113 protein-coding genes, 3 tRNA genes, 1 pseudogene and 1 riboswitch (2 of these 118 cut by a window edge) are annotated in these 111,612 nt (G+C 66.2%); of the genes and pseudogenes, 45 read left to right on the forward strand and 72 right to left on the reverse strand.

Annotated elements, in window-relative coordinates; genetic code table 11:
- Positions 1-900, reverse strand: the 5' portion of a protein-coding gene (gene ilvA / locus QKY98_RS02450) for a threonine ammonia-lyase, biosynthetic (protein WP_284670296.1). 642 nt of this gene lie to the left of the window's left edge; 900 of the gene's 1,542 nt are visible here — the first part of the coding sequence; it begins with the start codon at positions 898-900; the stop codon falls past the left edge of the window.
- Between the two features lie 263 nt (positions 901-1,163).
- Between ilvA and QKY98_RS02455 the strand changes: the two genes are divergently transcribed.
- The 4 genes and pseudogenes from QKY98_RS02455 to QKY98_RS23870 form a co-directional block, all read left to right on the forward strand.
- Positions 1,164-1,406: an exodeoxyribonuclease VII small subunit gene (locus QKY98_RS02455; protein WP_007161201.1), complete on the forward strand. Its 243-nt coding sequence runs from the start codon at positions 1,164-1,166 to the stop codon at positions 1,404-1,406.
- Complete coding sequence (locus QKY98_RS02460; RefSeq protein ID WP_284670297.1) at positions 1,403-2,281, forward strand: polyprenyl synthetase family protein; 879 nt, start codon at positions 1,403-1,405, stop codon at positions 2,279-2,281. The genes QKY98_RS02455 and QKY98_RS02460 overlap by 4 nt, the downstream gene beginning before the upstream one ends.
- Positions 2,282-2,431: 150 nt before the next feature.
- A complete protein-coding gene (gene dxs / locus QKY98_RS02465; RefSeq protein WP_042137306.1) occupies positions 2,432-4,381 on the forward strand; it encodes a 1-deoxy-D-xylulose-5-phosphate synthase in 1,950 nt (649 codons plus the stop codon).
- A 1,755-nt stretch (positions 4,382-6,136) separates the two neighbouring features.
- Positions 6,137-6,658: pseudogene (locus QKY98_RS23870) on the forward strand (methyl-accepting chemotaxis protein); the annotation flags it as partial.
- Here the strand turns inward: QKY98_RS23870 and ribA are convergent.
- The 10 genes from ribA to nrdR form a co-directional block, all read right to left on the reverse strand.
- Positions 6,659-7,285, reverse strand: a complete 627-nt coding sequence (gene ribA, locus QKY98_RS02475; protein ID WP_027601106.1) for a GTP cyclohydrolase II — start codon at positions 7,283-7,285, stop codon at positions 6,659-6,661.
- Positions 7,286-7,380: 95 nt separating this feature from the next.
- Entirely contained in the window at positions 7,381-8,013 is a 633-nt protein-coding gene (locus QKY98_RS02480; RefSeq protein ID WP_027599166.1) for a retropepsin-like aspartic protease family protein, read from the reverse strand.
- A 27-nt stretch (positions 8,014-8,040) separates the two neighbouring features.
- On the reverse strand, positions 8,041-8,550 hold the full coding sequence (locus QKY98_RS02485) for a phosphatidylglycerophosphatase A family protein (protein ID WP_044341058.1): 510 nt from the start codon (positions 8,548-8,550) through the stop codon (positions 8,041-8,043).
- A gap of 21 nt (positions 8,551-8,571) precedes the next feature.
- Complete coding sequence (thiL, locus tag QKY98_RS02490; protein ID WP_278897350.1) at positions 8,572-9,528, reverse strand: thiamine-phosphate kinase; 957 nt, start codon at positions 9,526-9,528, stop codon at positions 8,572-8,574.
- Positions 9,529-9,542: 14 nt separating this feature from the next.
- Positions 9,543-10,022: a transcription antitermination factor NusB gene (gene nusB / locus QKY98_RS02495; RefSeq protein ID WP_186353918.1), complete on the reverse strand. Its 480-nt coding sequence runs from the start codon at positions 10,020-10,022 to the stop codon at positions 9,543-9,545.
- A gap of 8 nt (positions 10,023-10,030) precedes the next feature.
- A complete protein-coding gene (gene ribH / locus QKY98_RS02500; RefSeq protein ID WP_007161209.1) occupies positions 10,031-10,507 on the reverse strand; it encodes a 6,7-dimethyl-8-ribityllumazine synthase in 477 nt (158 codons plus the stop codon).
- A 109-nt stretch (positions 10,508-10,616) separates the two neighbouring features.
- Positions 10,617-11,705, reverse strand: a complete 1,089-nt coding sequence (gene ribBA / locus QKY98_RS02505; protein WP_007161210.1) for a bifunctional 3,4-dihydroxy-2-butanone-4-phosphate synthase/GTP cyclohydrolase II — start codon at positions 11,703-11,705, stop codon at positions 10,617-10,619.
- 10 nt (positions 11,706-11,715) lie between these two features.
- Positions 11,716-12,378 (reverse strand): riboflavin synthase, encoded by a 663-nt coding sequence (locus tag QKY98_RS02510; protein WP_007161211.1) that lies wholly within the window; start codon positions 12,376-12,378, stop codon positions 11,716-11,718.
- A 142-nt stretch (positions 12,379-12,520) separates the two neighbouring features.
- Positions 12,521-12,679: riboswitch (FMN riboswitch) on the reverse strand.
- A gap of 56 nt (positions 12,680-12,735) precedes the next feature.
- Positions 12,736-13,860: a bifunctional diaminohydroxyphosphoribosylaminopyrimidine deaminase/5-amino-6-(5-phosphoribosylamino)uracil reductase RibD gene (gene ribD / locus QKY98_RS02515; RefSeq protein WP_284670299.1), complete on the reverse strand. Its 1,125-nt coding sequence runs from the start codon at positions 13,858-13,860 to the stop codon at positions 12,736-12,738.
- Entirely contained in the window at positions 13,857-14,327 is a 471-nt protein-coding gene (gene nrdR / locus QKY98_RS02520; protein ID WP_007161213.1) for a transcriptional regulator NrdR, read from the reverse strand. The genes ribD and nrdR overlap by 4 nt, the downstream gene beginning before the upstream one ends.
- Before the next feature lie 181 nt (positions 14,328-14,508).
- Between nrdR and QKY98_RS02525 the strand changes: the two genes are divergently transcribed.
- The 3 genes from QKY98_RS02525 (at position 14,509) to trxA (ending at position 16,555) form a co-directional block, all read left to right on the forward strand.
- On the forward strand, positions 14,509-14,973 hold the full coding sequence (locus tag QKY98_RS02525; protein ID WP_027599172.1) for a YbaY family lipoprotein: 465 nt from the start codon (positions 14,509-14,511) through the stop codon (positions 14,971-14,973).
- Positions 14,970-15,617 (forward strand): class I SAM-dependent methyltransferase, encoded by a 648-nt coding sequence (locus QKY98_RS02530; RefSeq protein WP_042137291.1) that lies wholly within the window; start codon positions 14,970-14,972, stop codon positions 15,615-15,617. Before QKY98_RS02525 ends, QKY98_RS02530 begins: the two co-directional genes overlap by 4 nt.
- Before the next feature lie 68 nt (positions 15,618-15,685).
- The gene (gene trxA, locus QKY98_RS02535; protein ID WP_284670300.1) at positions 15,686-16,555 is read left to right on the forward strand and encodes a thioredoxin; all 870 of its coding nucleotides are present in this window, start codon (positions 15,686-15,688) and stop codon (positions 16,553-16,555) included.
- 125 nt (positions 16,556-16,680) lie between these two features.
- Here trxA and QKY98_RS02540 read toward each other — a convergent pair whose 3' ends face one another.
- On the reverse strand, positions 16,681-17,037 hold the full coding sequence (locus QKY98_RS02540; protein ID WP_284670301.1) for a hypothetical protein: 357 nt from the start codon (positions 17,035-17,037) through the stop codon (positions 16,681-16,683).
- Between the two features lie 122 nt (positions 17,038-17,159).
- On the opposite strand from QKY98_RS02540, the gene QKY98_RS02545 reads away from it, so the two are divergent.
- The 5 genes from QKY98_RS02545 to QKY98_RS02565 all read left to right on the forward strand — a co-directional run bounded on the left by QKY98_RS02545 (position 17,160) and on the right by QKY98_RS02565 (position 20,976).
- A complete protein-coding gene (locus QKY98_RS02545; RefSeq protein WP_027599174.1) occupies positions 17,160-17,711 on the forward strand; it encodes a DUF2796 domain-containing protein in 552 nt (183 codons plus the stop codon).
- A 7-nt stretch (positions 17,712-17,718) separates the two neighbouring features.
- Positions 17,719-18,426: an ABC transporter ATP-binding protein gene (locus QKY98_RS02550; protein ID WP_169854427.1), complete on the forward strand. Its 708-nt coding sequence runs from the start codon at positions 17,719-17,721 to the stop codon at positions 18,424-18,426.
- A 1-nt stretch (position 18,427) separates the two neighbouring features.
- Positions 18,428-19,681 carry an ABC transporter permease gene (locus QKY98_RS02555; RefSeq protein WP_145249208.1) on the forward strand — a complete coding sequence of 418 codons (1,254 nt, stop codon included), beginning with the start codon at positions 18,428-18,430 and terminating at the stop codon, positions 19,679-19,681.
- Positions 19,682-19,694: 13 nt separating this feature from the next.
- On the forward strand, positions 19,695-20,189 hold the full coding sequence (locus QKY98_RS02560; protein ID WP_007161221.1) for a DUF3299 domain-containing protein: 495 nt from the start codon (positions 19,695-19,697) through the stop codon (positions 20,187-20,189).
- A gap of 97 nt (positions 20,190-20,286) precedes the next feature.
- Positions 20,287-20,976 carry an OmpW/AlkL family protein gene (locus QKY98_RS02565; protein WP_027601114.1) on the forward strand — a complete coding sequence of 230 codons (690 nt, stop codon included), beginning with the start codon at positions 20,287-20,289 and terminating at the stop codon, positions 20,974-20,976.
- Positions 20,977-21,065: 89 nt separating this feature from the next.
- Here the strand turns inward: QKY98_RS02565 and QKY98_RS02570 are convergent, their stop codons facing one another.
- The 39 genes from QKY98_RS02570 to QKY98_RS02760 all read right to left on the reverse strand — a co-directional run bounded on the left by QKY98_RS02570 (position 21,066) and on the right by QKY98_RS02760 (position 45,650).
- Positions 21,066-21,995, reverse strand: a complete 930-nt coding sequence (locus QKY98_RS02570) for an NAD-dependent epimerase/dehydratase family protein (RefSeq protein WP_042137286.1) — start codon at positions 21,993-21,995, stop codon at positions 21,066-21,068.
- On the reverse strand, positions 21,988-22,887 hold the full coding sequence (locus tag QKY98_RS02575; RefSeq protein ID WP_284670302.1) for a sugar nucleotide-binding protein: 900 nt from the start codon (positions 22,885-22,887) through the stop codon (positions 21,988-21,990). Before QKY98_RS02575 ends, QKY98_RS02570 begins: the two co-directional genes overlap by 8 nt.
- An 87-nt stretch (positions 22,888-22,974) precedes the next feature.
- Complete coding sequence (gene yccS, locus QKY98_RS02580) at positions 22,975-25,179, reverse strand: YccS family putative transporter (protein WP_027599180.1); 2,205 nt, start codon at positions 25,177-25,179, stop codon at positions 22,975-22,977.
- A gap of 146 nt (positions 25,180-25,325) precedes the next feature.
- Positions 25,326-26,783, reverse strand: a complete 1,458-nt coding sequence (locus QKY98_RS02585; protein ID WP_042137282.1) for a catalase — start codon at positions 26,781-26,783, stop codon at positions 25,326-25,328.
- Between the two features lie 199 nt (positions 26,784-26,982).
- Positions 26,983-27,372, reverse strand: a complete 390-nt coding sequence (gene rplQ / locus QKY98_RS02590; protein ID WP_007161227.1) for a 50S ribosomal protein L17 — start codon at positions 27,370-27,372, stop codon at positions 26,983-26,985.
- 44 nt (positions 27,373-27,416) lie between these two features.
- The gene (locus QKY98_RS02595) at positions 27,417-28,418 is read right to left on the reverse strand and encodes a DNA-directed RNA polymerase subunit alpha (RefSeq protein ID WP_027599182.1); all 1,002 of its coding nucleotides are present in this window, start codon (positions 28,416-28,418) and stop codon (positions 27,417-27,419) included.
- 22 nt (positions 28,419-28,440) lie between these two features.
- Complete coding sequence (gene rpsD, locus QKY98_RS02600) at positions 28,441-29,061, reverse strand: 30S ribosomal protein S4 (RefSeq protein WP_007161229.1); 621 nt, start codon at positions 29,059-29,061, stop codon at positions 28,441-28,443.
- 16 nt (positions 29,062-29,077) lie between these two features.
- Positions 29,078-29,467, reverse strand: a complete 390-nt coding sequence (gene rpsK, locus QKY98_RS02605) for a 30S ribosomal protein S11 (protein ID WP_003281811.1) — start codon at positions 29,465-29,467, stop codon at positions 29,078-29,080.
- A gap of 30 nt (positions 29,468-29,497) precedes the next feature.
- Entirely contained in the window at positions 29,498-29,854 is a 357-nt protein-coding gene (rpsM, locus tag QKY98_RS02610; protein ID WP_007161230.1) for a 30S ribosomal protein S13, read from the reverse strand.
- 130 nt (positions 29,855-29,984) lie between these two features.
- The gene (rpmJ, locus tag QKY98_RS02615) at positions 29,985-30,101 is read right to left on the reverse strand and encodes a 50S ribosomal protein L36 (RefSeq protein WP_002555468.1); all 117 of its coding nucleotides are present in this window, start codon (positions 30,099-30,101) and stop codon (positions 29,985-29,987) included.
- Between the two features lie 30 nt (positions 30,102-30,131).
- Entirely contained in the window at positions 30,132-31,463 is a 1,332-nt protein-coding gene (secY, locus tag QKY98_RS02620; protein WP_027599183.1) for a preprotein translocase subunit SecY, read from the reverse strand.
- Positions 31,464-31,898: a 50S ribosomal protein L15 gene (gene rplO, locus QKY98_RS02625; protein ID WP_007161232.1), complete on the reverse strand. Its 435-nt coding sequence runs from the start codon at positions 31,896-31,898 to the stop codon at positions 31,464-31,466.
- A 3-nt stretch (positions 31,899-31,901) separates the two neighbouring features.
- On the reverse strand, positions 31,902-32,084 hold the full coding sequence (gene rpmD / locus QKY98_RS02630) for a 50S ribosomal protein L30 (protein WP_007161233.1): 183 nt from the start codon (positions 32,082-32,084) through the stop codon (positions 31,902-31,904).
- A 2-nt stretch (positions 32,085-32,086) separates the two neighbouring features.
- Positions 32,087-32,587, reverse strand: coding sequence for a 30S ribosomal protein S5 (gene rpsE / locus QKY98_RS02635; protein ID WP_007161234.1), 501 nt, complete (start codon positions 32,585-32,587; stop codon positions 32,087-32,089).
- Between the two features lie 3 nt (positions 32,588-32,590).
- Positions 32,591-32,941: a 50S ribosomal protein L18 gene (gene rplR, locus QKY98_RS02640; RefSeq protein WP_007161235.1), complete on the reverse strand. Its 351-nt coding sequence runs from the start codon at positions 32,939-32,941 to the stop codon at positions 32,591-32,593.
- Positions 32,942-32,951: 10 nt separating this feature from the next.
- On the reverse strand, positions 32,952-33,485 hold the full coding sequence (gene rplF, locus QKY98_RS02645; protein WP_017640286.1) for a 50S ribosomal protein L6: 534 nt from the start codon (positions 33,483-33,485) through the stop codon (positions 32,952-32,954).
- An 11-nt stretch (positions 33,486-33,496) separates the two neighbouring features.
- Positions 33,497-33,889: a 30S ribosomal protein S8 gene (gene rpsH / locus QKY98_RS02650; RefSeq protein WP_017640285.1), complete on the reverse strand. Its 393-nt coding sequence runs from the start codon at positions 33,887-33,889 to the stop codon at positions 33,497-33,499.
- A gap of 162 nt (positions 33,890-34,051) precedes the next feature.
- Positions 34,052-34,357 carry a 30S ribosomal protein S14 gene (gene rpsN / locus QKY98_RS02655; protein WP_007161238.1) on the reverse strand — a complete coding sequence of 102 codons (306 nt, stop codon included), beginning with the start codon at positions 34,355-34,357 and terminating at the stop codon, positions 34,052-34,054.
- A gap of 13 nt (positions 34,358-34,370) precedes the next feature.
- Positions 34,371-34,910: a 50S ribosomal protein L5 gene (gene rplE, locus QKY98_RS02660; RefSeq protein ID WP_007161239.1), complete on the reverse strand. Its 540-nt coding sequence runs from the start codon at positions 34,908-34,910 to the stop codon at positions 34,371-34,373.
- A 19-nt stretch (positions 34,911-34,929) separates the two neighbouring features.
- Positions 34,930-35,244, reverse strand: coding sequence for a 50S ribosomal protein L24 (gene rplX, locus QKY98_RS02665; protein WP_007161240.1), 315 nt, complete (start codon positions 35,242-35,244; stop codon positions 34,930-34,932).
- 12 nt (positions 35,245-35,256) lie between these two features.
- Positions 35,257-35,625 (reverse strand): 50S ribosomal protein L14, encoded by a 369-nt coding sequence (rplN, locus tag QKY98_RS02670; protein WP_007161241.1) that lies wholly within the window; start codon positions 35,623-35,625, stop codon positions 35,257-35,259.
- Positions 35,626-35,637: 12 nt separating this feature from the next.
- Positions 35,638-35,904 carry a 30S ribosomal protein S17 gene (gene rpsQ / locus QKY98_RS02675; RefSeq protein ID WP_007161242.1) on the reverse strand — a complete coding sequence of 89 codons (267 nt, stop codon included), beginning with the start codon at positions 35,902-35,904 and terminating at the stop codon, positions 35,638-35,640.
- Between the two features lie 2 nt (positions 35,905-35,906).
- Positions 35,907-36,098, reverse strand: a complete 192-nt coding sequence (gene rpmC, locus QKY98_RS02680; RefSeq protein ID WP_007161243.1) for a 50S ribosomal protein L29 — start codon at positions 36,096-36,098, stop codon at positions 35,907-35,909.
- The gene (gene rplP, locus QKY98_RS02685; RefSeq protein ID WP_007161244.1) at positions 36,098-36,511 is read right to left on the reverse strand and encodes a 50S ribosomal protein L16; all 414 of its coding nucleotides are present in this window, start codon (positions 36,509-36,511) and stop codon (positions 36,098-36,100) included. Before rplP ends, rpmC begins: the two co-directional genes overlap by 1 nt.
- Positions 36,512-36,523: 12 nt before the next feature.
- The gene (gene rpsC, locus QKY98_RS02690; RefSeq protein ID WP_007161245.1) at positions 36,524-37,213 is read right to left on the reverse strand and encodes a 30S ribosomal protein S3; all 690 of its coding nucleotides are present in this window, start codon (positions 37,211-37,213) and stop codon (positions 36,524-36,526) included.
- 13 nt (positions 37,214-37,226) lie between these two features.
- Positions 37,227-37,559 (reverse strand): 50S ribosomal protein L22, encoded by a 333-nt coding sequence (gene rplV / locus QKY98_RS02695; RefSeq protein WP_007161246.1) that lies wholly within the window; start codon positions 37,557-37,559, stop codon positions 37,227-37,229.
- Between the two features lie 12 nt (positions 37,560-37,571).
- A complete protein-coding gene (gene rpsS, locus QKY98_RS02700; protein ID WP_007161247.1) occupies positions 37,572-37,847 on the reverse strand; it encodes a 30S ribosomal protein S19 in 276 nt (91 codons plus the stop codon).
- Between the two features lie 18 nt (positions 37,848-37,865).
- Positions 37,866-38,687: a 50S ribosomal protein L2 gene (rplB, locus tag QKY98_RS02705; RefSeq protein WP_007161248.1), complete on the reverse strand. Its 822-nt coding sequence runs from the start codon at positions 38,685-38,687 to the stop codon at positions 37,866-37,868.
- Between the two features lie 12 nt (positions 38,688-38,699).
- On the reverse strand, positions 38,700-38,999 hold the full coding sequence (gene rplW, locus QKY98_RS02710; RefSeq protein WP_007161249.1) for a 50S ribosomal protein L23: 300 nt from the start codon (positions 38,997-38,999) through the stop codon (positions 38,700-38,702).
- Complete coding sequence (rplD, locus tag QKY98_RS02715; protein ID WP_007161250.1) at positions 38,996-39,598, reverse strand: 50S ribosomal protein L4; 603 nt, start codon at positions 39,596-39,598, stop codon at positions 38,996-38,998. The genes rplW and rplD overlap by 4 nt, the downstream gene beginning before the upstream one ends.
- A 13-nt stretch (positions 39,599-39,611) precedes the next feature.
- Positions 39,612-40,247, reverse strand: a complete 636-nt coding sequence (gene rplC / locus QKY98_RS02720; RefSeq protein WP_007161251.1) for a 50S ribosomal protein L3 — start codon at positions 40,245-40,247, stop codon at positions 39,612-39,614.
- A gap of 84 nt (positions 40,248-40,331) precedes the next feature.
- On the reverse strand, positions 40,332-40,643 hold the full coding sequence (gene rpsJ / locus QKY98_RS02725; protein WP_003243886.1) for a 30S ribosomal protein S10: 312 nt from the start codon (positions 40,641-40,643) through the stop codon (positions 40,332-40,334).
- A gap of 171 nt (positions 40,644-40,814) precedes the next feature.
- A complete protein-coding gene (gene tuf / locus QKY98_RS02730) occupies positions 40,815-42,008 on the reverse strand; it encodes an elongation factor Tu (RefSeq protein WP_027603089.1) in 1,194 nt (397 codons plus the stop codon).
- Between the two features lie 84 nt (positions 42,009-42,092).
- Positions 42,093-42,168: transfer RNA gene (locus QKY98_RS02735), tRNA-Thr, on the reverse strand.
- 20 nt (positions 42,169-42,188) lie between these two features.
- Positions 42,189-42,262: transfer RNA gene (locus QKY98_RS02740), tRNA-Gly, on the reverse strand.
- A gap of 23 nt (positions 42,263-42,285) precedes the next feature.
- Positions 42,286-42,370 (reverse strand) — tRNA-Tyr (locus QKY98_RS02745).
- 220 nt (positions 42,371-42,590) lie between these two features.
- Positions 42,591-44,132, reverse strand: a complete 1,542-nt coding sequence (locus QKY98_RS02750) for a phosphoenolpyruvate carboxykinase (protein WP_007161252.1) — start codon at positions 44,130-44,132, stop codon at positions 42,591-42,593.
- A 104-nt stretch (positions 44,133-44,236) separates the two neighbouring features.
- Entirely contained in the window at positions 44,237-45,130 is an 894-nt protein-coding gene (hslO, locus tag QKY98_RS02755; protein ID WP_007161253.1) for an Hsp33 family molecular chaperone HslO, read from the reverse strand.
- Positions 45,131-45,236: 106 nt separating this feature from the next.
- A complete protein-coding gene (locus QKY98_RS02760) occupies positions 45,237-45,650 on the reverse strand; it encodes an RNA-binding S4 domain-containing protein (RefSeq protein WP_439000737.1) in 414 nt (137 codons plus the stop codon).
- Between the two features lie 88 nt (positions 45,651-45,738).
- Between QKY98_RS02760 and rimA the strand changes: the two genes are divergently transcribed.
- From rimA to rimK, 3 genes are read left to right on the forward strand one after another with little or no spacing between them, the layout of a single operon-like run.
- The gene (gene rimA, locus QKY98_RS02765) at positions 45,739-46,515 is read left to right on the forward strand and encodes a S6 modification regulatory phosphodiesterase RimA (RefSeq protein ID WP_027598256.1); all 777 of its coding nucleotides are present in this window, start codon (positions 45,739-45,741) and stop codon (positions 46,513-46,515) included.
- Positions 46,516-46,530: 15 nt separating this feature from the next.
- Complete coding sequence (gene rimB, locus QKY98_RS02770) at positions 46,531-47,007, forward strand: retropepsin-like aspartic endopeptidase RimB (RefSeq protein WP_027598255.1); 477 nt, start codon at positions 46,531-46,533, stop codon at positions 47,005-47,007.
- The gene (rimK, locus tag QKY98_RS02775; protein WP_027598254.1) at positions 47,004-47,909 is read left to right on the forward strand and encodes a 30S ribosomal protein S6--L-glutamate ligase; all 906 of its coding nucleotides are present in this window, start codon (positions 47,004-47,006) and stop codon (positions 47,907-47,909) included. Before rimB ends, rimK begins: the two co-directional genes overlap by 4 nt.
- A 170-nt stretch (positions 47,910-48,079) precedes the next feature.
- On the opposite strand, the gene QKY98_RS02780 is transcribed toward rimK, so the two are convergent.
- Positions 48,080-49,399, reverse strand: coding sequence for an ATP-binding protein (locus QKY98_RS02780; protein ID WP_027603085.1), 1,320 nt, complete (start codon positions 49,397-49,399; stop codon positions 48,080-48,082).
- Positions 49,400-49,536: 137 nt separating this feature from the next.
- Here QKY98_RS02780 and QKY98_RS02785 point away from each other — a divergent pair, with 137 nt between their 5' ends.
- Positions 49,537-50,409, forward strand: coding sequence for an undecaprenyl-diphosphate phosphatase (locus QKY98_RS02785; protein WP_027598252.1), 873 nt, complete (start codon positions 49,537-49,539; stop codon positions 50,407-50,409).
- A 172-nt stretch (positions 50,410-50,581) separates the two neighbouring features.
- On the opposite strand, the gene ompR is transcribed toward QKY98_RS02785, so the two are convergent.
- Positions 50,582-51,316, reverse strand: a complete 735-nt coding sequence (ompR, locus tag QKY98_RS02790; RefSeq protein WP_027598251.1) for an osmolarity response regulator transcription factor OmpR — start codon at positions 51,314-51,316, stop codon at positions 50,582-50,584.
- Positions 51,317-51,491: 175 nt separating this feature from the next.
- On the opposite strand from ompR, the gene QKY98_RS02795 reads away from it, so the two are divergent.
- The 3 genes from QKY98_RS02795 (at position 51,492) to gshA (ending at position 55,984) form a co-directional block, all read left to right on the forward strand.
- Positions 51,492-53,810 carry a Tex family protein gene (locus QKY98_RS02795; protein WP_267398674.1) on the forward strand — a complete coding sequence of 773 codons (2,319 nt, stop codon included), beginning with the start codon at positions 51,492-51,494 and terminating at the stop codon, positions 53,808-53,810.
- Positions 53,811-53,812: 2 nt separating this feature from the next.
- Entirely contained in the window at positions 53,813-54,196 is a 384-nt protein-coding gene (locus QKY98_RS02800) for a PaaI family thioesterase (protein WP_267398676.1), read from the forward strand.
- Between the two features lie 210 nt (positions 54,197-54,406).
- Positions 54,407-55,984, forward strand: a complete 1,578-nt coding sequence (gene gshA / locus QKY98_RS02805; protein ID WP_284670303.1) for a glutamate--cysteine ligase — start codon at positions 54,407-54,409, stop codon at positions 55,982-55,984.
- A gap of 792 nt (positions 55,985-56,776) precedes the next feature.
- Here the strand turns inward: gshA and argA are convergent.
- Complete coding sequence (gene argA, locus QKY98_RS02810) at positions 56,777-58,075, reverse strand: amino-acid N-acetyltransferase (RefSeq protein ID WP_007161264.1); 1,299 nt, start codon at positions 58,073-58,075, stop codon at positions 56,777-56,779.
- Between the two features lie 163 nt (positions 58,076-58,238).
- Complete coding sequence (gene argE / locus QKY98_RS02815; protein WP_027598248.1) at positions 58,239-59,399, reverse strand: acetylornithine deacetylase; 1,161 nt, start codon at positions 59,397-59,399, stop codon at positions 58,239-58,241.
- 170 nt (positions 59,400-59,569) lie between these two features.
- Here argE and QKY98_RS02820 point away from each other — a divergent pair, with 170 nt between their 5' ends.
- The 4 genes from QKY98_RS02820 to QKY98_RS02835 all read left to right on the forward strand — a co-directional run bounded on the left by QKY98_RS02820 (position 59,570) and on the right by QKY98_RS02835 (position 67,676).
- A complete protein-coding gene (locus tag QKY98_RS02820) occupies positions 59,570-60,919 on the forward strand; it encodes a CYTH domain-containing protein (protein WP_284670304.1) in 1,350 nt (449 codons plus the stop codon).
- Between the two features lie 189 nt (positions 60,920-61,108).
- Complete coding sequence (tfpB, locus tag QKY98_RS02825; protein WP_284670305.1) at positions 61,109-62,890, forward strand: type IV pilus assembly ATPase TfpB; 1,782 nt, start codon at positions 61,109-61,111, stop codon at positions 62,888-62,890.
- A 37-nt stretch (positions 62,891-62,927) separates the two neighbouring features.
- Positions 62,928-67,274: a PAS domain S-box protein gene (locus QKY98_RS02830; protein ID WP_144955092.1), complete on the forward strand. Its 4,347-nt coding sequence runs from the start codon at positions 62,928-62,930 to the stop codon at positions 67,272-67,274.
- An 87-nt stretch (positions 67,275-67,361) separates the two neighbouring features.
- Positions 67,362-67,676, forward strand: coding sequence for a DUF2388 domain-containing protein (locus tag QKY98_RS02835; protein ID WP_007161269.1), 315 nt, complete (start codon positions 67,362-67,364; stop codon positions 67,674-67,676).
- A 79-nt stretch (positions 67,677-67,755) separates the two neighbouring features.
- Here the strand turns inward: QKY98_RS02835 and gcvH are convergent, their stop codons facing one another.
- Positions 67,756-68,139 (reverse strand): glycine cleavage system protein GcvH, encoded by a 384-nt coding sequence (gene gcvH, locus QKY98_RS02840; RefSeq protein ID WP_007161270.1) that lies wholly within the window; start codon positions 68,137-68,139, stop codon positions 67,756-67,758.
- Positions 68,140-68,216: 77 nt separating this feature from the next.
- On the reverse strand, positions 68,217-69,260 hold the full coding sequence (locus tag QKY98_RS02845) for a glycoside hydrolase family 5 protein (protein WP_027598243.1): 1,044 nt from the start codon (positions 69,258-69,260) through the stop codon (positions 68,217-68,219).
- Between the two features lie 441 nt (positions 69,261-69,701).
- Between QKY98_RS02845 and QKY98_RS02850 the strand changes: the two genes are divergently transcribed.
- The 4 genes from QKY98_RS02850 (at position 69,702) to QKY98_RS02865 (ending at position 73,925) form a co-directional block, all read left to right on the forward strand.
- Entirely contained in the window at positions 69,702-71,030 is a 1,329-nt protein-coding gene (locus QKY98_RS02850; RefSeq protein WP_144945870.1) for a PQQ-dependent sugar dehydrogenase, read from the forward strand.
- A gap of 124 nt (positions 71,031-71,154) precedes the next feature.
- The gene (locus QKY98_RS02855) at positions 71,155-71,829 is read left to right on the forward strand and encodes a response regulator (protein WP_027598241.1); all 675 of its coding nucleotides are present in this window, start codon (positions 71,155-71,157) and stop codon (positions 71,827-71,829) included.
- Positions 71,826-73,202, forward strand: a complete 1,377-nt coding sequence (locus QKY98_RS02860) for a sensor histidine kinase (RefSeq protein ID WP_284670306.1) — start codon at positions 71,826-71,828, stop codon at positions 73,200-73,202. The genes QKY98_RS02855 and QKY98_RS02860 overlap by 4 nt, the downstream gene beginning before the upstream one ends.
- A gap of 108 nt (positions 73,203-73,310) precedes the next feature.
- On the forward strand, positions 73,311-73,925 hold the full coding sequence (locus QKY98_RS02865; protein WP_037007333.1) for a glutathione S-transferase family protein: 615 nt from the start codon (positions 73,311-73,313) through the stop codon (positions 73,923-73,925).
- Positions 73,926-73,932: 7 nt separating this feature from the next.
- Here QKY98_RS02865 and QKY98_RS02870 read toward each other — a convergent pair whose 3' ends face one another.
- A complete protein-coding gene (locus QKY98_RS02870; protein ID WP_284670307.1) occupies positions 73,933-75,189 on the reverse strand; it encodes a cyclic di-GMP phosphodiesterase in 1,257 nt (418 codons plus the stop codon).
- A 106-nt stretch (positions 75,190-75,295) separates the two neighbouring features.
- On the opposite strand from QKY98_RS02870, the gene yihG reads away from it, so the two are divergent.
- Positions 75,296-76,183 carry a 1-acylglycerol-3-phosphate O-acyltransferase, YihG family gene (gene yihG, locus QKY98_RS02875; protein WP_027598239.1) on the forward strand — a complete coding sequence of 296 codons (888 nt, stop codon included), beginning with the start codon at positions 75,296-75,298 and terminating at the stop codon, positions 76,181-76,183.
- Positions 76,184-76,254: 71 nt separating this feature from the next.
- Positions 76,255-77,688 (forward strand): multidrug transporter subunit MdtD, encoded by a 1,434-nt coding sequence (mdtD, locus tag QKY98_RS02880; protein WP_007161278.1) that lies wholly within the window; start codon positions 76,255-76,257, stop codon positions 77,686-77,688.
- Between the two features lie 87 nt (positions 77,689-77,775).
- Here mdtD and QKY98_RS02885 read toward each other — a convergent pair whose 3' ends face one another.
- Positions 77,776-77,985 (reverse strand): cold-shock protein, encoded by a 210-nt coding sequence (locus tag QKY98_RS02885; protein WP_007161279.1) that lies wholly within the window; start codon positions 77,983-77,985, stop codon positions 77,776-77,778.
- A 408-nt stretch (positions 77,986-78,393) separates the two neighbouring features.
- On the opposite strand from QKY98_RS02885, the gene QKY98_RS02890 reads away from it, so the two are divergent.
- Positions 78,394-79,086 (forward strand): HAD family hydrolase, encoded by a 693-nt coding sequence (locus QKY98_RS02890; protein ID WP_027598238.1) that lies wholly within the window; start codon positions 78,394-78,396, stop codon positions 79,084-79,086.
- A gap of 43 nt (positions 79,087-79,129) precedes the next feature.
- Here the strand turns inward: QKY98_RS02890 and QKY98_RS02895 are convergent, their stop codons facing one another.
- Positions 79,130-80,344, reverse strand: coding sequence for an NAD(P)-dependent oxidoreductase (locus QKY98_RS02895; RefSeq protein WP_284670581.1), 1,215 nt, complete (start codon positions 80,342-80,344; stop codon positions 79,130-79,132).
- A gap of 286 nt (positions 80,345-80,630) precedes the next feature.
- On the reverse strand, positions 80,631-82,124 hold the full coding sequence (locus tag QKY98_RS02900) for a lipid II flippase MurJ (RefSeq protein ID WP_027603073.1): 1,494 nt from the start codon (positions 82,122-82,124) through the stop codon (positions 80,631-80,633).
- A 316-nt stretch (positions 82,125-82,440) separates the two neighbouring features.
- Here QKY98_RS02900 and QKY98_RS02905 point away from each other — a divergent pair, with 316 nt between their 5' ends.
- From QKY98_RS02905 to QKY98_RS02915, 3 genes are all read left to right on the forward strand, one after another.
- Positions 82,441-82,695: a YebG family protein gene (locus QKY98_RS02905; protein ID WP_007161283.1), complete on the forward strand. Its 255-nt coding sequence runs from the start codon at positions 82,441-82,443 to the stop codon at positions 82,693-82,695.
- 56 nt (positions 82,696-82,751) lie between these two features.
- Positions 82,752-83,705 carry a nucleoside hydrolase gene (locus QKY98_RS02910; RefSeq protein WP_284670308.1) on the forward strand — a complete coding sequence of 318 codons (954 nt, stop codon included), beginning with the start codon at positions 82,752-82,754 and terminating at the stop codon, positions 83,703-83,705.
- Positions 83,706-83,855: 150 nt separating this feature from the next.
- On the forward strand, positions 83,856-86,066 hold the full coding sequence (locus QKY98_RS02915) for a M48 family metallopeptidase (protein WP_284670309.1): 2,211 nt from the start codon (positions 83,856-83,858) through the stop codon (positions 86,064-86,066).
- A gap of 58 nt (positions 86,067-86,124) precedes the next feature.
- On the opposite strand, the gene fba is transcribed toward QKY98_RS02915, so the two are convergent.
- From fba to epd, 5 genes are all read right to left on the reverse strand, one after another.
- A complete protein-coding gene (gene fba / locus QKY98_RS02920; RefSeq protein ID WP_007161286.1) occupies positions 86,125-87,189 on the reverse strand; it encodes a class II fructose-bisphosphate aldolase in 1,065 nt (354 codons plus the stop codon).
- A gap of 118 nt (positions 87,190-87,307) precedes the next feature.
- Complete coding sequence (locus QKY98_RS02925; protein WP_027598234.1) at positions 87,308-87,637, reverse strand: MliC family protein; 330 nt, start codon at positions 87,635-87,637, stop codon at positions 87,308-87,310.
- Positions 87,634-87,825 carry a hypothetical protein gene (locus QKY98_RS02930; protein ID WP_007161288.1) on the reverse strand — a complete coding sequence of 64 codons (192 nt, stop codon included), beginning with the start codon at positions 87,823-87,825 and terminating at the stop codon, positions 87,634-87,636. The genes QKY98_RS02925 and QKY98_RS02930 overlap by 4 nt, the downstream gene beginning before the upstream one ends.
- Before the next feature lie 5 nt (positions 87,826-87,830).
- Positions 87,831-88,994 carry a phosphoglycerate kinase gene (locus tag QKY98_RS02935; protein ID WP_284670310.1) on the reverse strand — a complete coding sequence of 388 codons (1,164 nt, stop codon included), beginning with the start codon at positions 88,992-88,994 and terminating at the stop codon, positions 87,831-87,833.
- Positions 88,995-89,021: 27 nt separating this feature from the next.
- On the reverse strand, positions 89,022-90,065 hold the full coding sequence (epd, locus tag QKY98_RS02940) for an erythrose-4-phosphate dehydrogenase (protein ID WP_027598232.1): 1,044 nt from the start codon (positions 90,063-90,065) through the stop codon (positions 89,022-89,024).
- A 463-nt stretch (positions 90,066-90,528) separates the two neighbouring features.
- On the opposite strand from epd, the gene nrdH reads away from it, so the two are divergent.
- From nrdH to QKY98_RS02975, 7 genes are all read left to right on the forward strand, one after another.
- Positions 90,529-90,753 carry a glutaredoxin-like protein NrdH gene (gene nrdH, locus QKY98_RS02945; RefSeq protein WP_007161291.1) on the forward strand — a complete coding sequence of 75 codons (225 nt, stop codon included), beginning with the start codon at positions 90,529-90,531 and terminating at the stop codon, positions 90,751-90,753.
- Between the two features lie 10 nt (positions 90,754-90,763).
- Entirely contained in the window at positions 90,764-91,168 is a 405-nt protein-coding gene (gene nrdI, locus QKY98_RS02950) for a class Ib ribonucleoside-diphosphate reductase assembly flavoprotein NrdI (protein WP_284670311.1), read from the forward strand.
- Positions 91,150-93,291, forward strand: a complete 2,142-nt coding sequence (nrdE, locus tag QKY98_RS02955; RefSeq protein ID WP_284670312.1) for a class 1b ribonucleoside-diphosphate reductase subunit alpha — start codon at positions 91,150-91,152, stop codon at positions 93,289-93,291. The genes nrdI and nrdE overlap by 19 nt, the downstream gene beginning before the upstream one ends.
- Before the next feature lie 10 nt (positions 93,292-93,301).
- Positions 93,302-94,282, forward strand: a complete 981-nt coding sequence (gene nrdF / locus QKY98_RS02960; protein ID WP_284670313.1) for a class 1b ribonucleoside-diphosphate reductase subunit beta — start codon at positions 93,302-93,304, stop codon at positions 94,280-94,282.
- Positions 94,283-94,779: 497 nt separating this feature from the next.
- Complete coding sequence (locus QKY98_RS02965) at positions 94,780-96,318, forward strand: DNA-3-methyladenine glycosylase 2 (protein WP_027598227.1); 1,539 nt, start codon at positions 94,780-94,782, stop codon at positions 96,316-96,318.
- Positions 96,315-96,851, forward strand: a complete 537-nt coding sequence (locus QKY98_RS02970) for a methylated-DNA--[protein]-cysteine S-methyltransferase (protein ID WP_145249174.1) — start codon at positions 96,315-96,317, stop codon at positions 96,849-96,851. The genes QKY98_RS02965 and QKY98_RS02970 overlap by 4 nt, the downstream gene beginning before the upstream one ends.
- An 87-nt stretch (positions 96,852-96,938) precedes the next feature.
- Positions 96,939-98,804 carry a type VI secretion system Vgr family protein gene (locus QKY98_RS02975; protein WP_284670314.1) on the forward strand — a complete coding sequence of 622 codons (1,866 nt, stop codon included), beginning with the start codon at positions 96,939-96,941 and terminating at the stop codon, positions 98,802-98,804.
- 69 nt (positions 98,805-98,873) lie between these two features.
- Here the strand turns inward: QKY98_RS02975 and tkt are convergent, their stop codons facing one another.
- From tkt to QKY98_RS03000, 5 genes are all read right to left on the reverse strand, one after another.
- Complete coding sequence (gene tkt, locus QKY98_RS02980; protein WP_144955052.1) at positions 98,874-100,871, reverse strand: transketolase; 1,998 nt, start codon at positions 100,869-100,871, stop codon at positions 98,874-98,876.
- A gap of 83 nt (positions 100,872-100,954) precedes the next feature.
- Positions 100,955-101,554, reverse strand: a complete 600-nt coding sequence (locus QKY98_RS02985) for a PqiC family protein (protein ID WP_144961323.1) — start codon at positions 101,552-101,554, stop codon at positions 100,955-100,957.
- Positions 101,551-103,197: a PqiB family protein gene (locus QKY98_RS02990; protein ID WP_284670315.1), complete on the reverse strand. Its 1,647-nt coding sequence runs from the start codon at positions 103,195-103,197 to the stop codon at positions 101,551-101,553. The genes QKY98_RS02985 and QKY98_RS02990 overlap by 4 nt, the downstream gene beginning before the upstream one ends.
- Entirely contained in the window at positions 103,181-103,822 is a 642-nt protein-coding gene (locus QKY98_RS02995; RefSeq protein WP_115945141.1) for a paraquat-inducible protein A, read from the reverse strand. Before QKY98_RS02995 ends, QKY98_RS02990 begins: the two co-directional genes overlap by 17 nt.
- A complete protein-coding gene (locus tag QKY98_RS03000; protein WP_027603063.1) occupies positions 103,819-104,460 on the reverse strand; it encodes a paraquat-inducible protein A in 642 nt (213 codons plus the stop codon). Before QKY98_RS03000 ends, QKY98_RS02995 begins: the two co-directional genes overlap by 4 nt.
- 213 nt (positions 104,461-104,673) lie before the next feature.
- Here QKY98_RS03000 and QKY98_RS03005 point away from each other — a divergent pair, with 213 nt between their 5' ends.
- The 5 genes from QKY98_RS03005 (at position 104,674) to QKY98_RS03025 (ending at position 111,294) form a co-directional block, all read left to right on the forward strand.
- Positions 104,674-105,672 (forward strand): ArsR/SmtB family transcription factor, encoded by a 999-nt coding sequence (locus tag QKY98_RS03005; RefSeq protein ID WP_278387820.1) that lies wholly within the window; start codon positions 104,674-104,676, stop codon positions 105,670-105,672.
- Between the two features lie 116 nt (positions 105,673-105,788).
- A complete protein-coding gene (metK, locus tag QKY98_RS03010) occupies positions 105,789-106,979 on the forward strand; it encodes a methionine adenosyltransferase (RefSeq protein ID WP_027598218.1) in 1,191 nt (396 codons plus the stop codon).
- 170 nt (positions 106,980-107,149) lie between these two features.
- Positions 107,150-107,779, forward strand: a complete 630-nt coding sequence (locus QKY98_RS03015; protein WP_027598217.1) for a phosphatase PAP2 family protein — start codon at positions 107,150-107,152, stop codon at positions 107,777-107,779.
- Positions 107,780-107,933: 154 nt separating this feature from the next.
- Positions 107,934-108,983, forward strand: coding sequence for a polyamine ABC transporter substrate-binding protein (locus tag QKY98_RS03020; RefSeq protein ID WP_284670316.1), 1,050 nt, complete (start codon positions 107,934-107,936; stop codon positions 108,981-108,983).
- On the forward strand, positions 108,970-111,294 hold the full coding sequence (locus QKY98_RS03025; RefSeq protein WP_284670317.1) for a putative bifunctional diguanylate cyclase/phosphodiesterase: 2,325 nt from the start codon (positions 108,970-108,972) through the stop codon (positions 111,292-111,294). Before QKY98_RS03020 ends, QKY98_RS03025 begins: the two co-directional genes overlap by 14 nt.
- A 51-nt stretch (positions 111,295-111,345) precedes the next feature.
- Here QKY98_RS03025 and QKY98_RS03030 read toward each other — a convergent pair whose 3' ends face one another.
- Positions 111,346-111,612, reverse strand: partial view of an autotransporter domain-containing SGNH/GDSL hydrolase family protein gene (locus tag QKY98_RS03030; protein ID WP_284670318.1) — the end only. Its footprint extends 1,671 nt past the window's final position; 267 of the gene's 1,938 nt are visible here — the last part of the coding sequence; the start codon falls outside the window, past its right edge; the stop codon is at positions 111,346-111,348.

Consider the following 111,612-nt stretch of genomic DNA (forward strand, 5'->3'; position numbering starts at 1 on the left):
CTCGGCGTATTTCTTGATCCCGGCCACGCCCAGGGCGCCGGCCGGTTCGGTGATGGAGCGGGTGTCGTCGTAGATGTCCTTGATCGCTGCGCAAATCTCGTCGGAGCTGACGGTGATCACCTCGTCGACATGGCGCCGGCAGATCTCGAAGGTGTGATGGCCGATCTGGGCCACGGCCACGCCGTCGGCGAACAGCCCGACTCGCGGCAGCACCACGCGCTCATCGGCGGCCATGGCCTGCTGCAGGCAGTTGGAATCGTCCGGCTCGACACCGATGACCTTGATCTCGGGCCGCAGGTATTTCACGTAGGCCGCGATGCCGGCGATCAGGCCGCCGCCGCCCACCGGGACGAAGATGGCGTCCAGGCGTCCCGGATGCTGGCGCAGGATCTCCATGGCCACGGTACCCTGGCCGGCGATGACGTCGGGATCGTCATAGGGCGGTACGAAGGTATAGCCCTGCTCCTCGACCAGGCGCAGAGCCTCGGCCAGGGCATCGGGAAAGGCGTCGCCATGCAGCACCACCTCGCCACCGCGGGATTGCACGCCGATGACCTTGAGCTCGGGGGTGGTCCGCGGCATGACGATGATCGCCCGCACGCCCAGCTCACGAGCCGCCAGGGCCAGGCCCTGGGCGTGGTTGCCGGCGCTGGCGGCGATGACGCCGCGGGCCTTTTCGCTGGCCGAGAGGCTGGCCAGCTTGGTGTAGGCGCCGCGGATCTTGAAGGAGAACACCGGCTGCAGGTCTTCGCGCTTGAGCAGCACCTGGCAACCCAGCCGCTCGGACAGCGCCCGTGCCGGTTGCAGGGGCGTTTCGATCGCCACGTCGTAGACGGGGGCTTCGAGGATCTTGCGGGCATAGCGCTGCAAGAGATCGGTGGCGGGTTCCTGGGCGGTCATGGCGGGCTCCTGGGGTGTTTCATCGGGGCCCAGGAGTCAGAAAGTACAAACCCGCCTCTCGGGCGGGTCTGGTTGCGCAGCTAACGCTGTCCCGCCATCAGGTAATGGCGGTAATAATGCTGGGGCGTTGGTGGCTGCGCGTTTTCATGACCGCTACCCTAGGGCCTGGCCGGGCATGGCGTCAAGCGGCGCCGATGGCTGTGGCACAATGGCCGACCCATTGCCCCCTTCCCGCGACCCGATCGCCTCTGTCGAGAATCCCGATGGCCCGCAAGAAAGCTCCCGACTTCGAACAATCCCTGGCCGAGTTGCAGACCCTGGTGGAACGCCTGGAAAGTGGCGAGCTGTCCCTGGAGGACTCCCTCGGCGCCTTCGAACAGGGCATCCGCCTGACCCGCGAATGCCAGGGCGCCCTGGCCCAGGCCGAGCAGAAGGTGCAGATCCTGCTGGAAAAGGACGGCGAACTCAGCGCCGCGCCCTTCGCCCCGGTCGGGGACGACGCATGATCGAGGCCTACCAGCAACGCTGCCAGACCCGCGTCGACACAGCCCTCGCCCCGCTCTTCACCGCCCCGCGCGCCGAACTCGCCCGACTCTATGCGGCCATGGCCTACAGCGTCATGGGCGGCGGCAAGCGGGTGCGGCCGCTGCTGGTCTATGCCGCCTGCGAAGCCCTGGGCGGCGATCCGGCACGCGCTGACCAGGCCGCCTGCGCGGTGGAGCTGATCCACGCCTATTCCCTGGTCCACGACGACCTGCCGGCCATGGACGACGACGACCTGCGCCGCGGCCGGCCCACCACCCACAAGGCCTATGACGAGGCCTGCGCCATCCTTGCCGGCGACGGCCTGCAGACCCTGGCCTTCGAGACCCTGCTGGCGGCGCCCCAGGACGCCGCGGTGCGGCTGGAGATGGTCGCGGTGCTGGCGCGGGCCAGCGGCCCGGCGGGCATGGTCGGCGGCCAGGCCATCGACCTGGAATCGGTCGGCCGGCGCATCGACCAGCCGGCGCTGGAGACCATGCACCTGCACAAGACCGGCGCCCTGATCGCCGCCAGCGTGCAACTCGGCGCCCTGGCCAGCGAAGCCGCCGGTGCCGGCGAGCGTGAGGCTCTGGGACGCTATGCCGAGGCCATCGGCCTGGCCTTCCAGGTCTGGGACGACGTGCTCGACATCGAAAGCGATACCCAGACCCTGGGCAAACGCCAGGGAGCCGATCTCGCCCGCGAAAAACCGACCTACCCGGCGCTGCTCGGCCTGGACGCGGCCAAGGCCTATGCCCTGGAGCTGCGCGACACCGCCCTGGCCGCCATCGAGGCCCTGGGCGAGCCCGCCGAACCCCTGCGCGCCCTGGCCCGCTACATCGTCGCAAGACGTAGCTAGCCGCATCCCGGCGGAAAAACTCGTGACCCGGGCCGCATTTGCCCCCGGGTCCGTTGTCACAGGGGCATAACAAGACGCCCTGTCCGCTGTTGGGATGCCACGCGGGCATCGGGTAAACTGCCTAATTCTCTGCGCAAAGTGATCAGCCAGATGCCCAAGACGTTTCACGAGATTCCCCGCCAGCGTCCCGCGACGCCCCTGCTCGACCGCATCGACTCGCCGGTCCAGCTGCGCCAGCTCGGTGACGCCGAGCTGGAAGCCGTCGCCGACGAACTGCGCGCCTTTCTCCTGTGGACCGTGGGCCAGACCGGCGGTCATTTCGGCGCCGGCCTCGGCGTCATCGAACTGACCGTGGCCCTGCACTACGTCTTCAACACCCCGGAAGACCGGCTGGTGTGGGACGTCGGTCACCAGGCCTATCCGCACAAGATCCTCACCGGTCGCCGCGAGGGCATGGCCAGCCTGCGCCAGAAGGACGGCCTGGCCGCCTTCCCGCGCCGCAGCGAGAGCGAGTACGACACCTTTGGCGTCGGTCACTCCAGCACCTCCATCGGCGCCGCCCTGGGCATGGCCATCGCCGCGCAGCTGCAAGGCATCGAGCGCAAGTCGGTGGCGGTGATCGGCGACGGCGCCCTGACCGCGGGCATGGCCTTCGAGGCCCTCAACCACGCCTCGGATACCGGCGCCAACATGCTGGTGGTGCTCAACGACAACGACATGTCCATCTCGCGCAATGTCGGTGGCCTGTCCAACTACCTGGCGCGACTGCTCTCCAGCCGCACCTACCAGCACCTGCGCGAGAACGGCAAGAAGGCCCTCTCCAAGCTGCCCGGTGCCTGGGAAATCGCCCGCCGCACCGAAGAAGCCGCCAAGGGCATGCTGGTACCCGGCACCCTGTTCGAGGAACTGGGCTGGAACTACATCGGCCCCATCGACGGTCATGACCTGCCGACCCTGGTCACCACCCTGCGCAATCTGCGCGACGCCAAGGGCCCGCAGTTCCTCCATGTCATCACCCGCAAGGGCAAGGGCCTGTCCATCGCCGAGGCAGACCCCATCGGCTACCACGCCATCACCAAGCTGGAGCCGCTGGACGCCAAGCCCAAGCGCCCGGGCGCGCCCAAGTACTCCAACATCTTTGGCGACTGGCTGTGCGACATGGCCGCCGCCGATGCCAAGCTGGTGGGCATCACCCCGGCGATGAAGGAAGGCTCCGACCTGATCCGCTTCGCCGAACGCTATCCCGAGCGCTACTTCGACGTGGCCATCGCCGAGCAGCATGCGGTGACCCTGGCCGCGGGACTGGCCTGCGACGGCATGAAGCCGGTGGTGGCCATCTACTCCACCTTCCTGCAGCGTGGCTACGATCAGCTGATCCACGACGTGGCGGTGCAGCATCTGGACGTGCTCTTCGCCATCGACCGCGCTGGCCTGGTCGGCGAAGACGGTCCGACCCATGCCGGCAGTTTCGACCTGTCCTACCTGCGCTGCATACCCGGCATGGTGATCATGGCGCCCAGCGACGAGAACGAGCTGCGCCGCCTGCTCACCACCGGCTATCGCCACCAAGGCCCCGCCGCGGTGCGCTACCCGCGTGGCAGCGGCCCCAACGCCGCCCTTGATCCGGGCCTGGAACCCCTGCCCATCGGCAAGGGCGTGGTGCGTCGCCAGAGCAGCCTGAAAAACGGCCCCACCGTCGGCTTCCTGGTGTTTGGCGTGCAACTGGCCGAGGCCCTGCAGGTCGCTGAGCGCCTGGACGCCAGCGTGGCCGACATGAGATTCGTCAAGCCGCTGGACGAAGCCCTGATCCGCCAGTTCGCCGCCGACCACGACCTGCTGGTCACCGTCGAGGAAAACAGCGTCATGGGCGGTGCCGGCAGTGCGGTCAACGAATTCCTGCAGGCCAATGCCCTGGTCCAGCCGGTGCTTAACCTGGGCCTGCCGGACAGCTACATCGAACACGCCAAGCCGGCCGACATGCTGGCCGAGTGCGGTCTGGACGTCGCCGGGATCGAGCGCGCGGTACGCGAGCGCCTGGCACGGCTGGAAGCCGCCCAGGCCGATACCTCGCCACGCCTGGCCCGCGGCGCCTCCGCCTAAAGGGCCGCGCACCGCTGATCTGAAGGCACCGACACCTCGTCCAGCCGCTCTAGTGCGCGGCTGGAGCCCCCACCATGCTGGCTGCTGACTGCAATCAGCGTGGCGACAAGGATGGGTGTTATGAGTGACATGGATCTGAGCGGCCCCGAGCGCCGCTGGCTGCCCTGGCTGGGGCGCAATGGAAAGATTGCCCGTGGCTGGGCCTGCCTGCGCAACGGAGGTCGACAGGCACGCCTGGAAAAGACCTTTGCCGGCCTGGCCGGCACCCGTCGTGATCTGCTGCTGACCTGGACCCAGAGACACTGGCAGCAACTGGAACGGATCGCCGGGGCGGTGGAGACCGGCTGGCCCGCGCTGGATCCCCAAATCCTGGACGACGCCCTACTGCACCTGAGCGCGGCCTCCGAACTCTTCGTGGTGGATACCCAGGGCCTGGTCCTCGCCTCCACCGCACGTCAGCGCCAGGGGCAGCGGCACGACGCCGCGGCCCTCGCCCGCGGTCTGCAGGCGCCCTTTCTGCAAGGCCCCTATCGCGATCCGGTCACCCTTGCCCTGGGCCCGACCACCTCGGCCTTCCACGATGCCGTCACCCTGCTGTTCCACCAGCCGCTGCGCCAAGCCGGCAAGCCGCTGGGCTGTCTCTGTCTGCGCCTGCCCAACGATGTCCTCAGCGATCTCATTCAGCGCGAGGCTGGGCATGTCTTTCCGGATTCCGGCGACAACTACCTGTTCATGGTCAAGGCGGTCGCCGACCCCAGCATAGCGCCCGGCACCGCGCTGTCGCGCTCGCGCTTCGAAGACGCCACCTTCACCGCCGGCGATAACCTCAAGCAAGGGGTCGCCACCCCCTTCGGGACGGTACGGATCCGCGAGCACACCGAGTTCGAGCTGAAATTCACCGCCCCGGCGACCAAGGAACTGCACCCTGGGGTGCGCGAGACCATTCGCAAGGGGCGCAATCTGTTCGTCGCCTATCCGGGCTATTCCGATTACCGCCACGTCCCGGTGATCGGCGCCGGCCTCACCCTGCAATTGCCCGGTTCGCCGGATACCTGGGGCCTGCTCTGCGAAGCGGATCTGGAAGAAGCCTATCGTGGCGGCAGCCTGACCCAGCACCTGCTGCTCGGCGCCCTGCTGCTGGCCGGTGGCGCCTGGGGCCTGCAGGCCGCACTCAGCCTCTGGCAACCGCTGCGGCAGAGCGGCTTCGCCCTGGGCAGTGCAGCCCTCGCCCTGGCGCTCTACGGCGGTTTGGTGGTGCGGCCCTGTACCCGTCGCCTGCAACGCCTGGGCGACTTCTTCCTGGACATCGCCGAGTGCGGCGCCAGTCTCGACCAGCGCCTGGATCGCCAGGGCTTTCGCGCCGACGAGACCGGCGAGCTGGCTGTCTGGATCAACAGCTTCGTCGATCGCCTCGACACCTCGCTGCAGACCGTCAAGCAGGTCACCCGCGCCCTCAGCGCCGATGCCGCCAGTCTGCAGCGCGGGGCTCAGCACGCCAGCCAGGAAGCCGAACAGCAATGGCAGGCGGCCGAGGCCAACACCCAGGCCATGCAGACGATGCTGCAGGGCAGCCAGGAGATGGCCGCCCATGTGCGCGACAGCAGCGGCCTCTCGACCCGGGCACGCAACGGCAGCGACCACGGCAATCTGCTGGTCGGCCAGGTGGCCCGCGATCTGGAAATCCTCGATGGCACCATCGGCACCTCGGCCAGCACCATCAGCGCGCTCAACGAGCAGACCCACGCGGTGCGCCATGTCACCGACACCATCCGCGGCATCGCCGAACAGACCAACCTGCTGGCGCTGAACGCCGCCATCGAAGCGGCCCGCGCCGGCGATCAGGGACGCGGCTTCGCCGTGGTCGCCGACGAGGTGCGGCGCCTGGCCAATCATTCGGCGGATTCCACCCGCGAGATCGCCAGCATCCTCGACCAGATCCGTCTGCTGTCGGAACAGGCGGTGGCCGCCATGCAGCGCTGCAAGGCGGACGCCCAGACCTCGCGCAGTCGTTCGGATCAGGCCCAGGAGGCCTTGGGCGCCATTGATCGCGATGTCGGCGCGCTGCAGGAGCACCTGACCCACATCGGCCACACCCTGGAGGCCCTGGATACCAGCGGCAACCAGCTGCAGCTACGCAGCCAGGCGGCCCAGGACCAGGCACGGCGCAGCGCCGAGCTGGCCCAGACCACCCTGGGCGCCAGTCGCAACGTGGATCAACAGGTACTGGAATTGCAGGAAGCCGCGCAGCGCCTGGAACCGGCGCGCGCAGCCGGCTGATCAGGAGGCCGGATCGGCGGTCTCTTCGTTCTGATGCAGATTGCCGAGCATATGGCCGAGCTTGCCGGCCTTGGTCAGCAGATAGCGGCGGTTGTGCGGATTGAGGCCTTCCTGCAGCGGCACCCGCTCGGCGACCGGGATGCCCAGGACCTCGAGCGCCTTCACCTTGCGCGGATTGTTGGTCATCAGCCGCAGCGAGGTGATGCCGAGGTGTTCGAGCATCGGCTTGCACAGCGCATAGGTGCGCTGGTCGGCGCCGAAACCCAGCCGCTCGTTGGCTTCCACGGTATCGGCGCCGGCATCCTGCAACTCATAGGCGCGGATCTTGTTGAGCAGGCCGATGCCGCGTCCTTCCTGGCGCAGATAGAGCAGCACGCCACGCCCGGCTTCGGCGATGGCGCGCAGCGCCGCTTCCAGCTGGAAGCCACAGTCGCATCTCAGACTGAACAGCGCATCGCCGGTCAGGCACTCGGAATGCAGCCGTCCCAGGACCGGCTCGCCATCGGCCACGTCACCGAAGGTCAGGGCGACGTGCTCCTTGCCATCGGTTTCGTCGAGGAAACCGTGCATGGTGAACAGGCCAAAGGGGGTGGGCAGTTGGGAGGCGGCGACAAAGACGACGGACACCTGCGGGCTCCTGGCGGGGAAAGACGTACATTGTAACCTTTTCCCCGGCTCCGGCGTCATCGCCAGGGGTTATGACGTCGATACCCGATGATCTATCAGCGTGCCTGGACGTAGAAGATGCCCTGGGCCTCGCGCCAGCCCACGCGGTTGAGGAAACTCATGCCCAGCAGGCCCTGGCTGGGATAGTTGCCTTCCAGGACCATGGCGTCCACCCCGACCACCTCGACATCGCCCAGGCGCACCTGCTTGAGCGTGGTGCGCCAGGCGCGGGCATGGCCGCTGGCGGTCTCCACCCAGCCCGGGGTACCGTCGCGATAGCTGATGCCCAGCTGATCGGCCTGGGCGCCACTCAGGGCGACACTGGTGGCACCGGTGTCCACCAGCAGCGACACCGGACGGCCATTGACGTTGGCGGTGACCTGGTAATGGCCGTTGTTGCTGCGCGGCACGCTGAATTCGCGGCGCTGCGGGGCGCTGTAGCCATCGCTGTATTCGCGGTCGAGGGTAAAGGCCTGGGTCCGGCCGTCGATGCGCAGCACCGCCTGCTGGGGATCCGCGCTGACCACCTCGACGTCGTCCAGGCGCTGGCCGACCCGCAGCAACTTGCGCTGGCCATTGACGTTGACCACCGCCGCGCCGTTGAACAACCCCACGACCCTGACCTGGGGTTGCGCCCAGGCGAGCGAACCGACGGCCAACAGGAGGCCGTACGCGCCCAGTCTTTTCACTGCCCTGCTCCTTGGGCCTGCGTCTCGTCAGCCGACGAGATGACCCCAACCGATGTGTAATCCCTGAACCACCAGCCAGGCGAGGATGCCGGCCAGTACATCGTCGACCATGATGCCGACGCCGCCGCGGACATTGACATCCAGCCAGCGGATTGGCCAGGGCTTGCAGATGTCCAGCACGCGGAAGGCGACGAAACCCACCAGCAGCCAGATCAGGCCCGGCGGCGCCAGCCAGAAGGTGATCCAGATGCCGACCATCTCGTCCCAGACGATGCCCTCGTGATCGTGCACGCCCAGCTCGCGGGCGACCTTGCCGCACAACCAGCAGCCGAAGACGGTCAGCAGCACCAGCAGCAGCGGATAGCTCCAGCCGCCGAGCAGCTGCCAGAGCGGCAGGAAGGGCAAGGCGATCAGCGAACCCCAGGTCCCGGGCGCCTTGGGCAGGGTGCCGGAACCCAGGCCGAAGGCCAGGAAGTGCCAGGGATCGCGCCAGACCGACGGAGGGACCGGCTGGGCGGGGGCTTGCTGTTCACTCAAGAGAGGACTCCGCGCGGGGCGCTAGAAATGTTGGAAGCCGGCCTGCGCCGGGATCATGGGCTGACCGTCGGCGGCGAGGACGACAACGCCACTGCCCGCCTCGACTCGCCCGATCACCTGCGCCTGGGGCCAGGCGGCGGCCAGGGCCGGCGCCTGGTCCGGCGGCAGGGTGAAGACCAGCAGATAGTCGTCGCCTGCGCCGAGGGCCAGGCGCAGCACCTCGTCGGCGGGAAAGAGTTCGGCCAGCGCCGGACTCACCGGCAGCCGCGCCGCCTCCACGACCAGGCGGACGCCGGAGGCCGCGGCGATATGGCCGCAATCGGCCACCAGGCCATCGGAGACGTCCTGGGCCGCCGTCGCCCGACCCCGTAGCCAGAGGCCGAGGTCGAATTGCGGCTGGGGTGCCCAGTAGCGTGCCAGCAGGTGCCGACTGGCGGCACCCTCCGCGGCACGCTGACCAAGGACGAAGGGCAAGGCCCCGCCGGCCTCGCCCGGCGCACCGCCCAGGCACAGCAGATCACCCGGGCGGGCGCCGCTGCGCAAGAGCGCCTGACCGGCCGGCACCTGACCGAAGACCGTGAGGGTGAGGGACAGCGGACCGCGGGTGGTGTCACCACCGACCAGGCGCAGCTCGCACTGCTCGGCCATCTGTACAAGGCCTGCCGCCAGGCCTTCCAGCCAGGCGGGCTCGATGCTCGGCAGGGTCAGCGCCAGGGTGAAGCCCAGCGGCGTGGCGCCCATGGCGGCGAGGTCGCTGGCGCTCACCGCCAGGGCGCGCTGGCCGAGGCCATGGGCATCCGGGCAGGGATCGGGGAAATGCACCCCGGCGGTCAGGGTATCGGTGGAGACCGCCAGCTGTTCACCCGGGGCGGGTGCCAGCAGCGCGCAGTCGTCACCGATGCCCAGCGCCACGCCGGGTCCGCCACGGGCGCAAGGCGCCGCGGCGAAATAGCGACGGATGAGTTCGAATTCACCCATGCCGGCGCGGGCGATCAGCGCTTGCCGCGCAACTCGGCGCTGCGCAGCTTGGGCGCCAGCTTGTCCAGCACGCCGTTGACGAACTTGTGGCCGTCGGTGGCGCCGAAGATCTTGGCCAGCTCGATGCCCTCGTTGATCACCACGCGATAGGGCACGTCGATGCGCTTGAGCAGCTCGTAGCAGGACAACCGCAGCACGGCCAGCTCGACCGGGTCGACCTCGTCCATGGCACGGTCCAGGCAGGGCAGGATCAGACCGTCGATCTCGCCCTTGTTGGCCGGGACGCCGTGGAGGATTTCATGGAAGTAGGCGCCGTCGACCTTGGCGAAATCGTTGTCGACGCGAAACTGCGCCTCGATCTCGTTGATCGCCTGGCCCGCCATGTGCCACTGGTACAGGGCCTGGACCGACAGGCTGCGCGCTTCGCGGCGGGCAGCCAGTTTGCCGGTGGGGGCCTTCTTGCCCGCGGGCCTGCCGGCCGCGGGCGGAGTCAGATCGCCGCTCACTTGGCCTCCAGCTGCGCCAGCAGGCTGACCATTTCCAGGGCGGACAGGGCGGCTTCGGCGCCCTTGTTGCCGGCCTTGGTGCCGGAGCGCTCGATGGCCTGCTCGATGGAATCGACGGTCAGGACGCCAAAGGACACCGGCACGCCGAATTCCATGGAGACCTGGGCCAGACCCTTGGTGCACTCGCCGGCCACGTATTCGAAGTGGGGGGTGCCGCCACGGATCACCGCGCCGAGAGCGATGATGGCGTCGAATTCGTCGCGCTGGGCGATCTTCTGCACCGCCAGCGGGATCTCGAAGGCGCCGGGGACGCGGATGATGGTCAGGTCGTCCGGCTTGATGCCGTGACGCACCAGGGCGTCGATGGCGCCCTGCAGCAGGCTTTCGACGACGAAGCTGTTGAAGCGACCGACCACCAGGGCGAAACGGCCCTGAGGAGCGATGAAGGTGCCTTCAAAGGTCTTGATGTTCATGTGCGGGTCCAGTTGTCAAAGAGCCGGACGGCCGGCAGTGCCAGGCCGTCCGTGGAAATCCAGGTGAAGCGCGCCATGCCACCCGGGCGGGGCGCGCCAGGCGGAAGGGTCATTCTTCAGGAGGCAGATAGTCTACTACTTCCAGGTCGAAGCCGGATATGGCATTGAACTTCATCGGCGAGCTGAGCAGACGCATCTGACGAATGCCCAGGTCGCGGAGGATCTGCGAACCGGCCCCGACGGTGCTGTAGGTGGACAGCGCCTTGGGCACCGGCAGCGGCTCGCGCAGGTGCGCCAGCAGGTCGTCGCCCTCGATCGAGTGACCGAGCAGCAGCACCACGCCGGTGCCTTCCCGGGCCACGCGCTCCATGGCGCTGCGCAGACTCCAGCGACCCGGCTGGTGCACCTGCAGGAGGTCGCGCAGCGGATCCATGTTGTGCACCCGCACCAGCGGCAGCTCCTGGCCGGCCAGGTCGCCACGGATCAGCGCCAGGTGGACGTCGCCCTCCACCTCGTCGCGGTAGGTCACCAGCTTGAACGGACCGAGTTCGGTCTCCAGCTGCTGCTCATCGATGCGCTTGACGGTGTGCTCGTGCAGCAGGCGGTAGTGGATCAGATCGGCGATGGTGCCGACCTTGAGGCCGTGCTGCTCGGCGAAGGCTTCGAGTTCGTCGCGCCGGGCCATGGTGCCGTCGTCGTTCATCACCTCGCAGATCACCCCGCTCTCGGCGAAACCGGCCATGCGCGCCAGGTCGCAGGCGGCTTCGGTGTGGCCGGCGCGCGCCAGCACGCCGCCGGGCTGGGCCATCAGCGGAAACATGTGGCCGGGGCTGACCACGTCGCCGGCCTTGGCGTCCTTGGCGATGGCGGCCTGCACGGTGCGCGCGCGGTCGGCGGCGGAGATGCCGGTGCTGATGCCTTCGGCGGCCTCGATGGACACGGTGAACTTGGTGCCGAAGCCGGAGGCGTTGCGGCTGGCCATCATCGGCAGGTTGAGGCGTTCGCAGAGGCCCTTGCTCATGGGCATGCAGATCAGGCCGCGGGCATGGCGGGCCATGAAGTTGATGTGTTCGGCGGTGACGCATTCGGAGGCGATGATGATGTCGCCTTCGTTCTCGCGGTCCTCGTCGTCCATGAGGATGACCATCTTGCCCGCGCGGATGTCCTGGATGATGTCTTCGATGCTGGAAAGTGCCACGGTGTCGTCCTTAGCGCTGCAGATAGCCGTGTTCGGCGAGAAAGTGTTCGGTGACGCCGCCCTTGCTGGACTCGGCGGCCTTGTCGCCCAGCAGCAGGCGCTCCAGGTAGCGGGCCAGCAGGTCCACCTCCAGGTTCACCCGGCGCCCGGGACGGTAGTCGGCCATGATGGTCTCGCCGAGGGTATGGGGGACGATGGTCAGCTCGAATTCGGCGCCATCCACGGCGTTCACCGTGAGGCTGACGCCGTCCACGGTGATCGAGCCCTTGAGCGCGATGTAGCGGGCCAGCTCGGCCGGGGCGCGCAGGCGGAACTGCACGGCGCGGGCGTTATCGGCGCGGGAGACCACTTCGCCGAGTCCGTCCACGTGGCCGCTGACCAGGTGGCCGCCAAGGCGACTGGTGGGCATCAGCGCCTTTTCCAGGTTGACCCGGCTGCCGGGCTTGAGACCGCCCAGGCTGGTGAGGCTCAGGGTCTCGCGACTGACGTCGGCCCAGAAGCCGTCGCCGGGCAATTCCACGGCGGTAAGGCAGACGCCATTTACGGCGATGCTGTCGCCGAGCTTGACGTCGGCAAGGTCGAGCTTGCCGGTGGCGACATAGAGGCGCACGTCGCCGCCCTTGGGCGTGAGGGCGCGGATCTCGCCGAGGGCTTCGATGATTCCGGTAAACATCAGCTCAGGCCTCCGAGAGGTAGAGCCGGAAAGGCGGTGCAGCTAAACATCGACGAACTCCTGTTTCGGTGAAAAAACAGGGCGCACGGACAGAAGGGAAATCAGACGGACGAGGGGCTCGCACCCCTGCCAGGCGAGGCTATCCCGTTCTCTCTCATCCGGACTATGACCGTCGGCCCCGGAATCCAACCGGGTCTGCTGACCTCCCCCGCCGCAGAGGACGAGAGAGCGCTCGCGGGCTCGTCCCGACTGATCGGGCGTTACCGCCGGTGGGGAATTGCACCCCGCCCTGAGAACTCGCCGCCCGCAGGCAGCGCAGGTTTTGTAACACAGTTCGCCGCCGCGGGGCCAGGGGCGTCAGGTGTCCCTGGCCGGTCGGGCGATCAGGTGCAGGTCCGCGCCCACCGGCGTGGCACTGAAGATTTCCAGCTGCGGCGCCTGGGCCAGGTGCTCCAGCGGCCAGTCCAGCAACGGCCGGGCGCTGGAACCGAGGAACTTGGGCGCCAGGAACAGATGATATTCATCGACCAGTCCGGCCTGGGCGAAGGCACCGGCCAGACGCGGTCCGGCTTCCACCAGCACATCGTTGACCTGCTCGCGGCCCAGGCGGGTCAGCAGCTCCGCCAGATCGACCTGGCCCTGGGCGCCGGGCAGCGCCAGGTAGTCGTGCCCGGCCGCCGCATAGGCCGGCGCCTCGCCGGCCATACCGACGACCCGCGCCGTGCCGACCTGGAAAAAGGGGGCGTCCAGCGGTACCCGGCCACGACCGTCCACCAGCAGCCGCTGCGGCGTGCGCAGGGTGGCCAGCTCCAGTTCTGGGCCACTCAGGCCCAATTCGCTCGGGCGCACGGTCAGGCGCGCGCCATCGGCGAGCACGGTGTCGGCGCCGGTGATCACCACCCCCGCCTCGGCACGCAGTCGCTGCACGCTCTGGCGCGCCGCCGGCCCGGTGATCCACTGGCTTTCGCCGTTGGCCATGGCGGTGCGGCCATCCAGGCTCAGTGCCAACTTGACCCGCACGAAGGGCCGCCCGGTCAGCATGCGCTGGATGAAGCCGGCATTGAGCGCCCGCGCCTCGGCTTCCAGCACCCCGGCGCGGGTAGCGATGCCGGCGGCGGCGAGGCGCGCCAGGCCGCGACCGGCCACCAGCGGATTGGGATCGGTCATGGCAGCCACCACCTCGGCCACCCCGGCGGCCACCAGGGCATCCGCGCAAGGCGGGGTGCGGCCATGGTGGCTGCAGGGTTCCAGGGTCACATAGGCGGTGGCGCCACGCGCGGCCTCGACTGCCTGGCGCAGCGCATGCACCTCGGCATGGGGACCGCCGGCCTGGCGATGCCAGCCCTCGCCCACCACCTGGCCGTCACGGACGAGCACGCAGCCCACCCGCGGATTGGGCGCCGTGCTGTAGCGGCCGCAGGCGGCCAGCGCCAGGGCGCGGGCCATCCAGAATTCGTCGTTCACCGCGTCCGTGTCGCTCATACCGGTTGCTTGCCCGGGTCCTGGGCCAGCCGCTCGATTTCGTCGCGGAACTCGGCCAGGTCCTGGAATTGCCGATAGACCGAGGCGAAGCGGATGTAGGCCACCTGATCCAGCTTGCGCAGTTCGTCCATCACCAGTTCACCCACCACCCGCGAACGGATCTCCCGCTCGCCGGTGGCGCGCAGCCGGTGCTTGATCAGGGCGATGGCCTCTTCCAGGCGCTCGACGCTGACCGGGCGCTTCTCCAGGGCGCGCTGCATGCCGGCGCGCAACTTGTCCTCGTCGAAGGGCTGGCGGGTGCCGTCCTGCTTGATCAGCCGTGGCAGCACCAGCTCGGCGGTCTCGAAGGTGGTGAAGCGTTCCTGGCAGGCCAGGCACTCACGCCGCCGGCGCACCTGCTCGCCGGCCGCAACCAGCCGGGAATCCGTGACCTTGGTGTCGTGGGCGCCGCAGAAGGGACAATGCATGGGGGAGTCGACCGCCGGAAGGGAAAGCCCTCATGGTACCCGATCACCCCCTGGCGGGAACCTCCGGGTACCAGACGAATCGACAGCCAGGAGCCGCCGGGCTATAAGAGCGCACTGTGTTCGACGACCCCTCTCCAGCCTCCCGTGCCGCCCTCGCCGGCGGCGACCTCCGGATCCCGCCATGACCCCACGCGTCCTCCTGCCCCTGCTGCTCACCGGTCTGCTCGTGGCCTGCTCCAGCCCACCCGAAACCACGCCGCCGCAGCCCACCACCCCAGCCGACGAGCCGGTCCCGGTGGCCGGCGCTCCCACCCCGGCCAATCTGCGCGAGATCTCCGGGGTGCTGCGCAATGCCCAGGGCCTGGTCCCGGCCGGCGCCCAGGTGGAGATCGCCCTGCTGGCGGTCAATGCCAAGGGCCTGCCGCAGCGCCTGCTGGCCAGCGAGACGGTGACCGGCAAGGGCGCGCCCCTGGCCTTCCGCCTGCCCTTCAATCCGGAGATCTTTCCCACCCGCCCGGATCTCAAGGTGGAATTCCACGCGCGCCTGATCCAGGCCGGTCAGCTGGCCAGCTATCTGCCGCCGGTGAATGTCGGCGGACCGACCACGCAGAATCTCGGCGAACTGGTGCTGAACCAGACCCCGTGACGCCCCCGGCCGACCTCGTCGCCGCCCTGACGGCTCTACTCGGCGACGCCCGCCTCTGTCTGCAGGCGTTGCCCGACAGCGACCTGTCGCTGTGGTTGATCGATCCGGCCAACATGGCGCGGGCCTTTTCCCCCGCGGAAACCCAGCGCCTGTTGGAGGCACCGCCCTACTGGGCCTTCTGCTGGGCCAGCGGCCTGGCCCTGGCGCGCTGGATCGTCGCCCATCCCGAGCACGTTGCCGGGCGCCAGGTCCTGGATTTCGGCAGCGGCTCGGGCATCGCCGGACTCGCCGCCGCCCGGGCCGGCGCGGCGCGGGTGGTCTGCTGCGACCTCGATCCCCTGGCCCTGGCGGCCTGTCGCGCCAATGCCCAGGCCAACGCCGTGCAGATCGAGACGCTGGACGATTTCTCTGCCAGCACCGAGCGCTTCGATCTCATCCTGGCCGCCGACGTCCTCTACGACCGTGCCAATCTGCCCCTGCTGGACCTCCTGCAGGCGCGCGCCGAGCGGATCCTGCTGGCCGATTCGCGGGTACGCGACCTCGCTCACCCCGGCTTCACCCGCGTCGCCATGCTCCAGGCCTGCACCCTGCCGGATCTGGCCGAGCCGGACGAATTCCGCCGCGTGGCGCTCTATCGGGGCTGAGCCGGCCCGCCTTGTTTCCAAGCCCGGCGCCCCCACCTATAGTGCAACTTTCGTCTGCCGAGTCCGCCATGAGCCAGGTCCCCTACATTTTCGACGCCACCCTCGACACCTTCCAGCAACAGGTCATCGATGCCTCCTTCAGCACCCCGGTGCTGGTGGACTTCTGGGCCGAGTGGTGCGCGCCCTGCAAGGTGCTGATGCCGCTGCTGGCCAAGATCACCGAGTCCTATGGCGGCGCTCTGCACCTGGCCAAGGTCAACTGCGACATCGAGCAGGAACTGGTGATGAGATTCGGCATCCGCAGCCTGCCCACCGTGGTGCTGTTCAAGGATGGCCAGCCGGTCGACGGCTTCGCCGGCGCCCAGCCGGAATCGGCCATCCGCGCCCTGCTCGAACCCCATGTCCAGGCCCTGCCGCCGGCCGAGGAAGATCCGCTGGACGCCGCCCAGGCCTTGTTCGCCGAGGGTCGTTTCGCCGAAGCCGAGGCGCTGCTCAAGGCCGTGCTGGAAGAAGACAACAGCGACGCCCTGGCGCTGATCCTCTATGCCCGCTGCCTGGCCGAGCGCAATGAACTGGACGATGCCCAGGCCGTGCTGGACGCGGTCAAGGGTGACGAACACAAGCAGGCCCTGGCCGGTGCCCGTGCCCAGCTGACCTTCCTGCGCCAGGCCGCCAGCCTGCCCGAGGTCGCCGACCTCAAGAGCCGCCTGGCTCGCGATGCCGGCGACGACGAGGCCGCCTACCAAATGGCCGTGCAGCAACTGGCCCGCCAGCAATACGAACCGGCACTGGATGGCCTGCTGGAGCTGTTCCGCCGTAATCGCGGCTACGGCGACGATCTGCCACGCAAGACCCTGGTGCAGGTCTTCGATCTGCTGGGCAATGACCACCCGCTGGTCGCCACCTATCGCCGCCGCCTGTACCAGGCGCTGTACTAAGCGCCGGTCAACCATGGCTGCGTCGTCCCGGACGCAGCCTTATCCACCGCGGGCGTCCTCCCAGCGCGGTGGACATTCGGTAGCGTGGAAAACCGCGCAGCGTTTTCCACTCCCCCGCTCCAGCCTCACCCCTGCCAGATATAGAACTGCGCTTCGCCCACCCGCTCCATGCGCACCTGGGGACTGTGCCTCAGCCGCACCAGCAGCTGCTTGGCCACGCCCAGATTGCCGGTGAGCTTTTCCAGCGCCACGAGGATGTCAGGCCCGCTGAGCCGTCCGGCGGAGCTGAGCAGCTTCACCACCTGATCCCAGAGCATGTCGCCACCCGACTTGGATCCGCTGGGTGCGGCGCTCACGGCCGCGGCAGGCAAGGGCGCCTCGGTCGGCCGCAGGGCGGCGGCCAGGCGTTGCCAGTCGGCCTCCTCCAGTTCCACCGTGAGATCCACGGGCTGGCTGCCGATGGTTCCGCGAATGCGTACCATGGTGTTCTCCTCGTCGTGCAGAGTCCCATGCTCCCACAGCCATCGGCCCACGCCAAACCGAGGTTGCAGCGCATAAATGCAACAACATAACATAGCGCCTCTCCACCCTTTGGAAGTCCACCATGCGCCTGCCCCTGCTGACCCTCTGTCTTGCCGCCGTGCTCGCCCAACCGGCCTTTGCTCATGGTACCGATGACGACCATGACGAACACGAGCACGGCGCCCTGGGCGCCCATGTGCACGGCGAATCCCACCTCGACGTGGCCCAGACCGACAGCGGCCTGGAACTCCAGTGGCGCAGTCCGGCGGCCGATCTGCTGGGCTTCGAACATGCTCCGCGCAATCGGCAGGAAGAAGACGCCGTCGCCGCCCTGCGCCAGAGTCTGGAAAATCCCCAGGCCCTGGTGAAGCTGCCCGCCGCCGCCGATTGCCGCCTGACCGAAGCCAGCGCCATCAGCCCGCTGTTCGCCAAGGATTCCAGCGCCAGCGGCCATCTCGACGTGGAGGCCAGCATGAGCTTCAACTGCAGCAAGCCGGGCGCGCTCGCCAGCCTGGATCTCTCCGGCTGGTTCGCCCGCTTCCCCAACAGTCACAGCGTCGAGGTCCAGGCCATCGTCGCCAGCGGCCAGCAGGGCGCCGAACTGACCGCCCGGCAACCGCAGCTCAAGTGGTAGGACGGTCGTGACCTCTGCCCCCCTGGTCGAGATCCAGGACCTCGGCTTCGCCTGGCCCGGCCAGGCGGAATGCCTGGACATCCGGCACTTCCAGCTGGCGCCCGGCGAGGCGCTGTTTCTCGAAGGCCCTTCCGGCAGCGGCAAGACCACCCTGCTCGGCCTGCTCGGCGGCGTGCAGCGTCCCAGTCGCGGCCAGGTGCGCCTGCTCGGTCAGGACCTGGGAGCCCTCGCCACCGCCCGGCGCGACCGTTTTCGCGTCGACCACACTGGCTTTCTCTTCCAGCAATTCAATCTGCTGCCCTTTCTCTCGGTCTTGGACAACGTCCTGCTGCCCTGCCAGTTCTCGGCGCTGCGCCGCGAGCGCGCCTCGGCGCGGCATGGCGATCCCCGGGGCGCGGCCCTGACCCTGCTCCGCGCCCTGGGGCTGAGCGATCCCGCGCTGCCCCGCCGTCCGGCCCGCGAACTCTCCATCGGCCAGCAGCAGCGCGTCGCTGCCGCCCGCGCCCTGATCGGCCAGCCGGAACTGGTGATCGCCGACGAACCCACCTCGGCGCTGGACAGCGACCACCGCGATGCCTTCCTGCAACTGCTGTTCGCCGAGTGCGCCGCCGCCGGTGCCGGCCTGCTGTTCGTCAGCCACGACCGCAGTCTGGCCAGTCGCTTCGACCGCCACCTGACCCTGGCACAGCTCAACGCCGCCCGGCCGGAGACCTAGGATGCCACTCCTGCAACTGGCCTGGGCCAGCCTGCGCAATCGCCGCGCCACCGCCCTGCTCACCGTCTTCACCATCGCCGTCTCGGTGGCCCTGCTGCTGGGTGTCGAACGCCTGCGCACCGAGGCCAAGGCCAGTTTCGCCAGCACCATCGCCGGCACCGACCTGGTGGTGGGCGCGCGTTCCGGCGCGGTCAACCTGCTGCTCTATTCGGTATTCCGCATCGGCAACGCCACCAACAACATCCGCTGGGAGAGCTACGAGAAGCTCGCCGCCGATCCCCGCGTCGCCTGGACCATCCCGCTGTCCCTGGGCGATTCCCACCGCGGCTACCGGGTGCTGGGTACCGACGGCAACTACTTCACCCACTACCACTACGGGCGCAACCAGCCGCTGCGGCTAGCCCAGGGCCGGCCCTTCGCCGACGTCTTCGAGGTGGTGCTGGGCGCCGAGGTAGCCAAGGCGCTGCACTATCGGCTGGGCGACAAGGTCGTGCTGGCCCATGGCGTCGCCACCATCAGTCTGACCGAGCACAGCGACCACCCCTTCACCGTGGTCGGCATCCTCGCCCCCACCGGCACCCCGGTCGATCGCACCCTGCACATCCCGCTGAGCGGCATGACCGCCCTGCACCTGGACTGGCGCGGCGGCCTGCCCGGGCCTTCGCTGAGCGACGCCGAGGTGCGCCGGCGCGATCTCACGCCCCAGGACCTGACCGCCGCCCTGGTCGGCCTCAAGAGTCGGGTGGCCACCTTTGCCGTGCAGCGCGCGGTCAACGAGTACCGTGGCGAGCCGCTGCTGGCCATCCTGCCCGGTGTGGCCCTGCAGGAGCTCTGGGGAATGCTCGGCACGGCGGAACAGGCGCTGCTGGTGATGTCGCTGTGCGTGGTGCTCACCGGGCTGGTGGGCATGCTCACCGCCCTGCTCGCCAGCCTCAACGAAAGACGCCGGGAGATGGCCATCCTGCGCTCGGTAGGCGCCCAGCCGCGCCACCTGTTCGGCCTGTTGCTGGCAGAGGCCCTGACCCTCACCCTGGCCGGCTGTCTCGCCGGGCTGGCGCTGCTCTATGGTGCCATCGCCCTGGGCCGGCCCTGGCTGCTGGCGGAATACGGCCTGGCATTGCCGCTGGACTGGCCCTCGCTCTACGATGGGCAACTGCTCGGCGGCATCCTGCTCGCGGCCCTGGTGCTCGGCTGCATCCCGGCCTGGCGCGGCTGTCGCCAGGCCCTCACGGACGGGTTGTCCGTGCGACTCTAGACGAGGCCCCACCATGCGCCTGGCGCTCCTGCTGTTGCTCTGCTGGCTGCCCTGGGCCCAGGCCGAACCCCGCCAACTCGCCTGGCGCGAACTGGTGCCGGCCGATGCGCCGCGCTTCAATCCCGGCAGCGTCGACCACGGCCTCGGCGAAGACGGCCCGGCCGCCAGCCAGCCCTGGCCGGACGCCCCCACGGTGGCCGCCCTGGATGGCCAGGAGGTGCGCCTGCCCGGTTACGTGGTGCCGCTGATGGTCACCGACGAGGGCGAGGTCACCGAATTCCTGCTGGTCCCCTATTACGGCGCCTGCATCCACGTACCGCCGCCGCCGGGCAACCAGATCGTCTACGTGAAAGGCAGCCACGACCTCTGGCTGTCCAAACTGCACCTGCCCTACTGGGTGGAAGGCCGCCTGGGCGTGGGCAGCCAGCGCAGCGAGGTGGCCGTCGCCGGCTATTGGCTGCAGGCCCAGCGCATCCAGCCCTACATTCTCAAGGGCGACGGTTCCTAAGGCGATCCGCCCCACCCTTGAGCGAGATCAAGAGTCCGCCGTTTCAGCTTCGCTAGGCTGCTCCCAGCCCTTTTTCAATGCCTTCGGAGCCCTCGCCATGCGTCCCCTCTTCCGTCTCAGCCTGCTCGCCCTTGCCCTGGCCGCGCCCTTCGCCCAGGCCCACCAGGCCGGCGACATCATCCTGCGCGCCGGCGCCATCACCGTGGATCCCCACGAGCGCAGCTCCGACGTCAAGATCGACAGAGGCGCCCTGAGCGGCGCCAATCTGGGCGGCAAGGCGACCATGGACAGCGACACCCAGCTGGGGCTGAACGTCGCCTACATGCTCACCGACCACCTGGGCCTCGAATTGCTGGCGGCCACGCCCTTCGAGCACCAGGTCAACATCAAGGGCACCGGGCTGGACGCCGCCAACGGCAAGCTCGGCAGCCTCAAGCACCTGCCGCCGACCCTGAGCCTGGTCTACTACCCGCTGGACGCCAAGGCGACGTTCCAGCCCTATGTCGGCGCCGGCCTCAACTACACCTGGATCTACGACGAGCACGTCGGCAGCGGCGCCAGCGCGGCCGGCTTCGACAACTTCCGCGCCGACAACTCCTGGGGCTGGTCCGCCCAGGTCGGCGCAGATCTCATGCTCACCGACCGGGTGATGCTCAACGCCCAGATCCGCTATATCGACATCGCCACCACCGCCCATGTCGACAACACCGCCCTCGGCGCCCGCGCCAAGGTCGATCTGGACGTGGATCCCTGGGTCTACATGGTCGGCCTGGGCTATCGCTTCTAGGCCAGCGCAGGCCACTCGCCCGCAGGTTGGCGCTGGGCAGCTTCAGCGTCGACGCCCAACCGGCCAGGGATTGCCCCTGGCCGCGTCCACTAATCCCGCAGCAGTGCTGCCAGCCCCGTGCCCATGCTCGTGGGCTGACTGAAATCGAAGCGCTCGCGCAGGCGGCGGTTGTCCGCCTTCGAATGGCGGATGTCCCCGGCCCGCGCCGCGCCGTGGGTCACCGGCGGCAGGCCACCCAGCACCTGGCCGATCTCCGCCAGCAGGCCGTTCAGGCTGATGGTCTCGCCGCGTCCCACGTTCACCGCCCCAGCCGCCACCTCGGGGGCTTCCAGCGCCTGCACCAGGATGCCCACCAGATCGGCGACATAGACGAAATCGCGGGTCTGCTCGCCATCACCGAACACCGTGATCGGCGTCTGCCGGCGGGCGCGTTCGGTGAAGATGCTGATCACCCCCGAATAGGGCGAAGACGGATCCTGACGCGGACCATAGATGTTGAAGAAGCGGAAGATCGCCGGCTCCAGACCGTGCTCGCGACGATAGAAGTCGAAGTAGTATTCGCCCGCCAGCTTGTCCGCCGCATAGGGCGTCAGCGGCGCCTTGGGCAACTCCTCGTCGATGGCCTGCCCCTGGCCATTGGCGCCATAGACCGCCGCGCTGGAGGCATAGACCACCCGCTTGATCCCGGCCTTGCGCATGGCCTCGCACAGATTCAGGGTGCCGATGAAGTTGGCCCTGTGGGTGCCCACCGGGTCCTCCACCGACGCCTGCACCGAGGCCACCGCGGCCAGATGCACCACCGCCGCGCAGCCGGCCATCGCCGCTTCCAGGGTCGCGACATCGGCCACGTCTCCCACCCGCAATTCGATGCGGTCGTCGTCCAGCGGCAGATTCTCGCGCTTGCCGGTGCTCAGGTCGTCCAGCACCCGCACCCGCCTGCCCCGCGCCAGCAGCGCGTCCGCCAGGTGGGAGCCGATGAAACCGGCACCGCCAGTGATCAGAATGGGCGCATCACTCATCTAAACCTACCTCGTCCTGCCGAAAGCCCTGCAACAGCGCCGGCAGCTCCTGCTGCCAGCGCCGCGCCTTGATGCCAAAGGTGTTGAGCAGCTTGCGACTGATCAACACCCCCTGTTGTGGCTCTTCCGCGGTATCCGCACGCTCGAGGTGCGTCACCTCCTGCCACTCGCAGCGCACCGGCCGGTCGAATTCCTGCCAGAGCTGGGCGACGGTCTCGGCCAGACCCAACTCCGACACCGCTTCCTGGGCGCCGTAGTGATAGGTCCCCCAGAGCGGTGCGCCGCAGTCGAGCTGCTTGACCACGGCCAGCAGCACCCGGGCGGCATCGCCCACGGTGGTCGGATTGCCGCGCCGGTCGCCCGCCATCGGCACCACCTGCTCGGTGCCCAGCTGCCGCAGCAACCGCCCCAGGCGACCGTCACGGGAGTCATCCAGGACCCAGCCCAGGCGCAGCAGGATGTGCATCGGGCACAGCGCCCGCACCAGCTGCTCGACCCGCCAGAGCGCCTCGCCCCGTGCCCCGGGGGGCCGCGGAAGATCCTTTTCACTATAGCCGGCCACGCGCGAGCCATCGAACAGCTGATAGCTGGACGGCTGGATCAGCGGAATCTGATAGTGCTGGCAGAGGCCGGCCAGGCGTTGCACGGCCAGCGCCTGGCGCTGCATCAGCGCCGGATCGAAGTCCGCGGCCTGCAGCCAGTCGTGGTAATAGGCGAGATTGATCACCGCCCCTGGTCGGACCCGGTCGAGGACCTCGGTCAGCCCGGCGGCGTACCAGCCCTCCGTGGGAGTCTCGGGGGCGACGAATTCGATGCCCGCTTCGGCACCGGCGGCGAGTAGCGCCTTGCCCAGGGCGCTCTCCCCGCCCACTACTAGAAGACGCATACGCATGTGTTGGAACAGCCTTCAAACCAGCATAAACAGGCGTCGAAAGACTCGACGGACATCGGTCAACATAGCGCGTCGCGCCAACCTTGCTCAAGCATCGGCGGTACCTGCGGCCGGTTGCTCGCGGGTTTGTTCGCGCAGGGTATGGTTGGCGGCGCTCTTGAGATTGGGCAGCAGGCGGCAGATCAGCGCCAGCTGGGTGCACACCAGCCGGTAGCCGTCGTCGTTGTCCTCGGCCGCGGCCTCCAGTTCATCGGCCAGGCTGGTCTCCTCCTCGGCGGTCGGCGGCAGACTGCGGCGTTCCGCCACCGCCGCCGCGATGGACTCCATACCCTCGGCGATGCGGGTCACGGCGCGCTCCACCAGGGCATCGTGCTCGGCCGCCTCCAGCTGGCGGCGATGGGCGCCCAGGGCCGACAGGTAGCCCAGCAGGGTGTTGGACAGCGCCAGATAGCGAAAGCCCGCTTCCAGGTTACGGCGGAAGTGTCCGGGATCGCGCAGCATGTTGGCCAGCGCGGCCGACAGCGTCGCATCGGCGTTGTGGGCGTTGCGCCGCGCCACCCGGTAGTCGAGATCGTCACGCTTGCCGGTGCGGTACTGCTCGTGCAGTCGGCGCAGATAGAGCGCATTGGTACGCAGGGTATTGGCCATCACCTGGTGCAGCCGCCGCCCCTGCCAGTCCGGCAGGACGAAGAACACCGCCAGTACCGCGATCAGGCAGCCCAGCAGGGTATCCAGCAGCCGCGGCCAGATCAGCATGAAACCGTTGCCCACCTGGTTGAAGCAGAACAGCACCATGAGGGTGATGGCCGCGGTGGCGACGGTGTAGCGATCCGTCCGGGTGATAAAGAACACCAGGCCGCCCACCAGCGCCAGTAAGAGCTGGATCTCCGGCTGCCCGAACAGCTCCAGCAGGGCGCTGCCCAGCAACAGCCCGATCACCGTACCCACGATCCGCTGCACCAGCCGCACCCGGGTCGCTCCGTACTGTGGCCGGCAGACGAACACCGTGGTCAAGAGGATCCAGTAGCCGTTCACCGGGTGGATCAGGTGCAGCACGCCATAGCCGGCCATCAGCGCCAGCGCCATGCGCAGGCCATGGCGGAACAGTAGCGAGGTCGGGGTCAGCTGCAGGCGGATACGCTGGAACACCTCGCGGAGAGACCGTGCCGCCGGATCCAGCAGGCTGGTGTCCAGATCCGCCGCCCCCGAATCGCTGTTGCCCGCCTCGGAGAATTGCCGCTCCAGGGTCGAAAGATTGTGCCCGAGCAGGTCCAGGGAGCGTAGCAGGCCCCGCCAGCGCGGATTCTGCTGCTGCTTGAGATACTCCAGCGAGGCCTGCAGATCGGTCAGTCCCTGCTGACTCTGCTGGCCGTATTCGAAAGGCTGTCCGAGCCGGATCGCCTCGCCCATGTTGAGGCAGGCCGTGGCCTGCAACTTGAGCAGGCGCTGGCAGCGAAAGAGGATGTCGCTGTGAAAGAAGGCCTCGGTCAGGGCACTGTAGGGATAGTGCGAAGAGCTGGCGCGCTCGTGGATGTCCTGTGCCATGAAATACAGGCGGAAATAGCGCCCCGAACGCGCACCGGGCCGGCCCGAGCGGCCGAAGCGATTGAGGATGGTCGCCTTGGCCTGGTTCAGCGCCTGCACCACCTTGCCGTTCTGCTGGGCCAGCAGCACCCGCCGCCGGTGCAGGTCCACCCCGCGCACCGGCTCGAGCATCTCGGCCTTGAGCCTGAGCAGGGTCCCTAGTTCGCCATAGAGGGCGGACAGATTCTGTCGCACCGGCTGGTGGGCGAAGAGCGCGCACCAGAGCACCGAGAGCAGGCCGTACCACAATGCCCCGGCCAGCAGGTGTGCCGGCTCGTACCACAGCGGCACCTGGGCGCCGAGGCGCTGATCCACCCCGATCATGGCATAGATGGACAGGATCACCGTGGCCTGGGCCACCGAGGCGTAGCGCTCGCCGATGGCGCCCAGCATCGTCAGGCTGAAGGTGGCCAGGCCCAGGCCCACCACGAAGATCCAGGGATAGGGAAACAGCAGCTCGACCGCGAAGGCCGCCACGGTAAAGCACAGCAGCGTCACCGCCAGCGACTTGAGTCGCCCCAGCCAGCTGTCGTCGGTTTCCGCCAGGGCGCTGGCGATGATGCCGAGGAATACCGGCGACAGCGCGCGCAGATCGCCCAGCGACCAGCAGACCGCCATGGCGCCGCTCAGGGCGACAAAGACGCGAACGCCATAGCTGGCCTTTTCGTGCGCCCAGAGCTGGCGCAAAGACACTCCAAACACAGTCATGACGGGAGAGCGAGCCTCGTGTTTTCGCGCTTGATGCGAACCTTAGCACTGCGACGTCGCAAGCGGCGTCCGAGACAGCCTTTCCCGCACTTTTTTCGCGGACGACAAAAAGCCCGGCGGTTGCCGGGCTCTTTTCTACCTCTGGATCAGGCCACTTCGCTGGGATCTATCCCCAGGCCCTTGGCCACGCCCACGCCATAGGCGGGATCGGCCTTGAGGAAGTGACCGATCTGCCGCAGCTGCACCTCGCGGGTCACCGTACCCAGGGCGCCGACGATGTTGCCGATCAGCAGCGCCTGCTGGTCGGCATTCATCAGGCGGAACAGCGCTCCGGCCTGGCTGAAGTAGTCCGCGTCCACCCGGTGATCGTAGCGATCGGCCGGACCGGCGAAATTCAGCGCCGGCTCGCGATACTGGGGCGCCTGCTTGGGCGTGTGGCCATAGCTGTTCGGCTCGTAGTTCGGCTGCGAACCGCCATTGCCATCGAATCTCATGGCCCCGTCACGCTGGTTGTTGGCGTAGGGGCAACGGGGTGCGTTGACCGGCAGTTGCTGATAGTTGGTGCCCACCCGGTAGCGCTGGGCGTCGGCATAGGCGAATACCCTGCCCTGCAGCATGCGATCGGGCGACAGCCCCACGCCCGGCACCACGTTGCTCGGCGCAAAGGAGGCCTGCTCCACCTCGGCGAAGTAGTTCTGCGGATTACGGTTGAGCTCCAGCACCCCCACCTCCTGCAGCGGATAGTCCTGCTGCGACCAGACCTTGGTCACGTCGAAGGGATTCTCGGCACGGCTAGCTGCTTCCTGTTCGCTCATCACCTGGATGCACAGCGTCCAGCGCGGGAATTCGCCGCGCTCGATGGCCTGGAACAGGTCGCGCTGGCTGTAGTCCGGATCGGTACCGGCCAGGCGTGCCGCGTCGGCCGGCGCCAGGTTCTTGATCCCCTGCTGGCTCTTGAAGTGAAACTTCACGAAGTGCCGCTCGCCCTGGGCGTTGATCAGGCTGAAGGTATGGCTGCCGAAGCCATGCATGAAGCGATAGCCGTCCGGAATGCCGCGATCGGAGAACAGGATGGTGACCTGATGCAGCGATTCGGGCGACAGCGACCAGAAATCCCACATCATCTGCGGACTCTTCAGGTTGCTCCAGGGATCGCGCTTCTGGGTATGGATGAAGTCGGGGAATTTCAACGGATCGCGGATGAAGAACACCGGGGTGTTGTTGCCGACGATGTCCCAGTTGCCTTCTTCGGTATAGAACTTCACGGCGAAACCGCGGGGATCGCGCTCGGTATCCGCCGAGCCGCGCTCACCGCCCACGGTGGAAAAGCGCAGCAGGGTCTCGGTCCGCTTGCCGACCTCGGCGAACAGCCTGGCGCTGCTGAGGTGCGTGATGTCCCGGGTGACGGTAAAGGTGCCATAGGCCGCGGAGCCCTTGGCATGCACGCGTCGCTCGGGAATGACTTCACGGTTGAAATGCGCCAGCTTCTCGATCAAATGGAAGTCGTCGAGCATCAGCGGACCGCGCGGACCGGCGGTGCGGGAATTCTGGTTGTCGGCCACCGGAATGCCGCTGGCGGTGGTGAGGATCTTGGTATCAGTCACAGGTATCTCCCTCTAAAAGCGTTGGCTGATCGCTTGAGAGAAGTATCGCCACGGCAATACTTTAGGACTAATTTATTGATCCTAGCATCCTGATAGAAAAATCTGCGATCAGAAGTCGGATGCGAAGGGCCTGGTCTTCACCAAACGCCGGGCATGAAAAAGCCGGGCAAGAGCCCGGCTTTTTCCAGAACGCAGCTACTTATTCAGCAGCCTGTTCCACGGTACCGCCGACCGGACGGTCGATCAGCTCGACATACGCCATGGGCGCATTGTCGCCAGCGCGGAAGCCGCACTTCAGGATACGCAGGTAGCCACCCGGACGGTTGGCGTAGCGCTTGCCCAGGTCGTTGAACAGCTTGCCAACGGCAGCTTTCGAACGGGTACGGTCGAAAGCCAGACGACGGTTAGCGACGCTGTCTTCCTTGGCCAGGGTGATCAGCGGCTCGGCAACGCGGCGCAGTTCCTTGGCTTTCGGCAGGGTAGTTTTGATCAGCTCGTGCTCGAACAGCGACACAGCCATGTTCTGGAACATGGCCTTGCGGTGTGCGCTCGTGCGGCTCAGATGACGACCACTTTTACGATGACGCATGATTGAAATTCCTTCCCAAACTATCGTTCGGTGAACAATGACGATCAGGCAGTAGCCTTGTCGTCCTTCTTAAGGCTTGCAGGGGGCCAGTTGTCCAGGCGCATACCGAGCGACAGACCACGGGAGGCCAGGACGTCCTTGATTTCGGTCAGGGACTTCTTGCCCAGGTTCGGGGTCTTGAGCAGCTCCACTTCGGTACGCTGAATCAGGTCACCGATGTAGTAGATGTTCTCCGCCTTGAGGCAGTTGGCCGAACGAACGGTCAGTTCCAGATCGTCCACCGGACGCAGCAGGATCGGATCGATCTCGTCTTCCTGCTCGACCACGACCGGCTCGCTGTCGCCCTTGAGGTCGACGAACGCTGCCAGCTGCTGCTGCAGGATGGTGGCGGCACGACGGATGGCTTCTTCCGGATCCAGGGTACCGTTGGTTTCCAGGTCAAGCACGAGCTTGTCCAGGTTGGTACGCTGTTCGACCCGGGCGTTTTCCACCACATAGGCCACGCGACGAACCGGGCTGAACGAAGCATCGAGCTGCAGACGACCGATTGCGCGGGTTTCGTCTTCTTCGCTCTGACGCGCGTCGGCGGGCTCATAGCCACGACCGCGGGCGATTTTCAGCTTCATGTTCAGCGAACCGTTGTCCGCCAGGTGGGCGATGACGTGCTCACCGTTGACGATCTCGACGTCGTGATCGACCTGAATGTCAGAGGCCAGAACCGGCCCCTGACCTTTCTTGCTCAGGCTCAGGGTGACTTCGTCACGGCCGTGCAACTTGATGGCCAGACCCTTGAGATTGAGCAGGATCTCGATCACGTCTTCCTGCACGCCTTCGATGGCGCTGTACTCGTGCAGGACACCGTCGATCTCTGCTTCGACTACCGCGCAGCCAGGCATGGAGGACAACAGGATACGCCGCAGCGCGTTGCCCAAGGTATGGCCGAAACCACGCTCGAGAGGCTCGAGGGTGATCTTGGCACGGGTCTGACTAACCGCCTGCACATCGATATGGCGGGGGGTCAGGAACTCATTTACCGAACTCTGCATGGATGCACCTACTTTCTAGCCCTTACTTGGAGTAGAGCTCGACAATCAGGTTTTCGTTGATGTCGGCGGAGAGATCACCACGGGCCGGCACGCTCTTGAAGGTGCCTTCCTTTTTCTCGGTGCTCACTTCGACCCACTCAACACGGCCACGCTGGCCGCACAGCTCGAGAGCTTGAGCGATACGCAGCTGGTTCTTGGCCTTCTCGCGGACCGCGACGACGTCGCCGACCTTGACCTGATAGGAGGGAATGTTGACGGTCTGACCGTTGACGGTGATCGACTTGTGGGAGACCAGCTGGCGCGATTCAGCGCGAGTGGCACCAAAGCCCATGCGATACACCACGTTGTCCAGACGGCACTCGAGCAGTTGCAGCAGGTTTTCACCGGTAGCGCCCTTGCGACGGGCAGCTTCCTGGTAGTAACCGGCGAACTGACGCTCGAGGACACCGTACATGCGGCGGACTTTCTGCTTTTCACGCAGCTGCAGACCGTAGTCCGACAGACGACCGCGACGCTGACCATGCTGGCCAGGAACGGTTTCCAGCTTGCACTTCGAGTCGAGGGCACGAGCGCCGCTCTTCAGGAAGAGGTCAGTGCCTTCGCGGCGGGACAGTTTGCACTTGGGACCAATGTAACGAGCCATTTCTCACTGTCTCCTATTACACGCGACGCTTCTTCGGCGGACGGCACCCGTTATGCGGGATGGGCGTCACGTCGGTGATGCTGGCGATCTTGTAACCACAGGCATTCAGGGCGCGAACAGCGGACTCGCGGCCGGGGCCGGGACCTTTGACGTTCACGTCCAGATTCTTCAGACCATATTCCAGAGCGGCTTGGCCGGCACGTTCGGCTGCAATCTGGGCAGCGAACGGGGTACTCTTACGGGAGCCACGGAAGCCGGAGCCACCGGAGGTCGCCCAGGACAAAGCATTGCCCTGACGATCGGTGATGGTCACGATGGTGTTGTTGAAAGACGCATGGATGTGGGCGATGCCATCAACCACTGTCTTTTTGACTTTCTTACGAGGACGAGCAGCAGGTTTTGCCATGACTAGATTCCTGTCGATTCGCGGATGCGATTACTTGCGGATCGGCTTGCGCGGGCCCTTACGGGTACGGGCATTGGTCTTGGTGCGCTGACCACGGACCGGCAGACCACGGCGGTGACGCAGACCGCGGTAGCAACCCAGATCCATCAGGCGCTTGATGTTCATGTTGATTTCGCGGCGCAGGTCACCCTCGGTGAGGATTTTGGCGACCTCGTTACGCAGCTGATCGACCTGCTCGTCGCTCAGTTCTTTGATCTTGGCGGTCGGCTCGATGCCGGTGGCCGCGCAGATCTTCTGAGAGGTGGTGCGACCGACACCATAGATGTAGGTCAGCGAGATAACAGTGTGCTTGTTATCTGGAATGTTGACGCCTGCAATACGGGCCATTCAGAAAAACTCCAATTGACAGCTACCGACGCCCCGGAAGCCAAGAAAAGGGCGCGCGATATTAACGCTGTAGGAACAAATGATCAACCCGGCAGCACACTAGCTGCCGGGTTAGACGCGTGATTCACACTCAGCCTTGGCGCTGCTTGTGACGCGGTTCAGCGCTGCAGATCACGCGCACGACGCCTTCGCGGCGAATGATCTTGCAGTTACGGCACAGCTTCTTGACCGATGCACGAACTTTCATGACAACTCCTCTAACCTTACGGGTAACGGATCAGCGCATCATGCCGCTGCCGTAGCCCTTCAGGTTGGCTTTCTTCATCAGGGACTCGTATTGATGAGATACGAGATGGGATTGGACCTGGGACATGAAGTCCATGACCACTACCACCACGATCAGCAACGAGGTCCCGCCGAGATAGAACGGCACGTTCGCCGCGACCACCAGGAACTGGGGCAACAAGCACACCGCCGTCATGTACAGGGCACCGAACATGGTCAGTCGGGTCAGCACGCCATCGATATAGCGCGCGGACTGCTCACCAGGACGAATACCCGGGATGAACGCCCCGGATTTCTTCAGGTTCTCTGCCACGTCCTTGGGGTTGAACATCAGCGCCGTATAGAAGAAGCAGAAGAAGATGATCCCTGCACTAAACAGCAAGATGTTCAGCGGCTGACCGGGCGCGATGGCCTGAGCCACGTCCTGCAACCAACCGAGACCTTCGGACTGACCGAACCACGAACCGAGCGATGCCGGAAACAGCAGGATGCTGCTGGCGAAGATCGCCGGGATGACCCCGGCCATGTTCACCTTGAGCGGCAGATGGCTGTTCTGCGCAGCGAAGACCTTGCGACCCTGCTGACGCTTGGCGTAGTGCACGGCAATACGACGCTGCCCACGCTCGATGAACACCACGAAGGCGATGATGGCAACCGCCACCACACCGACCATGATCAGCGCGAAGATGTTGATATCGCCCTGCCGTGCCGACTCGAAGGACTGACCGATGGCGCGAGGCAAGCCCGCGACGATACCGGCGAAGATCAGCATCGAGATGCCGTTGCCGATACCGCGCTCGGTGATCTGCTCACCCAGCCACATCATGAACAGTGCGCCGGCGACAAAGGTGGTGACAGCTACGAAGTAGAAGCTGAAGCCCACACTGAACGCCACGCCCTGACTGGCAAGTCCAACCGACATCCCGGTGGCCTGAACGAGCGCCAGAACCAGTGTGCCGTAACGGGTGTACTGGCTGATCTTGCGACGACCAGACTCACCCTCTTTCTTCAATTGCTCCAGCTGTGGGCTGATCGCGGTAAGCAGCTGCATGATGATCGATGCCGAGATGTACGGCATGATCCCCAGTGCAAAGATGCTCATCCGCTCCAGCGCACCGCCAGAGAACATGTTGAAGAGGCTAAGAATGGTCCCCTCGTTCTGCCTGAACAGTGCGGCCAGCTGATCGGGATTGATACCCGGAACAGGGATGTGCGCACCGATCCTGTAGACGATGATCGCCAGGAACAGGAATCGGAGGCGGGTCCACAGCTCGGACATACCACCGGTCTTGCTGAGCGCAGAGAGAGCACCTTGCTTAGCCATTTATTCCTCGATCTTGCCGCCAGCTGCTTCGATGGCTGCACGTGCGCCCTTAGTGGCACCAATGCCCTTCAGGGTGACGGCACGAGTGACGTCGCCGGACAGCACAACCTTGACACGCTTGATGTCGCGGCTGATCACGTTGGCGTCTTTCAGCGCCTGCAGATCGACGACATCGACATCAACCTTGGCCAGCTCGGAGGTACGAACCTCGGCGCGGTCCAGGGCCTTCAGCGAAACGAAGCCGAACTTGGGCAGACGACGGTGCAGTGGCTGCTGGCCGCCCTCGAAGCCGGGGGCAACCTTGCCACCGGAGCGGGAGGTCAGACCCTTGTGGCCGCGGCCACCGGTCTTGCCCAGGCCGCTACCGATACCACGACCGGGACGCAGCTTCTCGCGGCGAGCGCCGGGAGCGGAACGCAGATCATTCAATTTCATGACTTAACCCTCCACACGCAGAAGGTAATAGGCCTTGTTGATCATGCCGCGATTCTCAGGGGTGTCCTGAACTTCGACGGTGTGACCAATGCGACGCAGGCCGAGACCCTTGACGCAAGCCTTGTGATTGGCCAGACGGCCATGGACGCTCTTGATCAGCGTGACCTTGACGGTTGCGTTAGCCATGATCAGAGAATCTCCTCGACGCTCTTGCCACGCTTGGCGGCAACAGCTTCCGGCGCCTGCATGTGCTTGAGACCTTCGAAGGTCGCGTACACCACGTTTACCGGGTTGGTGGAGCCGTAGCACTTGGCCAGGACGTTCTGCACACCAGCGACTTCCAGCACGGCGCGCATGGCACCGCCGGCGATGATGCCGGTACCGTCGGAAGCGGGCTGCATGTACACCTTGGAGGCGCCATGAGCGGCCTTGACCGGGTACTGCAGGGTGGTGCCGTTCAGATCCACCTGGATCATGTTGCGGCGAGCAGCTTCCATAGCCTTCTGGATGGCAGCAGGCACTTCACGGGCCTTGCCACGGCCGAAGCCAACGCGGCCTTTGCCATCGCCAACCACGGTCAGAGCGGTGAAGGCGAAGATACGGCCGCCTTTCACGGTTTTGGCTACGCGGTTAACTTGAACCAGCTTCTCGATGTAGCCTTCGTCGCGCTTTTGATCGTTATTTGCCATGACTTAGAACTCCAGCCCGCCTTCACGAGCAGCGTCGGCCAGCGCTTTGACGCGACCATGGTACTTGAAGCCAGAACGATCAAAGGCCACCTGGGTAACGCCAGCGGCCTTGGCACGCTCGGCGACCAGCAGACCAACTTTCTTGGCCGCCTCGACGTTGCTGGTAGCGCTTTCGCGCAGTTCTTTGTCCAGCGTAGAAGCGCTGGCCAGGACCTTGCTGCCGTCGGCCGCGATGACCTGGGCATAGATGTGCTGGGAAGAGCGGTACACGCACAGACGCACCACTTCCAGCTCGCGCATCTTCAGGCGAGCCTTGCGAGCGCGACGCAGTCGGGTTTCTTTCTTGACGGTCATTTGCTATGCCCTACTTTTTCTTGGCTTCTTTACGGTGGACGACTTCGTCGGCATACCGTACGCCCTTGCCCTTGTAAGGCTCCGGCGGACGGAAACCACGAATCTCAGCCGCAACCTGGCCGACCAGCTGCTTGTCGATACCCTTGATCAGGATTTCGGTCTGGTTGGGGGTTTCTGCGGTGATGCCTTGCGGCAGGTCGTAGTCCACGGGGTGAGAGAAGCCCAGAGCGAGGTTCAGCACCTGACCTTTGGCTTGGGCCTTGTAGCCCACACCGACCAGTTGCAGCTTGCGCTCGAAGCCCTGGCTGACGCCGACCACCATGTTGTTGACCAGGGCACGGGTAGTGCCGGCCATCGCACGGGTCTGCTGATCGCCATTGCGAGCAGCGAAACGCAGCTCACCGGACTCTTGAGTGACTTCAACGGACGGATGGACCTTCAGTTCCAGAGCGCCCTTGGCACCCTTGATCGAAAGGGCCTGACCGGCCAGATTAACTTCGACGCCTGCAGGCAGTCTTACAGGGTTTTTAGCAACGCGAGACATGCTGATTCCCCTTAGAAGACTGTGCAGAGCACTTCGCCGCCAACACCAGCAGCACGGGCTGCGCGATCAGTCATCACACCTTTGTTGGTGGAAACGATCGACACGCCCAGACCGCCACGCACTTTCGGCAGCTGGTCAACGGCTTTGTACTGGCGCAGACCGGGACGGCTGCTACGCTTCAGCTCTTCGATGACAGGCTTGCCTTCGAAGTACTTCAGCTCGATGGACAGCGACGGCTTGGATTCCGCGCTGACCTGAAAATCCGCGATGTAACCTTCGTCCTTGAGGACTTTGGCGACGGCAGCCTTCAGCTTGGAAGAAGGCATGCTCACAACGGCCTTTTCAGCCATCTGGGCATTACGGATACGAGTTAGCATGTCTGCTAACGGGTCCTGCATACTCATGGGCTATTAGCTCCTAATACAGAAATTGAGCCTACCGGCTCTCAAAATCACCCCTCGGCAATAGGCCGATTCGGGCGAGCCGAGCATTCTAGAGATCGGCCTGAAACGAATCAAGCCCCAAAAGGGGCTTGATTCAGTTACCGCGATGAAAGGCGCTAGCTGTTACCAGCTGGCCTTCACCAGGCCGGGCACGTCACCGCGCATGGCTGCTTCACGCAGCTTGATGCGGGACAGACCGAACTTGCGGTACACGCCATGCGGACGACCGGTCAGGCGGCAGCGGTTACGCATGCGGCTGGCGCTGGCGTCACGGGGCTGCTTCTGCAGGGCGACCTGGGCATTCCAACGCTCCTCGGGAGAGGCGTTGACGTTACCGATGGTCGCCTTCAGCTCGGCGCGCTTCTTGGCGTACTTGGCAACCGTTTGCTGACGCTTCAGCTCACGGTTAATCATGCTTTGCTTAGCCATTTGAAGACCTCAATCAGTTACGGAACGGGAAGTTGAACGCGCGCAGCAGCGCACGGCCTTCCTCGTCGGTACGAGCGGTGGTGGTCAGGGTGATGTCCATGCCACGCAGCGCATCGATCTTGTCGTAATCGATTTCCGGGAAGATGATCTGCTCTTTCACGCCCATGCTGTAGTTGCCACGACCATCGAAGGACTTGGCATTCAGGCCGCGGAAGTCACGCACGCGCGGCAGGGAGATGGACAGCAGACGATCCAGGAATTCATACATGCGATCGCTACGCAGGGTCACCTTGACGCCAATCGGCCAGCCTTCGCGGATCTTGAAGCCAGCAATGGAATTGCGGGCATAAGTCACGACCGGCTTTTGACCAGCGATCTTTTCCAGGTCAGCTACAGCGTTGTCGATGATCTTCTTGTCACCGACTGCTTCGCCCAGACCCATGTTCAAGGTGATCTTGGTGATGCGCGGAACTTCCATCACGTTACCCAGCTGAAGCTGCTCTTTCAGCTTGGGCGCGATTTCCTTCCGATAAATCTCTTTCAATCGAGCCATGGTGATCTACCTAGCAGCTTCAGGCCTGGACCGCTTTTTGGGTCGACTTGAAGATACGAATCTTCTTGCCGTCTTCGACTTTGAAACCAACGCGGTCAGCCTTGTTGGTCTCGGAGTTGAAAATGGCAACGTTGGAGACATGCAGAGGGGCTTCTTTCTCTACGATGCCACCCTGAACGCCCAGCATGGGGTTGGGCTTGGTGTGGCGCTTGACCAGGTTGACCCCGCCAACGACCAGACGGTCATCGGCGAGCACCTTCAGCACCTTGCCACGTTTACCCTTGTCCTTGCCGGCAATGACGATTACCTCGTCGTCACGACGAATCTTTTGCATGTCGGCTACTCCTTACAGCACTTCGGGGGCAAGGGAGACGATCTTCATGAACTTCTCGGAGCGAAGTTCACGGGTCACCGGCCCAAAGATACGGGTGCCAATCGGCTCTTGCTTGTTGTTCAGCAGAACCGCGGCGTTGCCGTCGAAGCGGATGATGGAACCGTCGGTGCGGCGGACGCCGTGCTTGGTACGCACGACGACAGCAGTCATCACCTGACCTTTCTTCACCTTGCCGCGCGGAATTGCTTCCTTGACGGTGACTTTGATGATGTCGCCGATGCCGGCGTAGCGGCGGTGGGAACCGCCGAGCACCTTGATGCACATCACGCGACGAGCGCCGCTGTTGTCGGCGACGTCAAGCATGGATTGAGTCTGGATCATGGCTCTCTACCCTTATACCTGAACGGCGCGCTCGACGACGTCAACCAGGGTCCACGCCTTGGTCTTGGCCAGCGGGCGGGTTTCGCGAATGGTGACCAGGTCACCAATGCGGCACTGATTGGTTTCGTCGTGAGCGTGCAGCTTGGTGGAACGCTTCACGTATTTGCCGTAGATCGGGTGCTTTACGCGACGCTCGATCAGTACGGTCACGGTTTTGTCCATCTTGTCGCTGACCACTCGGCCGGTCAGCGTACGGACAGTTTTTTCAGCTTCAGCCATGATCACTTACCTGCTTGCTGGTTCAGCACAGTCTTGACGCGAGCGATGTCGCGCTTCACTTGCGAGAGCATGTGAGACTGACCCAACTGGCCAGTTGCCTTCTGCATACGCAGATTGAACTGGTCACGCAGCAGGTTGAGAAGCTGCTCGTTCAGCTCCTCTACGGATTTCTCACGCAAATCTTTCGCTTTCATCACATCACCGTCCGCTTAACAAAGGAGGTTTCGACGGGAAGCTTGGCAGCGGCCAGGGCGAACGCCTGACGAGCCAGATCCTCGGAAACACCCTCGATCTCGTACAGGACCTTGCCCGGCTGGATCTGGGCTACCCAGTACTCGACACTACCCTTACCTTTACCCATCCGCACCTCGAGAGGCTTCTTGGTGACAGGCTTGTCAGGGAAGACGCGGATCCAGATCTTGCCGCCACGCTTCACGTGACGGGTCAGCGCACGACGTGCGGATTCGATCTGGCGAGCGGTCAGACGGCCACGGCCGACAGCCTTCAGCGCGTACTCGCCGAAGCTGACCTTGCTACCGCGATGAGCCAGACCACGGTTGTGGCCGGTCATCTGCTTGCGGAATTTTGTACGCTTGGGTTGCAGCATGTTGCGTACTCCTTACTTAGCAGCAGCTTTTTTGCGCGGAGCCGGGGCGACGGGCTTGAGCTCTTCCTGGCGGCCACCAATGACCTCACCCTTGAAGATCCAGACCTTCACACCGATCACACCGTAGGTGGTGTGAGCTTCCGCAGTGGCGTAGTCGATATCGGCACGCAGGGTGTGCAGGGGCACACGACCTTCGCGATACCACTCGGTACGGGCGATTTCAGCACCGCCCAGACGACCGCTCACTTGAATCTTGATGCCTTTGGCACCAATGCGGATCGCGTTCTGCACGGCGCGCTTCATGGCGCGACGGAACATCACACGACGCTCAAGCTGCTGCGCAACGCTCTGCGCAACCAGGGCACCGTCGAGCTCCGGCTTGCGGATCTCTTCGATGTTGATGTGCACGGGCACACCCATTCTTGCGGTCAGGTCCTGACGCAGCTTCTCGACATCCTCACCTTTCTTGCCGATCACGATACCGGGACGGGCGGTGTGGATGGTGATGCGTGCGGTTTGAGCCGGGCGATGAATATCGATACGGCTTACGGACGCGCTTTTTAGTTTGTCCTGGAGGTACTCACGAACCTTCAGGTCGGCCAGCAGATAGTCCGCATAAGTGCGCTTATCCGCGTACCAGACCGAAGTGTGCTCCTTGACGATACCCAGGCGAATGCCATTGGGATGTACTTTCTGACCCATCTGATCGACTCCGTTACTTGTCCGCAACCTTGACCGTGATATGGCAAGACCGCTTCACGATGCGATCAGCACGACCTTTGGCACGCGGCATGATGCGCTTGAGCGAACGACCTTCGTTTACGAAGACGGTGGAGACCTTCAGGTCGTCCACGTCGGCGCCTTCATTGTGCTCGGCGTTGGCAACAGCCGACTCCAGCACCTTCTTCATGATTTCAGCGGCTTTCTTGCTGCTGAAAGTCAACAGGTTGAGCGCTTCGCCCACCTTCTTCCCGCGAATCTGGTCGGCGACCAAGCGGGCTTTCTGGGCGGAGATACGAGCGCCCGACAGCTTAGCGGCTACTTCCATCTTCCTTACCCCTTAACGCTTGGCTTTCTTGTCAGCCGCATGACCGCGATAGGTGCGGGTAGCAGCGAACTCGCCGAGTTTGTGGCCGACCATGTCTTCGTTCACCAGAACGGGGACATGTTGACGACCGTTGTGCACAGCGATGGTCAGGCCGACCATCTGCGGCAGGATCATCGAACGACGCGACCAGGTCTTGATCGGCTTGCGTTCGTTTTTTTCCACCGCGACTTCGATCTTCTTCAACAGGTGAAGATCGATAAAAGGACCTTTCTTCAGAGAACGGGGCACAGTCGAATCCTCTACTGATTACTTGCCGCGACGGACAATCATCTTGTCGGTACGCTTGTTGGAGCGCGTCTTGAGACCCTTGGTCTTGACGCCCCACGGCGAAACCGGATGACGGCCACCGGAAGTACGACCTTCACCACCACCGTGCGGGTGATCGACCGGGTTCATGGCAACACCACGAACAGTCGGACGCACGCCACGCCAGCGGGTGGCACCGGCCTTACCCAGCGAACGCAGGCTGTGCTCACCGTTGGACACTTCGCCCAGGGTGGCACGGCACTCGGACAGCACCTTGCGCATTTCACCGCTGCGCAGACGCACGGTGACGTAGGCGCCTTCGCGGGCGACCAGCTGAGCGGAGGTACCCGCGGAACGAGCGATCTGAGCGCCTTTGCCAGGCTTCAGCTCGATACCGTGGATGGTGCTACCGACCGGCACGTTACGCAGCGGCAGGTTGTTGCCGGCCTTGATGGGCGCGCCAGCGCCGGACAGCAGCTGGTCACCGGCAGCAACGCCCTTGGGGGCGATGATGTAGCGACGCTCGCCATCGGCGTACTTCAGCAGAGCGATGTGTGCAGTACGGTTCGGATCGTATTCGATACGCTCAACGACGGCAGGGATGCCATCCTTGTTGCGACGGAAATCGACCAGACGATAGTGCTGCTTGTGACCACCGCCGATGTGGCGAGTGGTGATACGACCATTGTTGTTACGGCCGCCGGACTTGCTCTTCTTCTCCAGCAAAGGAGCGTAGGGCGCGCCTTTGTGCAGATCAGAGTTGACCACCTTGACCACAAAGCGGCGGCCAGCGGAGGTCGGCTTGCATTTTACGATTGCCATGATGCCCCCTGATTACTCGGCGCTGCTGGAAAAGTCGAGATCCTGGCCCGGCTGGAGTGCGATGTACGCTTTTTTCCAGTCGTTACGCTTGCCCAGACCACGAGCGGTGCGCTTGGTCTTGCCCTGGACGTTCAGGGTGCTGACGCTGCGAACCTTGACCTCGAACAGCTGCTCGACGGCCTTCTTAATTTCCAGCTTGGTTGCATCGGTGGCAACCTTGAATACGAACTGCTTCTGGCTGTCCGCCAGCATGGTGGCCTTCTCGGAGATGTGCGGGCCAAGCAGCACTTTGAATACGCGTTCCTGGTTCATGCCAGCAGCTCCTCGAATTTCTTCACGGCGGACACAGTGACCAGCACCTTGTCGTAGGCGATCAGGCTGACCGGGTCGGAACCCTGGACATCACGCACGTCGACGAAAGGCAGGTTGCGGGCGGCCAGATACAGATTCTGGTCGACAGCGTCGGTCACAATCAGCACGTCGCTCAGGCCCAGGCCGTCCAGCTTGCTGACCAGGGTCTTGGTCTTGGGCGCGTCGACGGCGAAGTCGTCAACCACGACCAGACGATCCAGACGGACCAGCTCGGCGAGGATGGAGCGCAGTGCAGCGCGGTACATCTTCTTGTTCAGCTTCTGGCTGTGATCCTGGGGCTTGGCTGCGAAAGCCACGCCACCGGAACGCCAGATGGGGCTGCGGATGGTACCGGCACGGGCACGACCGCTGCCCTTCTGACGCCAGGGCTTCTTGCCGCCGCCGCTGACTTCGGAACGGGTCTTCTGGGCACGGGTGCCCTGACGACCGCCAGCCATGTAGGCAACGACTGCCTGGTGAACCAGGGTCTCGTTGAATTCACCGCCGAAGGTGTGCTCGGAGACTTCGATAGCTTGAGAGCCATTCACATTGAGTTGCATGTTCTCTCTCCTCTCAACCACGGGCCTTGACAGCGGGACGCACGATCACGTCACCACCCGGCGCGCCGGGGACGGCACCCTTGACCAGCAGCAGGTTGCGCTCGGCGTCTACACGCACGACTTCCAGCGACTGAACGGTTACACGCTCCGCACCCAGGTGACCGGACATTTTCTTGCCCTTGAACACTCGACCAGGAGTCTGGCACTGGCCGATGGAACCAGGTGCACGGTGGGAAACGGAGTTACCGTGGGTGTTGTCCTGACCACGGAAGTTCCAGCGCTTGATGGTACCGGCGTAGCCCTTACCTTTGGACTGACCAGTGACATCAACCATCTGACCGGCTTCGAACAGGGCTACGGTGACTTCGTCGCCAGCCTTGTACTCACCGTCTTCCAGGCGGAATTCGAGGACGCTACGACCAGCAGCAACGCTGGCCTTGGCGAAGTGACCGGCTTGCGCCTTGGTCACGCGGGAAGCACGACGCTCGCCCACGGTTACCTGAATGGCACGGTAGCCATCGGTTTCTTCGCTTTTGAATTGGGTTACGCGATTCGGCTCGATCTCAATGACCGTAACCGGAACGGAAACGCCTTCTTCGGTGAAAACGCGGGTCATACCGCATTTACGACCGACTAAACCAATCGTCATGTTGAGAACCTCTTGAGTGTACGGGGCTTTCACCCGCTATGGCCGCCCATTTCAGAGCGTTACACGACTGAAACCTTGACGGTCTCAGCCGAGGCTGATTTGCACTTCAACGCCAGCGGCGAGATCGAGCTTCATCAGCGCATCGACGGTCTTGTCGGTGGGCTGAACGATGTCGAGCACACGCTTGTGGGTACGAATTTCGTACTGGTCACGAGCGTCCTTGTTGACGTGCGGAGAAATCAGCACTGTGTAACGTTCCTTGCGGGTTGGCAGAGGAATCGGACCACGCACCTGAGCACCAGTACGTTTCGCGGTTTCCACGATTTCCTGGGTAGATTGATCGATCAGGCGATGATCAAAAGCCTTCAACCGAATACGGATTTGTTGATTTTGCATTTGACCTCAGACTCCAAGCTTTCCCCTCGGGCAAAAAGGTGCCCGATTAAAGGAGGCGCAATTCTAAGGATGTCGCTGACAGCTGTCAAGAACGCCTCTTTTGCCATCTGTCAATTTCATGAGGCAAGAAAAAAGGCCCCGAAGGGCCCTTTTTCGTTTCAGATCAATCGATTACTCGATGATCTTGGCAACCACGCCGGCGCCGACGGTACGACCGCCTTCACGGATGGCGAAACGCAGACCATCTTCCATCGCGATAGGAGCGATCAGGGTGACAACCATCTTGATGTTGTCGCCCGGCATCACCATCTCGACGCCTTCCGGCAGTTCGCAGTTACCGGTCACGTCGGTGGTGCGGAAGTAGAACTGCGGACGGTAGCCCTTGAAGAACGGAGTGTGACGACCACCTTCTTCCTTGGACAGCACGTACACTTCGCACTCGAACTTGGTGTGCGGCTTGATGGTGTTCGGCTTGGCCAGAACCTGGCCACGCTCCACGTCTTCACGCTTGGTGCCACGCAGCAGCACGCCGACGTTCTCGCCAGCACGGCCTTCGTCCAGCAGCTTGCGGAACATTTCAACGCCGGTGCAGGTGGTCTTGACGGTGGCCTTGATGCCCACGATCTCGACTTCTTCCTGGACCTTGACGATGCCACGCTCGACACGACCAGTTACCACGGTACCGCGACCGGAGATCGAGAACACGTCTTCGATCGGCATCAGGAACGGCTTGTCGATGGCGCGCTCGGGCTCGGGGATGTAGGAGTCCAGGGTCTCGACCAGCTTGCGCACGGCGGAGACGCCCATCTCGTTGTCATCCTGACCGTTCAGAGCCATCAGCGCGGAGCCGATAACGATCGGAGTGTCGTCGCCCGGGAAGTCGTAGGTGTTCAGCAGATCGCGAACTTCCATTTCGACCAGTTCCAGCAGCTCGGCGTCGTCAACCATGTCGGCCTTGTTCAGGAACACGACGATGTAGGGAACGCCTACCTGACGGGACAGCAGGATGTGCTCGCGGGTCTGCGGCATGGGGCCGTCAGCAGCCGAGCAAACCAGGATCGCGCCGTCCATCTGGGCAGCACCGGTGATCATGTTCTTCACGTAGTCGGCGTGGCCGGGGCAGTCGACGTGCGCGTAGTGACGGATCGCCGAGTCGTACTCAACGTGGGAGGTGTTGATGGTGATACCGCGAGCCTTTTCTTCCGGCGCGTTATCGATCTGGTCGAAACCACGAGCGGAACCGCCCCAGGTGTCGGCACAGACCTTGGTCAGCGCTGCGGTCAGAGTGGTCTTGCCATGGTCAACGTGACCGATGGTGCCCACGTTCAGGTGCGGCTTGTTACGTTCAAACTTTTCTTTAGCCATCGACACTCTCTCCCTTCACGAATTGAGCAAAGCAATGCCGCCATTAAAACAAAGGCAGATATTTTCATATCTGCCTTTTTAAGATGGAGCTCATGAGCGGATTTGAACCGCTGACCTCACCCTTACCAAGGGTGTGCTCTACCAACTGAGCTACATGAGCGAAACATTTGCCAGTCAAACTGGAGCGGGTAGCGGGAATCGAACCCGCATCATCAGCTTGGAAGGCTGAGGTTCTACCACTGAACTATACCCGCAGAGCCTAAACGCTCTAGCAATCTGGTGGAGGGGGAAGGATTCGAACCTTCGAAGTCTGCGACGTCAGATTTACAGTCTGATCCCTTTGGCCACTCGGGAACCCCTCCAAAGTGAGGCGGCATTTTCTTCATCTGCCCTCCTCTTGTCAAGGATCCTTTTAAAATCTCCTTAACAATCAGTGCTTTCGCCTCGCTCGCTAGCGTTATCAGCGAAAGCGGGCGCAGTTTATGCAACCACGGCGGAGTGCGCAACCCCAAAACGAAAAAAAAGCTTAAAAAACAAAGGCCGCCCTAGCGGCGGCCTTTGTTTGCAGACGGCGACCCCCTGTTACAGCTGGGGACCGGCCGCCACGATGCCTTCGGAGACGCCGGAGAACTTCTTGAAATTCTCGACGAACTTGCCGGCCAGCTCCCGAGCGGCGGCGTCATAGGCGGCGCCATCCTGCCAGGTGTCGCGCGGATTGAGCAGGACGCTGTCCACGCCCGGCACGGCGACCGGGACGTCGAGATTGATGACCGGCACATGGCGAGTCTCGGCACCGATGAGGGCGCCGCTCTGAATGGCCGCGATCACCGCGCGAGTGGTGGGGATGTTGAAGCGCTTGCCCACGCCGTAGCCACCACCGGTCCAGCCGGTGTTGACCAGGTACACCTTGGAGCCGAAGCCCTGGATGCGCTTGATCAGCAGATCGGCGTACTCAGCCGCCGGGCGCGGGAAGAAGGGCGCACCGAAGCAGGTGGAGAAGGTCGACTTGATGCCGGGACCGGAACCCATCTCGGTCGAGCCGACCAGGGCGGTGTAGCCGGACAGGAAGTGATAGGCCGCCTGCTCATTATTAAGGATGGAAACCGGGGGCAGGACGCCAGTGAGGTCGCAGGTCAGGAAGATGACCGCATTGGGCTCGCCACCCAGGTTGTGCTCGGCGCGCTTGTCGATCAGCTCGCGCGGATAGGCCGCCCGGCTGTTCTGGGTCAGGCTGTCGTCGGCATAGTTGGGCTGACGGGTCTGGGGATCCAGGACCACGTTCTCCAGCACGGCGCCGAACTGGATGGCCTTCCAGATCACCGGCTCGTTCTTCTCGGACAGGTCGATGCACTTGGCGTAGCAGCCACCTTCCATGTTGAAGACGGTACCCACGCCCCAGCCGTGCTCGTCGTCACCGATGAGGTAGCGGCTCTGGTCGGCGGACAGGGTGGTCTTGCCGGTGCCGGAGAGGCCGAAGAACAGGGTGACATCCCCCTCCTCGCCCACGTTGGCGGCGCAGTGCATCGGCAGCACATCCTTTTCCGGCAGCAGGAAGTTCTGCACCGAGAACATGGCCTTCTTCATTTCGCCGGCGTAGCGCATGCCGGCGATCAGCACCTTGCGGGCCGCGAAGTTGATGATGACGGTGCCGTCGGAATTGGTGCCGTCACGCTCGGGCTCGCAGACGAACTCGGGCGCATTGAGGATCTCCCAGGCCGGCTTGGACTGGGGATTGTATTCGGCCGGATTGATGAACAGGCAGCGGCCGAACAGGTTGTGCCAGGCGGTCTGGGTGCGCATGACGACGGGCAGGTAGTGCTCGACATCGGCGCCTACATGGACGTGGGAGACGAATTGATCACGCTCGTCCAGGTAGGCGCTGACGCGCTCCCACAGCGGGGCGAACTTCTCCTCCGGGAAAGGCCGGTTGATCGGCCCCCAGTGGATGGCGTCGCGCGTGGAGGCTTCCTCGACGATAAAGCGATCTACCGGCGAACGCCCCGTGCGATGCCCCGTCTTGACGACCAGCGAGCCATTGGCGGCCAGCTCTCCTTCGCCACGTCGCAGGGACTCTTCCACTAACTGCGCGACGCTGATATCGGTATACACGTTGGCTTTCGTCATTTCGTTCCCCATGGCCCTGGGCCGTTCCTCATGCTTGTAGCTCTTACACGGCAGAACTACACGTTGCGGGATTATGCCAGAAAGCCTTCGGGCTTTTGCAACGGCTAGTGCCGGGTATTTCCTGGGGTTTGCGTGCCGCCGCCCGCAAAAATCTGCGCGATATCGGCGGCGTCGAAGACCTGCTGCTCATTGCAAAACTGACAATCGACCCGAATTTGTCCGTCCTGTTCATCGAGCAGACTCTCGACGTCCGGCTGCCCCATGCTGATCAGGGCATTGGCCGCCCGATCGCGGGAGCAGCTGCAGCTGAAGGCCACCGGTTGCTCGTCGAACAGACGCACCGTTTCCTCGTGGAACAGGCGATGCAGGATCACCTCGTTATCGAGGCCCAGCAGTTCTTCGGCGGTGAGGGTATCGGCCAGGGTGACGACGTGCTCCCAGCTGTCCTGGCGGGCCTGGGCATCCTTGATACGTGACGGCGGCAGCTGCTGGAGCAGCAGGCCACGGGCGCGGCGACCATCGGCATTCAGCCAGAAACGGGTGGGCAACTGCTCGGAGGTGGCGAAGTAGCCGGACAGGCATTCGGCCAGGTTCGCGCCCTCCAGCGGGACGATGCCCTGGTAACGCTGACCGTGGCGGGGATCGATGGTCAGGGCCAGGACGCCATCGGGCATGAGTTCGCCCAAAGAGGCGGACGCGGTAATCTCACTTTCTTCGTAGCGGGCGATGCCGCGCACCTCGCGCTCGCTAGAGCACTCGACCATGAGCAGCGGGATCGGCCCGCTGGAACGCGCCTGCAGCACGAGCAGCCCTTCGAACTTGAGGGTTCCGCACAGCAACGCGGCCGCCGCCAGCATCTCGCCCAGCAATTGGGCGACGGGCTCCGGATAGGCGTGCTTGGCGAGGACCTCGACATAGCTGCGATCCAAGGTGGCCAGTTCGCCGCGGACATCGGTTTCGTCGAACAGGAAGCGCTGGGTGAAATCGTGGGAAGTCATGAACTACCTATATAAGGAAGGAGGCCGCGAAGCCTGACGCTGCGGCACACGCCAGGGCCGCCGAGCGGACCTGGCCATTGAGAGGATCCGGCGAGTCGCGACGGGATCAGTCGTCGAACGGATGGACGTACTCGCGGAACTGGTGGATCTGGCGCCGCTGCTTCTTGGTGGGACGGCCGTCGGTCTGCAGGCCGAGGTTGCCCGCCTTGCGCGCCGCAGCGGCCTGTTCGCGCGCCTTGAGGCTTTCCGGCGTCTCGGTATAGAGCTGCTGGGCCTCGGGCGCACCACGGCGGTTCTGCGACAGGGCGACGATCACCACGGTCTTCTCGTCATAGCCCTGACGGATGGTGAGGACATCGCCGACACGCGGCTCCTTGCTGGGCTTGCAGCGTTCGCCACGGCACTGGACCTTGCCGCCTTCGAGGGCCGCCTTAGCCAGCGCGCGGGTCTTGAAAAAACGTGCAGCCCAGAGCCATTTATCAAGGCGCATCCGTTCTTCAGTGTGATCTACTGCATACATCGAATAAAAGGTCCCCTATTGGGTCTTAGACTCTTCTCAAGAACTCTAAACCATCGGACCGACGCTGCAAGCGCGCCTCTGGAGAGCCATGACCACATTCTTTCCTTCCGACCTGACCGGTCAGACCCGCTGCGCGGGGTGCCAGCAGTCGGAACCCCTGGGCTTCGACTTCGACTTTGCCTATCAGCCCATCGTGGATCTGGACAGAGGCGCGGTCTTCGCCCGGGAAGCGCTGGTGCGCGGACCAGGCGGCGAAGGCGCACTGTCGGTGCTCAATCAGGTGACCGACAGCAACCGCTATAGATTCGACCAGCTCTGCCGCACCAAGGCCATCGCCACCGCGGCGGCCCTGGGCATGCAGGAGAGTCTCTCGATCAACTTTCTGCCCAACGCCGTCTATCGTCCGGAATTGTGTATCCGCAGCACCCTGGCCGCCGCGCGCGAGCATGGCTTTCCCCTGGAGCGCCTGATCTTCGAGACGGTGGAAACCGAGCACGTGGCCAGCAACCACCTGACGCACATCCTGCGCGAATATCAGCAATTCGGCTTCAAGACCGCCATCGATGACTTTGGCGCCGGTCATTCCGGCCTGACCCTGCTGGCCGAATTCCAGCCGGACCTGGTCAAGCTCGACATGGCGCTCATCCGCGGCATCGACCAGGATCAGGTGCGACGGACCATCGTGCGCAACCTCATCGTCATGTGCCGCGAACTGGGTACCCAGGTGATCGCCGAAGGCGTGGAGACCGTCGCCGAACGCGATTGCCTGCGGGACCTCGGGATCGAGCTGATGCAGGGCTATCTGTTCGCCAAACCAGCCTTCAAGCAGCTCGTTGATCCGCAACATTTAGGCGGAGGCCACTAATTTCAAGGAGCAGCGATGAGCAATTCCGCCGAACCGGTCATTATCGGCCTGAGTGAGTGGGTGGCCCTGCCCGATCTGGGCGTGGTCGGGCTGAGAGCCAAGATCGACACCGGCGCCAGTACCTCGGCGCTGCATGCGACAGAAGTCCAGCCGTTCATGCGTGGCAAGGAGCGCTGGGTGAGATTCACCGTGCACCTGGGCACCCTGGTCCAGTCCCGGCACCGCCATTGCGAAGCACCGCTGGTGGCGAAAAAGACCATCCGCAGCTCCAATGGCATCGCCCAGACCCGTTACGTCATCCGTACCCTGCTGGCCCTGGGCGAGTGCCAGTGGCCGGTGGAATTCACCCTGGCCTGCCGCAAGAGCATGCGCTATCGCATGCTGCTCGGCTCCAAGGCGTTGATCGATGGTGGCTTGCTGGTGAATCCGGCCGTCTCCTATGCGCAAGACAAACCCCAGTTGTCCCTTACTCCGGCCTCCGGTGCCCCATGAAAATCGCCGTTCTCTCGCGTAACCCCAACCTGTATTCCACCCGGCGCCTGGTCGAAGCCGGCGTCAGCCGCGGCCATGAGGTGGTCGTGGTCGACACCCTGCGCGCGTACATGAACATCGCCAGCCACAAGCCGCAGATCCATTACCGTGGCAAACCGCTGGAAGGCTTCGATGCGGTCATCCCGCGCATCGGCGCCTCGGTGACCTTCTATGGCTGCGCGGTGCTGCGCCAATTCGAGATGCAGGGCGTCTTTCCGCTCAACGAGAGCGTGGCCATCAGCCGTTCGCGCGACAAGCTGCGCTCCCTGCAACTGCTCTCGCGCAAGGGCATCGGCCTGCCGGTCACCGGCTTCGCCCACTCGCCGGACGACGTGCCGGACCTGATCCAGATGGTCAACGGCGCCCCACTGGTGATCAAGGTGCTGGAAGGCACCCAGGGCATCGGCGTGGTGCTGTGCGAAACCGAGAAGGCGGCCGAGTCGGTGATCGAGGCCTTCATGGGGCTCAAGCAGAACATCATGGTGCAGGAATACATCCGCGAAGCGGGCGGTGCGGACATCCGCTGCTTCGTGGTCGGCGACAAGGTGATCGCGGCGATGAAGCGCCAGGCGGCGCCCGGGGAATTCCGCTCGAATCTGCATCGTGGCGGCACCGCCAGCCTGATCAAGATCACCCCCGAGGAACGCATGACCGCCCTGCGTGCGGCCCGGGCCATGGGCCTGAGCGTGGCCGGGGTGGACATCCTCAGATCCAACCACGGCCCGCTGGTGATGGAGGTCAACTCCTCGCCCGGCCTGGAAGGCATCGAGCAGACCACCGGCAAGGACGTGGCCGGGATCATCATCGAATACCTGGAAAAGAACGCCGAGCCGGGGCTGACACGGACCAAGGGCAAGGGCTGAGGCCGTGGTTTGGGAGGTTGGGCTGCGCTGGCGTCTGGCCCAACCTCCCTATCTCCTGATAGATCGCGCGCGAGCCCGATGTCGAGGCCATTTCGCTATGTCACAGCATCGCGGCCATGGCGGTCCGCCGATGCGGCCGCTCCTACAAAGTGCAGAAGCAGCGTTCGGCGTCAGCTGGCGCTGCGGGGCAGCAGCAGGCCCAGGGGCAGCAGTACCCGGGCTTCCACCCCGCCACCTTCGCGATTGCGCAGCTCGGCACTGCCGCCGTGCTGCGCGGCAATGCGCTTGACGATGGCCAGGCCCAGCCCGGAACCGCTGACGGTGCGGGCGCGATTGCCGCGGGTGAAGGGATTGAAGATGTCCTGCAGGTCCTTGGGATCGATGCCGGGACCGCGATCCATCACGCTCAGGGCGACATAGGGCGCCGTGGCGGAGCCCGCGACCTGTCCGACCACCTCGATACCGCCACCGCCGCCATGGCGCAGGGCGTTTTCCACCAGGTTGGTCAGCAGCCGCTTGAAGGAGATGCGCCGCACCGGCAGCGGCGGCAGCACGTCCAGCATCAGCCGTACCCGCTCCGTCTCCTGGTTGTAGGGCGCCACCACCTGGCGGGCCAGTTCGTTGAGGTTGGTGAGCTCCTGGGGTTCGTCCCGCCCATCGCGCACGAAAGCGAGGAACTGGTCGAGGATGGCGTTCATGTCCTCGATGTCGCGGATCATGTCCTCGGCTTCTTCGCGCTCCGCCGGCGGCATCAGTTCCACCGCCAGACGCAGGCGGGTCAGGGGCGTGCGCAGGTCGTGGGAGACCCCGGCCAGCATCAGTTCGCGTTCGCGGCCGGCCTGCTCGACGTCTTCGGCCATCTGGTTGAAGGCGTGGTAGACATCCTGGATCTCGCTCGGGGCATCGGTCTCCGGCAGCCGCACGCTACGGCCCTTGCCCAGCTCGCGCGCGGCGTTCACCAGGCGCCGCAAGGGCTGGTTGAGCTGCCGCACGAAGACCCAGGCGGCACCCACGGACAGCAGGCCGATGGCGAAAAACCAGCCGAGCACGCTCCAGATGTGCTGGCCACGCAGCGGATGGGCCATCAGCGGAATCTTGATCCAGTCCGGTCCCAGGCTCGGCGCCAGCACCCAGAGCGCCGGACCGTGCTGGACCCGCACCCGCACCTCGGTCTCCTCGCCCAGTTCCTGTTTCATCTGGCGCTCGAAGATCTCGCTGTAGGGCCAGTGGTATTCCCCGGCCGGCACGGTTTCCGGTGATTCGTAGCGCAGACCGGCGGCCTGGGCGATGCGCGGTCGCTCGGACTCCGGGGTGGCCCAGTAGGCCTTGAGCGTCAGGGCCGCGCCATGGCTGTACTGGCGATCGACCAGGACGTCCTCATTGAGCAGCAGATAGACCAGGGTCAGTGCCTTGGAAAACAGCACCGCGAGCAGGACCATCCACAGCGAGCGGGCGAAGAAACTCTGGGGAAACCAGCTGGGCGCCTTCATCGGTCCGGATTTCCGCGCAAAACGGCGCGAAAGCCATCACAACCTCTGGGATTGCAGGGTCCAGATAGGCCACCGGACGCGGACACATTCGGATACATTTGCTCGTCCATTTCTTCCCTTCAACCTGGAGTTCTCTCGTGTCCGACATCTGCCAGACCGGCCTGGACATCGGCTTCGCCTCGCTCAGCTACGCGCAGATCGCCTTTCTCGGCGTGGTGCAGGGTATCACCGAGCTGCTTCCCATTTCGTCCACGGCACACATGCGGGTGGTACCCGCCCTGCTCGGCTGGCGCGACCCCGGCTCGGCCTTTTCCGCCGCCATGCAGATGGCGGCGCTGGCCGCGGTGATCAGCTATTTCTGGCGCGATGTGAGTGGCGTGACCCGCGGCAGCCTGGCCGCGGTGCGCCAGCGCGACTTCGACAGCCCGGACTTCCTGCTGGCGGTGATGATCGTGCTGGCGACCATTCCCATCTGCATCGCCGGTCTGCTGCTGGCGCCCCTGCTCAACGCCTGCGACTCGCCGCTGCGCGGCCTCAGCGTCATCGGCTACGCCTGCCTGGCCATGGCCGCGCTGCTGGCGCTGGCGGAGCGGATCTGCCGGCACAACAGGGACATCTCGCAAATGCGGCTGCGCGATGCGCTGATCGTGGGGATCGCCCAGGTCGGAGCGCTGATTCCGGGCGTGTCCCGCTCGGGCTCGACCCTGACCGCCGCCATGTTCCTCAATCTGCGTCGCGAAGAAGCCGCACGCTTCTCCTTCCTGCTGGGTCTGCCGGCCATCGCCCTGGCCGGACTCAAGGAGCTGGTGGTGCTCTGGCACGCGCACATCCCGGCCGAAGCCTGGTCGCTGCTGCTGGTGGGATTGCTGGTGGCGAGCCTGTCGGCCTTTGCCGCGATCTGGGGCCTGATGCGCTTTCTGGAGCGCTTCTCGACCTGGCCCTTCATCATCTATCGCGCGCTGCTGGGGATTTTCCTGCTGGTCGGCGTGCATCAGGGGCTGTTCGCCTGAGCCTATTCAAAGTCAGCTGCGCGTCGGCCAAACAGCGTTGAAAAGACCTTCGGAATGCTCATTTACGCCTTGTAAACTCCGCTTCCTCAGGTCTTTTCGCCTCGTTTGACTCTAGCTCGCAAGACTTTGAACACGCTCTGTATCGTCGACACCTAAGTGTGGCGGTGAGAGCTTATTTGCCGGCGCCGTCCGGTACGAAGACGTAGCCCACGCCCCAGACGGTCTGGATATAGCGCGGCTTGGACGGATCGGGTTCGATCATCCGGCGCAGGCGCGAGATCTGCACATCGATGGAGCGCTCCAGGGCGTCCCATTCGCGACCGCGGGCCAGGTTCATCAGCTTGTCGCGGGTCAGCGGCTCGCGGGCGTGGTCGACCAGTGCCTTGAGCACGGCGAATTCGCCGGTGGTAAGCATGTGGGTCTCTTCGCCGCGCTTGAGTTCGCGGGTGGCCAGGTGCAGGGCGTAGTCGCCAAAGGTCACCACCTCGTCGGTCCCGGCGGGGGCGCCGGGCACCACCGGCGCCTGACGGCGTAGCACGGCCTTGATGCGAGCCACCAGCTCCAGCGGATTGAAGGGCTTGGCCAGATAGTCGTCAGCGCCCTGGTCGAGGCCCTGGATGCGGCTGCCTTCGTCGCCCTTGGCGGTCAGCATGATGATGGGGATGCGGTTGCCGCTCTCGCGCAACCGGCCGCAGGCGGACAGGCCGTCTTCGCCGGGCATCATCAGGTCCAGCACGACCAGGTTGAAGACCTCGCGCGCCAGCAGGCGGTCCATCTGTTCGGCGCTCTCGACGGTGCGCACGCGATAACCCTGCTCGGCCAGAAAACGCTCCAAGAGGCGACGCAACCGGGCGTCGTCGTCGACGACCAGGATCTTTTCACCTTCCGGGGCAACGGGGGTGCTCATAATATCTCCTTGTGATCTAGCACTGGATTATGCCGTAGGCCATCCGACCGCGGCATTGGGCCATTGTTAGCAGATTTTGCCCACTCCGGGGTGGCGGTGCCGGCATGGGAGGCAGGGCTCCGGCGGGCTCGGGTATACTGCCGCCCGCTTTTTCTCGTGCAAGCCAGGTAGCCCGATGGATATCAATAGCCGCATCGCCGAAGAGCTCGGCGCCCGCCCGCAACAGGTCGCCGCCGCCGTGGCCCTGCTCGACGAAGGGTCGACCGTGCCCTTCATCGCCCGTTACCGCAAGGAAGTCACCGGCAGCCTGGACGACACCCAGCTGCGTCATCTCGAAGAGCGGCTGCGCTATCTGCGCGAGCTGGAAGAGCGCCGCGGCGCGGTGCTGGCCTCCATCGAGGAGCAGGGCAAGCTGACCCCCGAACTGGCCCGCGAGATCAACCTGGCCGACACCAAGACCCGCCTGGAAGACCTCTATCTGCCCTACAAGCAGAAGCGCCGCACCAAGGGCCAGATCGCCCTGGAAGCCGGCCTCGGCCCGCTGGCGGAGGCGCTGCTGCAGGATCCGACCCTGACCCCGGAGTCCGAAGCCGCCGGCTATGTCGACGCGGACAAGGGCGTGGCGGACGTCAAGGCCGCTCTGGAAGGCGCCAAGTACATCCTCATGGAGCGCTTCGCCGAAGACGCCGACCTGCTGGCGCGGCTGCGCGGCGTCCTGCAGCAGGACGCCATCCTCAGCGCACGACTGGTGCCCGGCAAGGAGACCGAAGGCGCCAAGTTCAGCGACTACTTCGAGCATGACGAGCCCTTCAAGGCGGTGCCCTCGCACCGCGCCCTGGCGATCTTCCGCGGCCGCAACGAGGGCATGCTCAGCGCCGCGCTCAAGCTCGGCGAAGAAGGCCCGGGCATCGCCCATCCCTGCGAAGGCCTGATCGCCGCGCATTTCGAGCTGAAGAACCAGGGCCGCGCCGCGGACAAGTGGCTTTCCGAGGTGGTGCGCTGGACCTGGAAGGTCAAGCTCTATACCTCCCTGGAAACCGACCTGCTCGGCGAGCTGCGCGAAAAGGCCGAGGAAGAGGCCATCGCGGTCTTTGCCCGCAACCTGCACGACCTGCTGCTGGCCGCGCCGGCCGGCCCGCGCACTACCCTGGCGCTGGACCCGGGTCTGCGTACCGGCTGCAAGGTCGCCGTGGTGGACGCCACGGGCAAGCTGCTGGCCACCGACACCGTCTATCCCCATGCGCCGCGCAATCAGTGGGACCAGACCCTGGCCACCCTCGGCGTGCTCTGCACCAAGCATGGCGTGGACCTGATCGCCATCGGCAACGGTACCGCCAGCCGCGAGACCGACAAGCTGGCCGGCGAGCTGATCAGCAAGTACCCGGGACTCGGCCTGACCAAGGTGATGGTCAGCGAAGCCGGTGCCTCGGTGTATTCCGCCTCGGAACTGGCCGCCCGGGAATTTCCCGAGCTGGACGTCTCCCTGCGTGGCGCCGTGTCCATCGCCCGCCGCCTGCAGGATCCGCTGGCCGAGCTGGTGAAGATCGAGCCCAAGTCCATCGGCGTGGGCCAGTACCAGCACGACGTCTCCCAGCTCAAGCTGGCGCGCAGCCTGGACGCCGTGGTGGAAGACTGCGTGAACGCCGTGGGCGTGGACGTGAATACCGCTTCCGCCGCCCTGCTGGCGCGGATCTCCGGGCTCAACGCCACCCTGGCGCAGAACATCGTGCAATTCCGCGATGCCAACGGCGCCTTCGCCACCCGTGAGGCCCTGAAGAAGGTGCCGCGCCTGGGCGACAAGACCTTCGAGCAGGCCGCCGGCTTCCTGCGCGTGATGAGCGGCGCCAATCCGCTGGACGCCTCGGCGGTGCACCCGGAGACCTATCCCCTGGTGCAGCGCATCGCCGCCGACACCGGTCGCGACATCCGCTCGCTGATCGGCGATTCGGCCTTTCTCAAGCGGCTGGATCCGAAGAAGTTCACCGATGAGAGCTTTGGCCTGCCGACGGTGACCGACATCCTCCAGGAACTGGACAAGCCGGGTCGCGATCCGCGTCCGGAGTTCAAGACCGCGGTGTTCCAGGACGGCGTGGAGAAGCTTTCCGACCTCAAGCCCGGCATGGTGCTGGAGGGCGTCATCACCAACGTCACCAACTTCGGTGCCTTCGTCGACATCGGCGTGCACCAGGACGGCCTGGTGCACATCAGCGCGCTGTCGGAGAAGTTCGTCAAGGATCCCTACGAGGTGGTCAAGGCGGGCGACATCGTCAAGGTAAAGGTGATGGAGGTGGACGTGCCGCGCAATCGCGTGGGACTGTCCATGCGCATGGGCGACACCCCCGGCGAGAAGGTCGATGGCAAGCCCGGCGGCCAGACCCGCGGCAACGGTGGCAAGCCGCGCACCGACAAGGGCGCCCCGCGCCAAACCCAGGCCGCGCCGGCCAACAATGCCATGGCGTCCCTGTTCGCCAACGCCAAGCAACTGAGGAAATAGGCATGAGCGGTTCTCTCGCAGGCAAAGACAGCGCCTTCAGCACCCTGCTGGGCATGACCATCCACAAGGCCGGGGGTGGCGAGTCCGAGGTGCGCATGAGCGTGCAGGACACGCTCATCAACCTGCACGGCAAGCTGCATGGCGGTGCCATCTTCTCGCTGATCGACACCGCCCTGGGCCAGGCCAGCCACAGCCTGTTCGATGGCCAGGCCGGCAGCGTGACCCTGGAATGCAAGGTCAACTACGTGCGTGGCGTCAGCGACGGCGAACTGGTCTGCCGCGCCCGGGTGATCCACCCGGGCCGCAAGACCCATGTGCTGGAAGCCCAGGTGCATCAGGGCGACAAGCTGATCGCCCTGGCCCAGGCGACCTTCGCCTGTCTGTGACCGGCCAGAGCGGGCGGCAGCGAAGCGGCGCATATCGCCCTTTGCCGTCGCCTGAGCTACGCTGGGAGACAACTGAGCGGGTTGCGGTCTGAGGCTTGAACCCGGACCGCAGCAGTGACTGCTGCCCCCGCGTCGGCCCTGGCCGGCAACCCTCATTTCAGTCGGTTTCTTCTACCCTGCCCGGGGCGAGTACCGCCATAGGAAGTCAACTTGAGCGATATCCTGTCCCGCCGCCTGGCCCTGCTCGGCGCTGATCCCACCCTTCTCGCCGAATGCCTGCACGGCATCGAGCGCGAGACCCTGCGGGTGGACGCCCGTGGCCAGCTGTCCCGCCGCCCCCATCCCCAGGCGCTGGGCTCGGCCCTGACCCATCCGCAGATCACCACGGACTACTCCGAGGCCCTGCTCGAATTCATCACCCCCACCGGCACCCGCACCCCCGACGTGCTGGACGCCTTGGATCGGGTGCACCGCGCCGCGGTCGCCGAACTCGACGGCGAGCGCCTCTGGAGCGGCTCCATGCCCTGCGCGCTGCCGGCGGAGGACGAGATCCCCATCGCCGACTACGGCAGCTCCAACATCGGCCGGCTCAAGCACGTCTACCGCCGCGGCCTGGCCCTGCGCTATAGCCGCACCATGCAGTGCATCGCCGGCATCCACTACAACTTCTCGCTGCCGGAAGCGGCCTGGGAGCTCCTGCGCCAGCAGGAAGGCGACGCCCGCGATGCCCGCGACTACCAGTCGGCGCGCTATATCGCCCTGATCCGCAACTTCCGCCGCTACAGCTGGCTGCTGATGTACCTGTTCGGCGCCTCGCCGGCGCTGGACGCAGGCTTCCTGCGGGGCCGGCCACATCGGTTGCAGACCCTCGACGAGCGGACCCTGTACCTGCCCCATGCCACCAGCCTACGCATGAGCGACCTGGGCTATCAGAGCAACGCCCAGGCCAGCCTGACGCCGGACTACAACGATCTGACCACCTATACCGAGAGCCTGAGACGCGCGGTGGGTACGCCCTACCCGCCCTATGCGGAGATCGGCACGCACCAGAACGGCGAGTGGGTGCAGCTCAACACCAACATCCTGCAGATCGAGAACGAGTACTACGCCACCATCCGCCCGAAGCGCGTCACCCGCAGCGGCGAGCGGCCGGTGCAGGCGCTGATGGCGCGCGGCGTGCAGTACATCGAGGTGCGCTGCCTGGACATCGATCCCTTCCTGCCGCTGGGCATCGATACCACCGCCGCGCTGTTCCTCGACGCCTTCCTGCTCTATTGCGCCCTGGAAGGCAGCCCGCCGCTCAACGGCGAGTGCAGCGAATGCACCGACAACTTCGCCAGCGTGGTGCGCGAAGGCCGCAAGCCCGGCCTGCGCCTGCAGCGTCATGGCGCCTCGGTGACCATGATCGACTGGGCGGCGGAGATGCTCGACCAGATCGAGCGCTGCGCCGAGACCCTGGACGCCAGCCTGGGCGGCGACGCCCATCGCCGGGCGGTGGCGGTGCAGCGGCAGAAGGTCGCCGATGTCCGCCTCACCCCCTCGGCGCGGGTGCTGCAGGAGCTGCGCGAAAGAGGCGAGAGCTTCGCCGACTTCGGCCTGCGCCAGAGCGAGGCTCATGCGGCCTATTTCGCCAGCCACCCGCTGAGCGCCGGCGAGCAGGCCTGCTATGCCCAGATGGCACGCCAGTCGCTGGAAGAGCAGGCGGAGATCGAGGCGGCGCCCCAGGGGGATTTCGATACCTTCGTGGCGGCGTATCAGGCGAGCATTCTGGCGACGATCGGGGTGTAGATGCGTAGGTTGGGTTGAGCGGAGCGAAGCCCAACATTGCGGTGCCAAGTGCCAAAGAGCTTGTTGGTGCCTTAGCTGATTGTCGTGCTTTGCTGATGGATCTTGTTTCGCCCCCTCGGGCGACTCACTTTTTTCAGTCGCGGCTGCGCGCCCCGGAAAAAAGTAAGCAAAAACGCTTGCCCCGACCATCCGGCCCTCCGCTGCGCTCCGGGTGACTCGCGTTGCTCGCCCTTCGGGCCAGCCTACGGCTGTTACTTCGCTACGCTACGTTTCGCTCACGCCAGCGCCGTTCCGGGGTCGGTCCAGATGGGCCGTCCATGGCCCACTGGACCTCTCGCCGCACCCATGCGGCTCAACCCACTTCACGACACTGGCGCTCGCCCTCCTGAACGGGGCGATTCGCCAGCCTGGAGGTTCTGGATGAAGAACCCTGAACAGCCCGTAGCCCGTAGCCCGTAGCCCGTAGCCCGTAGCGTGGACAACGGCGCAGCCTTGTCCACTGAGAGCGGCGGTGCCCATTAGTGGAAAACGCTGCGCGGTTTTCCACGCTACGTCTCCAAACGCCAGCGGGCGAATCGATGGTTGTGAAGGCGCCTTCCGGTATCGATGCAGGAAGAGCCAGCTCCGCCTTGTAGCGGTTTCCGTTGGGACTGGCGCTATCGCGGCCATGGGCCGCTCCTACAGGCGTGCCTTGAATCTGTAGGAGCGGCCCATGGCCGCGATGACGGTGGGACTTGGCAGTATTGGCTTCGACGATACAGCCGTCTCAGCCCAACCTACGAGCGCGCGCTCTTACAAGCCCTTCTCGAAAATCTTCGAATTGCGCTGGAAGTTGTACAGCGATGCCCGCGCCGCAGGGAGGCGCTCCACGCTGCTGGGTTCGAAGCCGCGTTCGCGGAACCAGTGGGCGGTCTTGGTGGTGAGCACGAACAGGGTGCTCAGGCCGCGCTCGCGGGCGCGTTGTTCGATGCGGGCCAGCAGGGCGTCGCCGCGACCGCCGTGGCGGTAGTCGGGATTGACCGCGAGGCACGCCAGCTCGCCCGCCGCCGAGTCGGCGATGGGATAGAGCGCCGCGCAGGCGATGATCAGGCCTTCGCGTTCGACGATGCTGAATTGCTCGATCTCGCGCTCCAGCACCTCGCGGGAACGGCGCACCAGGATGCCCTGTTCTTCCAGCGGGCGGATCAGCTCCATCAGGCCGCCGACGTCGGCGATGGTCGCCTCGCGCAGGGTCTCGAAAGGCTCCTGGGCCACCAGGGTGCCGCTGCCGGCGCGGGTGAAGAGTTCGGTGAGCAGGGCGCCGTCCTCGGCGTAACCGACGATGTGGCAGCGACGTACGCCGCCGCGGGTGGCCTGGGCGGCGGCGTCGAGCAGTTCGGCCTGGTAGGAGCTGCCCAGGCGCGCCAGATGGGTGGGGATCTGTTGCGGGCCGATCTCGCGGATCAGGGCGCCGTGTTCGTCCAGCAGGCCCGGCTCGGCGCCGTAGAGCACCAGCTTGTCGGCGCCCAGGTCGATGGCGGCGCGCATGGCGACGTCTTCGCAGGCCAGGTTGAAGGTCTCGCCGGTGGGCGAGTAGCCCAGCGGCGAGAGCAGCACGATGGTGCGCTCGTCGAGCAGGCGGCCGATGCCGCGGCGGTCGATGCGGCGGACTTCGCCGGTGTGGTGGAAGTCGACGCCATCCTGCACCCCGACCGGGCGTGCGGTGACCAGATTGCCGCTGGCGACGCGCAGCCGCGAGCCCTGCATGGGCGAGGCGGCCATGTCCATGGACAGGCGCGCCTCGATGGCGCTGCGCAGGCTGCCGACGGCGTCGATCACCGCTTCCAGGGTCGGGCCGTCGGTGATGCGCAGGTCGTTGTAGAAGCGCGGCTCGATGCCACGCGCGGCCAGGCGCGATTCGATCTGCGGACGGGAGCCGTGGACCAGCACCAGGCGCACACCCAGGCTGTGCAGCAGCACCAGGTCGTGGACGATATTGCCGAAGTTGGGGTGGGCGACGCCGTCACCGGGCAGCATGACGACGAAGGTGGCGTCGCGGTGGGCGTTGATATAGGGCGAGGCGTGGCGAAGCCAGTTGACGTATTCGTGCATCGAGACGAAGACCCTTGGAGGATAGGCGGGAGGGTGAACGAGGGCAGGCAGGGCGTTCAGCGTCGTCGCAGCACGGGGGTTCCTCGACAGGGAGCGGATGGGCAGACAGCCTCAGTAGACCGTCTGGAGTTTACAAAAAGTCACGCCGGACGCGCGGGTCTGTTCATCGGACCGCGGCGGCCGCGCCCAGGCAGTAGTGGCCGATCAGCTGCTGCAGCAGCTCGACGGTAGGCGCGATCCGCGCCAGCGCCAGGTGCTCCTCGGGCTGGTGCGCGCAGCTGATGTCGCCGGGGCCGAGCACCAGCACCTCCTGGGTGATCGCCTGCAGATAGGGCGCCTCGGTGGCGAAGGCCACGGCCTCGGCGCGGTGGCCGGTGAGCCGCTCCGCCAGGCGCACCAGTTCGGCCTCGGCGGGCTGCTCGAAGGGCGGCACGGCGGGAAACAGCGGCTGGTAGTCGATCCGCACCCCGAAGCGTTCGGCGACCGGCAGCAGCCGCCCGCGGATGGCCTGGCGCAGGGCTTCGGGCTGCATGCCCGGCAGGGGGCGCAGGTCGAATTCCAGGGCGCACTGGCCGCAGATGCGGTTGGGATTGTCGCCGCCATGGATGCAGCCCAGATTCAGCGTTGGCTGGGGCACCAGGAACAGCGGATTGCGGTATTCGCGCTGCCACTGGGCGCGCAGGTCGAGCAGCTCGCCCATCACCGCCTGCATGGCGTCCAGGGCACTGTGGCCCAGGCTCGGATCGGAGGAGTGGCCGCTCTGGCCGAGGATGTCAATGCGCTCCATGAGGATGCCCTTGTGCAGGCGGATCGGCCGCAATCCGGTCGGCTCGCCGATCACCGCGGCGCGCCCCAGGGGGCGGCCGGCTTCGGCCAGCACCCGGGCGCCATCCATGGAGGATTCCTCGTCGCAGGTAGCCAGCACGATCAGCGGCTGGCGCAACTGCCGCGGATCCAGGTCGCGCACCGCCTCGAGGATCAGCGCGAAGAAGCCCTTCATGTCGCAACTGCCCAGGCCGTACCAGCGATCATCGGCGTCGCGCAGACGCAGGGGATCGGCCTGCCAGAGGGCGGCGTCATAGGGCACGGTATCGGTGTGGCCGGCCAGCACCAGACCGCCCGGCCCGCTGCCCAGGGTGGCGATCAGGTTGAATTTGCCCGGCGCTACCTCCTGGGTCTCGCAGGCGAAGCCCAGGGCGCCGAACCAGTCGCTCAGGCGGGCGATGACGCCGGCGTTGGACTGGTCCAGGGACGGCTGGGTGCAGCTCACCGAGCTTTCGGCGATCAGGGTTGAGAACAGAGCTTTCAGCGCGGGCAGGGTCATGCGGGGTCTCCTGGTCACGCCTCCATCATGGCGCCATCCGCCGCGCGATGAAACCTTCATGCGCCAGGGGGGCGGGACGGGCTAAACTAGCGCCCACGTTCTCGCCGTCCGTCGTCATGACGCGCTCGGCACGGAGCCGGACCGTTCTCTTCCGGCGCCAGGATCCTCCAATGGCCAAAGAAACCGAAATCAAGCTGCGCGCCAGTGCGGCCACCCTCGACGCCCTGCGCGCTCATCCGCTGCTGAAGAAGCGTTGCAAGGACGGCTGGCAGCGCCACGAGCTGTCCAACTGCTATTACGACACCGACACCCGCGACCTGGCCCATGCCAAGGTCGCCCTGCGTGTGCGGCGTGATGGCGAGCGCTTCATCCAGACGCTCAAGAGTCGCGGCCAGAGCCTGGCCGGGCTGTCCGAGCGCAACGAGTGGGAATGGCCGCTGGCCGATGCCACCCTGGACACCGCGCTGTTCGACGACAGCTGCTGGCCGGCGGAACTGGCCGACCTGGACCTGCGCCGCCTGCAGCCGGTGTTCGACACCGATTTCGTCCGCGACGCCGCGGAGATCGCCTGGGGCCGGGGCAAGGCCCGGACCATCATCGAAGTCGCCCTCGACCAGGGCGAGGTGCGTGCCGGCGACCAGCGCGAGGCCATCGCCGAGGTCGAGCTGGAATTGCGCCAGGGCGAACCGGCCGCGCTGCTGGAACTGGCCGAGCAACTGGCCGCCGAATTCCCGCTGATGCCCTGCGACATCAGCAAGGCCGAGCGTGGCTATCGCCTGCACGATGCGGCGAGCTACACCCTCTACCTCTCTGCGCCGGAACTCGACGCCGAAACGCCGCTGGACGAGGCCGTCGCCCGCCTCGGCGGACACCTGCTGGCCGGCAGCCAGCGCTTGGCCGAACAGTATCGCTGGAATGGCCACTGGCGCCTGCTGGTGGACTGGGTGCACCAGCTGATCGACCTGCGCGCCCTGCTCGGCAGCCTTGGCCAGGCCGCTCCGCGGGCCACCAGCCGCGACCTGCGCCAGACCCTCGACGAGCTGCTCGCCGACTGGCGCCCGCTGGCCGCCATCGGCCAGGACGACGAGGAAGCCCGCCGCCAGGCACCGCAGCGCTTCGCCGCCGAACTGGAGCAGCCGCGCTGGGGCCTGTTCTCCCTGCGCGCCGCGCGCTGGCTGCACGAGCGCGCCTGGACCCAGGGCCGCACCGGCCGTGGCGAACGCCAGGGCGCGACGCCCCTGGGCCAGTGGCTGCCGCGCTTCCTCGCCCTGGAAGCGGCCGAGCTGCCGCTGCTGCGCGCCATCACCGAACCCGAGTTGATCGAGCAGCAGCTGCCGCGCCTGGAGCGCATGCAGGTCTGGCTGCACCTGGCGCGGGGCGCGCTGGACCTGCCCGAAGCCGATCGGCTGTATGGCGAACTGGGCAAGCTGGCGCCGCTGAGCGCCCATGGCGACCTCGCCGGGGTAGCCGAGCAGGCGCGCCTGGTCCATGGCCTGGCGCCCTGGAAAGCCCTGACCTGAGCCGCCGAATGGCGGGAACGCCTGGCGTATCCGGCCGTCCATCCTGATGGCACAAGGCCGCGAGCGATTCCTTAATACAAAATCGCTATGCTGGAGGAGGCGACCAACCTGGCGGGTAGCGCAGGCGGGTCGTCCCCGGTCAGGCACCGGGCGCCACCCCGAGTGCGACCACCTTTTCAAGGAGTCCAGATGTCCGCCATAGCTTCCCCTTCCGCTGATCGTTGGCTCGACCTGGGCGATATCCTGCGCGAGCTGGTCAGCCAGCAGCGGATCGACCAGCAGACCGCCGAACAGTGCCTGCTGCTACGGCGTGGCTCCGCCAATCCGCAACAGCATCCGCTGGAATTCCTCGCGGCGCAGAGCGTGGACGATCTCGCCCGGCCCGGGCGCAAGCTGGACTTGGACAGCCTGACCCGCTGGCTGGCCGAGTATTCCGGCCAGCCCTTCTACCGCATCGATCCGCTCAAGGTGGACGTCGCCTCGATCACCCCGCTGATGTCCTACGCCTTCGCCCAGCGCAACAAGATCCTCGCCGTGGCGGTGAGCCCGGACGAGGTGACGGTGGCCAGCGCCCAGCCCTTCGTGCACAGTTGGGAGAGCAACCTCACCCATGTGCTGCAACGGCCGATCAAGCGCGTGGTGGCGAGCCCCGCCGACATCACCCGCTACACCCAGGAATTCTTCCGCCTGGCACGCTCGGTCACCGGCGCCTCGGCGGTGGAGCAGAAGAGCAGCGGCGTCGGCAACTTCGAGCAACTGGTCAACCTGGGCGCCAGCGACAGCGAGCCGGATGCCAACGACGCCCACATCGTCAATATCGTCGACTGGCTGTTCCAGTACGCCTTCCAGCAGCGCGCCAGCGATATCCACGTCGAGCCACGGCGCGAACAGGGGGCGGTACGCTTTCGCATCGATGGCGTGCTGCACACCGTCTACCAGTTCCCGGCCCAGGTCACCCTGGCGGTGGTCAGCCGGATCAAGAACCTCGGGCGCATGAACGTGGCCGAGAAGCGCAAGCCCCAGGACGGCCGGATCAAGACGCGCATGGCCGGCGACAAGGAAGTGGAGCTGCGGCTGTCGACCATGCCCACCGCCTTCGGCGAGAAGCTGGTGATGCGGATCTTCGACCCGGACGTGCTGCTCAAGAGTTTCGACCAGCTCGGCTTCTCCGCCGATGACCTGCGCCGCTGGGCCGGCATGACCGGGCAACCCAACGGCATCATCTTGGTCACCGGTCCCACGGGGTCGGGCAAGACCACCACCCTGTACACCACCCTCAAGCAGCTGGCCACGCCCGAGGTGAATGTCTGCACCATCGAAGACCCCATCGAGATGGTGGAGGATGCCTTCAACCAGATGCAGGTGCAGCCCAACATCGAGGTGACCTTCGCCAGCGGCGTGCGGGCGCTGATGCGCCAGGACCCGGACATCATCATGATCGGCGAGATCCGCGACCTGGAGACCGCCGAGATGGCCATCCAGGCGGCCCTGACCGGTCACCTGGTGCTCTCCACCCTGCACACCAACGATGCCCCCAGCTCGGTGAGTCGCCTGATCGAACTGGGCGTGCCCTACTACCTGATCCGCGCCACGGTGCTCGGCGTCATGGCCCAGCGGCTGGTGCGGACCCTCTGCCCGGCCTGCAAGACGCCCACCGAACTGGACCCGGCCGCCTGGCAGGAACTGACCAAGCCGTGGAACGCCCCGCTGCCCACCGGCGCCATGCAGCCGGTGGGTTGCCCGGAATGTCGTGACACCGGCTATCGCGGTCGTGCCGGGGTATACGAAATCCTCACCCTCTCCGATAGTCTGCGCGAACTGGTGACGGCGGATACCGACATCACCGCGCTGCGGCGGCAGGCGTTCAAGGAAGGCATGCGCAGCCTGCGGCTGTCCGGTGCGCAAAAGATCGCCGCCGGCTTCACCACCGTGGAAGAAGTCCTGCGCGTCACGCCCCAGAGCGAACGTTAGGTCCAGCAGCCCGCGAGCGGAACAAGGATAGCCAGCCGTGCAGACAACCGTCGTGAACCCTGCCGTGGGTGCCGAGGACGCCGAGCAGCGCCGTCGCCGCCAGGCGCTCCTGGCCACCTGCGGCCTGCTCGACGGCCAGCCGGAGCCGGCCCTCGACGACCTGGTGGAACTGGCGGCCACCCTCTGCGAGACGCCCATCGCCGCGGTCAACCTGCTTGGCGAGGAGCAGCAGCTGTTCATCGCCGAACGCGGCCTGGGCGTGGCGGAAATTCCCCTGGCGCTGTCCTTCTGCCAGCACCTGCACGACGCCCGGGAAGCGCGGCAGATCGAAGACCTGAGCCAGGATCCGCGCTTTACCGACAATCCCCTGGTGACCGATCCGGCCGGGCTGAGATTCTATGCCGGCGCCCCGCTGCGGACGGCCGAAGGCGTCTTTCTCGGCACCCTCTGCGTGCTCGACTGGCAACCGCGCGAGCTGAACGCCGCACGCCTGAGCGGCCTCGAACGCCTGGCGCGCCAGGTGCTGCGCCTGTTCGAGACGCGGCTGCAGGCGGCCTCGCCGGCGCGGCACAGCACCCTCGACGAAACCCACTACCGCGCGCTAATGGACGTCAATCCGCAGATCATCTGGTTCGCGCGGCCCGATGGCAGCTTCGAATACGCCAATCGCTACTGGTACGAATACAGCGGCCTGAGTCCGGCCAGCGTGGTCGCCGACCCCGATCTCTGGGCCGGCGCCATCCATCCCGAGCAGCGTCCGCAGCTGTTGCGGCGCTGGCGCGAGGTGCGCGAGCAACGCGTCGCCGGCAGCCTGGAATTGCAGCTGCGCGATGCCGAGGGTCACTATCGCTGGTTCGAAACCCGCACCATGCCCTTCACCAATGCCAGCGGCGAGATCGAGCACTGGGTGGGCGTGGCCCAGGACATCGACAGCCGCAAGCGAGCGGAAACGGCGCTGCGGGAGAGCGAGGCCTTCGCCCACCTGCTGCTCGAATCGACCCACGAGGGCTTCTGCGCCCTGGATCGCCAGGGCCGTGCCACCCTCTGCAACCGCGCCTTCCGGCAGATGCTCGGCTTGCCCGAGGACCGCGACATCCTCGGCGAGCGCCTGGACACCCGGCTCAGCTCCGCCCGCAGCGAGGATGGCGCCCGGGCCCTGCAGCGCGCCGCCAGCGAAGGCGCCACCCTGCACCTGTCCGCCGACGCCCTGCTGCGCGAGGACGGCAGTCTGCTGCCGGTGGAATGGCGCGCCCAGCCGCTCTGGCGCGACGGCGAGGTCCAGGGCGCCATCTGCACCTTCGTCGACCTCAGCGAACGCATCCGCAGCCATGACCGCCAGCGCTTTTTGCTCGAACTGGGCGACCTGCTGCATGGCGTGACCCACACCGGCGAAGTCGCCTCGGTACTGGGCGACAGCCTCGGCCACCTGCTCGCCGTGCAGCGCATCGGCTATGCCCGGGTCGGCCGCGACGGCAGCCTGACCATCGACAGCGACTGGCTCGAACAGGGCCGAACCCACCGTCTCAACCTGCCCAGCCTGGCGCACTGGCACACCTCGGCGGTGGAGGAGCTGCGCCGCGGCATCATCGTCAGCGTGGAAGACAGCACCCAGGACAGTCGCCTGGGCGAGATGCGCACCCAGTTGGTGGAGCATGGCGTGCGCGCCGGCCTGGTGGTGCCCCTGCTCGCCGAAGAACAGCTGGTGGGTCTGCTGTTCCTCTATGCCGACACGCCCCGCCACTGGACCATCGGCGACGTCGCCCTGGTACGCGAGGTGGCCGAGCGCATCCGCATCGTCATCGAGCGCACCGCCGCGGCCGACGCCCTGCGCCTGGCCGAGCAGCGCATCGCCCTGGCCATGGACGTGGCCGACCTGGGCGTCTGGGACTATGACATCGACCGCGACCTGATCAGCTGGGATTCGCGCCTCGCCCATCTGGTCGGGGCCACGGAGCGCCGCTGCACCCTGCGCGGCGCGGCGCTGCTGCGCGCCCTGCACCCCGCCGATGCGCCCCGGGTGCGAGCCTATGTCAGCGCGGCCATCCAGGGCGGCGGCAATGCCTATGACCTGCGGCTGACCTTTCGCGTGCGCAGTCCGCGCCAGGGCGAACCGGTGTGGCTGAGCATCCGCGGCCGCGAACGCCTGGAGCCCGGCGGTCAGCGGCGGCTGGTGGGCATCGCCCGCGACATCACCCGCGAACGCCATGACGCCGATCGCATCAGCGAGACCAATCGCCAGCTGCGCCGGCAGATCGAGGAGCGCCGCGCTGCCGAAGCCCGCCAGCACGCCCTCATCGAACTGGGCGACCGCCTGCGCGAAGGCGACCCGGAAAGCGCCGGGGTGGCCGCGGCCCTGGAACTGGTGGGTACCCGACTGGGCCTGCGCCGGGTTGGCTATGCCCGTCTGGACGAGAGTCGCGGCACCTTCGTCCCGCACCAGATGTGGACGCCCAACGGCCACTTCGACCAGGCCCTGGCCTATCCGCTGCTCGCCCCCGACAGCCTGGGCAGCCAGGAGGGCGAAGCGCCCCTGGTGATCGACGACGTCAGCCAGGACCCGCGCGCCCAGGCCAATGCGCAGCGCCTGCTCGATCTGGAGATCGCGGCGCTGGTGGACATCCCGCTCTATGAAGACGGTCGCCTGCGCGCACTGTTCGTCGCCCATGACCAGCGCGCCCGGTTGTGGACGGAAGGCGAGGTGCAATTTCTGCGCGACGTCACCGACCGGCTCTGGTCGGCCATCTGCCGGCAGCGCTCCCAGGACGCCCAGCGCGAGAGCGAGGGCCGCTTCCGGCTCATGGCCGACAGCGCCCCGGTACTGATCTGGGCCTGCGACGCCGACGGCCAGCTGCAATTCGTCAACCAGCGCTTCGCCAGCGAATTCGATCTGCACGACGCCGATCTGCACGACCAGGGCTGGAGCGCCCTGCTGCCGGACAGCGAATGTCCGGCCTTCGAAGGCGCCTTCAAGCAGGCCGTCGCCACTCACAGCGCCCTGCGCGCCGAGGTGCGGGTGCGCAATGCCCAGGGCGAATGGCGCTGGCTACGCCTGGAGGGCACCCCGCGCCTGGAGCTCGACGGCGAATTCCATGGCCTGGTGGGCTGCGGCGTGGACGTCACCGAGGCGCGCCAGACCACCGACCAGCTGGAACAGCGCATCGCCGAGCGTACCCAGGAACTGGGGCGCAGCCATGCGCGGCTGATCGCCGAGATCTACGAGCGCGAGCGCACCGAGGAAGCCCTGCGCCAGTCGCAGAAGATGGAAGCCATCGGCCAGCTCACCGGCGGCATCGCCCACGACTTCAACAACATGCTCACCGGCATCGTCGGCGCCCTCGACCTGATCCGTCTGCGCATCGCCAACGGCCGCACCCAGGACCTGGATCGCTACATCAACGCCGCGGTCAATTCGGCCGACCGTGCCGCCGCCCTCACCCACCGGCTGCTGGCCTTCGCCCGCCGCCAGACCCTGGACCCGCAGCCGGTGGACGTCCACCAGCTGGTCGCCTCGCTGCAGGACCTGCTGGTGCGCACCGTGGGCGAAAACGTCGCCCTGCGCCTGGATCTGGCGCCGGTCGCCTGGCTGGCCCACAGCGATACCCACCAGCTGGAAAACGCCCTGCTCAACCTGGTCATCAATGGCCGCGACGCCATGCCCGCCGGCGGCGAGCTGTGCATCGCCACCGCCAACCTCAGCCTCGACGCCGAGGCGGCGGCACGCGAATCCCTGACCCCGGGCGACTATGTGCGCCTGAGCGTGGCCGACACCGGCACCGGCATGCCACCGGAGGTCAAGGCCAAGGCCTTCGAACCCTTCTTCACCACCAAGCCGGCCGGCCAGGGCACGGGGCTGGGACTGTCGATGATCTACGGCTTCGTCAAGCAGTCCGGCGGCACCGCGCGCATCGACACCGAACAGGGCCAGGGCACCACCATCAGTCTCTATCTGCCGCGCCATCCGGAGGTGGCGGCCGCCGCCACCGATCAGCCGACGCTCAAGGTCGCGCCCCGCGCCGAAGCCGGCCAGACCGTGCTGGTGGTGGAGGACGAATACGCGGTGCGCATGATCGTGCTGGAGGTGCTCGCGGAGCTGGGCTACACCGCGCTGGAGGCGAGCGATGCCGATGGCGCGCTGCCGATCATCGAGAGCGATCAGCGGCTGGACCTGCTCATCAGCGACGTCGGCCTGCCCGGCATGAACGGCCGCCAGCTCGCCGAGATCGCCCGTGGTCGGCGTCCCGAGCTCAAGGTGCTGTTCATCACCGGCTATGCCAAGAACGCCAAGGTGCGCGGCGAATTCCTCGGCGAGAACATGGACATGCTGATCAAGCCCTTCGACATTGATGCCCTGGCGGAGCGCATCCACAGCATGATCCAGCACTAGGCGCCGGCGAAGAAGCCGGCACAGGGCGCTGGAACTCGAAGGACGTCTGAGCTCTCTATAGGAAACCTCAAGAAGGAGATCTCATCCATGCGCCTGAAGAAGCTTGCTCTGGTTTCCCTGATCGGCCTGCCGCTGCTGGCCGCGACCACCGCCGCCAATGCGGATGCCCGGTTCTGGCGGCATGCCGCGACCCTCGGGGCGACCTCGGGCTCGTTCTATACCACCAGCCGTGACGACCACAAGATCGTCGCCGCCACCCAGGACGACGCCAGCTCCTACCTGGCCAGCAACGGCCAGATCCGTGGCCCCTACCTGGAAGCCGCGCTGCGCGACATGCGCGCCGCCGAGCCGGGCCTCAAGGCCAGCGACAGCGATCTCGCCATGCGTATCCTGACCCAGTAAGGGCCAGGCAAAAAAGAACCCCGCCGGCCACGCCGCGCGGGGTTCTTTTTTGCTCGGGGTCCGGGCGGCGGATGGCGCCTCAGCTCTCGCTGGCGGCGCGATAGCCGTCGGCGTCGAGCAGCTTGTCCAGCTCGGCCGCATCCTGCGGCTTGAGCTTGAAGAACCAGGCGCCATAGGGCTCGCCATTGACCTGCTCGGGGGCGTCGGCCAGGGCCTCGTTGACGGCGATCACCTCGCCGCCCACCGGGGCATAGATGTCCGAGGCCGCCTTCACCGATTCCACCACCCCGGCCTGGTCACCGGCGGCGAGGGTCTTGCCGACTTCCGGCAGTTCGATGAAGACCACATCGCCCAGGGCTTCCTGGGCATGGTCGGAAATGCCGACGGTCACGCTACCGTCGGCTTCCAGACGGGCCCATTCGTGGCTGGCGGCATAACGCAGGTCGGCGGGAATCTGGCTCATGAGAGGTCCTCGGGGCTGGCACGGTTAAAAGACAAGGGTAGCCTGCCGACCCCGGGGACCGCCATCGCTGGCCGGGCTTATTTGGGACCGATGCTCGCGCAGCTGCTGCTGTCGACGTACTTCTTCAGGGTCGCCCACTGGGGTCGATCCACGCCGTTGATGGGTTCCACCGCCAGGTTGTAGTTGCCCCAGCCGGGACCGGCGGCCCAGTAGCTGGCCGGAATGCAGTGCTGCTTGAGATAGGCCAGCATGTTGTCCATGGCCACCAGCCAGCGCGGATCGTCGTCCGGCACGCCGAATTCGCCGATGTAGCCCTGCTTGCCGTTCTTCTTCAGCCAGTCGACGAAGGGCTTGACGCGATTCACCCCGACCATGGGGTCGAAGCCGCTCATGTCCTTGCTGGCGTACTGGCCGCCACCGTCATTGTCGAAATAGACGTGGGCGGAAAAGATCAGCTTGTTGGCCGGGTCCTTGAGCGCCAGCAGCGGATCGTTCCACTGCGGCCAGCGCGCGGCGCTGGACCAGCCGTTGCCCTCGACGATGATGGGGTGGACGCTGTCCACGGTACGGATGCCGTTGATGCCGTGCTGGGCGGCGGTCGGCCAGAAGGCCACGGCGTCGTGGGGCTCGTTCATGATGTCGTAACCGAAGAGCGCCGGGTGCTTGCCGAAGCGGAAGGCCAGGCGATAGGTCACGTCCCAGTAGTTGAAGTAGGTGACCTTGCCGGCGCCGATCACCTCGCCGCGATAGCGCGCATAGTTGTGCAGGTCGAGGATCACCTTGACGCCATACTTCTGGGCGTAATTCAGCGTCTGGGTGACCAGGGCGCCATAGTCCGGATCCAGCATCGAATTCAGGTTGGGCTGGATGCGCTCCCAGATGATCGGAAAGCGCACCAGCTTGATGCCCTTGGCGCTCCAGTCCTTGAAGTGCTGTTCGCTGGGAAAGATGTAGTTGCGGTTGTTGAGGCCGGGTAGCACCTGGCTGGCGAAGCCGGCACCGGAGAAGTTGAGACCGACCAGGTCGACCGCCTGGGCCGAACCCAGGAGTGCGCTGCTCAGGGCCAGGGTACCGGCCAGCCGCAGGGAAAACTGGCGCAAGCGCCGGGTAAGGGATTGCATGACTGCACCTGTGAAAAGAAAGACTCCCCGCCCCCGCAAGCTAGCGGGTCCTGGCGTAGGCGAGTTCAGGCGACCGCGTCCGCTTGCGGCGCCACTGGGTGCGACTTCGTCGTCATTGTTGGGGCAGCTATCGGCGTCAGCTGCGCCAGCTTTAATGAATTTTTTCGTTCAAAAACAGATGGTTACGCTTTGATTTACGTCAGATAGCCGGCGCTTTTCCGCAGACCTCGGCGCAGTCCCGCTAACACCTTGAATCGGCAGGACTTTCCGTATCCGTGAAAGAACGAGCGCAGCGCCCGAGCGCTCAAAAAGACCGACAGGGTAAAAAGAGTCATTTTCAAAACCGGACTGCACAGATGCCCAGGATGGCCACGGAACCGGCCCCGGAACGTTCGCCGGCAGCCGGGCTCTATCCTGCGAGCCCCTCGCGAGAGCCCTGCCATGCCCCTGAGCACGCCCCATCCCTTGCGTACCCTGGCCCTGACCCTGGCCGCCGTGACCCTGCTCGGCTGCGGCGAGACCGCGCGCCTGCAGCGCGAAGCCGGCTATGGGCCGACGCCGACCCTGCCGGAACCCCACAAGACACTGCTGCCGACCATCAACGTGGCCCCGGCGGTCGGCTGGCCCGAAGGCGGCAAGCCCACTGCCGCGCCCGGCACCCAGGTCCAGGCCTTCGCCCGTGGCCTGGACCATCCGCGCTGGCTCTATGTGCTGCCCAATGGCGATGTGCTGGTGGCGGAAAGCAATGCGCCCAAGCGCGAGGGCTTTCCCGGGATCAAGAACTGGATCGCGGGTCTGTTCATGAAGAAGGCCGGCGCCGGGGTGCCCAGCGCCGACCGCATCACCCTGTTGCGCGATGCCGACGGCGATGGCGTCGCCGAGACCCGCACAGTCTTCGCCGAACAGCTGCATTCGCCGTTCGGCATGGTGCTGGTGGGCGAGGACTTCTATGTCGCCAATGCCGATGCCCTGGTGCGCTTCTCCTATCGCCCCGGTGCGACTCGCCTGGAAGGCCAGCCGGTGACGGTCACCGAGCTACCGGCGGGCATCAATCACCACTGGACCAAGAACGTCATCGCCAGTCGCGACGGCAAGAAGCTCTATCTCACCGTGGGCTCCAACAGCAACGTCGGCGAAAACGGCCTGGATATCGAGGAAGGCCGCGCCGCCATCTGGGAGCTGGATCGCGCCAGCGGCCAGAAACGCCTGTTCGCCACCGGCCTGCGCAACCCCAATGGGCTGGACTGGGAGCCCACCACCGGCAAACTGTGGACGGTGGTCAACGAACGCGACGAGATCGGCAGCGACCTGGTGCCGGACTATGCCACCTCGGTGCAGGACGGCGGCTTCTATGGCTGGCCCTACAGCTACTGGGGCAAGACCGTGGACAGCCGGGTACAGCCGCCCCGCCCGGATCTGGTGGCCAAGGCGCTGACCCCGGACTACGCCCTGGGTACCCACACCGCCTCCCTGGGCTTGGCCTTCGCGAGCGCCGACAGCGGCTTGCCAACGGCGTTTCGCCAGGGCATGTTCGTCGGCCAGCACGGCTCCTGGAATCGCGATCCCAAGAGCGGCTACAAGGTCGTCTTCGTGCCCTTCCAGAACGGCAAGCCCAGCGGCCCGCCGCGCGACCTGCTGACCGGTTTCCTCAATGGCAAGGAAGAGGCCCAGGGACGTCCGGTCGGGGTGGTCAACGATGGCCACGGCGGCCTGCTGGTGGCCGACGATGTCGGCAATACGATCTGGCGGGTCAGCGCCCAGCGTCCCTGAGCCGTGTTAATCCGGCCTTAAGCGCCCTGGCCTAGGCTGGAGGCTGACCATCCTGGAGATGGTCGCCGCTCTTGCCGAGGCCGGCCCGGAGCGGTAAAACCGCTCAACCGCCTGGGAAAATCCGATGAGAATACTACTGGCCGAAGACGACATGCTGCTGGGCGACGGCATCCGCGCCGGCCTGGCCCTGGAAGGCGACACCGTCGACTGGGTGACCGATGGCCAGGCCGCCCAGGCGGCGCTGGAAACCGATCCCTTCGATCTGGTGGTGCTCGACATCGGCCTGCCCCGCCGCTCGGGACTCGAGGTCCTGGCCGCGCTGCGCAAGCGCGGCGACGCCACCCCGGTGCTGATCCTCACCGCCCGCGACAAGGTCACCGACCGGGTCACCGGCCTGGACACCGGCGCCGACGACTACCTGACCAAACCCTTCGACCTGGACGAACTGCTCGCCCGGGTCCGCGCCCTCACCCGCCGCAGCGCCGGCCGGGCGCTGCCGCAACTGGAGCACAACGAGCTGCGGGTCGATCCGGCCACCCACCGGGTGACCCTGGCCGGCCAGCCGGTGGAGCTGGCACCGCGGGAATACGCCCTGCTGCGCCTGCTGCTGGAAAACATGGGCAAGGTGCTCTCGCGCAATCGCCTGGAGCAGGCGCTCTATGGCTGGGACGGTGACGTCGAGAGCAACGCCATCGAGGTCCATATCCATCACCTCAGACGCAAGCTCGGCACCAGCCTGATCCGCACCGTGCGCGGCATCGGCTACGGCATCGACCAGCCCGAGCGGCCGGCTCCATGACCGACGGCCCGGCCGTCTCGCTGCGCCGGCGGCTGCTGACGCTGCTGCTGTGCGGCATCTTCGCCTGCTGGCTGATCGCCGCCCTGGTGACCTACCAGCTGGTGCTGCGCCAGGTGAATCGCCTGGCCGACGAGGACATGCTCGACTTCGGCTCGGCCGCCCTGCACCTGGCCACCCTGGGCGAGGGCGGTGACCGCAGCCTGCCGCCCGCGGCCCGGGCCCTGGAGCGCAGCCGCACGGCCATCGCCGACCTGCCGCTGTTCAAGCGACGCAACGCCCTGGGCTATCTGCTGCAGGCCGGCGACCAGCGCCTCGGCACCCCGGCGCCGCCGGCCGGCCTGGCCGACCAGCCGCCCGGCTTCAGCAGCCTGCTGGCCGAGGGGCAGCACTGGCGCGTGTTGCGGCTGAGCAGCGGCGAGGGGCGCATCTGGATCTACGAAAACCTGGCCGATCGCCGCGGCGCCACCAACCTGCTGCTGCTCGGCTCGCTGTTTCCCCTGGCCCTGGCCCTGCCGGTGCTGGCCGCCCTCATCTGGTTCGGCGTCACCCGCGGTCTGGAGCCCCTGCGCCAGCTGGCCGCGCAGATCAAGCAGCGCTCCGCCCAGCGCCTGGAGCCGTTGCCACTGAGCCGGGTGCCGCTGGAAGCCGCGGTCCTGGTGGAAGAAATCAACGCCCTGCTGGAACGCCTGGACGGGGCCCTGGAGGCGGAGCGCCGGCTGACCAGCGACGCCGCCCACGAGATCCGCACCCCCCTCGCCAGTCTGCTGACCCACACCCAGGTCGCCCTGAGGTCCAGCGATCCCCAGGCCCATGCCCGTGGCCTGGTGCAGGTGCGTCGCAGCGCCGAACGCATCAGCCAGCTGATGGAGCAGATCCTGCTCCTGGCGCGGCTGGACAGCGGCGCCCTGCAGGAGCAGTTCGTCCCCGTCCATCTTGGCCGGCTGGCGGCGGATACCCTGTCGGAACTCGCGCCCCTGGCCATCGAGAAGAACATCGACCTGGTGCTGGAGGATCAGGAGGTCAGGCTGTCGGGTATTCCCACCTGGCTGGGCGTGCTGCTCACCAACCTGGTGGGCAATGCCATCCGCTATACCCCCAGCGGCGGCCAGGTGCTGGTCCGGGTCGTCGAGGAGGTGCCCGGCCAGGTACGTATCGACGTCTGCGACAGCGGCCCCGGGGTCAGTCCGGAAGAACGGGCTGTGATCTTCACTCGTTTCTACCGCAGCGAGAGCGCTGGCCAGAACGTCGGCAGCGGCCTGGGGCTGCCCATCGTCAAGCGCATCGTCGAAATCCATGGCGGCAGCCTGCACCTGGGCGAAGGCCTGCAGGGACGCGGGCTGGGGGTATACGTCGAGCTGCCCGGCCTGGTCTGATCCGGCCACCTACGACCAAGGCCATCTTTTACCCGGGACGGCCTAGGGCTTACAGTGCAGGGATTCGCCACAAGCGAATGCAGTCCTGCCTTCTGGAGAGCCCGGCCCATGTCCATGATCCTGTACCACACTCCCGCCTCGCCCTTCGGTCGCAAAGTCGTGGTGATGCTCCACGAGACGGACCTGATCGAGCAGGTGGAGGTGGAAATCGTCCAGCAGACGCCGCTCAACCCCAATCGCGACGTCCTCGATACCAACCCCGCCGGCAAGATTCCCGCCCTGCGCCTGGCCGATGGCACCTGCCTGCACGACAGCCGCGTCATCCTCGACTACCTGGATACCCTGCACGCGCGCACCCCGCTGATCCCGCGGCAGGGCCCGGAGCGCTGGCGGCGCCTGACCCTGGCCTCGCTGTGCGACGCCATGATGGAAGCCGCGGTGCAGATCCGCTACGAGAGCTTCATGCGCCCACCGGGCATGCAGTGGAAGCTCTGGCTGGACAACCAGCAGGAAAAGATCGCCCGGGCGCTGGACTACTTCGAGCGCGAGGCCATCGCCGAGCTGGAGGGCGAATTCGACGTGGCCAGCCTGGGCATGGCCTGCCTGCTCGGCTATCTGGACTTCCGCATCCCCACCTGGGCTTGGCGCAGCGACTGCCCGCGCATCGCCGCCTGGTACGCCCGTACCGGCGAGCGGCCCTCGCTGCAGGCCACCCGCCCCTGAGCCGGCGCTAGGCCTGCTGCCAGAGCCGCTCCAGATTGCGAAAGCCCCACTCCTGCGGATCTTCCCGCCGCACGATGCGTTCGTCGGCGGGCGGCCGGGCGAGATCCAGCAGCCGCTGCGGCAGTGGCGTGCGCGAACGCGCGGAAAAGAACACCCGCACCCGCGGGGTCAGCAGGCTGTCCGGGTGCTGCTCGACCACCACCGCCAGCTGCTCGTTGCTCAGTCGCACCAGGGAGCCGATCGGATAGATGCCCAGCGTCTTGACGAAGGCCTGGAACACCCGGGGATCGAAGTGCCCCTTCCACTCCGCCATGCGCCGGATCGCCTCGGCCGGACTCCAGGCGGTCTTGTAGGGCCGGGTCGAAGAGACGGCGTCATAGACGTCGCAGACCGCGGCGATGCGCGACAGCAGACTGATCTGGGTACCGGCCAGGCCATGGGGATAGCCGCTGCCATCGAATTTCTCGTGATGGTGCAGGCAGACGTCGATGACCTCCGCGGATGCGCCCCACTGCTGCAGCAGGGCGACGCCTTCCTCGGGATGCCGCCGCATCACGGCGAATTCGGCCTCGGTCAGCCTGCCCGGCTTGTTGAGCACCTCGACGGGGGTGCGCATCTTGCCCACGTCGTGCAGCAGACCGGCCTGACCGGCCAGCAGCACCTGCTCAGCCGGCAGGTCCATCTGCCGCGCCACCGCCGTCATCAGGGCGCAGACCGACACCGAATGGATGTAGGTATACTCGTCGACCGTGCGCAGCCGCGTCAGGCTGATCAGTGCCGTGGGGTGCCGCAACACCGACGCCGAGATCTGCTCGACCACGGTCGCCACTTCGCTCAGCTCGATGGCCTGGCCCAGGCGCACGTCCTGGAACAGCCGCGCCACCTCCTGCTTGGCGTGGGCGCTCACCGCCGACGCCTGCGCCATTTCCTGCGGACAACTGATGGCGGCGACCGGTGCGGTGCCCGTCTCCGGGGTCGGAGCGGCAGCGGGGAGCGTCGCGGGGGCAGCGACCGACGCGGCAACGGGCTCAGGGACCGCCACCGGTTCCAGGGCGGGCGAGCATTCGCTCGGGGACCGGCAATCCAGGCCCTTGGCGATATCGATCCACACCGCGGTCACCGCGCTGTCCTGGATCTTCTGCAGGTCGCGTGGCTCCTGCAGCAGGAAGCGCGCCTTCCAGAACGGATGGTCGATCCAGCTGCCTTCGAATTTGTGGATGTACATGCCGAGGCAGACCTCGGCACTGGTAACCTTTTTGAGCATGGCGTTCACTTCGCAGCGGATCGGCAGCAGCCATCCAGAGGCGGATGATCGCAAAATGCTATGTCACGCCAAAGACTATCGCCCCAAGTTCTAGACGAGAGAATCCATGCACCTCCTGACCGGTATCACCGTCTCTGCGCTGCTCCTGTTGAACACCCTGGTCATGATCGGTCCGCTACTGGTATTCGCCCTGATCAAGCTGCTGCCCCTTGTCGCGCTGCGCGACCTCTGCTCCCGGGTGGTCACCGCCATCGCCGAGACCTGGGCCGAGATCAACAAGGCCATCTTCGCCCGCCTCACCCCCACCGTCTGGGACATCCGCGGCACCGAGGCGCTCAGCCGTGACCGCTCCTACCTGGTCATCTGCAATCACCAGTCCTGGGTCGATATCCCCGCGCTCATCGAGACCTTCAACGGCAAGGTGCCCTATTTCAAGTTCTTCCTGAAGAAGGAGCTCATCTGGGTACCCTTCCTGGGGCTCGCCTGGTGGGCGCTGGACTACCCCTTCATGAAGAGATACACCCGCGCCCAGCTGGCCCGCCGCCCGGAACTCAAGGGCGCGGACCTGGCCATCACCCGCCGCGCCTGCGAGAAATTCCGCCGCCAGCCGGTGACCATCGTCAACTACCTGGAAGGCACCCGCTTCACCGCCGCCAAGCATGCGGAGCAGCAGTCGCCCTATCGCCACCTGCTCAAGCCCAAGGCCGGCGGCATGGCCTTCGTCCTCGCCGCCATGGGCGAGCAGCTGGACACCCTGCTGGACGTCACCCTGGTCTATCCCGACGGTCGCGTGCCCGGCTTCTGGGACCTGCTCTGCGGACGAGTCAAACGCGTTATCATCGATATTCGCGCGCGACCTCTGGATCCGGCGCGCTGGGCGGGTGACTACAGCGAAGATGCGGAATTTCGCGCAGGCTTCCAGCAGTGGGTCAGCACGCTCTGGGCAGAGAAGGACCAGCGGATCGAGGCGCTGCTAGATTCCCGCTCGCGCTGAAGGAGCGGGGCACCCTGCCGCCGCCAGACAGTCAGAGAGCGGGTAGTCGGCTGTCTCGACAAGGACCTCCCATGCCCTCCCCGACCCTGGATACCACCACGGCCCGCTGGCTTCCCTGGCTGATCGCCGTGGCCTTCTTCATGCAGTCGCTGGACGCGACCATCGTCAACACCGCCCTGCCGCGCATGGCCGCCGACCTCGGCGAGAATCCGCTGCGCATGCAGGGGGTGGTGATCGCCTACCTGCTCACTGTCGCGCTGCTGATTCCCGCCTCGGGCTGGATTTCCGATCGCTTCGGCAGTCGCCGCGTCTTCTTCACCGCCATCGCCCTCTTCACCTTTGGCTCGCTGCTCTGCGCCCTGGCGCCCAGCCTCAACCTGCTGATCGCCGCCCGGGTCATCCAGGGCCTCGGCGGTTCGCTGATGCTGCCGGTGGGGCGCCTGGTGATCCTGCGCGTCTATCCGCGCAGCGAGCTGGTCCGCATCCTCAGCTTCATCACCATTCCCGGCCTGATCGGCCCTCTGGCCGGCCCGGCCCTGGGTGGCTGGTTGGTGGAAGCCGTGTCCTGGCACTGGATCTTCCTGATCAACCTGCCAGTGGGCATCCTCGGCTGCCTGGCCACCCGCCGCCTGCTGCCGGATCTGCGCAGCCCCCTGCCGCAACGCTTCGACGGCCTGGGCTTCCTGCTCTTCGGCACTTCCATGATCCTCATCAGCATCGCCCTGGAAGGCCTCGGCGAATTGCACCTGCCCCATGTGCGGGTGGTGCTGTTGCTGATGGCCGGCATGGCATGCATGGTGGCCTACTGGCTGCGCGCCCTGCACCACGACCAGCCACTGTTCTCCGCCGAGCTGTTTCGCATCCGCAGCTTCGCGGTGGGCATCTTCGGCAATCTCTTCGCCCGCCTCGGCAGCGGCGCCCTGCCCTTTCTCATCCCGCTGCTGTTCCAGGTGGGCCTCGGCTACTCGCCGACCCAGGCCGGCCTGCTGATGATGCCCCTGGCGCTGTCGGCGATGCTGGCCAAGCCCATCGCCGGTCCGCTGATCGGGCGCCTCGGCTATCGCCGCCTGCTGGTGGGCAACACCCTGCTACTGGGTTGCCTGATCGCCAGCCTCGCCCTGATCGGTCCCTCGACGCCCTTCGTCTGGCTGCTCATCCACCTCGGCATCCTCGGCGCGGTGAATTCCATGCAGTTCACCGCCATGAACACCATTACCCTCATCGACCTGCACGACCAGCAGGCGGCCAGCGGCAACAGCCTGCTGTCGGTGGTGATGCAACTGGCCATGAGCTTTGGCGTGGCCTGTGCGGCCGCCCTGCTGGGCGGTTTCCAGGACGACTATGGCGACACCGAGGTGCTGTCCGCCTTTCGCGCGACCTTTCTCTGCGTCGGCGCGCTCTCGATGCTGGCGGCGGCGATCTTCTTGCAGGCCTCGCGGGAGACCGGGCGCCGGGTCAAGCCGCTGGCGGCCGAACCGGAAAAGAGCGCGCAGAACGTCGAGTGAAGCGGGCTATAGCACCGCTCGACACGCCATAAACGAAAAACCCCGGCCTGGCCGGGGTTTTTCGTGAGCTTCGGGCGACGTCAGGTGTCAGATGACCTGTACGTGCTCTGCCTGCATGCCCTTCTGGCCTTGCACGACTTCGAAGCTGACCTTCTGGCCTTCAGCCAGGGTCTTGAAACCTTTGCCTTCGATTGCGCGGAAGTGAACGAACACGTCCGGACCGCTCTCGGGAGTAATGAAGCCGTAGCCTTTGGTTTCGTTGAACCATTTGACGGTGCCGTTCTGACGATTCGACATGACGGGTGTTGCTCCTTGGAATAACGGGTTTGTTATGACAGGTGCTGGCGCGGCAGCGCGTTGCATAGACCAGGCACCCGGTACTGAGTTGCAAGGAGTAACAAGAATCGAGCAGCAAGGGGTGGACGGAAAGCCTACCGCCTCAGGTCACGATCGACGGCGACCCAAGCAAACACAGTTCTCGAACTCTACGCCATATTTTTCTGGAAAGCGATTACCCTCCGGAGACCGAAATCGTTTTTGACAAGAGGTAATTTGTCGCGCCATGCAAGGTACTGTGGAGCCGGTTTTCGACCACTCGGACAGCGGCGCAAACCCTCGCCAGTCCTGCTTCCGCGCTTCTTTCCCGCCGTTTCGAATGGCCCGGGCCCACGGCCCGACCATGAAATCCCCCTGCAAGGAATACCGATGAACGTCACCCCTGTGGAACTGCTGATCAGCGATTGCGATGGCGTGCTGGTCGACAGCGAAATCCTCGCCGAACGCGTCGTCCTCGACGGCCTGGCCGCCCATGCACCGCGCGCCGAACTCGAAGCCCTGCTGCACGGGACCTTTGGCCTGACCACCCGGGACATCTTCGCCCTGGTCGAGCAGCGCTTCGGCATCACCCTGCCGCCCGCGCTGTTCAGCGACCTGCGCACCCAGGCGGAAACGCTGATCTCCACCAGCGTGGAAGCCATTCCCGGGGTGAAGCGTGCCCTGGAGAGCATCGACCTGCCACTGGCGGTCGCCTCCAACAGCCTCAGGCACAGCGTCGAATCCTCGGTCCGCCGGGCCGATCTGGTCGAGCGGGTGGCGGGCCATATCTTCAGTGCCGATATGGTGGCCCAGCCCAAGCCGGCACCCGATGTCTACCTCCTGGCCGCCAGGACGATGGGCGTCGCGCCGGAGCGCTGCCTGGTGATCGAGGACAGCGCCACCGGCGTGCGCGCGGCGCTGGCGGCCGGCATGCGCGTCATCGGCTTTACCGGCGCCAGCCACATTCCGCCCAGCCATGGCGAGACCCTGAGCGCGCTGGGCGTGACCGCGCTGATCGCGCACATGGACGAACTCCCCGCGACCGTCGCCCGCCTCCGCGCCGCCGCCAGCGGCGGGCAATAGAAAAGGGGCCCTCAGGGCCCCTTCGCGTTCCGCCTCGGCGAAATCAGGACAGGACCGCACCCACCGCCTTGGGCAGCGCGACCGGTGCCAGGTCGGCGCTGGCGTTCCAGGCCGACTCGCTCAGCTGGGTTTCCAGCAGCTGGCGATGGATCGCCTCGCGATGCTGTTGCAGGACGATGTCCAGGGCGCGGCTGGGGGTCAGTTCGACGTCGTCGAAGGTGACGATCTGACCCGGCTCCAGGGCGCGCTTGAGCACGCTGTGCTTGAGCAGGCCGATCGGCAGGTGATCCGGGCACTCAGCGATCTTGACCGCTTCGCCGCGCACGCTGTAGCCACCGATGCCGCGCTCGATGACGTCGCCGGCCGCCATGGGCTTCTTCATGATGGCGGCCACGCTCAGGGTCGGTGTGGTGGAGTTGTTGAGCAGGATCTTGCCGCCGGCGATGACGCGTCTCAGGGTCTTGCCGACCTCCAGGGAGCACAGGTGGAAGGGGCGCACCAGCACGTAGTACGGGCCCTTGCCCAGCTTGAAGTACTCGATGGCACCGGCCTGGTCTTCGTCATGGCGACCGACCACGAAGACGCCACCGGCGGAGTAGCCGCTGGGGATCACGTAGTCGACGATGGGCTGGCCCAGTTGCTCGGCCATCTGCGCGAGGACGTTGGCGCTGTCCTGCAGGTTGGTCGAATTCAGGCCTTCCAGCCCCTGGCGGGTGATGGTGGCGCCATAGTTGTTGCCCACCACCACCTGCTCGATCTGCACCTTGGTGCCGTCGGTGAAGGAGGTGGTCTGGTCGACGCTGGTGCCCTGGCGCGCGGACCAGTAGGCCATGTCTTCCGGCGTCGGGTTGTGGTTCAGATAGCCCTTCATGTTGCCGTAGACCAGCGGCTTGAAGCCCATCTGCACGGCCTCTTCGTGCAGCGCCGCCAGCGAACCCGGCTGATCGCCCTCGGCCTCGGTCAGGAAACCCTTGCCGGCCAGGTAGGAACCGGTCGTCACCTGCAGTTCGGCATTGATGGTGACCACCTTGATGCCGGCTTCGAAGGCGCGCTCGATGATCTCGGTGCCGTGGTAGGGGTCGCCGCTGCACTCCACCAGCAGGTCGCAATGATCGATGAGATCCGCCACCGACTGGGTGAGCGCCTCGGTCAGCGGATAGTCGGTGACCGTGGCGATGGGCCGGCGGGTCAGGACGCGGGTCACGGTCATGTCGTCATAGTGACGGCTGATGAGCCGGGCCAGGCAGCGCGAGATCATGCCGGTACCGACGATGCCGATACGGGTGACAGGGGATTGGGAGGACATAGGATCGATTCCTTTCAAAGAGAATGTCGGTAGCGAGCAAAGCCACCATGCGAAGTGCCGACCCCAACTACATGTCCGATCTCTTGCAAATGGAAAAAAGCTTCCATCAGAAATTCTTTGACTGGGATCAATCTTTCCGTGCGACTCGAAGCCAAATCAAAAATTCATGACTTCGTAACAGATAGCGACCAATGGCTGCAGATCGTTACCTTTTTCCTTGCCGTCCAGCGACGGCCGTTCAACTCGTCGGTTCAGCGCGCCCCGTGCCCGAGTCACCGCGCGCCCAATAGCCGCGGCGGAACAGGTCACGTTCGCCCAGGACCAGCAACAGCACCAGGAAGCCCAGCATGGCCACGCTGACGCTGACGATCAGCTCCAGCAGGCCGACCGGCTTGGGCAACAGGAAACTCAGCAGGGCCACTGCGCTGCCCGCGCTGAACCAGCGCAGCAGCAGCGACAGGTGCAGGCCGGCCAGGGAGTGGCGATAGAGCGCCAGCGCCATGAACACCGCCTGCAGGAAGGCTCCGGTGGTAAAGGAGTAGGCCAGTCCCTGGGCACCGAATGGCCGATAGACAACAGCGTCCAGGGCCACGGTGATGAAGGAGCTGGCCAGGGTGGCGTAGAGGAAGGTCCGGGCGCGTTGCTGCGACAGCAGGGCACGCCCCCACAGCAGGGCCAGCCCCATCCAGGGCAGGCCCAGGGCATAGGCCACCACCAGGGTGGCGGTCGCCGCGCTCTGCTCGGCGCCAAAAGCCCCGCGCTCCAGCAGCACCTTGACCACCGGCTCGGAGTAGCTGAACAGCACCACGGCCGCCGGCACCAGGAACAGCAGGGTCCCGAGCAGCGCCTTGCGCATCAGCGCGCTGTACTTGTCGGCATTGCCCTCGTTCCAGCTGCGGGTCAGCTCGGGAAAGATCATCGCCAGGATGGACAGCGCATAGAGCGTCAGCGGAATGGTCACGATGCGGTAGGAGAAGGACAGCATGGTGATGTTGCCCTCCGCCAGCAGCGAGGCGAAGAAACGCTCCGCCAGCATGCAACCCTGCTGGGCGCCGGCGGCGAGCAGCACGGGAGCGAAGGTCACGGCGAAGGGACTGCCTTCGGGCTTCTCGAAGGCCACCGAGCGCTCGCCGAGATAGCCCAGGCGGCGGTGCTGGATGACGATCAGCAGCACCTGGGGCAGCAGCATGCCGGTGAACAGCGCGATACCGCTCGGCTGCAGGATGACGATGGCCAGGATGGCGCCCAGATTGAGCATCAGGGTGCGGGTCATCGGCAGAATGAAGATGCGATCGAGGTTGAGCAGCGCGCCCTGGCAATAGAGGACGGCCTGCACGCAGATCAGCAGGGTACCGACGGCGAAGACCAGCTTGCCGGTCTCGACCTGCTCGTCGCTCCAGCCCGGCGCCAGGGCATGCATCAGCCAGGGGCTGGCGAGGACGCCGATCACCGACAACAGCAGGCCGAACAGGCCGATGCGCCAGTACAGCCAGCGACCGACCTGCTCGTACTGGGCGTTGCAGCGGTCGCGGATGCGTTGCAGATAGGGAATCATGGCATCGCGCAGGGCGAGGCCGAAGAAGCTCTCGAAGAACACCGGCAGGATGAGCGCGACAAAGATCAGGTCGGCTTCCCAGCTCACGCCGAATTGGCGGGCGATCAGCAGGTCGCGCAGGAACCCCAGCAGAAAGCTGGCGACCGTGATGGCCAGGATGATGAGGGTCGAACTCACGCCCGCACCTCGATCGACCCAGACGGGCCAAGCGCGGCAATAAGCGGACGGATAAAGATGGCAGGCATTGGCGGTCTCGTTCCGTGAGCCGGAGGTGATCCGGATAAAGGCGGGCAGTGATGCCCGTTTGGTCCAGACTCAGAGACCAGCTTCCGCGCTTAAGTTTCCCGAGGCAAATCTGGAGACACGCAGAAATGTCGAACGATTGGCAAATTGCCATGAGTGACCGAAGGCTGACCGCCGAGCGGTAGTCCTTGCAATCCCGCGGCAAGCCAACTACTGTATATATAACCAGATACAGAATACGAGGTGACGCATGGCCGTCGAAGTGTTGTATCGCAGCAGCCGAGATCCGGAGCGCCTGTTCATGGATAAAGCCGAAGCCGATCGTCACGACAAGATGTTGGAGCTGGCCGAGTCGCTCGCCAGCGTATTGGACAAGGCCGTACCCGGTCTTGCCGAGAAGCAGTGCGAAGACCTGGGGCTGTTCATGGCCCGCAATCGCGAGGTCTTCGCCCGGGCGTTTCGCAACCAGCCGGATGCGCTGGGCGAGTTGGACCTGCCCAGCTAGCAAGGGGCGCTGCCCCTCGGGTAGCCTAGGAAGAGATCTGAGCCGGAGAAAGCCTCTTGTCCCTTCCCATCATCTTCGATACCGATCCTGGCGTGGACGACGCCCAGGCCATCGCCCTGCTGTTTGCCGATCCCGCCTTCGAGGTGATTGGGCTGACCACCACCTTCGGCAATGTGCCGGTCACCACGGCGACCCGCAACGCCCTGCTGCTCACCGAGCTGGCCGGCCGGGACACGCCCGTCGCGGCAGGGGTGGCCGAGCCCCTGGTCAAGCCGGCCGGCAACCACGCCCTGCACGTGCATGGCCAGGATGGCCTGGGCAACCAGCAGCTGCCCGCGCCGAGCCAGACACCCCACGCCCTGGATGCGGCGCGCTTCATCGTCGAGCAGACCCGCCTGCGACCGGGCGAGATCACCCTGGTGGCGGTCGGGCCGCTGGGCAACCTGGCCCTCGCCCTGGCGCTGGACCCCACGGTCGCCGAGCGCGTCCGCGAAGTGGTGGTGATGGGCGGCGCCATCGTCGAGCCGGGCAACGTCACGCCGGTGGCCGAAGCCAACATCTTTTCCGACCCCCATGCCGCGGCGCGGGTCTTCGCCGCTCCCTGGCCACTGACCCTGGTCGGCCTCGATGCCACCCACTGCGCCGTGCTCGATCCGCCCCGCCTGCAGCGCATCGCGGCGCGCCAGGGCGCCCTCGGCGAGGTGCTCGCCCGCAGCTATGACTTCTATGCGGACTTCTACCGCAGCGTGAAGGACATCGACGGCTGCCATCCCCACGACAGCTGCGCCCTCGCCTATCTGCGCCGCCCCGAGCTGTTCCACACCGCTCGCGGTCATCTCAGCGTCGGCACCGAAGGCCTGGCGGAAGGCCAGACCTTTTTCGCCCCCGAGGGGCGCGCCTATCTGGACGGGCGCTGGTCCGGCAATCCGCCGGTCACGGTCTGCCTGGGCATGGATGGCGCCGCCATGGTGGCCTGGATGGAAGAGGTCCTGACCGCAGCGGAGCGGTAATCGGTCACGAATCCGCGAGAACGGCGTGCCAGAGCGGCCCGGGACCGCTCAACTGAGAGCCATGCACGCAACGCGATTGCAGCAGTGAGGTAGAAAGCCGCTCTGGATTTCTACCTACCGCCCGGCGGACGACTGCGCAAAGGATTGCCCATGGCTCGCTACGATCTCCTGCTCAGCGGCAGCTGCCGCGACGATGTTTCCCCCGACACCCTGAGGATCAGCCTGCTCTATCAGCTCAAGCTGGCACCGGAGCAGGTGGAGCGCCTGCTGCCCCCGGCCAGGGGTGTCCTCAAGCGGGACCTCGCCAGCGCGCAAGCCCACGAATGGGTCGAGCGGCTGCGGGATACGGGACTGGATGTCCATCTGGTCGAGCGCCAGGACTCCACCCCCGTCGCCCAGGACCTCGATCTGCAGGCGCGCCTGGCCGCGTTGCAGGCAGCGGGCCTGCCGCGCCCGGCCTTCTCCCTGGGTGAGCGCCTGGAACTGCTGGCGGCCGTGCTCCTCGGCCTGACGCTCAGCCTGCTCTATCTGCTGCCGGGCCTGGTCGGATTGCTGCTGGCGATCTGTGCCCTGGCGGCCTTCATCACCCTGCTGCACCAGGATATCGTCATCGCCTGTGGCCTGGCCCTGCCGCTGGCCGGCCTGGGCGCCTGGCTGGCCCTGGGCTTTCTGGCACCGCGCCCGGGCCGAGGCACAGAAGCCGCCGCCGAACGGCCGCTGACGCCAGCCCAGGAGCCGGCGCTGCACTCGCTGATCGCAGCGCTCTGCCAGGCCATGGGGGTCTGCCCGCCTCGGCGCCTGCTGCTGACAGCGGAGGTCGACAACCGCTTCGCGGTCAGGACCCGGACGCTGCGCCTGGGTCTGCCGCTGATGACGGCCCTCACCCGCGATCAGTACCTGGCCAGCCTCGCCCATGTGCTGGGGCACCAGGTGAGCGGTCTGGATCGTCTGGGGGGCGCCCTGCTCAATGCCTGCCTCGCGCAACTGGAACGCCTCGGCCAGGCGGCGTCCCGAGGGCTCCTCGCCCGCGTCGCCCGTGGCTGGGCCCGCCTGCTCCTTGCCAGCGGCCAGCGCCTCACCCGCCCCGCCAGCCAGCGCCGGGAAGCCCGCGCCGATCATTACCAGGTCCTGCTGGGCGGCAGCGCGGCCTTTCGCACAACGGCGCGCCAGACGCGCCTGGCCCAGCAGGCCTGGCGTGAAGCCAGACGGCGCAGCCTGACGGCACCCGCGGCCCAGGGCCTGGTCGGCAATCTGCTGGAGTTGCACGCGGCCCTGCTGGCTCGCCAGACGCTCTCCCCCACGCCGACCTCCGCCAGCAGCCGCTACTGGGGTCGTCATCCGGCGGATCGGCAGCGGATCGCCTGGGCCGAGCGGCATCCGCTCCCCGGACTGCTGGACGACCGGCGCCCTGCCAGTGCCCTGCTGGAGCAGCCCGATGCGCATGGCCGCGCCCTGACCCTGCTGGTCCATCGCCTGGCCGGCCGCCAGCCCGAGGCGGAGCCAGCGGCTACGGTGGCCACGCTGGTTCCGGAACCGGTCCAGGACAGTGACACGGACCTGCAGCGCTGGAGTGGCCATGCCTGGCCCGATTGCCCCTGGCTACCCCTGCACCTGCCGCTGGAGCGGACCACCCGCGCCCTCGAGGCAGACACTGTCCGCGAACGCATCCTGCTGCTGGCAGCCGGCACCGCGGACGCCTGGCAGGAAGCGGAAAAGCAAAGCCAGCGGCGCTGCCTGCTGGCCTTCTACGAAGAGCTGCACAGTCATGGACTGGCCCACGTCGTTCACGGCGAAGGGGCGTTCAACCAGGAGCACCTGCAGGAGTATCGGGCCATCGATACCTGGCAGACCGCCGCGCGCCAGCAGTTGCTGGCCGTGGCGCCGCTCTATCGGCAGCGCATCGAACGGGCCCTGGCCCAGCGTCTGCCCGGCCAGGAGCAGGCTGCCGAGCTCTATCGGCTGCTGCTCAACCTGGCCGAGCGCTATCCGGACGTGGAGCGCCTGCGCGAGGCGCGCCTGCTGGTGAAGGAATACCGCACCCTGCAGCGGCGACCGCAGGGCCCCAGTCAGATCAATGCCCTGTGCGAATTCGCCAAGCAGGATTATCGACGCCGGGTCGCGGACTGGCTGGCCTGCGACCTGCCCCTGCCTCCCGCCATCGCCACGGTCAGCCTGGGCGACTACCTGCAGCGTCACTGCCCCCGGCTCGATCTCGCCGAGGATTCCCTCTCCGCGGTCTATCGCCACAGCGCGGAGCTGCTGCCTGCGCTCAACACCCTGCACCAGCGTCTCTGGCTGCTCCTCGCCCGCGCCTGCCTGGCCGCCGAAGCCGATCAGGCGTCGCTGCAACAAAGCGCCTGAGCCTGACTGCGGGCCATAAAAAAAGGCCCCATACGGGGCCTTTTCCTGCAGCGCGGGATCAGTTGACCTTGGGATCCAGCTCGCCGCGGGCATAGCGCTCGAACATGGCGTCCAGGGAGATCGGCTTGATCTTGGAGGCCTGGCCGGCGGTGCCGAAGGCTTCGTAACGGGCGATGCAGACGTCGCGCATGGCGGTGACGGTCTTGGCCAGGTACTTGCGCGGGTCGAACTCGCTACGGTTCTTGGCCATGAACTCGCGGATGGCACCGGTGGAGGCCAGACGCAGGTCGGTGTCGATGTTGACCTTGCGGACCCCGTACTTGATGCCTTCGACGATCTCTTCGACCGGCACGCCGTAGGTTTCCTTGATGTCGCCACCGTACTCGTTGATGATCTTCAGCCACTCCTGGGGCACCGAGCTGGAGCCGTGCATGACCAGATGAGTGTCCGGGATGCGCGCATGGATTTCCTTGATGCGCTGGATCGACAGGGTGTCCCCGGTCGGCGGCTTGGTGAACTTGTAGGCGCCGTGGCTGGTGCCGATGGCGATGGCCAGGGCGTCGACCTTGGTGGCCTTGACGAACTGGGCGGCTTCTTCCGGATCGGTCAGCAGCTGGCTGTGATCCAGGGTGCCTTCGGCGCCCACGCCGTCTTCTTCACCGGCCATGCCGGTTTCCAGGCTGCCCAGGCAGCCCAGCTCGCCTTCCACGGACACGCCGCAGGCATGGGCGAAGGCCACGGTCTGCTGGGTGACGCGCACGTTGTAGTCGTAGTCGGACGGCGTCTTGCCGTCGGCCATCAGCGAGCCGTCCATCATCACCGAGGAGAAGCCCAGCTGGATGGAGCGCTGGCAGACGTCGGGGCTGGTGCCGTGGTCCTGGTGCATGACCACCGGGATGTGCGGGAATTCTTCCACCGCGGCCAGGATCAGGTGACGCAGGAAGGGAGCGCCGGCGTACTTGCGGGCACCGGCGGAGGCCTGGACGATGACCGGCGAATCGGTCTTGTCGGCGGCTTCCATGATGGCGCGCATCTGCTCGAGGTTGTTGACGTTGAAGGCCGGGACGCCGTAGCCGAATTCGGCGGCGTGATCCAGCAGCTGACGCATGCTGACGAGTGCCATTGGTGATTATCTCCCTACAAAGGCGGTGGTGGCGCCAGCCTGCATGAGCGGCTGGCAGGGTTCAAGCGGCCGACCCCTGGCCGCCCTGGATTAATCGGTTCAGCTGACATTCGCCGCTTCAAGGCGTCCGGCAGCCGCGGCCGATGAGGTCGTTGTTGGCGATCCAGTAGACGAGTCCCTGGTCGCCGCGGATATGCAAAGCCACCAGCCCGTCGGTATAGGACTGGCCATCGGTGGCCGGTTCGCGGTTGAGATGGCGGATCAGGCCATCGCCTTCCAGCTTGAGGTCGACGATGGACTGGCTGCGATCCACATAGCGCCAGTCGAAGGCCGCCTTGGAATCACAGACCCAGTGGGTCCAGCCGCCCGTCTGCTGCGCGCCGCGACCGGCACAGCCGGTCAGCACGGCGAGACCCAGCAGACCGAGGGCGAGCGTGCGCCCCTTCACTGGGCGCAACCGCTGGCAGGACGGCTGGCGTTGCCATTGAGCGTATCGACCCGCTCGCCATTCTGCGCCGTGGGCGTGGCGGCTGCCGCCGGTGGCGGCGCGAACACCGCGCAGGCCTTGTCGGCATTGCCACCGGCGCAACCGGCCAGCATCAGGACAGCGGAACAGACGAGCAGCGGCGTACGCATGGCGATTACTCCTGGGCGCGTTGCTGGAGGACTTCGACGGCCGGCAGGACCTTGCCCTCGACGAATTCGAGGAAGGCGCCGCCACCGGTGGAGATATAGGAGACCTTCTCGCCGATGCCGTACTTGTCGATGGCGGCCAGGGTGTCGCCACCCCCGGCGATGGAGAAGGCGTCGCTGTCGGCGATGGCCTGGGCCAGGGTGCGGGTGCCTTCGCCGAACTGGTCGAATTCGAAGACGCCCACCGGACCGTTCCAGAGGATGGTCTTGGCAGACTTGAGCAGGTCGGCGAATTGCTGGGCGCTGACCGGGCCGATGTCGAGGATCATGTCGTCGTCGGCCACGTCGTTGATCGACTTGGTAGTGGCCTGGGCGGTCTCGGCGAATTCCTTGGCGACCACCACGTCCACCGGCAGCGGCACGCTGACCTTGGCGGCGATGGCCTTGGCGGTGTCCACCAGATCGGCTTCGTACAGCGACCTGCCGACCTTGTAGCCGGCCGCGGCGAGGAAGGTGTTGGCGATGCCGCCGCCGACGATGAGCTGGTCGCAGATCTGCGCCAGGGAGTTGAGCACGTCCAGCTTGGTGGAGACCTTGGAGCCGGCGACGATGGCGGCCATCGGGCGGGCGGGATTGCCCAGCGCCTTGCCCAGGGCGTCCAGCTCGGCGGCCAGCAGCGGACCGGCCGCGGCGACCTTGGCGAACTTGGCCACGCCATGGGTCGAACCCTCGGCGCGGTGGGCGGTGCCGAAGGCGTCCATGACGAAGATGTCGCACAGGGCGGCGTATTTCTTCGCCAGCTCATCGGCGTTCTTTTTCTCGCCCGCGTTGAAGCGCACGTTCTCCAGCAGCACCAGCTGACCCGGCTCGACCTGGACGCCGTCCAGGTAGTCCTTCACCAGGGGCACCTCGCGGCCCAGGGCCTTGCTCAGGTAGGCCGCGACCGGGGCCAGGCTGTTTTCCTCGCTGAACTCGCCCTCGGTGGGACGACCCAGGTGCGAGCAGACGATCACCGCAGCACCCTTTTCCAGGGCCAGCTTGAGGGTCGGCAGGGCGGCGACCAGGCGGGCATCGCTCTTGATCTGGCCTTCCTTCACCGGAACGTTGAGGTCTTCGCGAATCAGGACGCGCTTACCCTTCAGATCGAGGTCGCTCATTTTCAACACGGACATACAGGCAATCCCTTAGTTGTGCTTGTTTCAGGTGGGCTTGGCGATGCGCAGCCAATGGCCGGCGACGTCGAGCATGCGGTTGGCGAAGCCCCATTCGTTGTCGAACCACACCAGCAGATTGACCAGCCGGGGGCCGGAAACGCGGGTCTGGCTGCCATCGACGATGGCGGAATGGGGATCGTGGTTGAAATCGCAGGAGGCGTGGGGCAACTCGGTGTAGTCGATCAGCCCGGCCAGGGGACCGCTCTGGGCGGCGTCACGCAACAGGGTGTTGAGCGCCGGCGCCGTGGTGTCGCGGCCGACGATGCAGGTGATGTCCAGGCAGGAGACGTTGACCGTGGGTACGCGCACGGCGCGGGCCTGGATGCGCCCGCCGAGCTCGGGCAGCAGGCGTTCGATGCCGCGCGCCAGGCCGGTCGCCACCGGGATGATCGACTGGAACGCCGATCGCGTCCGCCGCAGATCTTCGGCATGGTAGGCGTCGATCACGGGCTGGTCGTTCATGGCCGAGTGGATCGTGGTGATGGAGACGTACTCCAGACCCAGGGTCTCGTGCAAAAGTTTCAGCACCGGGACGCTGCAATTGGTGGTGCAGGACGCATTCGAGACCAGCGTCTCGTCACCGCGCAGGGCCTGCTGGTTGACGCCATAGACCACGGTGGCGTCGACGTCGGTCTCGCTGACCATGGGCTGGGAGAACAGCACCCGCGGTGCGCCGGCGGCGAGAAAGCGCCCGGCCTCGGCACGGGTGCTGAAGGCGCCGGAGCATTCCAGCACCAGATCGACGTCCAGCGCGCGCCAGTCCACCCGGTCGGGCTCCGCCTCGCGACGGATCTCCAGGGCCTGGTCGCCGATGCGCAGGCGTTCGCCGTCCAGCGCCACCCGCCCGGGAAAGCGGCCATGGGTGGAGTCGAAGCGGGTCAGGTATTCGAGACTGGGCCGGTCGGCCAGGTCGTTGAGGGCGACGATGGCGAGCTCGCTCGCCGCACCGCGCTCGTGCAGGGCACGCAACACGCAACGACCGATGCGACCGTAGCCGTTGAGAGCGAGGCGATAGCGAGCGGAACTCATGCGTGAACGGACTCGGGCGCAAGCGAAAGGCCGATTATGCGGCGGTTCGACGACGAATGGGAGTCGCGAGCGTAGTCCGGTCGACTTTCGCACTACAAAAAGGCGCTCTCCTTGGCAGACAGGAAAGAAATCCACCCTCTGGCCAGACGCCCCTGCCGCAGCCACGGCGTCTGGCGGTCTGCAGGGAGAGGTCCGCAGGTAGCCCCAGGGGCGGAGGGACTACCTGGTTCAGCGGCCATGGCCTGACAAAATCGTCATCCAGGCGTGATAGAGCAGAGCCATGACCCAGATCAAAATCCCCACTTGTTGTGGTGTAGAAATTCAAAAACACCATATGTAGTATCTGGACCGAACTTGAGGCCCAAGTCGAACTCAAAGGAAAGGACCCGTGCCGCCCCGGCAGATCCCGGCTGGCGACAGGCTTTTTCCTTTGAGTTCGCCCCACTACGGACAGGAGTCAGCCATGACCATCACCATCTACAGCAAGCCCGCCTGCGTGCAGTGCAACGCCACCTATCGCGCCCTGGATCGCCAGGGCATCGCCTACCAGGTGGTGGACATCGAGCAGGACGCCAAGGCGCGCCAGACCGTGGAATCCCTGGGTTATCGCCAGGTGCCGGTGGTGGTGGCCGGTGACGACCACTGGGCCGGCTTCCGCCCGGACAAGCTCGGCCAGCTGGTGGCCTGAGGCCAGGACCATGGGCGAGCTGCTGTATTTCTCCAGCACCTCGGAGAACACCCACAGATTCGTCGAGAAACTCGGACTGCCAGCGCGGCGCATCCCCCAGGATCCCGCCGCCGAACCGCTCAAGGCTCGCGAGCCCTACATCCTGGTCTTGCCGACCTATGGCGGCGGCGGCAGCAAGGGCGCGGTGCCCAAGCCGGTGATCCACTTTCTCAACGATCCGCACAATCGCGCTCTGATCCGCGGCGTCATCGCCGCCGGCAACACCAACTTCGGCGAGGGCTACTGCCTGGGCGGACGCATCGTCGCCCAGAAATGCGCGGTACCCATGCTCTACCAATTCGAATTGCTCGGCACGACGGAAGACGTCGACCGGGTGCGCACGGGAGTGAACGACTTTTGGCAACGTCAGGCCTGACCCCGACCGGCAGCGAGGCGGACTACCACGCGCTCAACGCTATGCTCAATCTCTACGGCCCCAACGGCGAGCTGCAGCTGGACAAGGACCGCCAGGCGGCGCGCCAGTACTTCCTGCAGCACGTCAACCAGAACACCGTGTTCTTCCATAACCTGGACGAGAAACTCGGCTATCTGGTGGACAAGGGCTACTACGAGGCGGCGATGCTGGAGCAATACGCGCCGGTCTTCGTCAAGGCGCTGTTCGAGCGCGCCTACGCCTACAAATTCCGCTTCCAGAGCTTCCTGGGCGCCTTCAAGTACTACACCAGCTATACCCTCAAGACCTTCGATGGCCAGCGCTACCTGGAGCGCTACGAGGATCGGGTGTGCATGGTCGCCCTGAGTCTGGCCCGTGGTGACGAGGGCCTGGCCGAGTCCTTGGTGGACGAGATGATCAGCGGGCGCTTCCAGCCGGCCACGCCGACCTTTCTCAACGCCGGCAAGCGCCAGCGCGGCGAGTTGGTGTCCTGCTTCCTGTTGCGCATCGAAGACAACATGGAGTCCATCGGCCGCGCGGTGAATTCGGCGCTGCAGCTGTCCAAGCGTGGCGGCGGCGTGGCCTTTCTGCTGAGCAACGTGCGCGAGGTGGGGGCGCCGATCAAGCGCATCGAGAACCAGTCTTCCGGCATCATCCCGATCATGAAACTGCTGGAAGACGCCTTCTCCTACGCCAACCAGCTGGGTTCGCGCCAGGGCGCCGGGGCCGTCTATCTCAATGCCCACCACCCGGACATCCTGAGATTCCTCGATACCAAGCGCGAGAACGCCGACGAGAAGATCCGCATCAAGACCCTGTCCCTTGGCGTGGTCATCCCGGACATCACCTTCGAGCTGGCCAAGCGCAACGCCGACATGTACCTGTTCTCGCCCTACGACGTGGAACGGGTCTATGGCGTGCCCTTCGCCGACATCAGCGTGAGTGACAAGTACGCGGAGATGGTGGCCGATGCGCGCATCCGCAAGCGCAAGATCAACGCCCGGGAATTCTTCCAGACCCTGGCGGAGATCCAGTTCGAATCCGGCTATCCGTACCTGATGTTCGAAGACACGGTGAATCGCGCCAATCCCATCGCCGGGCGCATCAACATGAGCAACCTCTGCTCGGAGATCCTCCAGGTCAACACCCCCAGCCGCTTCGACGAAGACCTGGGCTACGAGCATGTCGGCCAGGACATTTCCTGCAACCTGGGCTCGCTGAACATCGCCCGCACCATGGATTCGCCGGATCTGGGCCGCACCGTGGAAACCGCCATCCGCGGCCTCACGGCGGTCTCGGAAATGAGCGACATTCGCTGCGTACCCTCGGTGGCCGCCGGCAACGCCGCCTCCCACGCCATCGGCCTGGGGCAGATGAACCTGCACGGTTACCTGGCCCGCGAGCACATCCACTACGGCTCGGCCGAAGGCCTGGATTTCACCAATCTGTACTTCTACACCGTCACCTACCATGCGGTGCGCGCCTCCAATCGCCTGGCCATCGAGCGCGGCCAGAGCTTCCAGGGCTTCGCCGATTCCAAGTACGCCAGCGGCGAGTATTTCGATCAGTACACCGAGGGCGACTTCACCCCGCGCACCCCGCGGGTGGCCGAGTTGTTCGAGGTGGCCGGCATCCGCCTGCCGACCCGCGCGGACTGGCAGGAACTCAAGGCCTCGGTGATGGCGCACGGGTTGTTCAACCGCAACCTCCAGGCCATCCCGCCGACCGGCTCGATCTCCTACATCAACCACTCCACCTCGAGCATCCACCCCATCGTCGCCAAGGTGGAGATCCGCAAGGAAGGCAAGCTGGGCCGCGTCTACTACCCGGCGCCCTACCTGGCCGACGACAACCAGGAGTTCTACCAGGACGCCTACGAGATCGGCCCGGAAAAGATCATCGACACCTATGCCGAGGCCACCCGCCATGTCGACCAGGGACTGTCGCTGACGCTGTTCTTCCGCGACACCGCCACCACCCGCGACATCAACCGGGCGCAGATCTACGCCTGGAAGAAGGGCATCAAGACGCTCTATTACATCCGCCTGCGCCAGGCCGCCCTGGAAGGCACCGAGGTGCAGGGCTGCGTGTCCTGCAGCCTGTGAGGAAAAGGTCATGAATGCAGCTATGAACGCCCCGCGCCTGAATCGCATCAACGCCATCAACTGGAACCGCATCCAGGACGAGAAGGACTTGGAGGTGTGGAATCGCCTGACCGGCAACTTCTGGCTGCCGGAAAAGATCCCGCTGTCCAACGACATCCCCTCCTGGGCGACCCTGACGCCCAAGGAACAGCAGCTGACCATCCGCGTCTTCACCGGCCTGACCCTGCTGGACACCATCCAGAACGCCGTGGGCGCCCCGACCCTGCTGGCCGACGCCGTCACCCCCCACGAGGAAGCGGTGATCGCCAACATCGGCTTCATGGAAGCCGTGCATGCGCGCTCCTACAGCTCGATCTTCTCCACCCTCTGCTCGACGCCGGACGTGGACGAGGCCTATCGCTGGAGCGAGGAGAATCCCTATCTGCAGACCAAGGCCGACCTGATCCTCGCGCGCTACCACGCCGAGGACCCGCTGCTGCGCAAGGTGGCCAGCGTCTTCCTGGAGTCCTTCCTGTTCTATTCGGGCTTCTACCTGCCGATGTACTGGTCCAGCCGCGCCAAGCTGACCAACACCGCCGATCTGATCCGCCTGATCATTCGCGACGAGGCGGTGCACGGTTACTACATCGGCTACAAATTCCAGCAGGCCCTGGCCAAGGAAAGCCCGGAGCGTCGCCAGCAGGTCAAGGACTTCGCCTACGAGCTGCTGCAGGATCTCTACGACAACGAGGTGGCCTACACCGAGGACCTCTACGACAGCGTCGGCTGGAGCGAGGACGTGAAGAAATTCCTTCACTACAACGCCAACAAGGCGCTGATGAACCTGGGCTTCGAGGCCCTGTTTCCCAGCAGCATGACCGACGTCAGCCCGGCGATCCTTGCCGCCCTGTCGCCCAGCGCCGACGAGAACCACGACTTCTTTTCCGGCTCGGGTTCGTCCTATGTCATCGGCAAGGCGGTGAGTACCGAAGACGAGGATTGGGATTTCTGAGCCAACCTCCTGCTCCGATCAGCCCCCTCTCCCCGTGGGAGAGGGTTGGGGTGAGGGCCCACCTCGCCGCGAAGTCCCCAGCAGAAAAGGCTGCGCCGTTTTCCACGCCACGACGCTGAACCGGCCTGCTCCGGCAAGCCCCCTCTTCCCCTGGGAGAGGGTTGGGGTGAGGGTGCCCCTCGCGACGAAGCTCTAGTGGAAAAGACTGCGCCGTTTTCCACGCTACGATGCTGAACCGGCCTGCTCCGGCAAGCCCCCTCTCCCCCTGGGAGAGGGTTGGGGTGAGGGCGCCCCTCGCCGCGAAGTCCCCAGCAGAAAAGGCTGCGCCGTTTTCCACGCTACGATGCTAAGTAATACGGCTTATCGCGGCCATGGGCCGCTCCTACAGGGCAGTGCTACTTTTGTAGGAGCGGCCCATGGCCGCGATAGCTCTCTACCTCAGCGGTCCCGTCCGAAAACGGCCAGTCACCTCTCCCCGGCGGTGCTAACCTGCCGCCATGAACGCCTTTCCCGATATTCCCGCCTTCGAACGCGCCCGCCTGGCGCGGGATCCGCGTTTCGACGGCCTGTTCTACACCGCGGTGCTCACCACCGGCATCTACTGCCGGCCGGTGTGCCCGGCGCAACCGCCACGCCCGGAAAACGTCAGCTACTACCCCAGCGCCGCAGCCGCCGAGGCCGCGGGCTATCGCCCCTGCCTGAGATGCCGCCCGGAGCTCTCCCCCGCCGGCGGCCACTGGCAACGCGGCGACGCCACCCTGGCGCGGGCCCTGCGACTGATGGACGAAGGCCTGGACGACGGCGGCCTGCCCGCCCTCGCCGCCCGCCTCGACCTCAGCGAACGTCAGTTGCGCCGGCTGTTCGTCGAGCGCCTGGGCGCCGCACCCCTGGCGGTGCTCACCACCCGCCGACTGCTGTTCGCCAAGCAATTGCTCAGCGAGACCCGGCTACCCATCACCGAGGTGGCCCTGGCCGCCGGCTTCGGCAGTCTCAGGCGCTTCAACACCGCCTTTCGCGACGCCTACGGCCTGGCCCCCAGTCAGGTGCGCAAGGGTCAGGCCGCGGCTTCGCCGGTGCTGGTCCTGCGCCTGGCCTATCGACCGCCCTACGACTTCGCGGCCCAGCTGGATTTTCTCCGCGGCCACGCCCTGCCCGGCGTCGAGGTGCTGGACGACACCAGCTACGCCCGGGTGATCGGTACCCCCGAACAGCCCGGCTGGCTGCGCGTCTCGGCCTGGGACGCCGACACGCCGGCGCTGCGCCTGGAATTGCACGGTGCCGCCCCTGGAGAGCTGCAGGCCGCGGTGGCGCGTATTCGCCGCATGTTCGATCTGGACGCCGATCCCGAAGCCATCGCCCAGGGTCTGGCGGTCGATCCGACCCTGGCCGAACTGGTGGCGCGCCGCCCGGGCCTGCGCCTGCCCAGTGGCTGGGACGGCTTCGAGATCGCCGTGCGCGCCGTCATCGGCCAGCAGGTCAGCGTGGTGGCAGCGACCACCATGACCGCCCGGGTGGTGCAGCGCTTCGGTCGTCCCTGGGGCGAGCCTGGTCACGAGGCCAGTCGACCGCCAGCCGGTCTGCATCACTTCTTTCCCACGGTGGATGCCCTGGCCGATGCCGCCCTGGAAGACCTCACCGGCCTCGGCCTGATCCGCGCCCGCGCCGGCACCCTCGGCACCGTGGCCCGGGCCTTGCGCGCCGGCGAGGTGGACTTCGACACCGGGCGCACCCTGGACGATTTCGCCCGGCGCTGGATCGCGCTCAAGGGCATAGGGCCCTGGACCGCCCAGTACATCGCCCTGCGCGCCCTGGCCCATCCCGATGCCTGCCCGGTGGAAGACCTGGTGCTGCAGAAGCGGCTGGCGCCGCCCGGCGAGCGCCTGACCGCCAAGGCCCTGTACGCCCGCGCCGAAGCCTGGCGGCCCTGGCGTGCCTACGGGGTGATGCAGGTCTGGCGCGAAGCCACCTGGAAGGCGCCCGCCGACGCCCCCGCCGAACCCGTTCCCACCCGTCTCGCCAAGGAGTCGCCCCGATGATCGCCTACTGCCTGCTGGACAGCCCCATAGGTACGCTCACCCTGGCCGCCGACGACAGTGGCCTGCGCGTGGTGGAGTTTCCCGAGAATCGCTACCTGGCCAAGCGTGACGCCAGCTGGAGCGCTGCCGATCACCCCATCCTCGACCTGGCTTGCGTGCAGCTGGGCGAATACTTCGCCGGGCAGCGCCAGACCTTCGAGCTGCCCCTGGCACCGCGCGGTACCCCCTTCCAGCTGGCGGTCTGGCAGGCCCTGGCGGAGATCCCCCATGGCCGGACCTGGAGCTATGGTCAACTCGCCAGCCATCTCGGCCGACCCCAGGCGATGCGCGCGGTGGGCGCCGCCAACGGGCGCAATCCACTGCCCATCGTGCTGCCCTGCCACCGGGTGATAGGGGCGTCCGGTGCCCTCACCGGCTTTGGCGGCGGCCTGCCGACCAAGCAATTCCTGCTGGAACTGGAAGGCGCGCTGCCGCCGCCGCGGGATCTCTTCGCCGCCTCCCAGCCTGGCACTGCGCCAGAATCTGCCTGTTAAAAGGCTCTAGAATGCACCTTTCGGTGCTTGAGCCGGTGCAATCCTGTAGCGCACACTGGAACTTTCGATTCGCAAGGACGCGATGCGATGTTCAGCTCAGCCAATACCCCGACCTTCACCCTGACGCTGGACGGCGTCGCCCAGGATTTCCAGGTGCTCGCCTTCGACGGCCACGAGGCCATCGGCCAGCCCTATCGCTTCCAGCTCGAGCTGGTCAGCGAGCGCCCGGACTGGCCGCTGGAAGCGCTGTTGCAGCGGCCCGCCTTTCTCGCCCTGGGTCCGGGTGACCAGGGCATCCACGGCCAGCTCGCCGCCGTGGCCCAGGGCGATACGGGCCGGCGCCTGACCCGCTATCGCGCCGAACTGGTGCCGCGCCTGGCTGCCCTGGCCCACCGCGTCAATTCCCGCATCTTCCAGGGACGCAGCGTGCCCGAGATCCTGGCGCAGCTGCTCGAGGAGCACGGCATCCTCGACGGCGACTATCGCTTCGCCCTGGGGCCAACGCGCTATCCGCCGCGCGACTACTGCGTGCAGTACGGCGAAAGCGATCTGGCCTTTCTCACCCGCCTCTGCGAAGAAGAGGGCCTGCACTTCCACCACCAGCATCGCCGCGACGGTCATGTGCTGGTGTTTGGCGATGACGCCACCGGCTTTGCGCGGCTGGGCGCCACCCGTTATCGACCCGGCAGTGGTCTGGTGACGGACGAACCCGTGATCAGTCGCCTGGCGGTCGGCCTGCAGATCCGCAGCAGCGCCGCGACCCTGCACGATCACGACCCATTGCAACCTCGGCTGCGCCTGCACAGCAGTACGGACGCCACGGCCCAGCCCGTGCTGGAAGACTATGGCTTTCCCGGCCGCTTCACCGATCGCGCTACCGGCCAGCGCCTGAGCAGCCGGCGCCTGGAGCGCCTGCGAGGGGACGCCGTTCAGGCCGAGGGTGCGAGCGACCAGCCCAGCCTGGTGAGCGGGCATTTCCTGCCGTTGGAACAGCACCCGCGCGCCGACTGGAATCAGCTCTGGTTGCTGACCGAGATCCAGCACCAGGGTCGCCAGCCCCAGGTCCTGGAGGAAGACGCCACCGACGCCATCCCGGCCGACGGCTGGCGCCAGGGCTATCGCAATAGCTTCGTCGCCCGGCCCTGGGCGCAGCCCTTCCGCCTGCCCCTGCGCCATCCCAAGCCCAGGCTGCTGGGCGCCCAGAGCGCCGTGGTCACCGGACCGGCCGGCGAGGACATCCATTGCGATGCCCTGGGCCGGATCAAGGTGCAATTCCACTGGGATCGACAGGGCCGCGCCGATGAGCGCACCAGCTGCTGGCTGCGGGTCGCCAGCGGCTGGGCGGGTGACGGCCACGGCGCCCTGGCGGTGCCGCGGATCGGCATGGAGGTGCTGGTGGGCTTTCTCGAGGGGGATCCCGACCAACCCCTGGTGATCGGCTGCCTGTACCACGCCGAGCATCGCCCACCGCTGGAGCTGCCCCGGGACAAGACCCGCACCACCTTCAAGAGCCTGAGCAGCCCCGGCGGCGGTGGATACAACGAACTGCGCAGCGAGGATCAAGAGGGTCAGGAAGAGATCCATGTCCATGCCCAGCGCGACTGGGACGAACGCATCGGCCATGATCACCGCAGCGAGATCGGCCACGAGCGTCATGAGCGCATCCGCGGCAACAGCTACAGCGAATTCCACGCCGAGGAACACCGCATCACCCGGGGCGAGCGCCGCAGCGAGGTGCGCGCCGACGACCACCTGGACATCGGCGAGAGTCAGCACCTGCGGCTGGACGGCAGTCTGCTGGTCGAGGCCGGCAGCGAGATCCGGCTCCAGTCCGGCCAGAAGATTGTCCTGGAAGCCGGCGCCCGCCTGACCCTCAAGGCCAGCGGCAGCTTCATGCAGCTGGAGGCCGGCGGGGTCACCCTGGCAGGGCCGAGCATCCGGGTGAATCCCTGAGCAGGCGCTGAATCCCGGGCATAAAAAAGCCACGCCTCAGCGTGGCTTTTTCTATTAGCGCGGCAGGACTCAGTCTTCCAGCAACTCGCCAGCCACCGCCAGGACGTTGTCCAGGGTGAAGCCGAAGTGCTCGAACAGCGCGGCCGCCGGGGCGGATTCGCCGTAGGTGTGCATGCCGATGATGCGCCCGTCGAGACCGACGTACTTGTACCAGAAGTCGGCGATGCCGGCTTCGATGGCGATGCGGGCACCGACTTCCACCGGCAGGACCTGCTGGCGGTACTCGGGGCTCTGGCGGTCGAAGACGCTGGTGCTGGGCATGGAGACCACGCGCACCTGGCGCCCTTCGGCGCTCAGGCGCTCGTAGGCCTGCACCGCCAGGCCGACTTCGGAGCCGGTGGCGATGAGGATCAGCTCGGGTTCGCCGACGCAGTCCTTGAGCACGTAGCCGCCGCGGGCGGCGTTGCCCAGGGTGGCTTCGTCACGCACGCTGTGGGCCAGGTTCTGACGCGAGAAGATCAGCGCGCTGGGACCGTCGCGACGCTCCAGGGCCGCGGTCCAGGCGATGGCGGATTCCACCGCATCGGCCGGACGCCAGGTGTCCAGGTTGGGGGTGTAGCGCAGGGAGGCCAGTTGCTCCACCGGCTGGTGGGTCGGACCGTCTTCGCCGAGACCGATGGAGTCGTGGGTGAAGACATAGAGCACCCGCTGCTTCATCAGCGCCGACATGCGCACCGCGTTGCGGGCGTATTCCATGAACATCAGGAAGGTGGCGCCGTAGGGCACCAGACCGCCGTGCAGGGCGACGCCGTTCATGATGGCGCTCATGCCGAATTCACGTACGCCGTAGTGGACATAGTTGCCGCTGGCGTCCTCGGCGGTGACGCCCTTGGCGCCCTTCCACAGGGTCAGGTTGGAGCCGGCCAGGTCGGCGGAACCGCCGAGCAGCTCGGGCAGCAGCGGACCAAAGAACTGCAGGGCGTTCTGGCTGGCCTTACGGCTGGCGATGGTCTCGCCCTTGGTGGCGACGTCCTGGATGAAGGCGGCGGCGCGCTCGGCGAAATCGGCGGGCAGGTCACCGGCCATGCGGCGCTTGAATTCGGCGGCCAGCTGCGGATGGGCCTGGGCGTAGGCGGCGAAGCGCTCGTTCCATTCGGCTTCGGCGACGGCGCCGCGCTCCTTGGCACTCCAGTCGGCATAGAGCTCGGCGGGAATCTCGAAGGGCGCATGGGACCAGCCGAGCAGTTCGCGGGCGGCCTGGATCTCGTCGTTGCCCAGGGGAGCGCCGTGGCACTCTTCCTTGCCCTGCTTGTGCGGCGCGCCATAGCCGATCACGGTCTTGCAGCAGATCAGGGTGGGCTTGTCGCTCTTGCGCGCGGTGTCCAGGGCGGTCCTGATCTCGTCGGCGTCGTGGCCGTCGACGTTGCGGATCACCTGCCAGCCGTAGCTCTCGAAGCGCTTGGGGGTGTCGTCGGTGAACCAGCCTTCGACCTCGCCATCGATGGAGATGCCGTTGTCGTCATAGAAGGCGATCAGCTTGGACAGGCCCAGGGTGCCGGCCAGGGAGCAGACCTCGTGGGAGATGCCTTCCATCATGCAGCCATCGCCCAGGAAGGCGTAGGTGTGGTGATCGACGATCTGGTGGCCATCGCGGTTGAACTGGGCGGCCATGACCTTTTCCGCCAGGGCGAAGCCCACGGCGTTGGCGATGCCCTGGCCCAGGGGACCGGTGGTGGTCTCGATGCCCGGGGCGTAGCCGTATTCGGGGTGACCCGGGGTCTTGCTGTGCAGCTGACGGAAATTCTTCAGGTCGTCGATGGACAGGTCGTAGCCGGACAGGTGCAGCAGCGAATAGATGAGCATGGAGCCGTGGCCGTTGGACAGCACGAAGCGGTCACGGTCGGCCCACTGGGGGTTGCCAGGGTTGTGCTTGAGCTGATCGTGCCAGAGCACCTCGGCGATGTCGGCCATGCCCATGGGGGCGCCGGGGTGGCCGCTGTTGGCTTTTTGCACGGCATCCATGCTGAGGGCACGGATGGCGTTGGCTCGATCACGACGGCTGGGCATTGCGGTGTCTCCTGGCAGAGGCAGAGCGAAAGGGCCATCATTCTGGCCCAGCCAGGGCACTTCCAGCAATCGGCGCGGTCGCTTCAGCCCGCCGGGCAGACTGTCGCGCCGTCGGCCACGAAGGCGCGCGCCACTGGTTCTATACGCCGGGCCAGGGCTGCCAGGGCCTGGCGGTGCGCTGCGACGACCTCGGCATAGGAGGCGCCGGCGGGCTGGCTGATCCGGCTGCCGCAGGTGAGCACCCGCTCGCCACCCGGTTCGGCCAGGCGCAGGGTCCAGAGCGCGTCCTGCTGGACGCCGCGCCCGGGCCGCGAATCGAAGCGCTGCAGATCCACCTTGATGCGCAGCACCGGGGCGCCGCTGCCGCGCGGGGCATCGCCCAGGTCCAGGGTACCGAGGTCCCGGGACAGGTCGGCGGACAGGGCGCTGCGCACCTCGTCGGCCAGGGGCGCGATCCAGCGTTCGTTTTCCAGCAGGGCGATGCCCTCGCCCTGGCGTACCACCAGTTGCGGCTGATCCACCTGGGGCGGCACCGAGACGCCCTGCAGGGCGAAGCGGAAGTCCGCCGCGCGCGCCTGGCTGGCGGGCTCCGCGGCGCTGGTCAGGGTGTGGTAGTTGAGCGGCGCCTTGGACGAACAGGCGGCCAGCAGCAGGGGCAGAGCCAGGCAGGTCAGGCGCTTCATTGCAGTTTTCCTTTGGCGGGATCGCGGGAGCCCGGTTCGAACTTGGGCGGCGGATCGGTCACCAGACCGCGGATCAGGGATTCCGGATGGCGGCCGAGGTAGTCGCCGAACACGCGCAGGGAACGCGCCATGCGCTGCATCTCTTCCAGGGTATGGGTCAGATTCTGCTGCACCGGGGAATCCGCGCCCAGGCTCTGGCTGGCGCTGCCGGTGAGTTGCTGCACGCCCATCAGGGTGGTGGTCAGCTGCGGCAGGACCCCGGCGTTGAGCTGCTTGAGGGTGCCGCTGAGCTGCGCCAGGCTGGTGTCGAGATTCTTGCCGATGGAATCGAAGGGGATCTTGTCGATCTTGTTGACGATGCCGGCCATCTGCTCCTGCAGGCGATCGAAGCTGCCGGTGACGGTGGGGATCGACAGCGGCTTGGCCTGGGGATCGAAGGCCACCTTGGGTGCATTGGGCACGAAGTCGACGGAAATGTAGAGCTGGCCGGTCAGCAGGTTGCCGGTGCGGGCCTGGGCGCGCAGACCGCGGGCCACCCAGCCGGCGAACAGCTTGCCGTCGCGGTCCTTGGTCTCGATGCGCTTGCCGACGTCGCCCAGCCGCTGGGGATAGATGACCGCGCCGACGATCAGCGAGAAGCGATCCTGGGCGTCCTCGTAGTCGGGGGTCAGGGAGACCACCCGGCCAACGTTCATGCCGAGGAATTCCACCGGCGCCCCGGTGGCGAGGCCTCGCAGCGACTGCTGGAATCTCATCCGCACATAGAAGGGCTCGCCATCCGGCGGCGCCAGGGCACTGGCCTGGTCGTCGAACAGGGTGAAACGCTGGTCTTCCTGGGCCTCCTGCGGATCCTTGGGCCATTCGGGGGTGACGAAGGCGATGCCGCCCGCCACCACCGTGGCCAGCGACTGGGTATTGAGCTTGAGGCCGGAGGCGCTGAGCGAGACATCGACCCCGCTGGCGTTCCAGAAGCGGCTGTTGGCGGTGACGAAGCGGTCATAGGGCGAATCCACGAAGATCTGCGCGCTGACGCCCTTGCCGTCCTGGTTGAGGTGGAAGGACACCACCCGGCCGACCTGGATGCGCCGGTAATAGACCGGCGAGCCGACGTCCAGCGAGCCGATGTCGTCGGCGGTGACGATGAATCTCTTGCCCGAGGCGCCGTGAATCAGCGCCGGCGGCTGCTCCAGACCGCGGAAGTCGCGATGGGACTCGGTGGAATCGCCGATGTCGGCGCCGATGAAGGCGCCCGACACCAGGGTGTCGACCCCCGAGACGCCATTGACGCCGAAGCGCGGCCGCACCACCCAGAAGCGCGCGTCCTTGGTGGCGAAGCCCTCGGCGGACTTTTCCAGCTCGATGGTGGTGATCACCCGGTTGCGATCCGGTGCCAGCTGGATGTCGCTGACGGTGCCGATCACCACGTTCTTGTACTTGACCTGGGTCTTGCCGGCTTCCAGGCCCTCGGCGGTGAGAAAGGTCACCGTGATGGTCGGCCCGCGCGAGGCCCAGCTGTGGATCACCATGGACAGCCCGATCAGGGCCGCCACGATGGGCACCAGCCAGATCAGCGATACGCTCCAGCGACTGCGGCGTACCTCGGGGGTAGGCGCCAGGGCGTCGGGTTCATGCCTGTCCGTCATCGTTCACCTCTGCATCCCAGATCAAGCGGGGATCGAAACTCATCGCGGCGAGCATCGTCAGCACCACCACGAAACCAAAGAACACGATACCCAGGCGCGGCGCCGCCGAACTCAGGGCACCGAAGTGCACCAGCGCCGAGACCAGGGCCACCACGATCACGTCGAGCATCGACCAGTAGCCGATCAGCTCGACGAAGCGATAGAGCCGGGCGCGCTGGGCGGTGGCCCAGTCGCTGCGGCGCTGGCAACTCACCAGCAGGGTCCCGAGCACCAGAAACTTGATGGAGGGCACCGCCACGCTGGCGATGAAGATCACCAGGGCGACGCCCCAGGAGCCGTTCTCCCAGAATTCGATCACCCCCTCGAGGATGGTGCTTTCCGTGCCGCGGCCCAGGGTACCGGTGAACATCACCGGCAGGGTATTGGCGGGGATATAGAGGATCAGCGCGGCGAGCAGATAGGCCCAGGTCTTGGCATAGACGTTGGGCTTGCGCCGGTGCAGCGCCGAGCCGCAGCGCGGGCAGCCGGCCTTGTGCCGGCGCGGCGCGGTACAGACCTTGCCGCAGACGTGGCACAGGCACAGGCCGAGTTCGTCGGCGCGCGGCGGCAACTGCGGCGCGCTCAAGACTCGCGCTCCCCGACGGCGTCCCACAGCGGGTGCAGGTCGCGCTTGGCGATGATCAAGAGGACCACCATCAGCCCGACCATGCCGAACAGCCCCAGGCCCACCACCACGTGCAGCAGGCCGGCCAGCTTGATCACCGCCACCAGGGCGCCGAGCACGAAGACCTCGATCATGCTCCAGGGCCGCAGGTAATGCAGGGTGACCATGGCCGTGGCGAAGCCGGGGGCACGGCGGCCGAGCTGGGCGAAGCCGAGCACCCAGAGCAGCAGCAGGATCTGCAGCAGCGGCACCACGAAAAGGGTCATGGCCACCACCAGCGCCATGGGGCCGGCGAAGCCGCGACTCATGGCGACCACCGATTCCAGCAGGGTCGCCTCGCTGTGCAGGCCGCGAAAGCTGAGTTGCAGGATGGGCCCGACATTGGCGATCACGAACAGCACCGCCGCGGCGATCGCCAGCGCCAGCAGACCCTGGATGTCCAGGCGGCTGGCACGATAGAGCAGCGCGCCACAGCGCAGACAGTGCGCCCGCTCGCCGGCGGCGAGCGGCTCCAGGCGATGCACCGAATCGCAGTGCTCGCAGATCACCAGGCGCGTGCCGGCGGCAGGCGCGGAAGGGGACGGTGGCTGGACGGACATGGGTTACCCGGTGACGCTCCTGGAAGAGGGCTGCAGGTTGGACGCGCGAGTCTCGCGGTCGTTACCGCAACGTCGCGAAGACCGCTGAGCAAAAGGCCCCGGCATCTTACCTTCCTCGACGAAGGTATGCGCGGCCCACCGCCATGGACAAGTATCAAAACTTTTTGATGCTTTTCTTGCGAGGCCTGGGACGGGTCTCTAGACTAGCGCCCCATGAATCCGCTCCGCGTGCCGGCGCTCGGCCAAGAACCAGGAGATACCCTCGCCGCCCTGTGCAAGGCCGGCGGCGATCCCCTGCGCCTGAACGTCCTGCGCGCCCTGCACAGCGCCTCCTTCGGCGTGCTGGAGCTGGCGCAGATCTTCGCTACCGGCCAGTCCGGCATCAGCCACCACCTCAAGGTGCTGTCTCAGGCGCAGCTGGTGGCCACCCGCCGCGAGGGCAACGCCATCTTCTATCGCCGCGCCCTGCCCCGCCCCGGCAGCCTGGGGGGCGCCCTGCACGCCGCCCTGCTCGAAGAGGTGGACGCCCTGGACCTGCCCGGCGCCGTGCAGACGCGGATCACTGAGGTGCATGCCCAGCGCGCGGCGGTGAGTCGCGACTTCTTCGCCCGGGTGGCGGAAAAATTCCAGGCCCAGCAGGACCTCATCGCCAGCCTGCCGCAGTATCGCGACGGCCTGCTCAGCCTGCTGGACGCCCTGGCCCTGGATCCGCGCGGCTGCGCCCTGGAAGTGGGTCCGGGCGACGGCGCCTTCCTGCCGGACCTGGCGCGGCGTTTCGCCCGGGTGGTGGCGGTGGACAACAGCCCGGCCATGCTCGAACTGGCGCGCCAGCGCTGCCAGCGCGACGGCCTCGCCCATGTCGAACTGCAACTGGCCGACGCCCTCGCCGAGCCGCTGCCAGCGGCCGACTGCGTGGTCCTCAACATGGTCCTGCACCACCTCGCCGCGCCGGCGGAGGCGCTGCAGCAGCTGGCGCGGCGCGTGGCACCGGGCGGCAGCCTGGTGATCACCGACCTCTGCCCCCACGACCAGACCTGGGCGCGCGCGGCCTGTGGCGATCTCTGGCTCGGCTTCGACCAGGACGAACTGGCGCGCTGGGCCCAGGCCGCCGGCCTGCAGGCGGGCGAAAGCCTCTACCTCGGCCTGCGCAACGGCTTTCAGATCCAGGTGCGCCAGTTCGCGCGCCCGGATCAGGGAAACACCCCGTCATGAGGCCAACCGGCCAGTGGCGGGCGGACCCGACGCTCAAGGGCGTCATGTCCAGCAAGGAAACTGCTGTCTCGACCGGCCTGCGGGCCCCTACCCCTTGGTAATTTAGGAACCATTCGATGAGCGAATATTCCCTGTTCACCTCCGAGTCCGTGTCCGAAGGCCATCCGGACAAGATCGCCGACCAGATCTCCGATGCCGTGCTCGACGCCATCATCACCCAGGACAAGCACGCCCGCGTGGCCTGCGAGACCCTGGTCAAGACCGGTGTGGCCATCGTCGCCGGCGAGGTGACCACCTCCGCCTGGGTCGACCTGGAGCAACTGGTGCGCGACGTCATCGTCGACATCGGCTACGACAGCTCGGACGTGGGCTTCGACGGCGCCACCTGCGGTATCGTCAACATCATCGGCAAGCAGTCGGTGGACATCGCCCAGGGCGTCGATCGCAGCAAGCCGGAAGACCAGGGCGCCGGTGACCAGGGCCTGATGTTCGGCTACGCCTGCAACGAGACCGATGTGCTGATGCCCGCGCCCATCACCTTCTCCCACCGCCTGGTGGAACGTCAGGCCGAAGCACGCAAGTCGGGCCTGCTGCCCTGGCTGCGTCCGGACGCCAAGTCCCAGGTGACCTGCCGCTACGACGGCGGCAAGGTGGTCGGCATCGACGCCATCGTGCTGTCCACCCAGCACAATCCCGAGGTCAAGTACGCCGACCTGCGCGAAGCCGTGATGGAGCTGATCGTCAAGCACGTCATCCCCGCCGAGCTGCTGCACAAGGACACCCAGTTCCACATCAACCCGACCGGCCAGTTCATCATTGGCGGCCCGGTGGGTGACTGTGGTCTGACCGGCCGCAAGATCATCGTCGACAGCTACGGCGGCATGGCCCGTCACGGCGGTGGCGCCTTCTCCGGCAAGGACCCGTCCAAGGTCGACCGCAGCGCCGCCTACGCCGGTCGCTACGTGGCCAAGAACATCGTCGCCGCCGGCCTGGCCGATCGTTGCGAGATCCAGGTGTCCTACGCCATCGGCGTGGCCCAGCCCACCTCCATCTCGATCAACACCTTCGGCACCGCCAAGATCAGCGACGAGAAGATCGTGCAGCTGGTGCGCGAGCATTTCGACCTGCGCCCCTACGCCATCACCACCATGCTCGACCTGCTGCACCCGATGTACCGGGCCACCGCGGCCTACGGTCACTTCGGTCGCCATCCCCAGGAAATCACCGTGGGCGATGACACCTTCACCACCTTCACCTGGGAACGCACCGATCGCGCCGCTGCCTTGCGCGCCGCTGCCGGTCTGTAAGACGCTTCCCGGCAGACAGCCCCGCCACCTCCGGTGCCGGGGCTTTTTTCTGGGTCTGCAACCGGGGTCCCAGCGCTTTCTTGCGCCAGTCCACAGGCTGGCACGGGCGATGCAACCTCTGGGCGTGCGGTGGTCAGAATGCCTCGTCTTCTCCAGGAGTGTGCTTATCCATGTGGCTGTTCATCACCAACTTCGGCGATTCCTCGGTGATGCTTCCCTGCGCCGTGCTGATCGCGCTCTGGCTGCTGGCCGGTCTGTCGGCACGGGCGGCATTGCTCTGGTTGCTGCTGTTTGGTGCGGCCAGTCTCAGCGTGGCCCTGTCGAAGATCGCCTTCTTTGGCTGGGGCCTGGGCATTCCGCGCCTGGACTTCACCGGCTTCAGCGGCCATTCCATGCTGGTAGGCAGCGTGCTGCCGGTCCTCGGCTGGCTGCTGGCCAGCCGGGCGCGGCCGTCGCTGCGGCTGACCGCGGCCGCCCTGGGCGCGCTGTGCGCCCTGCTCATCGCCGTCTCGCGGGTGGTGCTGGGCTATCACTCGATCTCGGAAGTGGTGACCGGCCTGCCCATCGGCTACGCCGCCAGCGGCAGCCTGCTGTGGCTGCTGCGGGGCCAGGAGGTCAATCTCAAGCCGCGTCAGGCCGCGCTGGGCGCCAGCCTGCTGCTGTTGCCCCTGCTGTTGCTGCATGGCACCAATGCGCCCACGCAACGGGTGCTGGAGCGTCTGGCGGTGAAATTCGCCGACGAGCAGAATCCCTGGACCCGCGCCCATCAGCGCGCCGGGGTGGCGCCGCTGCAGAACTGAAGGTCAGAACTCAGCGCGTGCAATAGACGGCGCCCGCGGCTGGCGAATACGCGGATGACTCCTAGACTGGCAAGAGCCCCGACGTTCGCGGGGTGAACGTCAGGGCCTTGCGGCCCCTCCTAGTTAAGTCAGTCCTTGCCGCCGAGTCGTCCGCATGCGCTACTGCCTCCCCCTTGTCTGCAGCCTGGTGCTCACCGGGCTGCCCGCGTCACCCGTGGCGGCTGCCGAGCCCTTGCGGCTCTATACCTGGGAAGGCTATTTCAGCGACACCCTATTGCAGCGCTGGGCCAAGGCTCATTCGCCCGTGCAGGAAATCCACTTCGACAGTAGCGACGTGCGCGATGCCACCCTGGCACGCGGCGATGCCGATCTCGACCTGGTGGTGATCAACGAGGTCAGCGCCACCCGCCTCGGCCAGGACGGCCTGCTGATGCGCATCGATCCCCAGCGCCTGCCTCATTTGAGCGAGCTCGATCCGCGCTGGCGCCAGAGTTGCGGCGACTATGCCGTGCCCTACGTCTGGGGCACCCTGGGCCTGCTCTACCGCAGCGATCGCCTGGCCCAGGCGCCCTCGTCCTGGCAGCCGCTGCTGCAGCCGGAGCCGGCCCTGCACGGCCATATCGCCATGCTCGAAGACCATGACGACCTGCTGGTGGCCCCGCTCATCACCCTGGGCGCCGCCATCAACAGCGACGATCCCGAGTTGCTCAGACGCAGCTTCGCGCTGCTCAAGGCCCAGGCCCCGGCGGTGCTGACCTATCAATACGTGGTCAGCGCCCTGCACAATCCGGCCTACAGCGATCGCATCGAGCTGGCCCTGGGCTACAGCGGCGACCAGCACCTGCTCAATGCCGCGACGCCCGGGCAGCCCTGGCGCTTCGTCACGCCGCGCGAGGGCAGCCTGCTGTGGGTGGACTGCGTGGCCCTGCTCAGCAGCTCCCGGCACCAGGCCGCCGCCTGGCGCTTCATCAATTTCCTCAATGAACCGCGCAATGCCGTGCTGGCGACCGAGGACCTGCACCTGGCGACCCCTAATGCCGGCGCCCTGCGGCTGCTGTCGGCAGACCTGCGTCAGGATCCCAGCCTCTTTCCCCCAGATGAGGTGCTCGCCCGCAGCCAGGTCTTTCGCGAAGGTCCGCCCGACACCTTCCAGACCCGGCAACGCATCGGCAGTGCTCTGGTAGGTCGCCATGACGCTCAATAGACGCGCCCTGCTGCTGATCCTGCCGGTCGCCCTGCTCTGCAGCCTGACCCTGGTGGGCCTGGGCTACACGGTCCAGCGCGAAGCGGTGATCGGCCTCGAACGCTCGCGGGTCAACCATGACCTGGCGGCGCTGGAAACCACCTATCGCGAGTACGACCACTTCAGCCGCAACCTGCTCTATGCCCTGTCCAACAGCGCCGCCCTGGGCAACTTCCTGCGGCAGACCGAGGTGCCCTATCGCAACGAAGCCCTGGGTACCCAGCTGCAACTGGCGGTGCGCCAGCTGGCCGGCGACGATGCGCCCAGCCATATCTCCCTGGCCATCGCCCGCCCCGACCTCAGCCTGGCCTACTACTACGAACGCAGTGGCGACCCCTTCGCCCAACTGAGCGCTGCCCAGCGACAACTGCTCGAACGCCTGGCCCAGGAGCCGAGCGGTCCGCTGGAGCGGCGCGACTATCTGCTCGACGAACAGGGGCGATCACTGCTGGTGGCGACCACTTCACTGCTGCCGAGCACCGCCGGACCGCCCCTGCCGGGTCAGCGCGGGCTGGCGATGACGCTGCAACTGGCGGTCAGCCCGGACCGGATGGAGGCCATGCGCCGTACCCTCGAGCAGAGCTATGGTGCGCCCCTGGAATTCAGCCGGACGCTGCCCGTCCGCACCAGCGATTTCACCACCGTCGAGCGCCTGTCGCCCGATCTCTATGTACGCCTGACCCCGGATCCGGGGCACCTGGACCGGGAATTGCGCCGTCTGGCGATCGCCTACTTCAGCGGCGGCCTGCTGGTGACCCTGGCCTGCATCCTGGTCCTGATCCTGCTGATCCGCCGCTATATCACCCGGCCCATCGCGCGGCTGGACAGTCAGCTCACCGAGGTGCTGGAAGGCCAGCGCCAGGCCCTCGAAACCGGCGACGAACCCGGCGAGATCGGCCATCTGGGCGCCAACATGAAGCGCCTGCACGACAACAACCTGGCCATCCTGGCGCAGTTGCGCACGGCCCTGCGCACCGACGTCCTCACCCAGATCGGCAATCGTCGCTACTTCCAGCTCATGGGTGAATCCTGGCTGGCGGGCAAGCCGGACGGCCGCCATATCGCCCTGCTCTATTTCGGCCTCGATCACTTCAAGTCGGTGAACGACAGATTCGGCCACGAAGTGGGCGATGAGCTGCTGCAGGCCGTGGCCCGGCAGACCCAGCAGCAGCTGGAAGCCTATCAGGCGGGCAACGAGCTGGTGTTCACGCGCCTAGCGGGCGATGAATTCGCCATCCTGCTGCGCGGCCCGGCGGCGGCGACCGACGCCCTCGCCCTGGGCCAGCAGCTGCAGCAGAACCACGACAACGGCACCCTGGTTGGCGAGCGGCGCTATGCGGTGACCCTGAGCCTCGGCCTGGCGACCCCCGAGGCCCCGCTGGACCTGGCCGACCTGCTGGCCCAGGCCGACCTGGCCCTGGAGCGGGCCAAGAACGAAGGCGGCAACCGCCTGGTGCACTTCACCCCGGAACTGGCCGCGCGCCAGCGCCGCCAGGATCTCCTGGACGAGCACCTGCGGCGCATGAACCCGGACGAGGAATTCCATCTCGTGTACATGCCGGCCGTCGACAGCAACGGCCAGGTGCGTTCCGCCGAAACCCTGCTGCGCTGGAATTCGCCGCGCCTCGGCCCGGTATCACCGGCGGAATTCATCCCCATCGCCGAACGCCAGGGGCATTTTCGCTGGATCGATCGCTGGGTCGTGGATCAGGCCTGCCGCGAATACCCGGCGCTGCAGGAGGTACTGGGCAGCGACCTGGTGCTGTCCATCAACCTGTCGTCGGCGCAACTGGACCAGGCCGACATCGTGCCCTATCTGCGCGAGCGGGTCCGCCACCACCGTGTCGATCCGGCCCGCCTGGAACTGGAATTCACCGAGACCTTCGCCGCCGAGCTGAACGAGCGGACCCTGGGGCTGCTGCATGAATTGCGCGCCGAGGGCTTTCGCGTGGCCATCGACGATTTCGGCGTCGGCTACACCTCGATCCAGCAGGTCACCGACTATCCCGCCGACACCATCAAGTTCGACCGGCTCATCGTCGAGCGCCTCAGCCAGCCCGGCAACCAGGCCAGCCTGGATGCGCTCATCGCCTTCTGCCATGCCCGCGACGCCCAGGTGATCGCCGAGGGCGTGGACACCGAACTCAAGCAGCTCTGCCTGCAACAGGCCGGTTGCGATCTCCTGCAGGGCTTTCTGGTCTGCCCGCCGCGCCGTCTGGACGAATTGCGCGACTGGCAGCGCCAGCGCCTGGGCGATCCCAGCCGGGTCTAGCCGCAATGCCCGCTGACACCCTGTCAGCGGGCATTGCCCGCAGCGCGGCGACTAGAAGTCCAGTGACAGGCCCAGGCCCACGCCCTGCTGATGGCTATCGCCCGCGCCGGCATAGCTGTAGCCACCGCGCAGGGTCAGTTCCGGGGTCAGCCGCTGGACCACGCCCAGGCTCAGTCGGGTGCGGTCGCTGTCGGGCTGGTAGCCGTCCAGGGTGTAGTCCAGACCCGGCACGCTGTTCAGGCGCATGGTCACGTCGCGGGTGCCATCGGCGAATTCCCGCTCGCGGCCCAGGTCGGCGAACAGCGCCGTGGCCGGGGC

The organism is Pseudomonas sp. HR1, from assembly GCF_030175875.1.
Lineage (GTDB): Bacteria > Pseudomonadota > Gammaproteobacteria > Pseudomonadales > Pseudomonadaceae > Chryseomonas > Chryseomonas oryzihabitans.

Excerpts from the sequence above, each read along its gene's own strand:
- QKY98_RS02455 (WP_007161201.1), top strand. The coding sequence starts at position 1,164 with ATGGCCCGCAAGAAAGCTCCCGACTTCGAACAATCCCTGGCCGAGTTG.
- QKY98_RS02460 (WP_284670297.1), top strand. The coding sequence starts at position 1,403 with ATGATCGAGGCCTACCAGCAACGCTGCCAGACCCGCGTCGACACAGCC.
- dxs (WP_042137306.1), top strand. The coding sequence starts at position 2,432 with ATGCCCAAGACGTTTCACGAGATTCCCCGCCAGCGTCCCGCGACGCCC.
- thiL (WP_278897350.1), bottom strand. The coding sequence starts at position 9,528 with ATGGGTGAATTCGAACTCATCCGTCGCTATTTCGCCGCGGCGCCTTGC.
- ribH (WP_007161209.1), bottom strand. The coding sequence starts at position 10,507 with ATGAACATCAAGACCTTTGAAGGCACCTTCATCGCTCCTCAGGGCCGT.
- QKY98_RS02510 (WP_007161211.1), bottom strand. The coding sequence starts at position 12,378 with ATGTTTACCGGAATCATCGAAGCCCTCGGCGAGATCCGCGCCCTCACG.
- ribD (WP_284670299.1), bottom strand. The coding sequence starts at position 13,860 with ATGAGCGACACGGACGCGGTGAACGACGAATTCTGGATGGCCCGCGCC.
- nrdR (WP_007161213.1), bottom strand. The coding sequence starts at position 14,327 with ATGCATTGTCCCTTCTGCGGCGCCCACGACACCAAGGTCACGGATTCC.
- QKY98_RS02525 (WP_027599172.1), top strand. The coding sequence starts at position 14,509 with ATGACCCCACGCGTCCTCCTGCCCCTGCTGCTCACCGGTCTGCTCGTG.
- trxA (WP_284670300.1), top strand. The coding sequence starts at position 15,686 with ATGAGCCAGGTCCCCTACATTTTCGACGCCACCCTCGACACCTTCCAG.
- QKY98_RS02540 (WP_284670301.1), bottom strand. The coding sequence starts at position 17,037 with ATGGTACGCATTCGCGGAACCATCGGCAGCCAGCCCGTGGATCTCACG.
- QKY98_RS02545 (WP_027599174.1), top strand. The coding sequence starts at position 17,160 with ATGCGCCTGCCCCTGCTGACCCTCTGTCTTGCCGCCGTGCTCGCCCAA.
- QKY98_RS02555 (WP_145249208.1), top strand. The coding sequence starts at position 18,428 with ATGCCACTCCTGCAACTGGCCTGGGCCAGCCTGCGCAATCGCCGCGCC.
- QKY98_RS02560 (WP_007161221.1), top strand. The coding sequence starts at position 19,695 with ATGCGCCTGGCGCTCCTGCTGTTGCTCTGCTGGCTGCCCTGGGCCCAG.
- QKY98_RS02565 (WP_027601114.1), top strand. The coding sequence starts at position 20,287 with ATGCGTCCCCTCTTCCGTCTCAGCCTGCTCGCCCTTGCCCTGGCCGCG.
- QKY98_RS02570 (WP_042137286.1), bottom strand. The coding sequence starts at position 21,995 with ATGAGTGATGCGCCCATTCTGATCACTGGCGGTGCCGGTTTCATCGGC.
- QKY98_RS02575 (WP_284670302.1), bottom strand. The coding sequence starts at position 22,887 with ATGCGTATGCGTCTTCTAGTAGTGGGCGGGGAGAGCGCCCTGGGCAAG.
- yccS (WP_027599180.1), bottom strand. The coding sequence starts at position 25,179 with ATGACTGTGTTTGGAGTGTCTTTGCGCCAGCTCTGGGCGCACGAAAAG.
- rplQ (WP_007161227.1), bottom strand. The coding sequence starts at position 27,372 with ATGCGTCATCGTAAAAGTGGTCGTCATCTGAGCCGCACGAGCGCACAC.
- QKY98_RS02595 (WP_027599182.1), bottom strand. The coding sequence starts at position 28,418 with ATGCAGAGTTCGGTAAATGAGTTCCTGACCCCCCGCCATATCGATGTG.
- rpsD (WP_007161229.1), bottom strand. The coding sequence starts at position 29,061 with ATGGCTCGTTACATTGGTCCCAAGTGCAAACTGTCCCGCCGCGAAGGC.
- rpsK (WP_003281811.1), bottom strand. The coding sequence starts at position 29,467 with ATGGCAAAACCTGCTGCTCGTCCTCGTAAGAAAGTCAAAAAGACAGTG.
- rpsM (WP_007161230.1), bottom strand. The coding sequence starts at position 29,854 with ATGGCCCGTATTGCAGGCGTCAACATTCCAGATAACAAGCACACTGTT.
- rpmJ (WP_002555468.1), bottom strand. The coding sequence starts at position 30,101 with ATGAAAGTTCGTGCATCGGTCAAGAAGCTGTGCCGTAACTGCAAGATC.
- secY (WP_027599183.1), bottom strand. The coding sequence starts at position 31,463 with ATGGCTAAGCAAGGTGCTCTCTCTGCGCTCAGCAAGACCGGTGGTATG.
- rplO (WP_007161232.1), bottom strand. The coding sequence starts at position 31,898 with ATGAAATTGAATGATCTGCGTTCCGCTCCCGGCGCTCGCCGCGAGAAG.
- rpmD (WP_007161233.1), bottom strand. The coding sequence starts at position 32,084 with ATGGCTAACGCAACCGTCAAGGTCACGCTGATCAAGAGCGTCCATGGC.
- rpsE (WP_007161234.1), bottom strand. The coding sequence starts at position 32,587 with ATGGCAAATAACGATCAAAAGCGCGACGAAGGCTACATCGAGAAGCTG.
- rplR (WP_007161235.1), bottom strand. The coding sequence starts at position 32,941 with ATGACCGTCAAGAAAGAAACCCGACTGCGTCGCGCTCGCAAGGCTCGC.
- rplF (WP_017640286.1), bottom strand. The coding sequence starts at position 33,485 with ATGTCTCGCGTTGCTAAAAACCCTGTAAGACTGCCTGCAGGCGTCGAA.
- rpsH (WP_017640285.1), bottom strand. The coding sequence starts at position 33,889 with ATGAGTATGCAGGACCCGTTAGCAGACATGCTAACTCGTATCCGTAAT.
- rpsN (WP_007161238.1), bottom strand. The coding sequence starts at position 34,357 with ATGGCTAAGCAAAGCATGATTAACCGTGAGCTGAAGCGTCAGCAAACG.
- rplE (WP_007161239.1), bottom strand. The coding sequence starts at position 34,910 with ATGGCTCGATTGAAAGAGATTTATCGGAAGGAAATCGCGCCCAAGCTG.
- rplX (WP_007161240.1), bottom strand. The coding sequence starts at position 35,244 with ATGCAAAAGATTCGTCGTGACGACGAGGTAATCGTCATTGCCGGCAAG.
- rplN (WP_007161241.1), bottom strand. The coding sequence starts at position 35,625 with ATGATCCAGACTCAATCCATGCTTGACGTCGCCGACAACAGCGGCGCT.
- rpsQ (WP_007161242.1), bottom strand. The coding sequence starts at position 35,904 with ATGGCTGAAGCTGAAAAAACTGTCCGTACGCTGACCGGCCGAGTGGTC.
- rpmC (WP_007161243.1), bottom strand. The coding sequence starts at position 36,098 with ATGAAAGCGAAAGATTTGCGTGAGAAATCCGTAGAGGAGCTGAACGAG.
- rplP (WP_007161244.1), bottom strand. The coding sequence starts at position 36,511 with ATGCTGCAACCCAAGCGTACAAAATTCCGCAAGCAGATGACCGGCCAC.
- rpsC (WP_007161245.1), bottom strand. The coding sequence starts at position 37,213 with ATGGGTCAGAAAGTACATCCCAATGGCATTCGCCTGGGTATCGTCAAG.
- rplV (WP_007161246.1), bottom strand. The coding sequence starts at position 37,559 with ATGGAAGTAGCCGCTAAGCTGTCGGGCGCTCGTATCTCCGCCCAGAAA.
- rplB (WP_007161248.1), bottom strand. The coding sequence starts at position 38,687 with ATGGCAATCGTAAAATGCAAGCCGACCTCCGCTGGCCGCCGCTTTGTG.
- rplW (WP_007161249.1), bottom strand. The coding sequence starts at position 38,999 with ATGAACCAGGAACGCGTATTCAAAGTGCTGCTTGGCCCGCACATCTCC.
- rplD (WP_007161250.1), bottom strand. The coding sequence starts at position 39,598 with ATGCAACTCAATGTGAATGGCTCTCAAGCTATCGAAGTCTCCGAGCAC.
- rplC (WP_007161251.1), bottom strand. The coding sequence starts at position 40,247 with ATGACGATTGGTTTAGTCGGTCGTAAATGCGGTATGACCCGCGTTTTC.
- rpsJ (WP_003243886.1), bottom strand. The coding sequence starts at position 40,643 with ATGCAAAATCAACAAATCCGTATTCGGTTGAAGGCTTTTGATCATCGC.
- tuf (WP_027603089.1), bottom strand. The coding sequence starts at position 42,008 with ATGGCTAAAGAAAAGTTTGAACGTAACAAGCCGCACCTGAACGTGGGC.
- QKY98_RS02750 (WP_007161252.1), bottom strand. The coding sequence starts at position 44,132 with ATGACGAAAGCCAACGTGTATACCGATATCAGCGTCGCGCAGTTAGTG.
- hslO (WP_007161253.1), bottom strand. The coding sequence starts at position 45,130 with ATGACTTCCCACGATTTCACCCAGCGCTTCCTGTTCGACGAAACCGAT.
- QKY98_RS02760 (WP_439000737.1), bottom strand. The coding sequence starts at position 45,650 with ATGTATGCAGTAGATCACACTGAAGAACGGATGCGCCTTGATAAATGG.
- rimA (WP_027598256.1), top strand. The coding sequence starts at position 45,739 with ATGACCACATTCTTTCCTTCCGACCTGACCGGTCAGACCCGCTGCGCG.
- rimB (WP_027598255.1), top strand. The coding sequence starts at position 46,531 with ATGAGCAATTCCGCCGAACCGGTCATTATCGGCCTGAGTGAGTGGGTG.
- rimK (WP_027598254.1), top strand. The coding sequence starts at position 47,004 with ATGAAAATCGCCGTTCTCTCGCGTAACCCCAACCTGTATTCCACCCGG.
- QKY98_RS02780 (WP_027603085.1), bottom strand. The coding sequence starts at position 49,399 with ATGAAGGCGCCCAGCTGGTTTCCCCAGAGTTTCTTCGCCCGCTCGCTG.
- ompR (WP_027598251.1), bottom strand. The coding sequence starts at position 51,316 with ATGAGCACCCCCGTTGCCCCGGAAGGTGAAAAGATCCTGGTCGTCGAC.
- QKY98_RS02795 (WP_267398674.1), top strand. The coding sequence starts at position 51,492 with ATGGATATCAATAGCCGCATCGCCGAAGAGCTCGGCGCCCGCCCGCAA.
- QKY98_RS02800 (WP_267398676.1), top strand. The coding sequence starts at position 53,813 with ATGAGCGGTTCTCTCGCAGGCAAAGACAGCGCCTTCAGCACCCTGCTG.
- argA (WP_007161264.1), bottom strand. The coding sequence starts at position 58,075 with ATGCACGAATACGTCAACTGGCTTCGCCACGCCTCGCCCTATATCAAC.
- argE (WP_027598248.1), bottom strand. The coding sequence starts at position 59,399 with ATGACCCTGCCCGCGCTGAAAGCTCTGTTCTCAACCCTGATCGCCGAA.
- QKY98_RS02820 (WP_284670304.1), top strand. The coding sequence starts at position 59,570 with ATGGCCAAAGAAACCGAAATCAAGCTGCGCGCCAGTGCGGCCACCCTC.
- tfpB (WP_284670305.1), top strand. The coding sequence starts at position 61,109 with ATGTCCGCCATAGCTTCCCCTTCCGCTGATCGTTGGCTCGACCTGGGC.
- QKY98_RS02835 (WP_007161269.1), top strand. The coding sequence starts at position 67,362 with ATGCGCCTGAAGAAGCTTGCTCTGGTTTCCCTGATCGGCCTGCCGCTG.
- gcvH (WP_007161270.1), bottom strand. The coding sequence starts at position 68,139 with ATGAGCCAGATTCCCGCCGACCTGCGTTATGCCGCCAGCCACGAATGG.
- QKY98_RS02845 (WP_027598243.1), bottom strand. The coding sequence starts at position 69,260 with ATGCAATCCCTTACCCGGCGCTTGCGCCAGTTTTCCCTGCGGCTGGCC.
- QKY98_RS02850 (WP_144945870.1), top strand. The coding sequence starts at position 69,702 with ATGCCCCTGAGCACGCCCCATCCCTTGCGTACCCTGGCCCTGACCCTG.
- QKY98_RS02855 (WP_027598241.1), top strand. The coding sequence starts at position 71,155 with ATGAGAATACTACTGGCCGAAGACGACATGCTGCTGGGCGACGGCATC.
- QKY98_RS02860 (WP_284670306.1), top strand. The coding sequence starts at position 71,826 with ATGACCGACGGCCCGGCCGTCTCGCTGCGCCGGCGGCTGCTGACGCTG.
- QKY98_RS02865 (WP_037007333.1), top strand. The coding sequence starts at position 73,311 with ATGTCCATGATCCTGTACCACACTCCCGCCTCGCCCTTCGGTCGCAAA.
- QKY98_RS02870 (WP_284670307.1), bottom strand. The coding sequence starts at position 75,189 with ATGCTCAAAAAGGTTACCAGTGCCGAGGTCTGCCTCGGCATGTACATC.
- yihG (WP_027598239.1), top strand. The coding sequence starts at position 75,296 with ATGCACCTCCTGACCGGTATCACCGTCTCTGCGCTGCTCCTGTTGAAC.
- mdtD (WP_007161278.1), top strand. The coding sequence starts at position 76,255 with ATGCCCTCCCCGACCCTGGATACCACCACGGCCCGCTGGCTTCCCTGG.
- QKY98_RS02885 (WP_007161279.1), bottom strand. The coding sequence starts at position 77,985 with ATGTCGAATCGTCAGAACGGCACCGTCAAATGGTTCAACGAAACCAAA.
- QKY98_RS02890 (WP_027598238.1), top strand. The coding sequence starts at position 78,394 with ATGAACGTCACCCCTGTGGAACTGCTGATCAGCGATTGCGATGGCGTG.
- QKY98_RS02895 (WP_284670581.1), bottom strand. The coding sequence starts at position 80,344 with ATGATCTCGCGCTGCCTGGCCCGGCTCATCAGCCGTCACTATGACGAC.
- QKY98_RS02905 (WP_007161283.1), top strand. The coding sequence starts at position 82,441 with ATGGCCGTCGAAGTGTTGTATCGCAGCAGCCGAGATCCGGAGCGCCTG.
- QKY98_RS02915 (WP_284670309.1), top strand. The coding sequence starts at position 83,856 with ATGGCTCGCTACGATCTCCTGCTCAGCGGCAGCTGCCGCGACGATGTT.
- fba (WP_007161286.1), bottom strand. The coding sequence starts at position 87,189 with ATGGCACTCGTCAGCATGCGTCAGCTGCTGGATCACGCCGCCGAATTC.
- QKY98_RS02930 (WP_007161288.1), bottom strand. The coding sequence starts at position 87,825 with ATGCGTACGCCGCTGCTCGTCTGTTCCGCTGTCCTGATGCTGGCCGGT.
- QKY98_RS02935 (WP_284670310.1), bottom strand. The coding sequence starts at position 88,994 with ATGTCCGTGTTGAAAATGAGCGACCTCGATCTGAAGGGTAAGCGCGTC.
- epd (WP_027598232.1), bottom strand. The coding sequence starts at position 90,065 with ATGAGTTCCGCTCGCTATCGCCTCGCTCTCAACGGCTACGGTCGCATC.
- nrdH (WP_007161291.1), top strand. The coding sequence starts at position 90,529 with ATGACCATCACCATCTACAGCAAGCCCGCCTGCGTGCAGTGCAACGCC.
- nrdI (WP_284670311.1), top strand. The coding sequence starts at position 90,764 with ATGGGCGAGCTGCTGTATTTCTCCAGCACCTCGGAGAACACCCACAGA.
- nrdF (WP_284670313.1), top strand. The coding sequence starts at position 93,302 with ATGAATGCAGCTATGAACGCCCCGCGCCTGAATCGCATCAACGCCATC.
- QKY98_RS02965 (WP_027598227.1), top strand. The coding sequence starts at position 94,780 with ATGAACGCCTTTCCCGATATTCCCGCCTTCGAACGCGCCCGCCTGGCG.
- QKY98_RS02970 (WP_145249174.1), top strand. The coding sequence starts at position 96,315 with ATGATCGCCTACTGCCTGCTGGACAGCCCCATAGGTACGCTCACCCTG.
- QKY98_RS02975 (WP_284670314.1), top strand. The coding sequence starts at position 96,939 with ATGTTCAGCTCAGCCAATACCCCGACCTTCACCCTGACGCTGGACGGC.
- tkt (WP_144955052.1), bottom strand. The coding sequence starts at position 100,871 with ATGCCCAGCCGTCGTGATCGAGCCAACGCCATCCGTGCCCTCAGCATG.
- QKY98_RS02985 (WP_144961323.1), bottom strand. The coding sequence starts at position 101,554 with ATGAAGCGCCTGACCTGCCTGGCTCTGCCCCTGCTGCTGGCCGCCTGT.
- QKY98_RS02990 (WP_284670315.1), bottom strand. The coding sequence starts at position 103,197 with ATGACGGACAGGCATGAACCCGACGCCCTGGCGCCTACCCCCGAGGTA.
- QKY98_RS03000 (WP_027603063.1), bottom strand. The coding sequence starts at position 104,460 with ATGTCCGTCCAGCCACCGTCCCCTTCCGCGCCTGCCGCCGGCACGCGC.
- QKY98_RS03005 (WP_278387820.1), top strand. The coding sequence starts at position 104,674 with ATGAATCCGCTCCGCGTGCCGGCGCTCGGCCAAGAACCAGGAGATACC.
- metK (WP_027598218.1), top strand. The coding sequence starts at position 105,789 with ATGAGCGAATATTCCCTGTTCACCTCCGAGTCCGTGTCCGAAGGCCAT.
- QKY98_RS03015 (WP_027598217.1), top strand. The coding sequence starts at position 107,150 with ATGTGGCTGTTCATCACCAACTTCGGCGATTCCTCGGTGATGCTTCCC.
- QKY98_RS03020 (WP_284670316.1), top strand. The coding sequence starts at position 107,934 with ATGCGCTACTGCCTCCCCCTTGTCTGCAGCCTGGTGCTCACCGGGCTG.
- QKY98_RS03025 (WP_284670317.1), top strand. The coding sequence starts at position 108,970 with ATGACGCTCAATAGACGCGCCCTGCTGCTGATCCTGCCGGTCGCCCTG.